The 115343-nt window shown below is 31.6% G+C and carries 111 protein-coding genes, 2 tRNA genes and 1 CRISPR repeat array (2 of these 114 running past the window's edge); of the genes, 53 read left to right on the top strand and 60 right to left on the bottom strand.

All coding sequences use genetic code 11. The features are described 5' to 3' along the window. From METIG_RS03065 to METIG_RS03040, 6 genes are all read right to left on the bottom strand, one after another. A protein-coding gene (locus tag METIG_RS03065) for a V-type ATP synthase subunit I (protein ID WP_172632606.1) crosses the window boundary here: on the bottom strand, positions 1 to 886 show its 5' portion. Its footprint begins 1172 nt before the window's first position; only the first 886 of its 2058 coding nucleotides appear in the window; it begins with the start codon at positions 884 to 886; its stop codon lies off the left edge, out of view. 78 nt (positions 887 to 964) lie between these two features. Further along, positions 965 to 1273 (bottom strand): ATP synthase archaeal subunit H, encoded by a 309-nt coding sequence (ahaH, locus tag METIG_RS03060; protein WP_013798777.1) that lies wholly within the window; start codon positions 1271 to 1273, stop codon positions 965 to 967. A 177-nt stretch (positions 1274 to 1450) separates the two neighbouring features. Continuing rightward, entirely contained in the window at positions 1451 to 1984 is a 534-nt protein-coding gene (locus METIG_RS03055; RefSeq protein WP_048055507.1) for a DUF531 domain-containing protein, read from the bottom strand. 112 nt (positions 1985 to 2096) lie between these two features. Further along, entirely contained in the window at positions 2097 to 2708 is a 612-nt protein-coding gene (locus METIG_RS03050; protein WP_013798775.1) for a hypothetical protein, read from the bottom strand. Beyond that, entirely contained in the window at positions 2705 to 3286 is a 582-nt protein-coding gene (locus METIG_RS03045; protein WP_013798774.1) for a S26 family signal peptidase, read from the bottom strand. The genes METIG_RS03050 and METIG_RS03045 overlap by 4 nt, the downstream gene beginning before the upstream one ends. Before the next feature lie 365 nt (positions 3287 to 3651). After that, complete coding sequence (locus METIG_RS03040; protein ID WP_013798773.1) at positions 3652 to 4743, bottom strand: ATP-binding protein; 1092 nt, start codon at positions 4741 to 4743, stop codon at positions 3652 to 3654. Positions 4744 to 4985: 242 nt separating this feature from the next. Here METIG_RS03040 and METIG_RS03035 point away from each other — a divergent pair, with 242 nt between their 5' ends. Both METIG_RS03035 and METIG_RS09525 read left to right on the top strand, forming a co-directional pair. Then, positions 4986 to 5189 (top strand): hypothetical protein, encoded by a 204-nt coding sequence (locus METIG_RS03035; protein WP_013798321.1) that lies wholly within the window; start codon positions 4986 to 4988, stop codon positions 5187 to 5189. Next, positions 5182 to 5322, top strand: coding sequence for a hypothetical protein (locus tag METIG_RS09525; RefSeq protein ID WP_172632605.1), 141 nt, complete (start codon positions 5182 to 5184; stop codon positions 5320 to 5322). Before METIG_RS03035 ends, METIG_RS09525 begins: the two co-directional genes overlap by 8 nt. 22 nt (positions 5323 to 5344) lie before the next feature. Here METIG_RS09525 and METIG_RS09220 read toward each other — a convergent pair whose 3' ends face one another. Further along, the gene (locus METIG_RS09220; RefSeq protein ID WP_172632604.1) at positions 5345 to 5800 is read right to left on the bottom strand and encodes a transposase; all 456 of its coding nucleotides are present in this window, start codon (positions 5798 to 5800) and stop codon (positions 5345 to 5347) included. A 95-nt stretch (positions 5801 to 5895) separates the two neighbouring features. Between METIG_RS09220 and METIG_RS03030 the strand changes: the two genes are divergently transcribed. Further along, positions 5896 to 6894 carry an IS701 family transposase gene (locus METIG_RS03030; protein WP_013798772.1) on the top strand — a complete coding sequence of 333 codons (999 nt, stop codon included), beginning with the start codon at positions 5896 to 5898 and terminating at the stop codon, positions 6892 to 6894. 95 nt (positions 6895 to 6989) lie between these two features. Here METIG_RS03030 and METIG_RS09630 read toward each other — a convergent pair whose 3' ends face one another. After that, a complete protein-coding gene (locus METIG_RS09630; protein WP_013798771.1) occupies positions 6990 to 7391 on the bottom strand; it encodes a transposase in 402 nt (133 codons plus the stop codon). A 70-nt stretch (positions 7392 to 7461) separates the two neighbouring features. Between METIG_RS09630 and METIG_RS03020 the strand changes: the two genes are divergently transcribed. Continuing rightward, positions 7462 to 8103, top strand: coding sequence for a cation transporter dimerization domain-containing protein (locus tag METIG_RS03020; RefSeq protein ID WP_245527626.1), 642 nt, complete (start codon positions 7462 to 7464; stop codon positions 8101 to 8103). Positions 8104 to 8173: 70 nt separating this feature from the next. Here the strand turns inward: METIG_RS03020 and METIG_RS03015 are convergent, their stop codons facing one another. Both METIG_RS03015 and tgtA read right to left on the bottom strand, forming a co-directional pair. Next, positions 8174 to 8671, bottom strand: coding sequence for an MJ0936 family phosphodiesterase (locus METIG_RS03015; protein ID WP_013798770.1), 498 nt, complete (start codon positions 8669 to 8671; stop codon positions 8174 to 8176). Positions 8672 to 8673: 2 nt separating this feature from the next. Beyond that, a complete protein-coding gene (gene tgtA, locus METIG_RS03010) occupies positions 8674 to 10629 on the bottom strand; it encodes a tRNA guanosine(15) transglycosylase TgtA (RefSeq protein ID WP_013798769.1) in 1956 nt (651 codons plus the stop codon). A 160-nt stretch (positions 10630 to 10789) separates the two neighbouring features. Between tgtA and METIG_RS03005 the strand changes: the two genes are divergently transcribed. After that, positions 10790 to 10868: transfer RNA gene (locus METIG_RS03005), tRNA-Met, on the top strand. 102 nt (positions 10869 to 10970) lie between these two features. Here METIG_RS03005 and METIG_RS03000 read toward each other — a convergent pair. The 7 genes from METIG_RS03000 to METIG_RS02970 form a co-directional block, all read right to left on the bottom strand. Further along, positions 10971 to 11447: an AAA family ATPase gene (locus METIG_RS03000; RefSeq protein ID WP_245527625.1), complete on the bottom strand. Its 477-nt coding sequence runs from the start codon at positions 11445 to 11447 to the stop codon at positions 10971 to 10973. A 132-nt stretch (positions 11448 to 11579) separates the two neighbouring features. Beyond that, complete coding sequence (locus METIG_RS02995) at positions 11580 to 12860, bottom strand: IS200/IS605 family accessory protein TnpB-related protein (RefSeq protein ID WP_013798768.1); 1281 nt, start codon at positions 12858 to 12860, stop codon at positions 11580 to 11582. Then, on the bottom strand, positions 12850 to 13479 hold the full coding sequence (locus tag METIG_RS02990) for an IS607 family transposase (RefSeq protein WP_013798767.1): 630 nt from the start codon (positions 13477 to 13479) through the stop codon (positions 12850 to 12852). Before METIG_RS02990 ends, METIG_RS02995 begins: the two co-directional genes overlap by 11 nt. A gap of 19 nt (positions 13480 to 13498) precedes the next feature. Then, a complete protein-coding gene (locus METIG_RS02985) occupies positions 13499 to 13747 on the bottom strand; it encodes a hypothetical protein (protein ID WP_048055505.1) in 249 nt (82 codons plus the stop codon). A 237-nt stretch (positions 13748 to 13984) separates the two neighbouring features. Next, entirely contained in the window at positions 13985 to 14647 is a 663-nt protein-coding gene (locus tag METIG_RS02980; RefSeq protein WP_013798766.1) for a 2,5-diamino-6-(ribosylamino)-4(3H)-pyrimidinone 5'-phosphate reductase, read from the bottom strand. An 8-nt stretch (positions 14648 to 14655) separates the two neighbouring features. Next, entirely contained in the window at positions 14656 to 16065 is a 1410-nt protein-coding gene (locus METIG_RS02975) for an SLC13 family permease (protein ID WP_052297393.1), read from the bottom strand. 71 nt (positions 16066 to 16136) lie between these two features. Continuing rightward, positions 16137 to 16718, bottom strand: coding sequence for an RraA family protein (locus tag METIG_RS02970; protein ID WP_013798764.1), 582 nt, complete (start codon positions 16716 to 16718; stop codon positions 16137 to 16139). A 352-nt stretch (positions 16719 to 17070) separates the two neighbouring features. On the opposite strand from METIG_RS02970, the gene mptN reads away from it, so the two are divergent. After that, on the top strand, positions 17071 to 17946 hold the full coding sequence (gene mptN, locus METIG_RS02965) for a tetrahydromethanopterin:alpha-L-glutamate ligase (RefSeq protein ID WP_013798763.1): 876 nt from the start codon (positions 17071 to 17073) through the stop codon (positions 17944 to 17946). A gap of 76 nt (positions 17947 to 18022) precedes the next feature. Continuing rightward, positions 18023 to 18577 carry a macro domain-containing protein gene (locus tag METIG_RS02960; protein WP_013798762.1) on the top strand — a complete coding sequence of 185 codons (555 nt, stop codon included), beginning with the start codon at positions 18023 to 18025 and terminating at the stop codon, positions 18575 to 18577. A 19-nt stretch (positions 18578 to 18596) separates the two neighbouring features. Here METIG_RS02960 and cobN (METIG_RS02955) read toward each other — a convergent pair whose 3' ends face one another. After that, positions 18597 to 22211 carry a cobaltochelatase subunit CobN gene (gene cobN / locus METIG_RS02955; RefSeq protein WP_013798761.1) on the bottom strand — a complete coding sequence of 1205 codons (3615 nt, stop codon included), beginning with the start codon at positions 22209 to 22211 and terminating at the stop codon, positions 18597 to 18599. 134 nt (positions 22212 to 22345) lie between these two features. Here cobN (METIG_RS02955) and METIG_RS02950 point away from each other — a divergent pair, with 134 nt between their 5' ends. The 4 genes from METIG_RS02950 to METIG_RS02940 all read left to right on the top strand — a co-directional run bounded on the left by METIG_RS02950 (position 22346) and on the right by METIG_RS02940 (position 25590). Then, positions 22346 to 23281: a transposase gene (locus METIG_RS02950; RefSeq protein ID WP_013798476.1), complete on the top strand. Its 936-nt coding sequence runs from the start codon at positions 22346 to 22348 to the stop codon at positions 23279 to 23281. Positions 23282 to 23512: 231 nt separating this feature from the next. Next, positions 23513 to 24589 carry an ATP-binding protein gene (locus METIG_RS02945; RefSeq protein WP_083809484.1) on the top strand — a complete coding sequence of 359 codons (1077 nt, stop codon included), beginning with the start codon at positions 23513 to 23515 and terminating at the stop codon, positions 24587 to 24589. 33 nt (positions 24590 to 24622) lie between these two features. Beyond that, positions 24623 to 24757 (top strand): hypothetical protein, encoded by a 135-nt coding sequence (locus METIG_RS09700; protein ID WP_281033962.1) that lies wholly within the window; start codon positions 24623 to 24625, stop codon positions 24755 to 24757. Positions 24758 to 24792: 35 nt separating this feature from the next. Next, positions 24793 to 25590, top strand: coding sequence for a vWA domain-containing protein (locus METIG_RS02940; protein ID WP_013798758.1), 798 nt, complete (start codon positions 24793 to 24795; stop codon positions 25588 to 25590). 73 nt (positions 25591 to 25663) lie between these two features. Here the strand turns inward: METIG_RS02940 and METIG_RS02935 are convergent, their stop codons facing one another. The 5 genes from METIG_RS02935 to yhbY all read right to left on the bottom strand — a co-directional run bounded on the left by METIG_RS02935 (position 25664) and on the right by yhbY (position 28248). Then, positions 25664 to 25819, bottom strand: coding sequence for a 50S ribosomal protein L39e (locus METIG_RS02935; RefSeq protein WP_013798757.1), 156 nt, complete (start codon positions 25817 to 25819; stop codon positions 25664 to 25666). 21 nt (positions 25820 to 25840) lie between these two features. Continuing rightward, positions 25841 to 26434, bottom strand: a complete 594-nt coding sequence (locus METIG_RS02930; RefSeq protein ID WP_013798756.1) for a DUF7411 family protein — start codon at positions 26432 to 26434, stop codon at positions 25841 to 25843. Positions 26435 to 26439: 5 nt separating this feature from the next. After that, positions 26440 to 26778: a DNA-binding protein gene (locus METIG_RS02925; RefSeq protein ID WP_013798755.1), complete on the bottom strand. Its 339-nt coding sequence runs from the start codon at positions 26776 to 26778 to the stop codon at positions 26440 to 26442. Between the two features lie 380 nt (positions 26779 to 27158). Continuing rightward, positions 27159 to 27605, bottom strand: a complete 447-nt coding sequence (locus METIG_RS02920; RefSeq protein ID WP_013798754.1) for a 30S ribosomal protein S19e — start codon at positions 27603 to 27605, stop codon at positions 27159 to 27161. A 238-nt stretch (positions 27606 to 27843) separates the two neighbouring features. Beyond that, on the bottom strand, positions 27844 to 28248 hold the full coding sequence (gene yhbY / locus METIG_RS02915; protein ID WP_013798753.1) for a ribosome assembly RNA-binding protein YhbY: 405 nt from the start codon (positions 28246 to 28248) through the stop codon (positions 27844 to 27846). A gap of 189 nt (positions 28249 to 28437) precedes the next feature. On the opposite strand from yhbY, the gene METIG_RS02910 reads away from it, so the two are divergent. The 4 genes from METIG_RS02910 (at position 28438) to hypA (ending at position 30644) form a co-directional block, all read left to right on the top strand. After that, entirely contained in the window at positions 28438 to 29169 is a 732-nt protein-coding gene (locus tag METIG_RS02910; protein WP_048055503.1) for a dihydromethanopterin reductase (acceptor), read from the top strand. 118 nt (positions 29170 to 29287) lie between these two features. Further along, positions 29288 to 29563 (top strand): DNA-binding protein Alba, encoded by a 276-nt coding sequence (gene albA, locus METIG_RS02905; protein ID WP_013798751.1) that lies wholly within the window; start codon positions 29288 to 29290, stop codon positions 29561 to 29563. Positions 29564 to 29735: 172 nt separating this feature from the next. Continuing rightward, positions 29736 to 30185 (top strand): RNA-binding domain-containing protein, encoded by a 450-nt coding sequence (locus METIG_RS02900; protein WP_013798750.1) that lies wholly within the window; start codon positions 29736 to 29738, stop codon positions 30183 to 30185. A gap of 84 nt (positions 30186 to 30269) precedes the next feature. Beyond that, positions 30270 to 30644 (top strand): hydrogenase maturation nickel metallochaperone HypA, encoded by a 375-nt coding sequence (gene hypA, locus METIG_RS02895; RefSeq protein WP_013798749.1) that lies wholly within the window; start codon positions 30270 to 30272, stop codon positions 30642 to 30644. A 171-nt stretch (positions 30645 to 30815) separates the two neighbouring features. On the opposite strand, the gene METIG_RS02890 is transcribed toward hypA, so the two are convergent. The 3 genes from METIG_RS02890 to rgy all read right to left on the bottom strand — a co-directional run bounded on the left by METIG_RS02890 (position 30816) and on the right by rgy (position 35942). Beyond that, positions 30816 to 31901 (bottom strand): ATP-binding protein, encoded by a 1086-nt coding sequence (locus METIG_RS02890; RefSeq protein WP_013798748.1) that lies wholly within the window; start codon positions 31899 to 31901, stop codon positions 30816 to 30818. 29 nt (positions 31902 to 31930) lie between these two features. Next, complete coding sequence (locus METIG_RS02885) at positions 31931 to 32194, bottom strand: hypothetical protein (protein WP_013798747.1); 264 nt, start codon at positions 32192 to 32194, stop codon at positions 31931 to 31933. 388 nt (positions 32195 to 32582) lie between these two features. Beyond that, positions 32583 to 35942, bottom strand: coding sequence for a reverse gyrase (gene rgy / locus METIG_RS02880; RefSeq protein ID WP_013798746.1), 3360 nt, complete (start codon positions 35940 to 35942; stop codon positions 32583 to 32585). Positions 35943 to 36199: 257 nt separating this feature from the next. On the opposite strand from rgy, the gene taw3 reads away from it, so the two are divergent. The 4 genes from taw3 to METIG_RS02860 all read left to right on the top strand — a co-directional run bounded on the left by taw3 (position 36200) and on the right by METIG_RS02860 (position 38044). Next, positions 36200 to 36784 (top strand): tRNA(Phe) 7-((3-amino-3-carboxypropyl)-4-demethylwyosine(37)-N(4))-methyltransferase Taw3, encoded by a 585-nt coding sequence (taw3, locus tag METIG_RS02875; RefSeq protein WP_013798745.1) that lies wholly within the window; start codon positions 36200 to 36202, stop codon positions 36782 to 36784. A 60-nt stretch (positions 36785 to 36844) separates the two neighbouring features. Beyond that, positions 36845 to 37234, top strand: a complete 390-nt coding sequence (locus METIG_RS02870; protein ID WP_013798744.1) for a DUF2111 domain-containing protein — start codon at positions 36845 to 36847, stop codon at positions 37232 to 37234. A gap of 158 nt (positions 37235 to 37392) precedes the next feature. Next, a complete protein-coding gene (locus tag METIG_RS02865) occupies positions 37393 to 37854 on the top strand; it encodes a methanogenesis marker 5 protein (protein ID WP_048055502.1) in 462 nt (153 codons plus the stop codon). Continuing rightward, positions 37838 to 38044, top strand: a complete 207-nt coding sequence (locus tag METIG_RS02860; RefSeq protein ID WP_013798742.1) for a DUF6485 family protein — start codon at positions 37838 to 37840, stop codon at positions 38042 to 38044. Before METIG_RS02865 ends, METIG_RS02860 begins: the two co-directional genes overlap by 17 nt. A gap of 22 nt (positions 38045 to 38066) precedes the next feature. On the opposite strand, the gene METIG_RS09695 is transcribed toward METIG_RS02860, so the two are convergent. The 3 genes from METIG_RS09695 to hypF all read right to left on the bottom strand — a co-directional run bounded on the left by METIG_RS09695 (position 38067) and on the right by hypF (position 43381). Beyond that, positions 38067 to 38201: a hypothetical protein gene (locus METIG_RS09695; protein ID WP_281033961.1), complete on the bottom strand. Its 135-nt coding sequence runs from the start codon at positions 38199 to 38201 to the stop codon at positions 38067 to 38069. Positions 38202 to 38773: 572 nt separating this feature from the next. Next, positions 38774 to 39874: direct repeats of the CRISPR family, unit length 31 nt; unit sequence ATTTCCATCCCCCTAAGGGTCTGATTTTAAC. 566 nt (positions 39875 to 40440) lie between these two features. Then, positions 40441 to 41034, bottom strand: a complete 594-nt coding sequence (locus tag METIG_RS02855) for a hypothetical protein (RefSeq protein WP_013798741.1) — start codon at positions 41032 to 41034, stop codon at positions 40441 to 40443. A 58-nt stretch (positions 41035 to 41092) separates the two neighbouring features. Beyond that, entirely contained in the window at positions 41093 to 43381 is a 2289-nt protein-coding gene (gene hypF / locus METIG_RS02850) for a carbamoyltransferase HypF (protein ID WP_013798740.1), read from the bottom strand. A 241-nt stretch (positions 43382 to 43622) separates the two neighbouring features. On the opposite strand from hypF, the gene METIG_RS02845 reads away from it, so the two are divergent. Then, complete coding sequence (locus METIG_RS02845) at positions 43623 to 44069, top strand: DUF2507 domain-containing protein (RefSeq protein ID WP_013798739.1); 447 nt, start codon at positions 43623 to 43625, stop codon at positions 44067 to 44069. Positions 44070 to 44595: 526 nt separating this feature from the next. Then, positions 44596 to 45474 carry a hypothetical protein gene (locus tag METIG_RS02840; protein ID WP_013798738.1) on the top strand — a complete coding sequence of 293 codons (879 nt, stop codon included), beginning with the start codon at positions 44596 to 44598 and terminating at the stop codon, positions 45472 to 45474. Between the two features lie 554 nt (positions 45475 to 46028). On the opposite strand, the gene leuC is transcribed toward METIG_RS02840, so the two are convergent. Further along, positions 46029 to 47303 carry an isopropylmalate/citramalate isomerase large subunit gene (leuC, locus tag METIG_RS02835; RefSeq protein ID WP_013798737.1) on the bottom strand — a complete coding sequence of 425 codons (1275 nt, stop codon included), beginning with the start codon at positions 47301 to 47303 and terminating at the stop codon, positions 46029 to 46031. A gap of 277 nt (positions 47304 to 47580) precedes the next feature. Continuing rightward, a complete protein-coding gene (gene pheT / locus METIG_RS02830) occupies positions 47581 to 49227 on the bottom strand; it encodes a phenylalanine--tRNA ligase subunit beta (protein ID WP_013798736.1) in 1647 nt (548 codons plus the stop codon). Between the two features lie 471 nt (positions 49228 to 49698). Here pheT and METIG_RS02825 point away from each other — a divergent pair, with 471 nt between their 5' ends. From METIG_RS02825 to METIG_RS02805, 5 genes are all read left to right on the top strand, one after another. Then, complete coding sequence (locus METIG_RS02825; protein WP_013798735.1) at positions 49699 to 50973, top strand: ABC transporter substrate-binding protein; 1275 nt, start codon at positions 49699 to 49701, stop codon at positions 50971 to 50973. A gap of 72 nt (positions 50974 to 51045) precedes the next feature. Next, positions 51046 to 51807 (top strand): ABC transporter ATP-binding protein, encoded by a 762-nt coding sequence (locus METIG_RS02820; RefSeq protein ID WP_013798734.1) that lies wholly within the window; start codon positions 51046 to 51048, stop codon positions 51805 to 51807. Then, a complete protein-coding gene (locus METIG_RS02815; protein WP_048055501.1) occupies positions 51794 to 52513 on the top strand; it encodes a branched-chain amino acid ABC transporter ATP-binding protein in 720 nt (239 codons plus the stop codon). Before METIG_RS02820 ends, METIG_RS02815 begins: the two co-directional genes overlap by 14 nt. A 9-nt stretch (positions 52514 to 52522) precedes the next feature. Further along, positions 52523 to 53437, top strand: coding sequence for a branched-chain amino acid ABC transporter permease (locus METIG_RS02810; RefSeq protein WP_013798732.1), 915 nt, complete (start codon positions 52523 to 52525; stop codon positions 53435 to 53437). 74 nt (positions 53438 to 53511) lie between these two features. Continuing rightward, positions 53512 to 54543 carry a branched-chain amino acid ABC transporter permease gene (locus tag METIG_RS02805; protein WP_013798731.1) on the top strand — a complete coding sequence of 344 codons (1032 nt, stop codon included), beginning with the start codon at positions 53512 to 53514 and terminating at the stop codon, positions 54541 to 54543. A gap of 93 nt (positions 54544 to 54636) precedes the next feature. On the opposite strand, the gene hisD is transcribed toward METIG_RS02805, so the two are convergent. Both hisD and cgi121 read right to left on the bottom strand, forming a co-directional pair. Further along, entirely contained in the window at positions 54637 to 55914 is a 1278-nt protein-coding gene (hisD, locus tag METIG_RS02800; RefSeq protein WP_013798730.1) for a histidinol dehydrogenase, read from the bottom strand. A gap of 191 nt (positions 55915 to 56105) precedes the next feature. Further along, positions 56106 to 56543: a KEOPS complex subunit Cgi121 gene (gene cgi121 / locus METIG_RS02795; RefSeq protein WP_013798729.1), complete on the bottom strand. Its 438-nt coding sequence runs from the start codon at positions 56541 to 56543 to the stop codon at positions 56106 to 56108. Positions 56544 to 56957: 414 nt separating this feature from the next. Here cgi121 and METIG_RS02790 point away from each other — a divergent pair, with 414 nt between their 5' ends. Continuing rightward, positions 56958 to 57986: a hypothetical protein gene (locus tag METIG_RS02790; protein WP_013798728.1), complete on the top strand. Its 1029-nt coding sequence runs from the start codon at positions 56958 to 56960 to the stop codon at positions 57984 to 57986. Between the two features lie 114 nt (positions 57987 to 58100). Then, positions 58101 to 58232, top strand: a complete 132-nt coding sequence (locus tag METIG_RS09690) for a hypothetical protein (protein WP_281033960.1) — start codon at positions 58101 to 58103, stop codon at positions 58230 to 58232. Between the two features lie 380 nt (positions 58233 to 58612). Here the strand turns inward: METIG_RS09690 and METIG_RS02785 are convergent, their stop codons facing one another. Then, the gene (locus METIG_RS02785; protein ID WP_013798727.1) at positions 58613 to 59620 is read right to left on the bottom strand and encodes a TRC40/GET3/ArsA family transport-energizing ATPase; all 1008 of its coding nucleotides are present in this window, start codon (positions 59618 to 59620) and stop codon (positions 58613 to 58615) included. Positions 59621 to 59688: 68 nt separating this feature from the next. Then, positions 59689 to 60345 carry a DUF116 domain-containing protein gene (locus tag METIG_RS02780; protein ID WP_013798726.1) on the bottom strand — a complete coding sequence of 219 codons (657 nt, stop codon included), beginning with the start codon at positions 60343 to 60345 and terminating at the stop codon, positions 59689 to 59691. Between the two features lie 210 nt (positions 60346 to 60555). Here METIG_RS02780 and comB point away from each other — a divergent pair, with 210 nt between their 5' ends. Then, positions 60556 to 61212 carry a 2-phosphosulfolactate phosphatase gene (gene comB / locus METIG_RS02775; RefSeq protein WP_157209536.1) on the top strand — a complete coding sequence of 219 codons (657 nt, stop codon included), beginning with the start codon at positions 60556 to 60558 and terminating at the stop codon, positions 61210 to 61212. Between the two features lie 64 nt (positions 61213 to 61276). Here comB and purM read toward each other — a convergent pair whose 3' ends face one another. The 3 genes from purM to METIG_RS02760 all read right to left on the bottom strand — a co-directional run bounded on the left by purM (position 61277) and on the right by METIG_RS02760 (position 65099). Continuing rightward, a complete protein-coding gene (gene purM, locus METIG_RS02770) occupies positions 61277 to 62302 on the bottom strand; it encodes a phosphoribosylformylglycinamidine cyclo-ligase (protein WP_013798724.1) in 1026 nt (341 codons plus the stop codon). A 298-nt stretch (positions 62303 to 62600) separates the two neighbouring features. After that, the gene (gene tfrB, locus METIG_RS02765; protein ID WP_013798723.1) at positions 62601 to 64082 is read right to left on the bottom strand and encodes a fumarate reductase (CoM/CoB) subunit TfrB; all 1482 of its coding nucleotides are present in this window, start codon (positions 64080 to 64082) and stop codon (positions 62601 to 62603) included. Positions 64083 to 64202: 120 nt separating this feature from the next. Continuing rightward, positions 64203 to 65099: a calcium/sodium antiporter gene (locus METIG_RS02760; protein ID WP_013798722.1), complete on the bottom strand. Its 897-nt coding sequence runs from the start codon at positions 65097 to 65099 to the stop codon at positions 64203 to 64205. Positions 65100 to 65239: 140 nt separating this feature from the next. On the opposite strand from METIG_RS02760, the gene aspS reads away from it, so the two are divergent. The 7 genes from aspS (at position 65240) to METIG_RS02725 (ending at position 72780) form a co-directional block, all read left to right on the top strand. Next, entirely contained in the window at positions 65240 to 66550 is a 1311-nt protein-coding gene (gene aspS / locus METIG_RS02755; RefSeq protein WP_013798721.1) for an aspartate--tRNA(Asn) ligase, read from the top strand. Positions 66551 to 66715: 165 nt separating this feature from the next. Then, a complete protein-coding gene (locus tag METIG_RS02750) occupies positions 66716 to 66946 on the top strand; it encodes a hypothetical protein (RefSeq protein WP_013798720.1) in 231 nt (76 codons plus the stop codon). A gap of 23 nt (positions 66947 to 66969) precedes the next feature. Beyond that, positions 66970 to 67281, top strand: a complete 312-nt coding sequence (locus tag METIG_RS02745) for an ArsR/SmtB family transcription factor (protein WP_013798719.1) — start codon at positions 66970 to 66972, stop codon at positions 67279 to 67281. A 5-nt stretch (positions 67282 to 67286) separates the two neighbouring features. Then, the gene (locus METIG_RS02740) at positions 67287 to 68636 is read left to right on the top strand and encodes a P-loop domain-containing protein (protein ID WP_013798718.1); all 1350 of its coding nucleotides are present in this window, start codon (positions 67287 to 67289) and stop codon (positions 68634 to 68636) included. Between the two features lie 67 nt (positions 68637 to 68703). Next, the gene (locus METIG_RS02735) at positions 68704 to 69312 is read left to right on the top strand and encodes a TIGR00296 family protein (protein WP_013798717.1); all 609 of its coding nucleotides are present in this window, start codon (positions 68704 to 68706) and stop codon (positions 69310 to 69312) included. A gap of 454 nt (positions 69313 to 69766) precedes the next feature. Continuing rightward, complete coding sequence (locus tag METIG_RS02730; RefSeq protein WP_013798716.1) at positions 69767 to 71038, top strand: hypothetical protein; 1272 nt, start codon at positions 69767 to 69769, stop codon at positions 71036 to 71038. Between the two features lie 29 nt (positions 71039 to 71067). Beyond that, on the top strand, positions 71068 to 72780 hold the full coding sequence (locus METIG_RS02725) for a hypothetical protein (RefSeq protein WP_013798715.1): 1713 nt from the start codon (positions 71068 to 71070) through the stop codon (positions 72778 to 72780). Here METIG_RS02725 and METIG_RS02720 read toward each other — a convergent pair. From METIG_RS02720 to METIG_RS02695, 6 genes are all read right to left on the bottom strand, one after another. After that, positions 72775 to 73860, bottom strand: a complete 1086-nt coding sequence (locus tag METIG_RS02720) for a formate--phosphoribosylaminoimidazolecarboxamide ligase (RefSeq protein ID WP_013798714.1) — start codon at positions 73858 to 73860, stop codon at positions 72775 to 72777. The two genes, METIG_RS02725 and METIG_RS02720, sit on opposite strands and share 6 nt — an antisense overlap. A 131-nt stretch (positions 73861 to 73991) precedes the next feature. Then, entirely contained in the window at positions 73992 to 75005 is a 1014-nt protein-coding gene (locus METIG_RS02715; protein WP_013798713.1) for a FecCD family ABC transporter permease, read from the bottom strand. Beyond that, on the bottom strand, positions 75006 to 76049 hold the full coding sequence (locus METIG_RS02710) for a FecCD family ABC transporter permease (protein WP_013798712.1): 1044 nt from the start codon (positions 76047 to 76049) through the stop codon (positions 75006 to 75008). It lies immediately after the preceding gene. Positions 76050 to 76233: 184 nt separating this feature from the next. After that, on the bottom strand, positions 76234 to 77565 hold the full coding sequence (locus METIG_RS02705) for an ABC transporter substrate-binding protein (RefSeq protein ID WP_013798711.1): 1332 nt from the start codon (positions 77563 to 77565) through the stop codon (positions 76234 to 76236). Positions 77566 to 77744: 179 nt separating this feature from the next. Continuing rightward, positions 77745 to 81188 carry a CARDB domain-containing protein gene (locus METIG_RS02700; RefSeq protein WP_013798710.1) on the bottom strand — a complete coding sequence of 1148 codons (3444 nt, stop codon included), beginning with the start codon at positions 81186 to 81188 and terminating at the stop codon, positions 77745 to 77747. A 57-nt stretch (positions 81189 to 81245) separates the two neighbouring features. Beyond that, positions 81246 to 82598: an ABC transporter substrate-binding protein gene (locus tag METIG_RS02695; RefSeq protein WP_013798709.1), complete on the bottom strand. Its 1353-nt coding sequence runs from the start codon at positions 82596 to 82598 to the stop codon at positions 81246 to 81248. Between the two features lie 154 nt (positions 82599 to 82752). Between METIG_RS02695 and METIG_RS02690 the strand changes: the two genes are divergently transcribed. From METIG_RS02690 to METIG_RS02675, 4 genes are read left to right on the top strand one after another with little or no spacing between them, the layout of a single operon-like run. Further along, positions 82753 to 83310, top strand: coding sequence for a hypothetical protein (locus METIG_RS02690; protein ID WP_013798708.1), 558 nt, complete (start codon positions 82753 to 82755; stop codon positions 83308 to 83310). After that, complete coding sequence (locus METIG_RS02685) at positions 83303 to 84121, top strand: hypothetical protein (protein ID WP_013798707.1); 819 nt, start codon at positions 83303 to 83305, stop codon at positions 84119 to 84121. The genes METIG_RS02690 and METIG_RS02685 overlap by 8 nt, the downstream gene beginning before the upstream one ends. A 15-nt stretch (positions 84122 to 84136) precedes the next feature. Next, complete coding sequence (locus METIG_RS02680) at positions 84137 to 86143, top strand: PKD domain-containing protein (protein ID WP_013798706.1); 2007 nt, start codon at positions 84137 to 84139, stop codon at positions 86141 to 86143. Positions 86144 to 86203: 60 nt separating this feature from the next. Beyond that, complete coding sequence (locus METIG_RS02675) at positions 86204 to 87346, top strand: ABC transporter ATP-binding protein (RefSeq protein ID WP_013798705.1); 1143 nt, start codon at positions 86204 to 86206, stop codon at positions 87344 to 87346. 73 nt (positions 87347 to 87419) lie between these two features. On the opposite strand, the gene METIG_RS02670 is transcribed toward METIG_RS02675, so the two are convergent. After that, positions 87420 to 87851 (bottom strand): 4Fe-4S dicluster domain-containing protein, encoded by a 432-nt coding sequence (locus tag METIG_RS02670; protein ID WP_013798704.1) that lies wholly within the window; start codon positions 87849 to 87851, stop codon positions 87420 to 87422. Between the two features lie 117 nt (positions 87852 to 87968). Between METIG_RS02670 and cobN (METIG_RS02665) the strand changes: the two genes are divergently transcribed. Further along, on the top strand, positions 87969 to 91652 hold the full coding sequence (gene cobN, locus METIG_RS02665; protein WP_013798703.1) for a cobaltochelatase subunit CobN: 3684 nt from the start codon (positions 87969 to 87971) through the stop codon (positions 91650 to 91652). Continuing rightward, the gene (locus METIG_RS02660; RefSeq protein ID WP_013798702.1) at positions 91649 to 92482 is read left to right on the top strand and encodes a radical SAM protein; all 834 of its coding nucleotides are present in this window, start codon (positions 91649 to 91651) and stop codon (positions 92480 to 92482) included. Before cobN (METIG_RS02665) ends, METIG_RS02660 begins: the two co-directional genes overlap by 4 nt. Positions 92483 to 92524: 42 nt before the next feature. Here the strand turns inward: METIG_RS02660 and METIG_RS02655 are convergent, their stop codons facing one another. After that, positions 92525 to 92818 carry a hypothetical protein gene (locus METIG_RS02655; protein WP_048055500.1) on the bottom strand — a complete coding sequence of 98 codons (294 nt, stop codon included), beginning with the start codon at positions 92816 to 92818 and terminating at the stop codon, positions 92525 to 92527. A 169-nt stretch (positions 92819 to 92987) separates the two neighbouring features. Between METIG_RS02655 and METIG_RS02650 the strand changes: the two genes are divergently transcribed. Continuing rightward, positions 92988 to 94217, top strand: coding sequence for an RNA-guided endonuclease InsQ/TnpB family protein (locus METIG_RS02650; protein ID WP_013798701.1), 1230 nt, complete (start codon positions 92988 to 92990; stop codon positions 94215 to 94217). Between the two features lie 150 nt (positions 94218 to 94367). On the opposite strand, the gene METIG_RS02645 is transcribed toward METIG_RS02650, so the two are convergent. Both METIG_RS02645 and METIG_RS02640 read right to left on the bottom strand, forming a co-directional pair. Beyond that, positions 94368 to 95594 carry a hypothetical protein gene (locus METIG_RS02645; protein ID WP_013798700.1) on the bottom strand — a complete coding sequence of 409 codons (1227 nt, stop codon included), beginning with the start codon at positions 95592 to 95594 and terminating at the stop codon, positions 94368 to 94370. 114 nt (positions 95595 to 95708) lie between these two features. Then, positions 95709 to 96302: a class I SAM-dependent methyltransferase gene (locus tag METIG_RS02640; protein WP_013798699.1), complete on the bottom strand. Its 594-nt coding sequence runs from the start codon at positions 96300 to 96302 to the stop codon at positions 95709 to 95711. 83 nt (positions 96303 to 96385) lie between these two features. Between METIG_RS02640 and argF the strand changes: the two genes are divergently transcribed. After that, entirely contained in the window at positions 96386 to 97318 is a 933-nt protein-coding gene (gene argF, locus METIG_RS02635) for an ornithine carbamoyltransferase (RefSeq protein ID WP_013798698.1), read from the top strand. 349 nt (positions 97319 to 97667) lie between these two features. Here argF and METIG_RS02630 read toward each other — a convergent pair whose 3' ends face one another. Beyond that, entirely contained in the window at positions 97668 to 98972 is a 1305-nt protein-coding gene (locus METIG_RS02630) for an NCS2 family permease (protein ID WP_013798697.1), read from the bottom strand. 253 nt (positions 98973 to 99225) lie between these two features. Between METIG_RS02630 and METIG_RS02625 the strand changes: the two genes are divergently transcribed. Continuing rightward, on the top strand, positions 99226 to 100155 hold the full coding sequence (locus METIG_RS02625) for an EF-Tu/IF-2/RF-3 family GTPase (protein WP_013798696.1): 930 nt from the start codon (positions 99226 to 99228) through the stop codon (positions 100153 to 100155). Between the two features lie 488 nt (positions 100156 to 100643). Here METIG_RS02625 and METIG_RS09515 read toward each other — a convergent pair whose 3' ends face one another. Continuing rightward, entirely contained in the window at positions 100644 to 100820 is a 177-nt protein-coding gene (locus METIG_RS09515; RefSeq protein WP_172632603.1) for a hypothetical protein, read from the bottom strand. A 103-nt stretch (positions 100821 to 100923) separates the two neighbouring features. Between METIG_RS09515 and METIG_RS02620 the strand changes: the two genes are divergently transcribed. Continuing rightward, positions 100924 to 101619, top strand: coding sequence for a PHP domain-containing protein (locus METIG_RS02620; RefSeq protein WP_013798695.1), 696 nt, complete (start codon positions 100924 to 100926; stop codon positions 101617 to 101619). A 106-nt stretch (positions 101620 to 101725) separates the two neighbouring features. On the opposite strand, the gene METIG_RS02615 is transcribed toward METIG_RS02620, so the two are convergent. Continuing rightward, positions 101726 to 102661, bottom strand: coding sequence for a transposase (locus tag METIG_RS02615; protein WP_013798476.1), 936 nt, complete (start codon positions 102659 to 102661; stop codon positions 101726 to 101728). A gap of 82 nt (positions 102662 to 102743) precedes the next feature. Between METIG_RS02615 and METIG_RS02610 the strand changes: the two genes are divergently transcribed. The 3 genes from METIG_RS02610 to rnz all read left to right on the top strand — a co-directional run bounded on the left by METIG_RS02610 (position 102744) and on the right by rnz (position 105579). Beyond that, complete coding sequence (locus tag METIG_RS02610) at positions 102744 to 103904, top strand: RNA ligase (RefSeq protein ID WP_013798694.1); 1161 nt, start codon at positions 102744 to 102746, stop codon at positions 103902 to 103904. 314 nt (positions 103905 to 104218) lie between these two features. Beyond that, positions 104219 to 104611, top strand: a complete 393-nt coding sequence (locus METIG_RS02605; RefSeq protein WP_013798693.1) for a helix-turn-helix domain-containing protein — start codon at positions 104219 to 104221, stop codon at positions 104609 to 104611. 14 nt (positions 104612 to 104625) lie between these two features. Then, the gene (gene rnz / locus METIG_RS02600) at positions 104626 to 105579 is read left to right on the top strand and encodes a ribonuclease Z (RefSeq protein ID WP_013798692.1); all 954 of its coding nucleotides are present in this window, start codon (positions 104626 to 104628) and stop codon (positions 105577 to 105579) included. Here the strand turns inward: rnz and METIG_RS02595 are convergent. Further along, positions 105576 to 105977: an Rpp14/Pop5 family protein gene (locus tag METIG_RS02595; RefSeq protein ID WP_013798691.1), complete on the bottom strand. Its 402-nt coding sequence runs from the start codon at positions 105975 to 105977 to the stop codon at positions 105576 to 105578. The genes rnz and METIG_RS02595 overlap by 4 nt on opposite strands. A 189-nt stretch (positions 105978 to 106166) precedes the next feature. Between METIG_RS02595 and nadC the strand changes: the two genes are divergently transcribed. Then, positions 106167 to 107012, top strand: a complete 846-nt coding sequence (gene nadC, locus METIG_RS02590; RefSeq protein WP_013798690.1) for a carboxylating nicotinate-nucleotide diphosphorylase — start codon at positions 106167 to 106169, stop codon at positions 107010 to 107012. 36 nt (positions 107013 to 107048) lie between these two features. On the opposite strand, the gene METIG_RS02585 is transcribed toward nadC, so the two are convergent. Then, positions 107049 to 107693, bottom strand: coding sequence for an IS6 family transposase (locus tag METIG_RS02585; RefSeq protein ID WP_013798689.1), 645 nt, complete (start codon positions 107691 to 107693; stop codon positions 107049 to 107051). Positions 107694 to 107797: 104 nt separating this feature from the next. Here METIG_RS02585 and METIG_RS02580 point away from each other — a divergent pair. After that, positions 107798 to 107887 (top strand) — tRNA-Ser (locus METIG_RS02580). A 121-nt stretch (positions 107888 to 108008) separates the two neighbouring features. On the opposite strand, the gene METIG_RS02575 is transcribed toward METIG_RS02580, so the two are convergent. Genes METIG_RS02575 through METIG_RS02555 form a run of 5 tightly spaced genes read right to left on the bottom strand, consistent with a single transcriptional unit; the run spans position 108009 to position 111458 of the window. Continuing rightward, a complete protein-coding gene (locus tag METIG_RS02575; RefSeq protein WP_013798688.1) occupies positions 108009 to 108989 on the bottom strand; it encodes a tyrosine-type recombinase/integrase in 981 nt (326 codons plus the stop codon). Further along, on the bottom strand, positions 108973 to 109230 hold the full coding sequence (locus tag METIG_RS02570; protein ID WP_013798687.1) for a DUF2540 domain-containing protein: 258 nt from the start codon (positions 109228 to 109230) through the stop codon (positions 108973 to 108975). Before METIG_RS02570 ends, METIG_RS02575 begins: the two co-directional genes overlap by 17 nt. Before the next feature lie 41 nt (positions 109231 to 109271). Further along, entirely contained in the window at positions 109272 to 110015 is a 744-nt protein-coding gene (locus tag METIG_RS02565; protein ID WP_013798686.1) for a DNA polymerase sliding clamp, read from the bottom strand. Between the two features lie 29 nt (positions 110016 to 110044). Next, positions 110045 to 111277 (bottom strand): helix-turn-helix transcriptional regulator, encoded by a 1233-nt coding sequence (locus METIG_RS02560; RefSeq protein WP_013798685.1) that lies wholly within the window; start codon positions 111275 to 111277, stop codon positions 110045 to 110047. After that, positions 111270 to 111458 carry a DUF2080 family transposase-associated protein gene (locus METIG_RS02555; protein ID WP_048055499.1) on the bottom strand — a complete coding sequence of 63 codons (189 nt, stop codon included), beginning with the start codon at positions 111456 to 111458 and terminating at the stop codon, positions 111270 to 111272. The genes METIG_RS02560 and METIG_RS02555 overlap by 8 nt, the downstream gene beginning before the upstream one ends. A gap of 178 nt (positions 111459 to 111636) precedes the next feature. Here METIG_RS02555 and METIG_RS02550 point away from each other — a divergent pair, with 178 nt between their 5' ends. Together METIG_RS02550 and METIG_RS02545 are read left to right on the top strand one after the other, a co-directional pair. Continuing rightward, complete coding sequence (locus METIG_RS02550; RefSeq protein ID WP_013798683.1) at positions 111637 to 111972, top strand: MarR family transcriptional regulator; 336 nt, start codon at positions 111637 to 111639, stop codon at positions 111970 to 111972. Positions 111973 to 112385: 413 nt separating this feature from the next. Next, complete coding sequence (locus METIG_RS02545) at positions 112386 to 112625, top strand: helix-turn-helix transcriptional regulator (RefSeq protein ID WP_083809483.1); 240 nt, start codon at positions 112386 to 112388, stop codon at positions 112623 to 112625. A gap of 770 nt (positions 112626 to 113395) precedes the next feature. Here the strand turns inward: METIG_RS02545 and METIG_RS02540 are convergent. Further along, positions 113396 to 114724 carry a hypothetical protein gene (locus METIG_RS02540; protein ID WP_013798682.1) on the bottom strand — a complete coding sequence of 443 codons (1329 nt, stop codon included), beginning with the start codon at positions 114722 to 114724 and terminating at the stop codon, positions 113396 to 113398. Next, positions 114705 to 115343, bottom strand: partial view of a hypothetical protein gene (locus tag METIG_RS02535; protein ID WP_013798681.1) — the 3' portion only. It continues 579 nt past the right edge of the window; only the last 639 of its 1218 coding nucleotides appear in the window; its start codon lies off the right edge, out of view — the gene reads right to left on this strand; it ends in the stop codon at positions 114705 to 114707. Before METIG_RS02535 ends, METIG_RS02540 begins: the two co-directional genes overlap by 20 nt.

The following is a 115343-nucleotide window of genomic DNA, read 5'->3' as shown; positions in this document are numbered from 1 at the left end:
CATCCCCTCTTTCTTTCTCAATTTCCAATACCTCATAAACTGCAAGTAATTCTTCTTCCCATTTTTCAGCAAGTTTTCTTAATTGACTGGTGATGTTTTCTATTTCACTTGTAATGTTGTTGAGTTCTTGATTAATTTTTGAGAGAAGTTCTTTTGGTGTTCCTTCAACATTGCTTATTTCAAACCTTTCAAACCCAAGTTTTCTTAACTCTGCCCCAACATTGTCCATATACTCTTTTAACACTGCAATAATTACTGGAACTTTTTCTTCATTTTCACTTACAACAACATTGCCCTTAACAATTTCACAGTATCCATCTGTAACATCATCTAAGGATTTTTCTAATTCACTTAATTTATCTTTTGAGATTAATCCAGATACAATATATACAAACTCACCAACTCCAAGACATTTCAAATCAACATCAAAGTCCTGTAAGTATTTTACTTGTTCTTTTAACAAGTTCAATTCGTTCTTCCTGTTTTCCAATTTTGTCAATTTTGCTGAAGGTTCACTAACCTCCCTATCAACATCACTCAAAACTTTCTCTGCATAGGAAATTGCTTCCTCTGCTGATGAGAATGACATTTTCTTCTTCTTTGGAGGTTGTGGGTTCAACAATTCTTTAATACTGGTTTTTTCTTCTTCTTTTACACTTTTGAATAAGTCAATGATTCTCCCAATCTTTATCATCAATGTTGCTATTTGTCTTGTGTACTCTGCTGACGTTGCTGGAGCTAAGAATGCCCTCCACTCTGGACTCTCAAGTTTTGCACTCATGTCATAAAGTTCTACTAATCCACTTTCATGAAGATTCCTTATAACACTATCCATCTTTTCATCTAAAATCACCGCTCTTATTTTGTTCATTCTTGCGGGTCTCACTAAAACCACCTTTAAAATTTTAAACGAAACTTTTAGGATAGGGCTTTGTAGATCCACCACTATAACATAATAAACAATTTAAAATTCAATGATTTCTTCTAATTTGAGGGATAATACCTTAACCTTTGCAACTGAAACTATATCTTTAATATCTGCCTTAGCTTTTGAAATGATTTCTTCTGCTTCTTTTTTAGCATCTTCTTCTGCATTTTTGATGAGTTCTTCAACTTTTGCTTGAGCTTCTTCTTCTGCTTTCTTAATTAACTCTTTACCTTTTTCTATCGCTTCTAATTTTATCTCTTCTGCTCTCTTTTTAGCATCCTCTATCTCTTTTATTGCGTCTTCTTCTACCTGCTTTATTTGTTTAATAGCATCTACGGCAATCACAAGGATACCTCCTTTTGAAAATTGATAGATTATTCAAATTCAATTCATATATAAACTTTATTATTTGCAATTATTTGTCATTATTTATCATTAATAATTTAGGAACTTAAAAATACTCGAAATTAATTTAATAGTCAGCAAATTACAAAATAGCTTATAGTTAGGCTAATGTCACTATTATTGTTGTTGATAGCCAAATTTGGCATTTATATAAGTTGAGATTACTGCTGGAATGGTCGCTATTGCAGTGCAAGTTTCAAGGGAAACTCCTTTTCCAGTAATGTCTAAGTGATACTCCCCCATCTTTACAATATCTTTTGGTAATCCATGTCTTCCAAGCCCCACTAAAATGCCACATGGCTTTTTTGTTAGCAAATTAACAACATCCATTGGTGTTATTGCCTTCTTTTTGTCTGGTTTTGATGTTGCTACTATTGGTATGCCCAACTGAGGTAGATATTTATCAATAATCAAAAACCTATTTTTTTCAATTAACTTATGCAAGTATTCCCCAGAATTTCCAATTGTTGTTTCTATTGATAAAATATCTTCTTTTTTACATGGGAACTCCATAATCGCAAGATTACAATCAAATGCATAACAGATGGGGGCAGCCCTTGCAATTGCTCTCTTATGTGCTTCATGCCACCTATTTTTGTCATAGGAATTATACAATATCAGAGTCATTCGTTTTAAACTCTTCTTTTGCATAAAAATCACCTTTAAAATTAATAAAAAACAAAAAATAACGTATATAATTAGTAACATACTAACTTTCATTATTAAGTAATAAAAGTATAAAAAAAGCATTAAAAATAAAAAGTTAGTTGTTGCAAATAGCAATGATAAACCTACTCTCTGCCATGTCCAATGCATATAGGGAATTTCCTTCAATTATAAAAGTGTTTTTTATTTTTGTTATAGTTGCGTTGTTGTTGGTTTTTATTACTTTTATAATCATGGTTTTATTGCTATTTTTTATCATCTCAATTTCAGAAGGTGTGAATGTAGTATAACCCTCCTTATTATTCAAAATGACTTTTGCAGTTATGTTCTCCGATACATTTATTGGAATTACCATTTTGTGTGGATAAAAGTTATTCAACCAAATCAACTTACCTACCAAATCCATTATGGAAACTCCACCATCTTTTTGGGACAGGGACAAGTTATATTCCAAATAGATAATTGGTTTTGTTAAGTAGTATTCTTTTATCTCTTTATCTGATGTATTAACAAGTTTTGTTTTCATTGCATCATTTATTGTGCATCTCAATGGAATCTCAACGGAAACTCCATTAATCTCTGTTTTTAATGTTTTCGAGTATTTTAATAAGTCATCATTGCTAATTTTATAATTATTTCTTTGCTCTATGCATAAGCATGAGGAAACTAATAAACACATTATTCCAAATATAATAAACTTCTTCATCATTCTTTCTCCCCTTCATTTTTTGCACGGAAGTGGTCGTAAAGATACAGTATTATTAGTAATATTATCACCAAATAAACATGGCTCTTTAACCATATTGACAAGTAGCCAATATATGGTATAACAAGAGGTTTTCCATTAATTGTTACAACTTTTTGCCTTATTTGTGATGGAGAAACTAATTCGGGGTCGTAAGTTGGGTTGTTGTCTCCCTTTACAACATAGTAAGTTTTATTATCAATATTCAACTTTTCAATAATTCTATGAATGACGGGTTTTGTTTTATCCCCCTCAAATACAAAAAATGATTTATTATCCACACTTATATATCCTTTAACTTCATTGTATTGGTATAGAGGCCAGTGGGCATTATAAACAACAATATCTCCAACATTTAAATTATTTGGGTCAAATTCAAAATGTGCATTCTCCACAACTACCAAATCCCCTCTTTCCATAATTGGATACATACTATTAGACACAACAACATTTACATGGCTCCAAACTAAAAAAAGAACGAGTAAAAATACTACCCACTCAATGATGTCTTTTTTATTTATAATCTCACCTTTTGATGTTATCTATTATTGCAAAGCAAACAGATACTTTTATATCAATTGTTATATATTTGTTATATATTTTTTGTTATTGAAAAATTTTTGTTGATAATTATGCTTAATATTAAGGAACTTTCCCAAAATGAGATATTAGAACTTATAGATTACATTAAATCACTCAGAAAACAGAATATTAGTTATTCTCAAATAGTTAAAAAGATAGATGTTGAGAAAGGTATTAAAATTTCTAAATCTACGGTTATTAGGTGGTGTAAGGATACACATAATCCATTAAACAAAACAAAATTTTTTAATTTTGAGAATACTCTCACCATAATCAATTTTTGTTCGAAAAATAATATGAAAAACGATATATCGTCATTATTGGTTTATAAAACTCTTTTTATTGATTTCCAAACTAAGTATGATTGTGGTTTTAAAGTTCCTTTTTGTGGATTTAAGAATAAAATATTCTTTTTAATCAAAAACTCTCTAATTTTTTTAGGTATTTCCATATCTTCAACTTCATAATCTTCTTTAAATATCCTTAATGCATCAACTATTTTCTTATAAAACTCTTCATCTTCCTCTTTAACGTCCTCCAAGAAGTATTTTAGTTTTTGTATTTCATCTCTAAGCATTGAATTTAAAATTTCACCTAATTTTTCATATCTTAACCTATCAATAACGACCTCTATTAAAATTGGCTTACCACCAACATAGGAGTAGATTAATTCTTTATCCTTATTAGACAGGTTAATATTATACTCCTTTGCTAAAAAATCAATAAATTTTATTGCTGTTTGTTTATCAAAATCATCTACTAAGATGTAATCGGCTCTATTTTCCAACTCTCCAATATTATAAACATACTCAATAAACAAACTATCCGAACTTAAGCAGAAAACATGGCAGAGATGTTGGACTTTAGTTAAAGATACTAAAAATTGGAATAAACTCCACAATAATAACCTGTTCCCATTTAATGTTACTTTTCTAATCATTTGTAATTCATCAAATATTAGTATAGGAGTTTTTCCTTTTTCATTTAATTTAGCAAACAAATATTCAACATATTGATAAACATCCCCTGATTTATCCTTTTTATTAAAAATTTTTTCAAAAAACGGTTTTGGAATTTTTATTGGCATTCCCAAGTAATAAGAAGATACTTCTTCAGAACTCTTAACTAACAAGTCAGCTAATGATTTAGCATACTCTCTAAAATTATCTATTTTCGATTTTTCGTCCACTTCAAAAAGACATTCGATGAAGTTATCAACGTTTAGAATATTTCTTGTCCTGAAATCAATAAAGAATGGTATATATTTTGATTTATCTAACCTATTGGCAAGAATTTCTCTCATTAAAGTTGATTTTCCAGAATTTAGTGGGCCATAAATAAAGTGTATTAATCTTGGTTCCCCTTTTATAATTGATAAAATTCTGTGAGTTTCCTTTTCCCTATTAAAAAACTTCATACTAACACCAAATTAGATTTTTACCTAATTTATTTTGTAGATTTCTTACTTTTTAATGATTTTGATTATAGTCGTGTGCGGAATTTTTTAATTTATTTATAATTAATGAATTTCCAAATAATTATTCTCTCTTAAAATTTGAAATAATTGTGTTATTGAGGGTGGTGCATAATTAAAAAATTTAAATATGGTGAGTTAAAAATAGAATACAAAAAGTGATAAAAATCGAATGGTGAATACCCATGGACGCCGTTAAGATAGTTATAACTTTGATAGATAAATATCTTACTGATAAAATCGAACAACCAAAACGTAGGGGACCTAAGGGTTATGATTTAGTATTGAAGTTGAGATTATTAGCTTATGGGGTTTTAAAAGGATTATATTATACGAGGGAATTAGTGAGATATTTAAAGAAGTATTATAAAAAACCAGATTATGAATAGATTCTGGACAAATGTAAAAGGTTTTAAGAAAAAATACGTTTTCTGTATGTTATCGGTTATAACCGCACAAATATTAGCAATTTACAACTTAAAAACTCTACGCTCATCTTCGTTTAGGATTACATATATATAATGATAAACTTAATCGCTCATCTTCAAGTATCATTACATAATATAAGCGATAGTAATTTAGAGAACCAGTTCGATTTATAGTTATAGATAAATGTATAGAAGCTTACATATAAGTGGAGATTTCTTCGACTAATGCCTCGATGTTTTCTTAAATGGGGTTTGATTATCGAATGGAAGCATTCGCAGTTATTAACGTGGGAGATGCCGTTAGAGTATTCTTTCGATGCATGATTAACTGTCAAATGTTTAAATACTTTTGGATGAGATTCTAAATTTTCGTAAATGGTATATTCGTCTGTATTAACAATTAAATCGTCTGAATTAACCTCGCTAATCATTTTCCAAATTTTGGTCTTGCTTAAATTCGTTTCAACGGAGGTAAGTACTCTTTTGTCCGTTCGATTATATAGGGTTATTATTGGAGGCCTTTCACTTTTATACGTACCTCTGCCTTTTCTTTTTAGATAGAACTTTCGCAAGTATATTCGAATATTTAATTATAATCACTAAATTAAATATATCTATTGCAATCCTATACTATTATTTTGAATAACAAAAATTGTTTTGGGATAATATGCTAAAAAAGATGGGGTCTATCGTTTACATGCTTTTTATATTACTTTCAGAGGTTAATTCGTGTGTAGAGCTATCAAAAACGTTGCGTATTTTCGGAATAAACATATCCCACGATACTATAAATCGAATTCTTTGGGATGAAGGAATTTCTCCTCAAGAGAGACTATTTAGCTATGTTAGAGATTTTATCATTCCCGACTATAACATTATCGTTATAGACGACTTTGTTATAGACAAAATTTACTCCAAATCAACAGAGTTTACCTATTATTGTTGGAGTAACCTACACAAACGAGTAGTTAAAGGCATACATATCGTTGATTGCATTGTTACAAATGGAAAAAACATCATTCCAATCGATTTTAGAGTCTATGATAAACAAAGAGATGGAAAGACAAAGAACGATTTATGCAGAGAAATAATATCATCTTTGGTGGAGAAAGGCTTAAATATTCGATATATCTGCTTTGATAGTTGGTATTCAAGCAAAGAAAACTTAAAACTCATAGATAAGTTCGGTTTATTTTACCTCTGCAGGATTAAAAGAAATAGGAAGATAAAACTCTCCAAAAACGGAGAGTGGATTTCGATTAAAGAACTTGGAGAAATTCCTAAGAGCGGCTTAATCGTTTATCTAAGGAAAGTGGGCTATGTCAAACTCTTCTGCCTTTCCAAAAACGGAAAGGCAGTATATTATATAACGAATAACCTATTTATGGATTTCGAAGAATTCCAAGAGGTCAGAAACGCCTCTTGGAGAATCGAAGAATTCCACAGAGGGGTTAAACAGTGCTGCAATATCGGAAATTTCTTCGTTAGAAAGAGACTTCCAGTATTAGGACACATCTCGTTAGCCATGAGAGCTTTTTTTATTTTAGAGAGGATTAGAATTGATAAAAAGATTACTTGGTATGAGTTTAGAAGAGAACTAAACCGAATAGCCGTTGGGAATGCTATAATCTCTTTATGTAAAGAAGCTGGTTTATTGTTAATCTAAGTATTTAAATGTATTTGCGAAAGTCCTATTTAGACCTCTTTTTCGACTATTTTCTTTTTTAATGCCTTTATCTCCAGCATTAACGTAGAATTCATCTATCTCCAATTCTTTTCCAGTAATTTTTTTAAAAGATTGTCCTTTTCAGATAACTCCATAATTTCTTTTGCAAACGAATGAACTGTTCTATAATCTCTTCCCAATTCCTTAGACATTTGATTGATTGAGGAGTTTCCTAAATTTTTGGCTATATAAAACATTTCTCCCAAAGTTATTCGTTTTTTAGCAAATATCGTTCCAGTTAAATCGTTGAAGTGTCTTTTACACGAGTTACATCTGTATCTTTGGATGTAGGGTTTGCGTCTTTCTTTACCTTTTAAAACAACATCTTTCGAACCACAGTATGGACAAATATATCCATTACCCCATCGAACCCTTCTTATAACTTCAATACATTCTTCATCCTTTGGTATGAATAATTTATATACCTCGACGCTCATAAGATTACAATATTAAGTTTATCATTTATATATGTAATCCTAAACGAAGATGAGCGTAGGGATAAATTTAATGAAGACGGATATTTTAATGTTGATGGATTTTTGTGATGAGGAGGTCGCAGAGGAGATTAGAAAGACAGTGTTGAACGTTAGAGGTGTTGAAGGTGTGCATCAACTAAAAGCAAGGAAAGCTGGGCCATTTATGTTTTGTGAAATGCATATTGAAGTTGATGAAAACTTATCATTTAAAGAAGCCCACAAAATTTCTGATGACGTTGAAAGTAAAATAAAAGAAAACATTAAAAATGTGGACTCAATAACCATCCATATCGACCCAATTAAAAAGAAAAAACTTAGAATTGCTATTCCAATAGAAAGTATAGATAAGGATAAATTTAAATCAAAAATAAACAAGAAATTTGCGTTTTCTCCTTATTTTATGTTTGTTGATATATCTGATGGAAAAATAGTGGGTTCATTTATAAAAGAAAATCCTGCCAAGGATTTGGAAAGGAAAAAGGGCATTGAAACAGCCAACTTTTTAATAGACAATGATGTTGATGTTGTGATTGTGAAAGATATTGGGATGGGATCTTACAACGCATTGAGAAATAAATATGCGAGGGTAGTGAAAACAGATAAAAACACCGTAGAAGAAGCGATTAACGAATTCTTAGAGTGTTCAAAAAACAGTAATGGAGCAAATTGGTAAAATCAACAAAATAAGATAAAAAATAGGGCAAAAAATAAAATTAAAATATTACAAGCAAATTATTGCAAACTTACAGTTCAATTTCTTCATATTCTTTTGTTTTTGTGTCAAAAATTCCAATGGTTGCTTTTCCAGTTAAATAACCACAACATTCCCCAGGATTTATTATTAAGACCCCATCTTTTTCATTAAATACCCTCTCATGAGTGTGCCCATATATGACAACATCATACTTCTTTGAGGCAATAATTGCATCCAAAACTTCTTTGTTTGTTCCATGCATAACAAAGAACTTTAATCCATCAACTTCAAAGGAAACATAGTCATCAATAATATTTTCTTCATTAACATCTTTTAACCATTCTTTTAATTTACATCTCTCCCCATCGTTGTTTCCATAAGTTGCTATAACCTTTGCCTTCAAGTTTTTAAATTCCTTTATAACAAACAATGAGACAAAATCCCCACAATGAATGACTAAATCCACACCCTCATCATTAAAAATTTCTATTGCCTTTCTTATGTTTGGTAGATAGTCGTGTGTATCTGACATAATACCAATCTTCATATCTATCCCTCCTTTTTTATCCCTTTTCTTACATCAACAGCAATACCATAATTAAATTCCATAAGTTCCTTTCCATTTAATAATGTTGTTCCAAATGCCAACAATTCATCATCCTCATTAACCACCAAAACCTCCTCATAAGGCCTCAACTCTTCATCACAATCAACAACGAACTTTGCATAGACGGACTTTCCTTCCCTTGCAAATTCTTCAACCTCTCTATCTACAACAACCCTATATTTTGGATATGGTATCTTTTTATGTAATAATCTTGCCCCTTCCTCTGTTGGGATCAAAAGATTGTCATAAGACCTAATTGAGAACAATGTTTTGCCATCTAACATCACATATCTAATCCTTCCAGTGGTCTTGCTCCTCTTTATTGTTATTTTTTTCATCAACCCATCATCAATAATGTCATATCCGTATTGGTATTGAAGCATTTTCTTAATCCTAAGTGCATCAGGATTTATCTTATTTTTATTTGCCTCTGAGTTGTAGTAGTTGATGTAGTAGTTGTATGTGGTAATATCCAAAATTTTATCCTTATATTTTTCAATAAATTCTTTTACAAATGGTTTATTATACTCCTTCTCAAATTCAAACAGGTCTGGAACTTCACTTTGTGCTAATGGGTAGAAAGTATCTATATACAATGGCACCAGTCCAAAGACATCATCAATAACCAAAACGTCCACATCAGAGTGGATAAGATTTAAATTTTCACTATATGGCTTTTCAACTCTTTTCGATACCGTTGTTATGTAAATTTTGTCAAACTTTAGACGTGATAACCTCTTTTTATGCCTCAAAACCTCAGGCCTAAATAGACTCTCATACCCACTGTAGAAGAAGGCAGATTTTTTTGTCACAGGGTCGAATCTTTCAATGAAATCCATGTATTTCCTAACAACCCTCAACGCATCTAACAACTTTGGATGACATCTGCACCTCTCCTCAACCAACTCCCACAAACTTCCCTCTTTTATAGCATTTTTTATCCTACTTATTTCCTCAAAGGTTACATATAGGTTATGTTCTGCCAATAATCTTGTTCTCTGCTTTTTATCCATTCTGTAAATCTCTTTTGGTTTGTAGGTGGAACAAACTGGGCATGAACATGGGAATCTATCCAAATCCTTTAAATTTTCTAAATGCAAAGTCCCTCTCTCAGTTAAATACCTCCCCTCCTTTGCATACAATGCATAGGCAGCAGAATCAAACAAATCACACCCTAACGCAACTGCCAAAGCAAATGCCATAGGGTGTCCACAACCAAATAAATGAATTGGCTTATTTGTAGGAAGGCACATTTTTGCATTGATTATAATCTCTGCAACATCCCTATACCTATACTCCTCCATTAGTGGGACAACAGCCCCTATTGGGTAAATATCAAAATCTAATTTTCCCATTTCCTCCGCACTTTTTCTCCTCAAATCTAAATACGTAGAGCCCTGAATAGTTCCATTTAACAACAACTTAAAGTTTTTCTCTTTTTTTAATTCAATTGATGCTTTTGCCCTCCTTAATGTTTCCTCTAACTCTTTCTCTGCCCTCTCCCTTTCGACATCAGGTGGGGTTGGGATATCCAATATAGTTCCAACGTCAACGCCTATTTTCTCTTGGAACTCTACTATCTCCAATGGTTCAACATCAATATCCCCATAAACACTCAACTGAAAAGAACCGCTATCTGTGACTACAACCTTATCAAATCCAACTAACTCATGGATTCCCTTTTCTTCTGCAATTTCTCTTAATTTTGGTGTTGAATAAGTTATGTATGAGTTTGTTATTATAATGTCTGTTAATTTTTTTATTAGTTCAATTGGCACAACTTGCTTTTTTGGATTTGGATGAACTACAGGCATTATTGTAGGTGTTTCTATTTTATGACCATTTATTTTTAATTTTCCAATCCTTCCCATCGCATCTCTATCTTTTATCTCAAACATCATTCCACCATCACATTACGTTGTGGTTTAAATTATTATTAAACTTTCTTTATTATTTTATTGTATTATTGATATTGTGGGTTGTGTCACATATTAAAACAAAACCAAAAAATATATATATTAAAAGAACTATCCTTAATTACGCATGCGTTTTGAGAGAAGCGGGGTAGGGTAGCCAGGCCTATCCCGCCGGGCTCATAACCCGGAGATCGGTGGTTCAAATCCACCCCCCGCTACCATATTTATTTTTTATTTTAGTTTATTGATTAATTTAGTTCTATAAATTTAATGTAAACTATTTTAAAAAACACTGCAATATTATTTGAAAAAGCAGAATATATCTAAATATATTTTTTCATAAACATCCAATTCATCCCCTTCCAATGCAAAGGCAAAGACCCAATTCTTAAATATTTCTTAACCTCATCTTCTGTAATTTGGGAATAAACTCGAGCATATAGTTTTTTAAAATTATCTAACTTACCATTTAAAATTACTTCTTCAAATATGCTTTCAATTTTTATATTATGTGTTAGATAGATATATTCCCTAAATGTCATTGGGTAAATTGGTTTATGCAAAGTTTTCCTTGCTAAATCAGGACTTTCTTTTAATTTTACTGCTGAGGAACCAGTAGCTATTACAAATATGTTAGTAGTGTCATAAAGATTTTTTAAAATCAAATCCCACTGTTTTTCATATTGGATCTCATCAAGTAGTAAGATTATTTTTTCATCGTATAGATTAACTCCAAAAATTTCTGAGTATGATTTTAATGCATCCATTAATGTAATGTTGTTAAGTTTTAACTCATTCATTGAAAAGTATAGGATTTTGTTAGGTTCTATTTTTACTCGGGGGTCTATCCATCGTGAGGATTTAGGAGTAAATGTGAATAAAAGTACTCCCGCTTAAATTAACCCTCACGATGGACTTGGGTGACATCGGTCTCAACTCTCCTCTGGGTTCATTGGAGAGTAAATCATCGACCTCCACCCCAGCCACGGACATAAAAACCTAACGGTTTTTAAGTTCCCGTCGCTTCGCTCCGGGAGAACCCCAACTCCGCCTAAGAGTTTTTTAACTAATTTAACTCCTCTTTTAAAGATATTAAAAGAGCCGACGAACTGCCTATTGAAAACTCCACATTTTTCACATTTTACAACCTGTCCCTCTTGGGACTCCATTTTACTCCCGCATACGGGACAGGTTTTTGAAGTATAGTGAGGATTAACGTAAAAAACAATACTCTTATATTTTAGCCTTTTTGCAATCTCTCTCCAACTCGTTCTATCCAAATCTCTGTTAAACTTCGAATTTTTATACATACTGAGCTTATCCAAATCTTCAAAGATAAAAATTGCATCTGGGAAAAGCTTTGACAATTGGGAGGTTAATTTGTTAATAAAATCTTCAACTCGATTTTTTCTTCTATTATAATACTTTTTTAGCAAGATACCAATTCTTTTTGGGGCTTTTTTATAAATCGACTTTAACTTATCGATAATAACATCATAAACATTCTTTATTCTACGCAGTTCAGATAAATCAATTCTAATCCACCCTTCTTCTGGATGGAATAAATCTAAGGATTTTAGATTGCTATCTACACCGATAACGACTTTTTTATCAAATATATTTAAAGGTTTTTTAAAGGTTATTAATGCTTCACTGTCTTTTAATATTATCTCTCCAATGTCAAAACCTTTAATTTTTTCGAAAAACCATTCATTTTTAATATCTAAGATTAAATACTCTCTCCTCGCTTTTATCGTTATCCTTATCGTTCCATTTTCTTTATCGTATTTTATTAGGGTATTTTTAACTCTAACAAAAGGTCTTTTAAATGTCGGTTTATTTCTTTTTCTTTTACCATCTAAATAATTCGATTTCCAACTCTCTATTGTTGAATAAGCCACTTTAATAGCCCCATCAACATAATGAGAAGCAAAATTCCATCCATTTAGTAAATAATTTCTTAGTTCTCTTTTGAAATCCTTATCTTTTGGAATTTCTGGGATTAATCGGGTGGTTGTGTAGTATTTGTATTTATTTTTAGATTTAAATCGATGTTTAACTTGTTTTTCTTTCCAGTTGATATTTTCCCAGATAATATCAACTGCTTTCTGAGAGGTACTCATAAATCCATCTAACAAGTTTTTTAAATCGTAATTATGTTTAATCTTGTAAGTTAATACGATTTCGGATGGAAGTTTGTTTTTATTTTGCATTATTCTCGCCCACAATTTCTTTAACTGTCTTTATAAGTTTTTTATATTTGTGAGAACGCCTTCCGTATAATTTTCCTGCGAAATGGGAAATAACGGTTATTAAATCTTCTACTAACTCTTCTTGTGGAGCCTTACATTTCTTATTAATAACGATTACCTCCGTTCCGTAAGATTTAAAGAATTCTTTTAATGTTTCAAAGCCAAATCTTGTCAATCTATCTGGATAGGCAATTATTACTTTCTCAACCTCCCGGTTTATAACCATTTTTAAAAGTTTTCTGTAGTTTTTTCTTTTTTCGCTTAATCCACTACCAACATCTTTTAATATCTCTATATTCCAGCCCCTATCTTTTGCGTATGATTTTATCGCGTCTATTTGCCTTTCTAAATCGTCTTTTTGTGTGTTAGATGAAACCCTTGCATAGCCGATAATTTTTCTTTGTTCTTTATCTTTAATTCCTAATATTCGTTTTATTTCACTCTCTGGAACCCTCCTCTTTCCCCCCACAGTTCTAACACACTTTATCTTTCCCTCTCTATCCCATCTTTGCAGTGTTTTTATATGAACTCCCAACAATTCACAAGCTTCCTTCATCGTATATAGTCTTTCTAAACTCATACTTACTCACCAATAATAACTAACACTCATCTAATATATAACAGTTTCGGAAGGCAGTTGCAGCAAATTCTTCTGATATTGAAGCAACATCTTGAACGTCTCTTAAAGCCTTTTGGATATTATCACTTGCTCTTTGAGCATCTTCTTTTATTTTGTTTATTTTTTCTATAGTTCTGTCTATACTTTCTTTAATCTTTAAGAATGCATTGTTAACCTCGTCTATTGCTATAACTCCTCGATCAACTTCATTCTTTCCTGTTAACCTCACCAAATTTCTTGTTGGGATAATAAAATTTTTAATAATTAACAGTGTTTTTGATATTAAGGATATTTTATAAATGTTTTGCGAGACTACGTAAAATATTTTTTATATTTTGTTCTATATAATAATTTTATGTAGGTTTTTGTGTAAATAATAGTAAACAATGTTAATCACAAGTATAAAAAGCTTACAAAAACGGTTAAGGTTATTGCAGGCGAGAATAATGCAAAATAAATTTATTCTTTATTTCTTTACTTTAAATTCCAAAACAATGCCATCATCCATTCTGTAGAAATTTTTCAATTCCAATTTGACACATTCATCAACAGTTTTAAAACCTTCCCCATCTACGTAGGTAGGAGCATCCTTTCCACCGAATATCTTTGGAGCGATAAAAACCCTAACCTCATCAACGAGATTCTCCTTAAACATTCCCCAATTTAAAGTTCCTCCCCCCTCTAAAAGTATTTTCTTTATTCCCCTTTTGTAGAGTTCTTCCATGAGTTTCCTCAAATCAACCTTTCCCTTTCCAACTTTTATTACCTCAACTCCCATTTCAGTTAATTTTTTTATTTTTTCTTCTTTTTCTTCATTGATTTCCTCCGTTGTGGCAATTATTGTTTTTGCATCTTTGTTTAGAACTCTCGCATTTAAAGGAACTCTTAACTTGCTGTCGACAACAATCCTTACTGGATTGTCTTCTTTCTTTGCTGGTATTTTATGGACGGTTAATCTTGGATCATCCTTTAGCACCGTCCCAATGCCAACCATTATGCCATCAACTTCCTTTCTAATTTGATGGACTCTCTTTAAGTCCTCTTCTCCTGAAATTCTTGAATCATTGGCTATTGTTGCCAATTTCCCATCCAGTGTCATTCCTACATTTGAGATTACATATGGCTTCATCCTATCACCTAAATACCGAACATTAGAGTAACTATTACCGCAGAGATTAAACTCAAAATAAACCCTGCCTTTATCATATCCTTTTCCTTTATATACCCACTTCCAAAGACTAGTGCATTTGGAGGAGTTGCCACTGGAAGCATAAATGCACAGGAAACGGCAATTCCTACTGGTAAAGCAAGAATCTCTGGCCTTATGTTTAGTTGTGATGCAGTAGCTATCAAAATTGGGACTAAAACACTTGCCACTCCAGTATTACTCATAATATTAGTTATCATTATGGAGAACAAAACCAAACCAAAAATATAGGCAAATGTTGGAACACCTTTTAATGCATTTATGACAATGTTTGCAATATACTCACTTGCTCCTGTTGTTGATAAGATGTAACTTAAAGATAACGCCCCACCGAAGAGCAATAAAACTCCCCAATCAGTTGAGTTATTTAAGTCCTCCCAATTTATTAATCTCAGAGAAAACAGAAGAATTATTCCGATAACTGCAACTATACTATCAAAATATTTCTCAACCCCAAATAAGGCAGATAATTTTCCACTCAGCATCCACATCAATATTACAAACAAAAACACTCCTCCAACTAACAAAGCTTTACTATTTTTAATTTTAAAATCATATTTCACGCTTATTTTTCTTTCAAACTGCGGTTTGAAATACAAAAACAGAACTGCATAAATTATTGGCAATAATATCAAAACTATTGGGAATCCAACTTTAAACCAATCAAAGAACCCCATACTCAAGAAACTTGCAGTTATTGCATTGGGTGGACTGCCTATAATAGTCCCAATTCCACCAACACTTGCGGAATAGGCAATTCCTAAAAGTAAGAATGCGTAAATATTCTCATTGCAACGGTGCGTCGTTGCATCCCGCGGAGATACCTCCTCGCTTTGCTTGGAGGTATAGAACTCGATATTATTATCAATCTTATTGTTATTTGCATATCCAAGCAATCCAATAGCGAGAGGCAACATTATTGCTGTTGCTGATGTGTTGCTTATCCACATAGAGAGAAATGCAGTAGTTAGCATTATTAAAAAACTCGCTACTCTAAAATCTCCCTTTGAAAGCCCCACGATTTTATAGGCAATGAGTTTGTCAAGTTCATACTTTCTCAGTGCAGATGCAAGGGCAAAACCCCCAAGAAATAGGAATATTATTGGGTGTGCAAATGATTTAAATGCCTCCTTAACATCTAAAATACCAAAAAGAACAGCAAGAACTGGGACAAATAAGGAGGATATTGGTAAAGGTAACGCCTCAGTTAACCAAAGTATCGATATAAACACCAAAATAGACAATCCTTCCTTTATTTGCAAATCGTCAATTGGAAAGAAAAACAGAATTAAAAACATCAAAATTATATCAAAAATCAATATTAATGTATTCTTATTCATAATCCCCCTCTTAAACTTTAATAACTTTGATTTCATCCCCAAGAAACCTTTAAAAAGCTTTTTTGTCTTATTTATCTTAACCTCAAAATATCTCCAAGATCCATGCCCCTTAAAATTTTATTTCTTATGTTTGTTTCCTTTTCTTTTATTGCCTTTGCATTCTCAATAATCTCACTTAACTCTTCCCTTTTTATAACTGCAACTCCATTGCAATCTCCAACAATAATATCTTTTGGGTTTATTAATTCTCCTCCACAGGTTATTGGGACATTTATCTCCCCTTCATCCAATGGCTTTCCTGCATTTGGAACAATATGTTTCGCAAAGGCGGGGAATTTTAAAGCATTTATATCCTCAACATCCCTTATTCCCCCATCAATAACAATCCCCAAAACCCCCTTCAATTTTGCATTTGTTGATGCCAACCCGCCCCAAACAGCAATGTCTCCTCCATTTGCATCAACGACTATTATTTTGTTTCTTGCATATTTTATTGCCTTAACAACGGTTCCCCAATCATGTGGGGAGGTTTTTACAGTTAATGCCTCCCCAACAACAATCTTTTGCATAGGATTTATTGGCTTTATTCCCTTCAAAACCCTCGCACCTGCGTCACATAAATTTGGAACTGAAAAGGTATTTAAAATTTTCATAGTTTCGACCTATCATCAAAAATTTTTACGGCAAAACCTACGGTTTTGCCATTAATTATTTAAGTGTGGCAGGGTTATAGTTAAAATTTCAAAATAATGTTTAATTCTTCCTTTAATTTGGTTGTATATTTGCCATTTATATTTAAGCCCTGTTTTATATATTTTTTCCCAATGCGATAGCCTCTTCTTTCATCTTTCTTATTATCCTTATCAAACTCTTAAATGAACCCAAAATATAATTTTGGCAAAACCTTAAAGGTTTTGCCATATATCTTTATGAAAACTTAAACGAGAAATTATATATAACTAAATAACAATTTTGTTTCATAAAATTAATCATCAAAGGGAAATTATGAAAATGGGGATAATATCAGAGGAAAAGGATTGGGTCGTAAACGAATTAAAAAAATCTATGGAAAAAAATGGTATTAAACCTGAGATAATAAAGCCATCTAACATAATATCTGGTATAGGCATGGGTTTTAAGTTGAAGTGTAATGATAAAAATCTATTGGATTTGGATTGTGCATTTGTTAGGAATATTGGGAACGAAGTGGAAATGTTCCATAGGTTTGATTTTTTAAAGTATTTGGAGCATTATATTCCATTAATAAACCCATTAGACGGAATAGAAAATGCTGGAAATAAATATAGGTGTTCTTTTTTGATGGATTTAAAAAACATCCCCCAGCCAAGAACGGTTGTAACTGAGAATATAGATGAGGCGTTAAAGTGGGTTAATGCTTTTGAGGACTGTGTTGTAAAGCCACTTTTTGGACATCAGGGGAAGGGAATTATGAGAATAAATGGTGGCTCTTTAATATCCAAACTAAATAAACTGACAGAATTCAAGAAAAAATATGGGGCTTTTTATATTCAAGAATTTGTAAAAAATCCGAACAATGTTTATAGAGATATTAGAGCATTTGTTGTTGGGGATGAAGTTGTATCGGCAATGTATAGGGTTTCAGATAATTGGATAACTAATATCCACCAAAATGCAAAACCAGAGGAATGTGAAGTTAATGATGAAATTGAAGAACTTGCCATAAAGGCAAAGGATGCGTTGGGATTGGTTTATGCTGGGGTAGATTTGATTGAGAGTAGGGATGGTTTGAAGGTTTTAGAAGTTAATGCAACTCCATCTTGGGAGGGGTTATCAAAAATCTCAAAAGTCAATATTGCCGATAGAATAATTGAAGAGGTTGTAAATTTATTAAAAAGATAATATAAAAGATGATTAATAAAGATTTAAGTGATAAAGACAAAAATTAAAATAAAATTAAATAAAAAATAGTGATAACATGGAGAACTCACTAAAAATAAACAAAACAACTATTGTTGTAAAGAAGGGGGATATAACAAAGGAAAATGTAGATGCTATTGTAAATGCCGCTAATCCATACTTGCAGCATGGTGGTGGTGTTGCCTGGGCAATTGTAAAGGATAATCCAATCATACAGAAAGAGAGCGATAGGCTAATAATGGAAATTGGCAGGGTTGAGGTTGGGAATGCTGTCTATACAACGGGCGGAAATTTGGCAAAGTATGTTATACATGCTGTTGGACCAAAATGGGGAGAGGGAGATGAGGAGAGAAAGTTAAGAAATGCAATATACAATGCATTAAAACTTGCGACAGAATTAAAGGTTAAATCAATTGCAATTCCTGCCGTTAGTTGTGGAACTTATGGATTTCCAAAAGAAAAAGGGACAGAGATTATTATAAATACAATAGTTGATTTCTTAAAAAATAACAAAACAACCTTAGAACTAATTAAATGCGTGGATATTGATGATGAAGTTGTGGAGGGATTTAATAAGGCATTAAATAAAGTAAAAATGAATTTTAATGGCTAATCAATAAGTTTTTAGTTTATTACTTCATAGCCAAGTTTACCTTTAATTTTTCCTTCCATGTTAAATTAATATCAACACTTCCCCCTTGAAACTCTCCAATATCAACATCCCCATAAGTTTCCTCAATATCCCCTTCAATTTCCAAATAAATTCTTTTTAATTCTTCAATGTTCTCTTCACTTGTTTTCCAAAGGCCTCTTTGATATGCCTCCAATAACCTCCTACCAATCTCTTCCAATGCATATATGTTGTTTTCTTTAAAGAATTTCCTATTTTCTTCATTTTTTACATATGTGTTGAATATCTCATCAAAAATCCAATTTTCAACTTCTTTTGTTGTGGCACTCCATCCAAATACCCTTCCAATTCTCTTTGCTATATCTCCAGCCCCTTTATAGCCATGCCTTTTCATGCCTTCAATCCACTTTGGATTTAAAAGTTTTGATAATGAGACCCTCTCTATCTCCTCCCTCAATGTCCTTATCTCAACTTTATTTGGATTTCTTGTATCTCCATAATAAACCTTAACATCCTTTTTCGAAATAACCCTTGCAGCATTTGTTAATCCACCATGTGTCCCAAAATAACTGCAACATCCAAATAAATCATATTCATCAGTAATAGTTTTGTTAAATGTTAAATCAACACTCTTTAAGATATTTTCAAATGCATCCTTTGCATAAACTCCATAAACATCTTTTCCATAAGCATAGGAATTCCAAAGCATGAAGGCATCTTTTAGGTCTTCTTCATTCTCCCATGCACTTGCATATACTGCATATTTAACCCCATTCCCATAAGTTCCCGGTTTTGAGCTAAATATTCTATATGTTGCTTCTCTAAATGATAATCCCTCTTTTAATCCCTCCAACACATGTTTTTTAACAAAGTTCATCTCTATTGGCTCATCTAACTTTGCAACCTTTGTTATTGCTTCATCAACAATTTCCATACAATTTGGGAAATTGTCTCTCAAAATCCCACTAACCCTTATAGTCACATCAATTCTTGGCCTCCCTAACTCCTCCAATGGAATAACCTCTACACCAACAACCTTTCCATGTTTCCATTTTGGTTTAACACCCAATAAATGCAGTATCTGTGCCATCCCTTCCCCATCAGCCCACATAATATCTGATGCCATCCAGTAAACAGCAATATTTTCGGGATATTTACTATTTTCTTTAAGATATTTTTCAATCAACTTCTCAGCTAACAAAACCCCAACCCTATATGCTGCCTTTGTTGGAATCTTGTATGGATCTAAAGAGTAAAAGTTCCTTCCAGTTGGAAGGATATCATCTCTACCTCTCGTTATTAATCCAGAAGGTCCTGGTTCTATGTATTTTGCATCAATAGCATTTAAAAGTGCATCTATTTCCTTAGATTGTTCTATTCTTTCATTTATGTCAAGTATTTTTTCTTTTAATTCTTTATCTTCAATATCTTCTCCATTCAATACTTTTCTTATTTCATCTTGTAACTTTCTTCTATATTCAAACTCCAAAGTGGCATTTATAAGCTCAATTCTCTTCTCTCCTTTTGGCAGTTCTCCAAATATATGCATGCCATCATTTATCTTTGAATTTTTTATCATCTCTAAGGTATTTCTCAACTCATCAAAGATTTCCTTAAAGTTTAAGTGGATATTACCTTCTTTTTCAATGTGTTTTATTTTCTCCTTAATTTTTAATAAGTTGGTTTTCTTCACTTCTTCAACAATTAAATGCTCTAACTGATGCCTTCTTGATGCATCCATCTCTTTTAGATACTCATTTACATAATTATCTAAGGTCTCAAGTTCTTCATTCATTGCATCGGTCATTACTGTTTGAAGATGGTCAATTAATACAGCATAACTCCTTCTCTTTGCAATAGTTCCCTCTGGTGGATTGTCTGAGTTGTAAATGTATAAGTGAGGAATATCATTTACGCAGATATCTGGATAACATTCATTTGATAAGCCAACATTCTTTCCAGGCAAAAATTCCAAAGTGCCATGTGTTCCAACATGAACCATGACATCGGCAACCTCACTAAAGTATTTATATGTGGCAATGTATTGATGTGTTGGAGGACATTCTGGATCGTGCAAAATTTTGCAAACTCTTCCATCACATCTCGCTCCCGCACAACCTCTTTTTGGCTGAACGCAGACATATACATTTCCAAATTTCAAACCAGTTATGACAATCTTGTTTTTTCCATTGCTATCCTTATAAACCATAGATGCTGGAATATCCTTTCCATTTAAGTCCCCCCATGTATCTAAGACCTTTTTTTGAACATTTTCTGGGAGTGTCTTGAAGTATTCCATATATTCTTCTTCGTCCATTAAATAGAGATAGCCCCCCTTTGCAATAATCTCATTTACAGTTGTCCATCTAAATTCGGAGATTGCTTTTTTGTCTAATATCAATTTTGCCAATTCCTTCCCATCTTTTGGGATGTTTTCAATATGATAACCTTCCTCTTTCATCTTTCTCATTATCCTTATCAAACTCTCGAATGAATCCAAATGTGCAGCACTTCCAACTGTTGCCTCAACAGATGCACATGCGGCATTATGCAAAATAAACACAACTTTTCTATCCTTTTTTGGTTTATTTTTTAAGTCAATCCATCTTTTTATTCTTTTAACCACTTTATCAATTCTATCATCTATTGCCATCTTCTTTTCCAAATTCCCCTCCTTATGCACAGTTCCAATTATAATTGGCTCTATAACACCTTCAAATTCAGGCAATGCAACTGTCCACCCTATATCAGCAGATAATCCCTGCATATCACTTTTCCATTCTTCGTAGGTTCTGTAATAACTTACTATTGGATGGAAAACTGGAATATTGAGTTTTTTTAGGATATCAACCCCTTGTAATTTCTTTAAACTGCCTTTTTCAACAACCGTTCCCAACGGGAATGACAATAGGTTTATCAATGCATCTATTATTGGTTCTCCATTTTTAAGGAAGTATTTTAAGACACATTCCCCACTACCTATGGCATTTAGATCTTCATTTTTTGCTCCATAGGAAAAAACAGGAATTACATTAAAGTGCTCTTCTAATTTATTTATTAAAGCATCTATAACTCCCATGTCCTCATTTACGAGATAATGCCTTGAAAATAAAACCCCCACAGTGTTCTTTTTGTTAAAGTTTACATTATTTAAGAATTCGTCTAAACTCTCAAAGATTTCCCCCTTATAAAATATACCTTGAAATGGTAGTTCTTTTGGTGGAGATACAGGAATATTTATGTTTAGAGTTTCCCTTATGAGGTATAAGATTAGGTTTTTGAAATTCTCAACACCCCCGTAAACCGTGTATAGATATGCCTTATGGGAGAGTTTTGAGTTCCAATATACAGGATCTTGGCTTGTTATTATTAAATTTTTGAATTTATTGGTATTAATCTCTTCATAAAAATCATCGGTGGAAGTTCTATACATAAATACAATATCCGATTTTTTTGCATCATTTAGAAAATCATCTAATTTATCTGGCATATCTCTTGTTGAATATAATCTTAAATCAATGTTTAAATTGGATAATTCTTTTTTCAATTCGTTCCACGCCTTGTTTAATATAGTGCAGTAGGATGCCCACATTAAGGCGGTTATGGTTATGTTCATACAATCACCATAAAAATTTCATACTTTTATTATCTTAGTCATACTATATCATGAATATTATTACTATTTATATTTTGCGATATTTATGAGGTTGTCGAAAAATACGAATACTATAAATAATAGTAATAATAATTATGAGCGGCAGAAAAACCAAAAGAAAAGGATACTGGAAAGCCTACGATAAGAGGTTTAAGATATTCAATATTAAGTACACTTATGATTTTGTTTCATTTATTATAAATATTTTACTTCCATATAAAGAAAAACGCAAAGTAGGAAGGCCTTTAGCTATAAGTTACAATGAATATATAGCTACTCTAATAATAAAACACATTTTTAGAATTAGTTTAAGAGATTTAGAAACTCTTTCCGATTATTTACATAAAAAGCATATAGATAGCTCCACATACGGAAAAGCTTTTCAGAGGATTAAAATAAGCGATTTAACTAAAATAATCGTTGGATTACACTTAATTATTGCTAATTCGTTAAAATCATCGGTTATAATTTACATAGCTGATTCCACTGGAGTCCATTTATTAAGAGTGTATTGTGAAAGAATCAGAGTTGTGAATAATGAAATAAAAAAGGTAAAGTATCGGGTTTTTGACAAAATGCACGTATTAGCTTGCTATTATAAAGATTATGGATTAATTTCGATTGTTATGGTAAAATGGGATAATGGATATAGTTCAGACAGTAAAAACTTACTAAAAATGATAAAATCTTTAGATTTTGTGAAAGGTGCGATAATATTGTTGGATGGTGGTTACGATGATGAAGATTTACTTAGAGAGTTGTTATCTATAGACCTCATTCCAATAGTTAAAACAAAAGAGTTTAAATGGGATTACGGTATTTCTAAAATCAGAAAGAAAGTTAAAAAATTGTTTGATAAGAAACTGTATAAAATTAGAGGGGTAATAGAAGCGATATTTGGAGGGCTAAAAACTAAATTTAGATTAACTCTAAATGAAAAACTACCTGAAAGTAGATGTAGAGCTACTTTAGCAGTAGCAATCGTTCATAATATTTTAACACTAATGAGAGTTATTAGTATTAGAGAGTAATATTTAAATTCATTGATGAAATAATTTTTCGACAACCTCGATATTTATCATGATTAATAATTACAAATTAGGTTTTTAATACCAATTAGTAAAAAATGCCATAAAATTCACAAAAATCTTTATTTAGTATTATAATATTCATAATAATTTTGTATTTGTATGAAAAATATTTTTATATGTGGTTAAAATAATTTGTGTAAAAATAAAATATTTTTAAATTAGGTGAAAATGATGAACTATCCATTTACCGCAATTGTTGGACAAGAGAAGATGAAGAAAGCATTAATTCTAAACGCTATAAACCCAAAAATTGGTGGGGTTTTAATAAGAGGGGAGAAGGGAACAGCAAAATCTACAACAGTAAGGGCTTTGGCTGATTTGTTGCCGGAGATTGAAGTTGTTGAAGGATGTCCGTTCAACTGTGATCCTAATGGGGATTTGTGTGATATATGTAGAGAAAAGAAGGAAAGGGGAGAACTAAAAACAATTAAGAAAAAGATGAAAGTTATTAACCTCCCAATTGGTGCAACGGAGGATAGGGTTATTGGAACCCTTGATATTGAAAAGGCAATTAAGGAGGGAATTAAAGCCCTTGACCCTGGAATTTTGGCTGAGGCAAATAGGAATATTTTGTATATTGATGAGGTTAACCTTTTAGATGACCATATTGTTGATATCCTTTTAGATGCTGCTGCAATGGGATGGAATATTATTGAGAGAGAAGGGATAAAAATAAAACATCCCTCACGATTTATCTTAGTTGGAACGATGAACCCTGAAGAAGGGGAGTTGAGACCTCAAATCCTTGATAGGTTCGGGTTGATGGTGGATGTTGAGGGGTTGAATGACATAAAGCAGAGGGTTGAGGTAATAAAAAGGGTTGAAGAGTTCAATGAGAATCCAGAGGAGTTTTATAAAAAATATGAAGAAGAGCAATTAAAGTTGAGGGAAAAGATAGAGAAAGCAAGAGAATTATTAAAGAATGTAAAAATAAGTGATGATTTATTGGAATTAATTTCAAAAATCTGCATTGAGTTGGGTATTCCAACAAATAGGGCAGATATAACGGTTGCGAGAACGGCAAAAACCATTGCTGCATTTAATGGAAGGGATTATGTAACTGTTGATGATGTAAAAGAGGCATGTGAACTTGCCCTCCCACATAGAATGAGGAGGAAGCCATTTGAACCACCACAATTAAACAAGGAGAAGATTGAACAAATATTTAATGAGTTTGAGGAGAAGAATAACGAAAAAAATGAAGATGAAAAAGGTAATAAAGAAAATGATAAAGTAAAAAAAAACTAAATGAAAACAACAGTAAAGAAAAACAAGAAGAAAATGGAGGAGATTTTGAAAACAATGAAAATAAAGATGATAAAGAAGATAACAAAGAACATGAAAATAATAGTAGCAATAATAAAAGCAGCAATAACAAAGATAGCAACATTGAAGAGGAAAAAATATTTGACATAAATGGAGGAGCAAATCCAAAAATACTCAACATAAAGTTGAGAGATAGCATATACAGATATAGTAGTGGGAGGCACATAAAGAGTATTAGCAAAAAAGGAAGATATATAAAATATAGAATTCCGCATGGAAAAACAACTGATATTGCCTTTGATGCAACATTTAGGGTTAGTGCATTATATCAAAAAGAAAGAAGAGAGAAATTTAAGGACAAAAATTTGGCATTGTATCTTACAAAAGATGATTTAAGGGAAAAGGTTAGAGAAAGAAAAATATCATCTCATTTACTGTTTGTTGTTGATGCGAGTGGGTCTATGGGTGCGATGAGGAGAATGGAAGCTGCAAAGGGAGCAGTTTTGTCTCTCTTAATGGATGCATATCAAAAAAGAAATAAAGTAGGAATGATTGCGTTTAGAAAAGATATGGCAGAACTTGTTTTGCCTTTCACTTCATCTGTTGAACTTGGAGAGAAATTACTCAAAGAACTCCCAACTGGTGGAAAAACACCCCTTTCAAAAGCATTTTTAAAGGCATATGAGGTTTTTAAAAATGAAATGAGGAAAAATCCGAACATAATACCAATTATGATATTCATTAGTGATTTTAAGCCAAATGTAGCTATTAAAAAAGATTATATAAAAGAGGTCTTTGATATCTGTGATAAAATTGCAGAAGAAGGAATAAACGTCATATTAATAGATACAGAACCAAAATCATTCATAAAAATAGGTATTGGTGATAAAATCGCTAAGAGATATGGGTTTAAGTATTATAAAATAGATGATATTAGCGTAGATGGAATTTTGAACATCGTTAACCCTTTAATAAATTATTAATTTGGGATTTAGTCATACATTTATTTAAATTTACGAATCTAAAATGTATAAAAAATAATAAGAAGTTAGACATTTATGCTTTTAATTTGCTTCTTCTCCAGAATCTCATTTTTGGATGTGATCTTACTCTACCTTTTGTTTTGAGAATTACGAATAATGGAACTCTTCTGTTTTGTTTTAATGCTTTTGCTAATCTCAACTTTTTCCCTAATGGTTTGTTGCTTGCCATTCCTCTCACCTCTTTAAACTTTTATATTTCTTTTTTTAATCCAATAACCCTTGATTGTTTATGTCTTGGGAAGTATTTGAGTGGATCATACCCTTTCAATCTCATAAGTGCTCTAATTTCAGTTTCATAATCAGATTTTGGTAATTCCTCGCTCTCTTTTTCGGAGATTATGAAATATTCGTTAACTAATTTTCTTATGGTTCTATGCCCAAGCCCCATTAATGGGGTTAGATATTCGATGTTCTTTCTCATTTCAAGGCTCTGGACTTCAGAGTAACTTAACTTAGGAACTTTGTCATCTCTTCTTGTTCCATCTGCAAGAATCTTGTACTTATCAGCAAGAATTTCTAAAACCTTTTTATGAATAAATTGGATACCATTTGATGGGTAGCCGTCTTTTAATATAATGTCAACTGATTTTTCAAGTATTTCTCTTTCAAGGGTTATAACTTCATGCGGCAAACCCAAGATCTCAGCAGTTTCTTGAGCATATTTGTAGGAATCGAGGATACCAAAGTTTACAGTTAATAACTTAACATCATAACCCAATTTTTTCAATATAATTGCAGATAATGAGCTATCCTTCCCACCGCTGAATAATACATATGCCTCCATAGCATTCACTTTCTAATTATCTTGAATTCCCTTTTCTTTTTTGTTGCTTCATGTATTCTATCAAGCAAAAGTTTTAACTGCTCATCAGTGACTGGGATAGGTAACCTACCCATTTGGGCAAGTTGTATTAGTTGTAGTTCTACTTGCTCAGCAAATTCTGGTTTTGCCATTCTTATTCTTGCAAGTCTTGATCTTGCTTCTTCGGTTAAAATTTGTCTTAAAATTTTTTGTTTTTGGAGTTGGTATTGCATTTGTTGTTCTTGCAACTGTTGGAGTTTTTCTTGCTCTTCAAGTTTTTTCTGCATCTCCAACAGTTTGCGTCTTTTTATTTCTTCTAAATCCATATAAAATCCCCTTTTGTTGCTAAATATGTGGTAAAATCATGTCATTTGCAGAATTTTTATAGTTATTTGAATATAATAAATTTTTGAAAGAACGATAAATTAATTATAAAATTCCAAATGAAGCATAATTTATGCTTTTAATTTCATTGGAGATTGCGGTCATTTATAATGAAACAACCAAAATTATAGTTGTTTGCCAAAAATCAATTGTAAAATTCCAAATAAAGATTAATTACTTCATATAATTTAATGAAGTTTTCGTTCATTTGTAAGGCAAACAACTATACACCAAATACATCATCTACATGAAGTAGTTTATGTGAAGTAGTAGTTTATAATATTTTTGACTTAACAATCAAAAAAGTTATTAGTAAAAATTTTTAGTATTTGGCTAACTCTGGAATTTCATTGATAATTTCATCTCTAACTTCTTTTGCAGTGTTGTCTAATAATGATTGCCCTTTTGGTGTTATAACTCTCCCTTCTTTTGTTTTTGCAACTAATCCTAATCTTTCTAATTCTTGGAGTGCTTTTCTTATGATGTTTCCGCTACCTTTTACGAAGTGCTCTGGAGCGTGACCTCTGTTCTTTCTTCCACCGTAAGCAGTTCTCAATCTCTCAACACCAACAGGACCATTAATGTAAATTTTTCTTAAAATTGATGCACATCTTATATACCACCAATCTGGATTTTCAGGTCTTCTTTCTTTGTGAGCACCTGTCTTAACAAATGGAGTCCATGAAGGTTCTTTTAAACCCATTTCTTTTAATTTTTTTGCAGTTTTTTCTATCAACAATGCTGGTGGGACATCATACACTGTTACCATGTCAACACCTCACTTGGTTTTTTAGTTTTGCAGGAGGGCAAGTTGTTATTAAAACATTTTGCAATGCCTATCGCTTGTTATGTATTGATAATGAATACTTCATGTTTATCTTAAAATTACATTAGTAATTTATAAACTTAATCCAAAAAAAGAACATTGAATCCTCGCCGGGCAATCTCAATATTAATTCTACAATCATGTATATATATATTACGCTTAACCACTTAAGTTAAAATTTCTACAATTTTCCCTTTCTAAGTTTTTCAAATTCTGCAATAAACTGTTCTGCTTTTTCTTTTTCTTTCTCTTTTTTAGTCTTCTTTGATGTATATCTCTTCCAACCTTCTCTTGGTCTAAATAGAGTTATCACATGCCCAACGATACTTACTATTTCTGAATCAGTTTCTTTTGCTAATTTTTCGGCGATCTCTTTTTTGTCCATATATATTAATGCCGTTCTTCTTATTTTGACTTTTATAAGACCTCTATCTTTTAATTGCCTTTTCACTTCTTCAATGACCTTATCTACACCTTCTTTTCCAATCCAAACTACGGGTTTTATTTCATGAGATTTTGCTCTTAGTATTCTTTTTGCTTTTGAGGTTAATCTCTTTTGAGATACTTGATTCTCATTATTTTCCATGATTATCACCTTAGATTTGTAAAATTAGAATTATTGATTATAATGATAATGCAAAAATGACCTAATGAAAATAATATATTAATGTTTATTTATGTAGAAAAAATATTACCTAAAAACATATATATATTGGTTGGGGTCGGACATTTGTTCATATTTATATCAAAATATCAAACACACTTTGGTGGAGTTATGAAAGTAGTGTGGTGTATAACTGGAGCAGGACATTTATTGAGGGAGAGTTTTGAAGTTATGAAAAAATTGAAGAAACATGGGATAAAAATAACTACATTGGTTTCAAGGGCTGGGGAAGAAGTTGTTAAGATGTATGGGTTGATGGAGGATTTATATAAAATATCAAATAACAACTACTATGAGGAGTTGATTTTTGAGAGAGAACACCCTTATTCAGCACCAATAACTGGGAGATTATCGCTTGGAAAATATGATTACCTAATATCAACACCAACAACTGGAAACACAGTGGCAAAGGTTGTAAATGGAATAGCAGATACCTTAGTGACAAATGCCATTGCTCAGGCAGGAAAGGGATTTGTTAAATGTATAATAGTTCCAGTTGATTATGAGGAGGGAATTGTAACAACAAGGTTACCATTTTCAATAGATAGGGAAAAATGCACACTGTGCAAGGCATGTGTGGAAGTTTGTAAGAATAATGCAATTGTTGTGAATTTTGATGAAACTTCTTCTAAAAGTTTCATGGAGATAATCTTATCTAAATGTGTTGGATGTGGAAAATGTAAAGAGATTTGCCAATACGATGCAGTAATAGCTGGAAAAGAAATAAAAATGAGGGTTAGAAAGATTGACGCCGAGAATACAAGAAAATTAAAAGACCTTGAAGATACTATAGTGCTAAAACACCCCTATGAAATTATAGACATTTTATTAAAAAAACCTTAAAAAAACAGTAAAATTATCCATAAAATAATAAACAAATTTCAAACTTATACAATTTAAAAAATCCAAAAGTATATATATCTCATCTTCATATTGAATTATAGTAAAGGGAGGGATGTAGATGAGTGACAACAATGCAGTATACATAGGAAACAAGAGTATAATGAACTATGTTCTTGCAGTAATCACACAATTTAATACACAAGGGGCTAAGGAAGTTAAAATAAAAGCAAGAGGAAAGGCAATTAGCAGAGCAGTTGATGTTGCAGAAATGGTTAGAAATAGGTTTTTAACAGACGTTAAAGTTAAAGAAATCAACATTGGCACTGACAAAATTGAAAATGAGGATGGTAAGGTTGTTAATGTCTCAACAATAGAAATTGTCTTAACAAGATAAATTCGAATACTTTAACACTTAATCTTAATGCTAATTTTTGTTTGTTGGGTTATTTATTTTAATTTCCCATTGTTTTAGGATTTTGTTTAGGAATTCGTCTTTTTTGTGATTTTTTGTTGATGCAAATTTAATGTTAATTTTAATTTAATGATAAAAATGTTGAGGGGTTTGGATGGTAAACTATATCATAATAACAGCAACTGCACATGCGACAGAGGATGAGGATAAGGTTTTAGATGCAATGGCTTATTTTTTGCCAGATGTTGTTGGAGAGGATGACGTAGAATTGGAGGTTGTAGAGACGGATGGATATTTTGGTAACCCAATAAATGTCTATAAGATGACCATAAACAAAAAAGCAAATAAAGTTTTTAAGCACATTATGGATTTGCTAAAGAGTGATGAAAGAAACATAAACAAATTAAAGAAAGACATTGATTTAAGGATAGAAAAAAACAAGTTGTATTTAAGGTTTGATAAGCAGAAGGCATACTTGGGAGAATGCAAATTGATGGACGGAGATGATGTTGTAAGGATAGTCATAAACTTTAAGGTTTATGTTTCAAAAAATAAAGAAGAGAAGGTTAAAGAAAGGGTGCTTAAAGAATTGGGAATAGAATAATAATGAAAATGAAAAATAATTATAAATAATAGTTGATTTTTGCTTAACTTTAAAGTTTTTGGGATAAAAAATAAAGGGATAGTTATGCATGAACTCTCTTATGCAACATCTATGCTTGATACTATTATAAATGCTGTAAAAGAGCAGGAGAAGGACGGGAAAAAGATAAAAAAGGTTTCTGAAATAAATTTGGAGGTTGGAGAATTAACATTCATAAACATTGAGCAGTTAAAATTTGCGTTTGAAGTTATTGCAGAGGGGACTATCTGTGAGAATGCAAAGATAAATGTGCAGTTTATAAAACCTTTGGCAGTGTGTAAAGATTGTGGATATGAGGGGAATGTTAAAGCAGAGGATGAATTTGAAATTTATTGCCCAAACTGTAATAGCATGAACTTGAAGTTTAAAGGAGGGAAAGAATTCAACATAAAAAATATTGTTGTAGAGTTTGATGAGTAATATTGACTTTTGAAATTATTAAAACTTAAAATCAAAATAGAAAAATTGGTAAATGCAAAAATATAGTCGTGTGCGGAAATGATATACGGCAAAACCTTCGGTTTTGCCAAAAACCCTTCTAACGCACACGAATAAAGGCATTATCCCCCATATGTTTAAAATAATATTATTTTATAAAATCCTCTTTATAGCGTTCCAAACTAAATAAGATTGAGGTTTTAAAGTTCCTTCAATAGGGTCTAAAAATAGAATATTTTCTTTAACTAAATAAATATAAACTGGCGTAGGCATCTCTTTTTTTAGGATTTCATATTTATTTTTAAATAATTTTAATGCGTTGATAATATCTTCTTTTTTAAGTTCAATAACTTCATTTTTTATCTTTACTTTTGGTTTTGAATACTCTAAAAATTCCAAAAACATATCTAACTTCGAAACCTCTTCTTTAAGCATTAAATCTAAAATCTCTTTTAACTCTTTATATCTCATCTCATCAATCACATTATAAAGATATAATGGCTTTCCCCCAATATAGGAGAAAATTAACTCTTTATCCTCATCAGAAAGTTTTTTATTTAGGAGATTTTCTGATAAAAAATCAATAAACTTTAAGGCAGTTTCTTTATCAAAATCATCCACTAAGATATATTTAGCCCTCCCTTCCAACTCTCCAGTGTTATAAACATACTCAATAAACAAACTATCGGAAGAAAGACAAAAAACATGGCATAAATGCTGTTCTTTTGTTAAAGATACTAAGAACTGAAACAACTCTTTTAATAAATACTTTTGCCTATTTTCTTTAATCATCTGAAGTTCATCCAATATTAAAATTGGTTTTTTCCCACTCTTTTTAACCGCCAATAATAAACTGTTTAAATACTGAAAAGCATCATTTATTTTCTCCTCAAATAACTTATCAAACTCTACTTCTGGAATTGGAATACCAGTTAAAATCTTAGCCCCCTTAGTTATTAACTTTAAAACTTCATTTTTATCCTTTATCTTTTCAAATAAGTCATCCTTTTTAGTGGTAAAAATTGCTTCTATAAATTCTCTCTTTTCTGAAATTAGATAAGTCCTAAAATTGATATAAAAAACCTTATAATCATCAGATAGTTCATTTTCAATAATGTGTTTTATTAGAGTAGTTTTTCCAGAATTTAAAGGACCATAGGTAAAATAAATACTATTTGGCTCCCCTTCTAAGATTGATAAAATTTCTTTTATTTCTTTTTCTCTGTTGAAAAATTTCATTTAATCACCAAAAAATTGTTAGGTTAATATTAAGATTGTATCCATAAATCTAATGTTGTTTGATATGGTGTCTTCTTTTCTACAATGTAAATCTCTTCTTGTAGTAAATCAGTAAGCACTTCTTTATTACAAACTCTTATAAACCATATCAATGCTTCTTTTGATGGAATTTTAATTATAGCCTTTCCATTATTTGTTATGATTTCATAGGAAATATCATTTTTTAGTTTATCATGACTTTTTGCAGTTTTAATTAATTTAATAAATTTATCATGCTTACTTTTGATTAGCATTCCATTTTTATCATGGAAATTAAGAACACCACTTTCATACAGTTGAGTTAATTTTCTTGTATATTTTGTATCCTATAAATTTGAGTGTTGGATTTACATAAATCAAGTTAGAGTTTATGTATATCCACCAAACAAATACAAACAATACAATTAACGATAAACAACTATATAAATTTAAATCAACTTGTGTAAAAGGTATGATGTATGTGATTAGATATTCTAAATATGAAGATACTATTAACCAAACTTAATTTTTATTCCATAAAAATATTTATTATTTTGATTTAAACCACTCCCCCTGTGGTATCTCTCTTTTGTATTTTTAAATTAAGAAATTATCTTAAAATTAGAATTCAAAATAGAAAAATTGGTAAATGCAAAAATAATTTTATGTAATTGATTTTATCTCATTTAGCAACTCATCTAAAACCTTTATGTATTCGACTTCTCCCTTCTCTATTTTGTCCATAACATTCTCCAACTCTCTTGTTCTCTCTTCACAAATTAGGTTGTAGTAGTTATTTTTTAGGTAATTGTAGACCTCAATGCCCAATTTTGTTGGAATTATTTTGCCTTTATCCTTGCTTTTTAAAACATACTTCCTATCAAATAGTTTTTTGACGATTTGAGCATAGGTTGAAGGTCTTCCGATGCCCCTCTCCTTCATCAATTTAATAATCTCTCCTTCATCATACAAAGATACTTTTGGAACCTTTCTGATGGATTTTTCAATGATTTTTAAGGTATTCTTTTCTATTTTTGGTAGTTTTCTAAGTTTTAGGTTGTAGATTTTTGTCCATCCATCATATATTATGTTTGTATAACCCTCAACTTTTGTATCTAAATCCTTTATAGTTATCTCCTCATACTCAACTTTGCATTCCTTCATTTGAGATGCAATAAATCTCCTAAATATCAAATCATAAATTTTTATGTGGTCTTTTGTTAGGTAGATGTTGTTGTTTTTTATGAATTCAATTAATTCAGACGTGTCCATTGGTTTTGTTGGTCTTATACACTCGTGTGCCCCTTCCATGTAGTATTCTCTATTTTTTAGGTAATCGAGCATGTCATTGAATTCCAAATACTCTCTCGCTACCCTCATACCATCCAAGGATACCCTTGTTGATGATGTTCTATGGTAAGTTGTTAGCCCAAGCTCAAAAAGTTCTTGGGCAATTTTCATGACTTCATCACTACTAAGTCCAAACCTTTTTGTTGCTTCCTCTAATAGTGTATCTGTTGTAAATGGTGGGTTTGGATAAATGTCTTTCTCATAAACATTTACTTCAACATCAACGTAATCTTTATCTTTAATCTTTTTAGCAGTTTCATCGTCAACAATTGTTCCAAATGAAATGTCATCCTCCAATTTTAGGTAGAGATATGGAACTTTTATTTGGTATTCATTATATCTATCAATAATCCATCCCAAAACTGGCGTTTGAACCCTTCCAGCAGATAAGTAGGTGTTATTAAATGCATCCCATAACTTTTTACTCAACTCAAACCCAATCCACCTATCTTCAATCCTCCTAACAACTTGCGCCCTTACCTTATTTTCATCTAATGATAACTCTTCACTTTTACCTTCTTTAACTATTTTTATTGCATTCATTATGGCTCTTTTTGTTATCTCATTAAACCCAATTCTAAAGATATTTTTGTTGAATGGTTTTAGGTTTAGATATATATCATACCCAATCTTCTCCCCCTCAACATCAATATCCGTTGCTATAAACACGGCGTCAACTTCACTTGCCAAATCCCTCAATATTTCAATGTTCTCCTTTGCATCATGAATAACTATATTTTCATTGGTTTTTTCCTTAATTCTTTTAATTAGCTCCTCAATATTCTTCTCATCAACAAATTGCTCTCCGTTTACCCTCTTAATTGTCCCATAAATTGGGATGTATGAATTATTGCCTATCAACACCCCATGATAGCCCTCTTTTGTTACCAAATCAAATATATGCCCACCGCTTGCAGTTATAATCAAATTCCAATCCCCAATACAAACCTCATAAACCTTCTTATTATTTATTCTCCTAACAGACGGCTTTCCGAAGAAATTTGCAATCGTCCTTGCTTTGTTAGGGCTTTCCACAACCATCAACGCAGATTTTAATAAATCTGGCACTTTATTTTTTTCTTTGGTCTCTTTCAACTTTCTCCTATCTTCATCAATTTTCTCTATCAATTTTTCAACGTCAATCTCATCAATCCTCTTAAACTCACCCTCATACATGAAGAGCATATACTTCTTCAACCCCTCAAACACCTCTGCATCATCAACTAAAACAATTGAAGCCCCCTTAATTAACCCATTTTCAGTCATCCTTGATGTTCTTCCAGATGTTTGAATGTATGTTTTTACATCAGGGATTAGTAGATAGTATTTATTATCCTCTTTCCTCAATGAGAAGTTTTTTATTTTTAGTGTGTTTTTTACCAATTCCATTAATTCTTCTTCATTTAATCCCTCAATGCTTATATTTTCATTTTCCTTTTTAAGTGTCTCTTCTAAATCAATCTTAAACTTTGGAACTCCGTAGAAGATGCAGTATCTTATCCTCTCTGGTATATCTAACCCCCTAACCAAAACACCATAATATGATGCCACTCCAATTAAAACATCAATCTCCCCATTTTTAAATTCCTCAAATCCTTTCTTATCTTTTGAGTGGATTAGTTTTGCCTTTATGCCATTTTTAATTAAAAATTCCTCAATTTCTTCCGCCTTTTTTAGCCCATAATCAATAGGAACAAATATAATACCTCCATCGCCAAATATCTTTATATATTCCAAAATTTTCTCCATGCTGAGGTTTTCGTCATAAATATCCTCAACATCCCTCAATTTGCTCATTCCATACCCAATTTCAAAATCCAAAAGTTCCCTATATAGCTTTACCTTATCCCCATAGGATTTTCCAGTGGCAGATGCAACAATCATACATCCGTGATTTATTTTGCTAATCATTTCCTTTAATTTTTCCCTTTCTTTTAATGCATCTTCTATCTTCTTTTTTCTTATTAAATAAAGGATGTTGTATGCCTTCTTAATAATCTCATCACTAAACCCTAAAAGTTTTAAACTTTTATCTATATTCTTAGATGCCTTTAAAAACGCATCAACGTCATCAATAAAAACAAAATCAAACTTATCATCTATTGGATTTTTTGATAGGTAGTTTGATGTTGTGATTAATATGTTGTAGTCCTTCTTTTCAATTTTCTCCTTTGCCACCCTCTTCTCTTCAGATGAAAGTTCAGAATGGTAGGCAACAACATTAACCTCTACCCCCGCTTTATTTGCCATGTTTATGATTTTTTCGTATGTTTGCTTAACTAACAAAGTTGTTGGCAAAATGATGTATGACTTTTTGTTTTTTGTTGCAAAGTAAATTGCCGTAATCATCCCAAATACACTTTTCCCTACACCCGTTGGCGCAACTATTGAGAAACTTTTGTTCTTTAATACTCTCTTTGCCCACATCCTTTGTATGCTCAATAATTTAAATCCACAACGCTCTGCGACATCCTCCAATTCCTTTAATTCATTTTTTAATTTGCAATAATCTTCCAATGCTTTTAATGTATTCTTCTCTGCTAAATATTTGCATATATTGCTAACTGAATCATCTTCCATACAATTTTTGCATGTTAATCCTTTATCTAACCTTAAACTTTCTATATCACTGTGGCAATTTGGACACATGTTTTTGAATATTATTGGTACCATATTCCCCCACCAAAATCGACAAATATATTAGTTATTTGCGAAATTTATGTTACATATTAGGCATAATAAAATTTCTGAAAGAACGATAAGTTAAGCGTAGAATTTCAAATAAGTCTTAGTTCATCTCTCTATTTTATTAATGATTATGGTCACATATAACGCAAGCAACTATATTTTTAATATTAAATTTTTAATTAAATTTTTAAAATCCCTCTATATGGCCTTTTATTTATAACCTTTTCTGTTTAGGTGGAAGTATGTTTGAGGATGATAAAAGAAAAACTTTGATGGAACTTGAACTTGCTATAAGAAGCAATCTTGTAGATGAAGAGATAATCCCAATAATAAATAAGATTAATGAATTAGATGATTATTACACAACAAGTAGTTGTATTGGAAGATGCGGGATAATGGAATTTCCTAAGGGAAAAAATCCAAAAATCCACTCGCGATGGCTGGGAAAGTGGCATCATTATGCAACTTATGATGAACTATTCGAGGCATTAAGAAAAAAATCCGATGATTTTGAATTGATGGTTTTTGTTATGAACTCTCCAATATTGCACATAGCAGCGAGGGATATAAATTCAGCAAAGAAAATGGTCGAACTTGCTATACATAATGGATTAAAGGCATCGTCTATAAAATCAGTTAGCGATAAGAGGGTTATTGTGGAAATACTTGGTACATATAAGATAGATGCCCCAATTGGGAAAGATGGAAAAATCCTTGTTAATGAAGATTATTTGAAGTTTTTATTGGATGTTGGAAATTTCAAATTGAAAAAATCTCGAGAGATTTTGATGAGGTGGTATAATAAACTTAATGAGCTAAAAAAATAACAAAAACTATATATTTTTCATTATCCAAATATTAATGTAGGTTGTTGTGAGGTGTAGAAGATGCTTAAAGAAGTATTTAAAAATGCTGATTCAAAAGATTTGTTACCATTAGCTATGGCTATCCATATTTTAGTAAATAAACTTCCTGTAACAGCAAGAAGTAAGGAAAAACCCGGAGTCAGGTTAGAGAAGGGTAAAGTTGTTGATGACAACTATGAGGGGTATGTGTTAAAGCTGGCAATAGAGAAGGGGGAAGTTCTAAGAGTAACTCCAATTGTAGGGCCATATAAAGGACTTCCAGTAATTGTTGTGCCTATAAAAGATGGGGATGAGGTTTTAGGAGCAATTGGTGCTGTTGATATCACTGCTGGAATATTTGAGGAAGTTTTATTGCTTGCAAGAAGACCAGAGTTATCTGAGTTTTTACCTGAAGATGCATTCCCAAAATAAAATTGTATTAGAGTTTAAATAGACTCCTAAAATTTTTGAAAGAGGATTTGACCTATTTGAACATTATAGTTCTAAAAAATATAGCAATGAAATACGAAAAATTTAAAAATACAAACGTCTATTTTGCTTTGAGCATAATTAATTTTTTAGGTGATAAAGTGAAGAAAGTATTCATATTTCCTCCAAACAGTTTAATACTGGGAGATTTGGTTGAGAGGTTTGGGCATAAGCCTTTGATGTTAAACAATGTAATTGGGCAAAAAGTTAGAACTGCTGAGATAGATAGCCCCCCATTAAACATAACTGACGAAGATCCAAAGAAAGGATTAAAATATGCTGCAATTGAAGTCCCTTCTGGAGTTAGGGGAAGAATGTCATTAATAGGGCCATTGATAGAAGAGGCAGAGGCAGCTATTATAATGAAAAATGCTCCAATTGGCTTTGGATGTGTTGGATGTGAGAGAACAAATGAATTAACAAAATATTTGATTAGAAGAAAGGGCATTCCTGTTTTAAATGTGGAATATCCTAAAACAGAAGAAGAAGCAAAAATCGTAGTTAAAAAAATTGCAGCATTTTTAAAAGAATTAGAGGAGGGGGATAATGGAGTGTCCGAATAAAGAGAAAAATCTAAACAGATGTAATTGTTCTTACCCATCATGCTCAAGAAAAGGTTTATGCTGTGAGTGTTTGCATTACCATTTAAGAAATAGACAGTTGCCTGCGTGCTGTTTCCCAGATGATGTTGAGAAAACCTACGACAGAAGTTTTGAGAAGTTTGCAGAGTTAGTTATGAAAGGAAAGATTTAATATAGTCAGTGGGAAATATTGGCTATGTGGTCATGACCATCAATTTTACCATATTTTCCTTGGAGATTAAATATTTATGGATGTTGATTAATTTTTTCTTTTTTAAATTGATATTGCATGTTGTTAAATTTACATAAATCCTATAAACTCCATTCATAAATTTAAATATTTTGTAAATGTTGATTTATAGTTGTGTGCGTTAGAAGGGTTTTTGGCAAAACCGAAGGTTTTGCCGTATATCTTTTGGCAAAATCCCTTGGGATTTTGCCGCATATTAATTTTTTGTTTGTGGGAAAACAACCATTGCAAAAAATTTGTTCCAATTTAAAAGTTATATTTATATATGCAAATATTTGCATGTTTAGTTATACGATGAAGTTAATAACAAACTATAGTTGTTCGCCTTACAAATGCATGAAATCCCTATTAGATTATATAAGTATAAGTGATAATTAACCTTTATTTGGAATTTTGCAATATGGTTTATTACCTTTAAAAAATAAATGGCAAAACAAAGTTTTGCCGTATAATTTTGTTGCATCTAAATCCGTGCAAAAAATTGGCGAACAACTATACTCAAGAACCCAATCCTAACATAAAACAGTGAAAAAAAAAGAAATTTAAGATTTTTACTCCCCTAAGGCTCTAATTGAAACTTTAGAAAAGTTTCATCAAAAGGGATGCACTACTTCGCTTCGCTCGGCAGTGCCTCTTTTAGGTAAAAATAAAATTTCCATCCCCCTAAGGGTCTGATTTTAACTGTTAATATCTATGTAAATTACTTAACAGCTCCACCAGCATTTCCATCCCCCTAAGGGTCTGATTTTAACCCTTTCCAAATGGCTTTTAATGGTTTTGGGGCTTCATCATTTCCATCCCCCTAAGGGTCTGATTTTAACAAATTGTTGAAAAGAGTGATATTAAGATAGAAATTGTTGATTTCCATCCCCCTAAGGGTCTGATTTTAACAAATTGTTGAAAAGAGTGATATTAAGATAGAAATTGTTGATTTCCATCCCCCTAAGGGTCTGATTTTAACTTAACTTAATGATTTGAAGCACACTTGGAGGTTTAGAAAAGATTTCCATCCCCCTAAGGGTCTGATTTTAACACGAATCAGATTATTTAGAATTCAATTACAATCATACCAATTTCCATCCCCCTAAGGGTCTGATTTTAACAAAACTACATGTGTATATATTGTATATTGATTATATATTTCCATCCCCCTAAGGGTCTGATTTTAACTAAATCAATAATTTTTAATATTGCCCATTTTTGTGCCTTTTTCCATTATTTCCATCCCCCTAAGGGTCTGATTTTAACATATATATATGTTTCGGTTTTAAAGTTCTTAAAAATATTTCCATCCCCCTAAGGGTCTGATTTTAACTCTTTGCTTTAACCTTAAACTTTTTGCGTTTTAGTAGCAATTTCCATCCCCCTAAGGGTCTGATTTTAACAGTCCCGAGCCATCTGTTTATTGGATGGTAGGGACATTTCCATCCCCCTAAGGGTCTGATTTTAACTGTCAATCAAAAGCCAAAGCAATTGACTTCTACAATCCAATGAACTAATGTCGTCCCTCTCATTTCCATCCCCCTAAGGGTCTGATTTTAACTTATGGTTTGCAATACTTGTAACTCAAAGTTTCTCATTTCCATCCCCCTAAGGGTCTGATTTTAACTCCAAGATTTAGATTCATAATATTGAATGGTGTTCCATTTCCATCCCCCTAAGGGTCTGATTTTAACTAGATGATGGAAAAATTATTGAAAAAAATGTATAGGTGGGAAGTAATTTCCATCCCCCTAAGGGTCTGATTTTAACAGGACAATATTTTGCTCTTTTTCCTATATAAAGGTTTCTATTTGCTTCTTTTTAAAGCATTGATTTTCGAAGGGGTATTAACAGTGTTCATTTATATACCTCTGCACTTCTCTAAAAATCGTTTAAATTCGAAATAATTTTTTAAAATCGTTTTAAATCGTTAAATAAACTTCATCAATCGGGGAAAACTTGAAATAATTCCTATTATTCCTTAAAATCCAAAAATCTCAATAAATCCATAAAATTAAATATTTAAATTCTTAAAAATAAAGCACCCTCCGAAATTTGATAAAAATCCTTAAAATTAAAAAATATTGCCTGAAAATTTAGTAAACTAAAAAATAATAATTTTTAGCGAGAGAGGGGTAGTAATACTTTTCATGAATTTTATAATACTAAAATCCAAATCTTGGAATATAGAGTTATGAAAAATTGTCTTGGACAAAAATTTTTGCCGAAAAATTTTGTTTTGAATATAAAACCAATAATAATTTTCCAATGGTAATTTTCCACTTATTAACGTCTGAGACTATAATACCAAAGCGTTATTTTGATTAGCCGTCAAATTATTTTATTTGCTTTATTTTAAACTCATATTTTTTTAATTCATCAATGCTCATTCTCTCTTTTGCTTCATCAATTGGAATTAAATATAAAAACTTTGGTTCCCATGGAAATCCTTTCAATCCCAAAATTATGGCATCAAAATCTTTTGGGATATCCAACTTTATTATTTCATTGACAGGATAACTTTTCCTATATGTTGGATAAAGTTTTTTGCCTTCATAATATAATACCCCATCTTTAAACTCCATCCCAACATTTTTAAGGTATTCAATAAACTCTCTAATTTCCTCATTAATTTCTCCTTTCGATTCTTCTTTTGTTTTGGAAATTTCTGATGAATCTTCAATAGGAATTTTTCTTCCAAAGTTTATTTTTACTTCACCACTCTGTGAGGTATCTTTTATTTTTATTTTTTTCCTCCTTAATTTCTTAATAAATTCATGAATAGACACTTTAAACTTCCTATATAATAGATAAGTCCCTAATAAAACGGCGAGTGGAATCAATAGGAACACTCCAGCAATTATGAGCAATAATATTAACCCCAAAATTAATATTGCCCAAATTCCATCAATTCTGTAAACCTTAATCATAATATCACTATCGCATTTTTTAATTAAAATTAAGTTGAGACACCCTACATATAAACTTTTATTGCGAATTCATCAGTATGTATCCAACCCCCTGCCCAAAACTTAGACCCCCGTCACCATTTGGTACGTTCTTGTGGTATAAAAATTTAAATCCACAATTTTCAACATTCTTTCTGATTCTCTCTGAAATAATCTTATTGTAAGATACTCCTCCACTCAACCCAATACACTCAACATCTAACTTCTCCGCATTTTTTATTGCTATCCTTGAGAGCCCATCTGCAATGTAAATGTGGGCATAGTAAGCAATAGATCCTCTATCAATACCATTTTTAAGCATCTCATAGCAGTCATAAACCAAATCTGTTGTATTTAATATGTTATTTTTTATTTTTGGGGAAACTTCAATGTCTATTCTTTTTCTTTTTATATATTCACTTGCCAATGCCTCTAACCTTATTGCGGGCTCTCCATCGTAGGTTTTTTCAAAGGTAACTGATAAAAGTGAGGATATGGCATCTAAAACCCTTCCACATGAAGTGGTTATTGGACAGTTGATTTTCTTTTTTAATTGGAGAGCGAAAATCTTCAATTCTTTCTCTGAGAAGAAGTTATATTCCTTTATAATATCTATTGCTTCTTCACAAATTTTCTTATATAAAATCCCCAACAACATTCTAAGAGGATATTTTGTTGCCAAATCCCCACCAAGTTGATACTGCTCTTCTAAGTGCCCTATTCTTTCCATTTTATTGTTTTTCCATGCAAATATTTCTCCACCCCAGATATTTCCATCCAATCCATAACCGACTCCATCCAAAGCCATGATTACGCAATCATCAAAGTAATTATTATCCCCCATCAATGAGAACGCGTGTGCGTGGTGATGTTGAATTCTAAATAACTCTACCCCCTTATCTGCTAACTCCTCAGCAAATTTTGTTGAATTAAAGAGGGGATGCATATCACAAACAACAGCATCAATTTTATTTGTGTTGGTTATTTTTATTATGTTGTTTATTGCATCCTTTAAATAACAAAAGGTCTCATATTTTGATGTATTTCCAATGTATTGGGTTAGATAGAATTTATTTTTCTTTACAAGGCATGCTATTGAGTTCAATTCCCCTCCAACGCAGAGGATGTTTTTGTTGTTCTCTATGTCCACTTCAATTGGCTCTGGTGCAAAGCCCCTTGATCTCCTTAAGAATATCATTCTGTTGTTTATCTTTTTCATAACGCTGTCATCACATCTATTTATAATCCTCCTATTATGCAATAAGAAATAATCCGCAATGCCTTTTAATTTCTTCAATATTTCCCCATTATCTTTAACCATAGGAAGCCCTGGTAAATTTGCAGAGGTCATTACGTAGGCAATCTCTTTGTCAAAAAGCAAATAATGCAACCCACTATATGGAAGCATAACGCCAATAGTATCTAAATTTGAGACGTATTTTGAGAAATATCTATCATAATCATCATTCTTTTTTAAAACAACAATAGGTCTTTTTGGGGAAATTAATGTCTCTAACTCCTCATCATCATACTCTGCAAATAAACCTAAATATTCTAATTTACTCGTCACAGCAAAGGGTTGAGATGGCCTCCCTAACCTCTCCCTCAATGTTAAAACAACTTCATCATCATTTACCTTACAAACTAAATGCGTCCCCCCAATACCTTTAACCGCCAAAATTTTACCTTCCTCTAAGAGTTTGACGGCCTCATTTATTGCTTCATCTTTCTCATATAAAACTTCTCCATTTTCATCAGTTAAGAATACCTTTGGTCCACAATTTGGGCAGCATGTTGCTTGGGCATGAAATCTTCTATCTAATGGATTTTTATATTCTTTTAAACATTCCTCACAAAGTGGAAAGTCCCTCATTGATGTATTTTCCCTATCATAGGGAACTTTTTCAACAATGGTGAATCTTGGCCCACAATTTGTGCATGCAATGAATGGATATCTGTATCTCCTATCGTTTTTATCCATCATCTCTTTTAGGCATTCATCACAAATAGCAACGTCTGCTGGGATTGTTCCTTCTTCTTCTTTGTTTGTTTCTTCACTATCTAATATAACAAAATCATCAAAATTTACTTCATCCCTTAATTTAAATATTTTCAAATCATCAATTTTTGATAGTGGGGGCTTTTTTGACTTTAAATCGTCTATAAATTTTTCTATATCTTCTTTTTTACCTCCAACTACAATTTCAACGTAATTTCCCATATTTTTGACATATCCTTTTAAATTATTCTCTTTTGCTATTCTATAAACGAAAGGTCTAAACCCTACACCTTGAACTATACCTTTTACATGTATTTTTATGAAATCCATAAACCCACCACACAAAAATAATTTTAATAGATATTAGGTTTAAGATTACAGTAATTTATTATTAAAATGGGTATTATTAATTTTTGGAATGCCCCCATTAAGAAAAACGATAACTTTATATTATAGTAAATAAATAATTCAATTTGAGTAAGCTTTTGGCAAATATACCACAACTGTTTATGTTGAGAAATTTTCCATGTGTAGATAAAGTTATTCCAAAAATTTTTATGGGGATGAGGCAATGGCACAGATTCCGTTGGATATCTTAAAAAATACAAATAGACCCACACTTGGTGACAGTATAAATACAGTATTGTTTAGAATCATTAGATTTGCAGATTTAGAAAAATATTTGGGTGATGGGGCAAATGCAGTACTTTACGCTTCTGGAAAAAAATTTGGAGAATCATTAGATTTAAAATCTGTAGATGATGTAATTGAATTCTGCAAGGATAACAAAATTGGGATTGTTGAGATTGTAAATGAAAACCCACTGCAAGTAAGGGTATATGAATGCATAACATGTTCTGGATTACCTAAAATGGGTAAGACATTGTGCCATTTTGAAGGAGGGTTCATAGCAGGTTGTTTGGAGAATATTTTTGGTAAAAAAGTCCAAGTAAAAGAAACCCACTGTGCTGGACTGGGGCATGAATATTGCCAATTTGATGTTAAGATTCTTGGCTAACCAAAATATTTTTATATGGATTTTTGATAGTATATTTTAACTTTTTTGATTTTCTTAAAGTTTCCTTATAAGTTTTTCAACAACAAAATATCAAAACTCTTTTATAGATAATATATGCACTTTATAACCCCCTCTGTAGTGGATGTCCTGAATAAAGGTATAATACACTAAATTTAAATTTAGAGTGGATAATTTCCATATAATTGCAGAATGATTTATAGTCGTTTGCGGAATTATACGGCAAAACCTCTGGTTTTGCCATTAATTTTTTAAATAGCAACAAATAGTATTCTTAAAAAGTAGTTTGCAATAGAGGATGTCTAAGAGAGGACGTCGAACAAAGCGAAGCATCTTATCCTATTTGGATGAAACCAAACCGTAAAGGTTTGGGTCACAAAATCGATAAGTTTTGTTCAACCTTTTTAAAAGGTTTCATTTTGAATAAAGCATATTTATACCTCATTTCATTGAAGATTTTAATTGTTTATAACGTAAACGGCTGTAAATAAAGTCAAAAAATGATAACATGATGGTGTTAGAGATATTTTCAAAAGTTCTTCCATTGATATTTTTGGGGGTTTTATTGGCAAATATTATGTGTCACTTAAATATACTCTACAAACTCCAAAAATACATAAAAAACAAATATTTTCCAATTCTTGCCGTTTACTTTGTTAGTTCCACGTCTGGGCATTTTTTGCTTAATAACCTCTGCGATAAAGGAGAACTTTCAAAGGAAAATCTAATGCCGTTATACTTCTTAGGTATGTTTTCATTTGGTATTCATATAATATTGTTCTTTGCCATTCCCATGGCGACGAGTTTAGGTCTTTATGTTGGGGGATTGTATGTTTTGATTAAGTTTTTAGTTACATGCATGTATTTGCTCTTTGGTATTTTGATGTTAAGAAAAAATAACACCCAAATCAATGTGGATTTTAATTTTAAGTCTGGAGGAATAAAAGCAATAATAAGAGACACGCTAAAACAATATGCGAGAGTTTTGATGTCCTTTGTTCCATCCGTATTGATAATAACTTACCTAATAGAGCATGGATTATTGGAAATTGTTGAAAATTTAGCAGATTCAGTATTGGATGCCTTAGGTTTGCCTTCTACAGTATTGATTATAATGCTGACTGGACTTGCCACGATTTCTGGCGCTATTGGTATTGCATCTGGGCTTTTGAGTGGGAATGTTCTAACTCCAAATGAGATTTTGTTTTCACTTTTGGTAGCAGAATTTCTCAATAAAATCACAATTTATTTAAGAAAAAACCTTCCTTTGCAACTCTCCATATTTGGAAAAATAGGGATTAAGTTGGCTACTTTGCATTTGCTTATTTATGAAATTCCTCTCCTTATTGTAATCGTTGTTTGGTATTTGGTTTTCATTAGAGGGTGATTTTATTTGTTTTTTGTTTTTTAAATACAGTAACTTCAATATTTTTCATCAATTAAATAATCAAATCAATCTCATTAATCCATCTAAATTTTTGGAAAATACCCATAAAACAGAAACCTAAAACGAGCTTTGGATTTATTTATCCATAAATTTTTAACGTTCTCAACATCCACTCCTATTTTTAGCATTGCCAATTACCAAATAAAACCACGGCATCAACATTCTCTAATGCTAAGGATATTTCTTCACACTGCATATAACATCTCTCAAAATTAATTCTTTTGTATTTTCCAAATCAGCATCTGGGATAAAATAGAGCTCTCCAATTCCCTATATAGTATAAGCACACAATTCAACAAAGGTAAACAAACACCCTTGAACCAACAAAAACAGCCCTTTTTCAGTTGTTATTTTTTTATTATATTCTTAAATTCCCTTAACATCGGGGTTAATCCTTTACTTTCAATTATTTTCTCCATAATATCACAAAAAAATAAAATTAAAAAAATAGAAAATAGGAAGTAAAAAATAAACTTCAAAATTTAAATAAGAATTTATAAATCCCTTGGGTCGGTGATTTCTCCTTTAACTGCACATGCAGCAGCAGTTGCAGGGCTTACTAAGTAAACTTCTGAGTCGAGGGAACCCTCTCTTCCTCTGAAGTTTCTGTTTGATGTTGCAACCCCAACCTCTCCAGGACCTAAGATACCATACAATGCCCCCATACAGGCAGAACATGATGGGTTTGTGACGACACATCCATACTTGTAGAACTTTTGGATTATTCCTTCTTCCATTGCTTTTAACATAACTTCTCTTGATGCTGGGGTTACAATAACTCTTACATCATCAGCAATTCCACCATGTTCTTCAATAATTTTAATTGCAATTCTTAAGTCCTCTAATCTTCCATTTGTACATGAACCAATGAACACTTGGTCAATTGGTGTTCCTGCAACTTCTCTAACTGCTTTAACATTATCTACGTTGTGTGGGCATGCAATCATTGGCTCTAAGTCATTAACCTCAACCTCAAACACTTCTTCATATTCCGCATCTTCATCTGCTTTAATGACTTCAAATGGCTTCTCTGTTCCGTGTTTTTTCATTGCATTTTTGACATATTGGATGGTTTTTTCATCAGGTTCTATAAGCCCTGTTTTACCCCCCATTTCAATAGCCATGTTTGTCATTGTCATTCTTGAAGCAATTGACATGTTTTTGACTGTTTCTCCACCAAACTGACATGCTTTATATGTTGCTCCATCAGCTCCAACTTCCCCAATTATGTGCAATATAACGTCTTTTGACATTACGTATGGTTTCAATTCCCCAGTTATGTTGAAGTAGAGTGTTTCTGGAACTTTGAACCACAATTCCCCAGTTGCAAACACTGCCGCCATGTCAGTTGAACCGATACCTGTTGCAAACGCTCCAAATGCTCCATGTGTGCATGTGTGGCTATCTGCACCAACTAAAACAGTTCCTGGAACTACGTGCCCTTTTTCTGGTAAAACTTGGTGGCAAACCCCTTCCCTTATATCATAGAAGTATTTTATACCTTGCTCTTTTACAAATTTCCTCATTAATATGTGGTTCTCTGCTGCGTTTATACTATCTGCTGGAACTTGGTGGTCAAATAAAACAACAATCTTCTCTGGATCCCAAACCTTTTTTATTCCCTCTTTTTTTAAGGTGTTTACTGTTAAAGGTCCGGTAATGTCATGAACCATTGCTGTCTCTATTTTTGCCATTACGATATCTCCTGGAGAAACTTCCTTTTTTCCTGATGCTTTTGCCAATATCTTCTCTGCTAATGTCATTCCCATGGTATCACCTTAATAATGCTAATTATTTTAATAAAAAGGTTGTAAATGTTATAAAATAAAATTTTAAGAATAACACGGTAAAAACCAAAGTAAAAACCATGGTAAAAACATGATAGATAAAAGTTCAATTAAAATATTGAATAAGGGATATATAAAGTTTCCTTCTTTATAATTATTCAATTTCAATCTCAAACCCTACAACAGGATGCTCCAAATGCAACCTTTAAAAAGGTTGCATCCAAACAGGATAGGATGCCTCACTTCATTCGGCATCCTCTCATAGAATCTCAATTTCAAAACCTACAACAGGATGTTCTAAATCAAAATTCAATATAACCTCTGGATGAATTTCTCCAAAGTATCCAATCTCTTTTTCATTGTTAATAATTTTTGCGCATCTTCCTTCTATGAATGAAGGGTGTGAATGGTTTTCAAGTTCATAGTCAATTTTCAGTTCCCTTAAAAGTGCCTCAACATAACTTTTTATTTCATTGAAGTTTGCCGTTGGATGAATCACTGCCCCAGCAATCTTCTTTATATTTCTTCCCTTTGTTTCGAAATTCTCATCTATAACTACACAATCCCCAATCTCAAATATTCTTTGTGGAAGTTCTTTGTGTTTATTTATTCTTAGTGTCTCCAAAAGTAGTGGTAATATTGAAGTTCTGACAACTCTATGCTCAACTGACGCTGGCTTTAAAACCTCGATATAATCCTTTTCATCAACATCTAACCTCATATTTTCAAATAATATTTTTTGATTTGAAAGCGTTAAGTTTACAACTTCATAAAAGCCTAATCCAATCATAACTTCTCTTATAAAATCACATTTTTTCTCTAATTTATCAACCTCTCCAATTGTCCCAATAATTGGGTATTCTCCAGCAAATTTATCATATCCATAGTTTATTGCCACTTCTTCAGCAAAATCAACCTCGTGCAAGATATCAACTCTATATGCTGGGATGAATACTTTTAACTTCCCATTTTCATAAACTGCATCCATTCTTCCTTTTCTGAGGCATGAGATAATTTCTCCAACATTTAAATTTAATCCTAAGGTTTTGTTTATAAAGTCAGGAGTTGTTTCTTTGACCTTTGGTTCTAAGTTAGGATAAGTTATTTTCTCATCAGCGTATATTACCTCAGCTTTGAATATTGTTCCTCCTCTATCTGCAAGTGCGGTTACTATAATGTTTAAGGTATTTTCAACGGCATTTTTATCAGTTCCAGTAACATCAATCAATAAGTTCCTTGTTTCTGTTGTAACTTTTGTTAAAATCCCATTAATTATTGGAGGCATTGATAATACATTCCCATTTTTATCTAAAATTATTGGAAACTTGTCTTTTATTAAGTGAGCGTATTTTATTCCTTTTTCATGCTTTTCTAAAATCTCCCTTGGTGTCATCTCTTCCTCAGAGTTTAATGGGATGAATTTTATCTCATCTCCATCTACTTCCTTGTAGTAAAATGGCGCCTCAACCTTATTGGCGTCATGAATACCAATTGCTACCTTTTTTCTGTCCCTTCCAATTGTCCAGTGTAATTTTTCCTGCAAGTTTATTATGCTCTCCAAAACAACATCGTCAATTTGCACATTTTTAACCAATGCAAAGGCAATATATGGCCTTGTTTTAACATCTTCAACATAAACTTTTATATCGCTTTCATAAACATCATATCTCTTTAATCCTGTTTCTATTCCAATAAAACCTCTAAATCCTCTTGCTAACCCTTCAGCACTTAAGTAATCTGGTCTGTTTGGGTTTATTGAGAATTGAATAAATTTCTCTCCATTTTCCTCAAAAACCTCTTCCACCTCAACACCCATCATAGGAAACTTTTCCTCTATAAACGCATCAGATAAGTCCATATTAACTAATCTCTCCAAATCTGATTTCCTCACATTTATTGTTGGCATTATTTTCACCTTTTGATGATAATTTTTGTTGTTGTATATTTAGCAACATAATATAAAAAGGTTTAAACTAATAGTCGCTGCGTATAAATGACCATTATGTATAAACAAATTAAGTGATCTTTGTGTATTTTATTCTGAAAATTTAACCGTAACTCCATTTTTCAAAATTAACGGCAAATATTGGTTTTGTTAATATATTTTTAATTTATGTCAAAAACAACCAATAAAAATTCTGCAAACGACAATATTATCTTAACTTCACGAAATGTGAAATAGAATTTAATAAAATACAAAAAATTAACAAGATCATTAGGGGTTATTAGGATTTCTAATTTTAGGTTGAATAACACCGAAAAATATATATAGTAAGGGGTTTTTGTAAATAATTAATGGGCGGAAATATACTTCCTCCCTAAAACTTATGGTGTATACAATCTAACGACCTTTAGTTTTGGGGAGAGGTGGTGTCTTATGTGGAAAAAGTTGCTTACTTTAATATTTGCAGTAACTATAATAACGGCATTTTCAGGATGTACTAACAAAACTCAGGAGACAGGAACTGAAGCATCAAATATAATAAAAATTGGTGTTCTTACAGATCTCTCTGGAGATTTATCCTCAGATGGAAAAATTGTAAGAAATTGTATTGAGCTTGCCAAAGAAGATGTAAATAACTACTTCAAGGAAAAGGGGCTTCCATATCAATTGGAAATTTATGTTGAAGATACAAAATGTGACCCAAAACTTGCACTTGAGAAACTTCAAGTATTGAAAGGTAAAGGGGTTAATGTTGTTATTGGACCACTTTCAAGTAGTGAAGTTAGAAACCTTGCAAGTTATGCAACATCAAACAAAATTGTCATTATCTCTCCATCATCAACAGCATATCCAACATTTATCGGATTTGCTAAACCAGAAGATAAGAAGTATATATTTAGATTTGTTGCAAATGACTTCTTCCAAAGTAAAGCAATTAAGGATGAGATAAAAGCACTAGGATTTAAAAGTGTTGCAATGATATACAGAGGAGATGCATGGGGTAAAGGATTGCACGATGCTACAAAAGAAAACCTTGAAAAAGAAGGTATTAAGGTTGTTGAGGACATTGAATACCCAACAAACCCAACACCAGCGGACTGGTCACCATATATTGACAAACTTGAAGGTGCAATTAGATCTGCTGTTGATAAACATGGAAAAGACAAAGTTGCAGTTGTTGCAATTGGATTTGATGAGTTAGGATCGTTACTCTCCCAAATCGAAGACGATTCAATCCTCCTCCAAGTTACATGGGTAGGTTCAGATGGATCTGCTGGAAGCGATAAAATCATTGAACAAGCAAAAGACAAAGCAGCGAAAGTAGGATTATACAGCACATTATACCATGCTGAAAGTGAAGAAGCAGAGAAAATCAAAGAAAAATACAAAGCTAAATTTGGTGGTGAAGTAGAACAATACGGCTTAATTGCCTACGATGCTACATGGGTTGCAGGCTTAGCTTATGCTGAAGTGTTAAAAGAAAAAGGAAGTTATGACCCAGACCTAATGGTTGAGAAAATCAAAGAAGTCCTTGAAAAATACAACAATGGGGAGTTTGGAGTTAAACCAGTAACTGGGGACCTAAAACTCAACGAATGGAATGATAGAGCTAGTGGAGATTACGCAATCTACAAAGTTACAGAAGATGGGTGGAAAGTTGTTGGTATTTGGAAATCAAGCACTGGACAAGTTGAATGGATAGAATGACATTGAAAACCTCTTATACTTTTTTATTATTTTTTATTTTTTGGAATTTTTATTTTTTGGGGGTGTTTTATAATGCCTATTCTTGAGACAAAAAATTTATCAAAGTCTTTTGGAGGTTTGAAGGCATTAAATAACGTCAGCATAGAAATTGATGAGAGCACTTTAACTCTCATTATAGGGCCTAATGGTAGTGGGAAATCCACATTTATAAATGTAGTTTCGGGGTTTATTCCAGCAGACAGCGGAAGAGTTATTTTTGATGGGAAAGACATCACCAATAAACCTCCAAACGAAATTTACAACTATGGAATAGTTAGGACATTCCAAACTCCTCAACCTTTAAAGGAAATGACTGTTTTAGAGAATTTGCTAATAGCAGAGAGGCATATAGGAGAGAGTGTTTTAAATGCCCTAAATTACAAAAAATGGCTTAAAATGGAAGAAGAATTAGTAGAGAAAGCATTTAAAATATTAAAATTCCTTAAAATTGACCACTTGTGGGATAGAAAAGCAGGGCAGTTGAGTGGGGGACAGATGAAATTGTTGGAGATTGGGAGGGCGTTGATGACGAATCCAAAATTAATAATTATGGATGAGCCTATCGCGGGAGTTGCTCCAGGTTTAGCTCATGAGATATTTAACCACTTAATAAAATTAAAAGAAAGAGGCATAACGTTGCTGATAGTTGAGCACAGATTAGATATTGTTCTGAAATATATAGACCACCTTTACGTCATGTTTGAGGGGGAAGTTATTGCGGAGGGTAGAGGTGAGAAAGAGATTGAAAAAGTTTTAAATGATCCAAAGGTCTTGGAGGTGTATGTTGGTGATTAAAGTTGAAAATTTAAGTGCTGGCTATGGAAAGTTGCAAATCTTATTTGAAGTCAATGCCTCTGCTGAAAAAGGAAAGATTACAACCATTGTAGGACCTAATGGAAGTGGGAAATCAACCTTTCTAAAAACCCTATTTGGATTAACGACCATATATTCAGGAAAGATTTATTTTAAAGATGAAGATATAACAAACCTCCCACCACATAAAAAAACACAGCGTGGTTTGGCTTATTTACCCCAAACAAATAATGTCTTTGCCAATTTAACTGTTGAAGAAAATTTGAAAATAGCTGGTTACTTATTGCCAAAGGATGAAATTAAAGATAGAATAGATTTGGCTCTGAGTGTATTTCCAGAGTTAAAGAATATTCTAAAAAGAAAAGCAGGGCAATTAAGTGGGGGGCAGAGACAATTTTTGGCAATGGCTACAGCATTGGTTAGAAAAAGTGAGGTCTTGATGTTAGATGAGCCAACTGCTCAATTATCCCCAAAACTTGCTGAGACAATATTCAACAAAATCCTTGAATTGAGAGATGATTATGGATTAACTATTTTACTTGTAGAGCAGAATGCTAAGAGGGCTTTGGAAATTAGTGATAGGGGGTATATGCTCGTGAGTGGAAGGGTTGCTTATGAAGGTTCTGCTAAGGGGTTACTTGAAAGTGAGAAATTCAAAAGTTACTTCCTCGGATTGATTGAGGAGTAGGGTGAAAAGATGGCTGTTGTTGAAGGGGCAATTACATATGCAAATTTGATGGTGTTGTTGAGTTTAGGTTTAACACTAACTTATATAACCACAGGAGTGCCGAACTTTGCTCAGGGTTCTTTTGCAGTTGTTGGAGCATATTTTGCATTGATGCTTTTTAGGTTGGCGGGAATTCATCCCTATTATGCAATACCGTTGGCGTTTATTATTGGAGGTATTGTTGGAATTGTAACATACGCTTGCATTCTCAAACCATTAATAAAAAAGAATGCATCCGTAGAGATGTTGATGATTGCAACCCTTGCGTGGGATTTGATATTATTTGGAGTTGTTGGAGCGTTTGCAGAGACCCTTGGAAGCATAACCAAAAAGACAGAAACACAATTCATATTCACGAATCTTGATTTTGATGTTTTTGGATTGTCGGGGAGGCTTGTAATATCGTCTCTTCTCATAGTGCTTACATTATTGGGGCTTTATATGCTATTATACAAGACGAAGTTTGGAATTGCTTTAAGAGCGTCTATGGAAAATCCGTCCTTAGCAGAAGCGATGGGAGTTAATGTAGAAAATACAAGGTTATTTTCGTGGTTTTTATCCGGAGCTTTGGCTGGGATGGCTGGGGCTGTTTTGCCGTTTATGCAAGTAATTGTGCCAGCGACAGGAGGGTTTATAATAGTATCTATCTTCGCTGCAAGTATTGTAGGGGGATTACAACACATTGCAGGGGCATTAATTGGAGGGTATATTGTAGGGATCTCCGAATCTCTCGTTACTTATGGATTGTCCTCAATATTTGGAACTGGAGTGTTAGTTTACAGTAAAGTTGTTTCGTTGGTTATGATGATATTCACGCTATTATTTGCTCCTGGTGGGATAACGGGAACTAAATTGTGGGAAAAATTGACAAAATTATGGGATTAAGTGCAAATGTGCTTATTATTCAATAGACACTACAATTTCTAAATTTCAAGTTAAAATTGCAAGGGGTCGGTAAAATGATAGTGGATTTAATCCAACTTATCCTTATATGGTTTGGGCTTTATTTGATAGTAAATCTAAGCCTAAATATTGAGTTTGGTTATGGAGGAATTCCAAATTTTGGTAAACATCTTGCAGTATTGCTTGGGGCAGTGGTCGTTGGGGGAATTGTGAACAGAATCTTAATGCTAATATTTGGGATTAATGGGGATATTGTCACTGCAAGCACAATGGTAAGTAGCGTTGTAAATGATCTTATCTCACAAAATCCACTGTATGGTATTGGTATTCTCCTCTTGTCAATATTTTTGGCTATTGTTTTGGGTTTGATTATAGGGGCACTCTTTATATTGCCAAGTGCAAAACTTAAAGAGGATTATTTAGGAGTTACTTTGCTTGCCATTGCAGAGGTGTTCTTCCTCTCAACCTACTACACTCCAAGTATAATTGGAGGTTATTATGGAGCATCGGTGCCAGATATTTTGGCATTTGTTTCGGGAGAAATGAGGGGATTCGTATTTGCTGGGTTAATATTACTTATTGCATTTGTAATATATTTGTTCACCAACAAACTTCTAAACACGCCTTATGGAAGAATACTTAGGGCTATGAGGGAAAATGAAAATGTTGTAATTGCATTTGGAAGAGACATAATGAAGATTAGGATAAAAACTGTCTCAATTGGAACTGCAATTGCAGCAATTGCTGGGGTTTTATTTGGATTTTATTCAGCTAATGTCATTGGAACTGCATTTACGAGGGTTGAATGGACATTCTTCCCATTCTTGATGGTATTGCTTGGAGGAAAAGGAAATAATAAGGGAATTATATTGGGGACTTTGATTTTTGTCATAACAAAAGTATTGTTGGAGACCTATAAATTTGAAATAAAAGAATTCCTTCATCTACCATTTGAGGCTGTATGGCTTGAATACATAATCTTTGGGATATTGGTTGTTCTAATCTTATACTACAGACCAGAGGGAATTTTAAGTGAAAAACCAATATTAACAAAACCAATAAAAAAGATTATGCATAATCAGGAATAAAATAGAAACAACAATATGGAAAATTAAGATAAAATTAGATAATAAGATAAGATTCTTAAGATAATTTTTATTTTTTATTCTTTCTTTAATTTTTTAATTTATTCTTCTCCTAACAGCCTCAGCGTGCCCGAATAATCCTTCTGCCTCTGCCAATGTAATTACAATGTCTGCAATGTTTTTTAACCCTTCTTTTGTTAATTCCTGAATTGTTGGCTTTTTTAGGAATGTCTCAACACTCAACCCAGAATACATTCTTGCACATGCAGAGGTTGGTAAAACGTGGTTTGTTCCACTCGCGTAATCTCCAACTGGAACTGGGGCATACTCTCCTAAGAATATACTCCCAGCATGCTTAATTTTCTTTAAAACTTCTCTTGGATTTTTGGTTATGATTTCCAAATGTTCTGGAGCATATTCGTTTGAGAACTCTATGCATTCATCCAAATCTCCAACAAGGATTGCAGAGTTTTCTAATGCTTTCTCAATAATCTCTCTTCTCTCTGCTTTTTCCATCTCCTCAATGATTTTATTTTTTATGCTGTTTGCCTTTTCCATAGATGTTGTTGTTATTACACAGGATGCGTTTGGGTCATGTTCTGCCTGAGCTAAGAAATCCAATGCTACATATTCTTCATTAGCATTTTCATCTGCAATTATCAAAACTTCAGAAGGTCCTGCAGGGAAGTCAATAGCAACATCACCATAAACCAACTTCTTTGCTGCAGTTACAAAAACATTCCCAGGCCCCACAATAATATCAACCTTTGGAATTGTTTCAGTTCCGTAAGCCATTGCTCCTATCGCCTGAGCTCCTCCAACCTTATATATCTCATCAGCCTTCGCTATATCTCCAGCCACCAATGTTGCAGGATTTCCTTCTCCCTCTTTTGTTGGGGGGGAGGTTATAATTACCCTCTCACATCCAGCAACCTTTGCAGGAATAACAGTCATTAAGACCGTTGAAGGATAAAATGCCCTACCTCCTGGGACATAACATCCAACATTTTCTATAGGTCTTAAAATCTGTCCTGCTTTAATACCATTCTTTTCTATTTCCCATTCTTTTAGATTTTTCAATTGCATCTCATGAAATTCTTTAATGTTCTCTGCAGCTTTTTCTATTGCCTCTATGACCTTATAGTCAATTTTATTGTATGCGTTCTCTATCTCCTCTTTGCTAACCTTAAAATCTTCAATATCCACACCATCAAATTTTTTTGTGTAGTATCTTAATGCTTCGTCTCCTTTTTCTCTAACATTCTTTAAAATTTCTTGAACTGTTGGGATGATATTTTCAAGGTTCATCTTATTTCTGTTGATGATTTTGCTCTTTTCTTCTTCTGTTAAATCTTTAATTTTTTTGATTATCATGATTTCACCTAATTCTCTCTTTACCTAAAAATATCGGCATTCAAATAAATCAAATTAGAAATACAAAAGTTTTATTCTTTCTTTAATTCCATGATAGCAATCTTTTCACAGACTCTCCCAACGCAACCTTTAAAAAAGGTTGCATCCAAATGGAAATACCTCCTCGCTACGCTTGGAGGTATAGAAAATTGTTACTCCTTCCTTAATTCCATAATTGCAATCTTTTCACAAACCCTTTCAACAACATTACCAAACCCTTTAATATCAAATGCCTCTCTTATCTTTTTTTCCTTTTCCTCGTTTAATTCTAAAACGCTATCATCTACTTCTCCACCAATGATTTCTAAAACCTTGCTCAAAACTTCTTCATTCTCACAAACCACGCAAACATTACCATCTTTTGCTCCGAGGAGTTTTATGGCATTTGATATTTGCCTCTGTGCCGATGCCCTAACCAAAATTTCCATCCAAAATGAGTTAGTAATATTTTTTTTAGTTTTTGCTTGATTTATTGCATGAAGGACATGTTTTTTTGTTGCAATTAACTCTGCATTCAGTATTTGAAATGGCAATTTCAACTTAAAAATGTCTTGATTTATTTTGGCATTTTTTATTCCTCTTATTATCATAGTTTCACCTAATCAACAAAAAGGTTTGGTAAAATTATTTTTATAAATTTCATTTTGAGAATATCTGTTTGTTTTAAAATTTTTATGCTATAATACTAAATTTCGAAAGGTATTTATAATTATTTTCCAATAATAACATTTGATACTTATATTTGTCCATTGTTGTGGATTTTATGCGTTCTTAATGTTTTTAATATTTTCTTCATATTGTTTTGAATTATAGTCGTGTGCGTTAGAAATTGTAATATGCCATTGGTAAATTTTTAATAATTGTAGAGTTATTTCAAAATTCTAATGAAGAATAAAGATTATTCAGAAATTCATTAACGTATAAATATAATGGCAAAACCCAAAGGGTTTTGCCGTATATATTCCGCACACGACTATACTTTGTTAGTTATTTAGTATAAGTTGGTGATTTATTTGCCTAATAGAGGTTCTCAAAGGCAGAGGGTTGTAAAGATAAAAAACTCTCCGGACTCATTTACAAACAAGTTAAGTGGAAAAATTGTTCAAATCCTTGTTGGTAGGTTAAAGAAGGGTATTGACTCAGGACAAATAATATCCTTAAGAACTAAAAAAATACTCAGTTATGAAGAGTTTCTCCCAACATATAACTTATTAGAAAGGATAACTGAGGAAAATAAGGAAGTCCTTGTAAAAGTTTATGAAATGAATATTATTGTAGAAATTACAAAAGAGTTTAGAAATAAGGAGTTATTGGACATTTTCGAGTTAAAGGAAGAACTTTGCTCTGAGGCAGAAGAGCATATAAAAAAATACAACATTGAAAAGTTTTTAGAAAGTTATACAGTATTTTGTTTTAGTGATTATGATAATCCCGATGAGTTCGTGAAGAATAACAAAAAAATTCTTGGTAGGTTGTTGAGAGGGCAATATGAGGACGTTCCAGAGGAGTATATTGAAGAGCTCATTGAAAATAAATTAAAATATTCTGATAAGGACTTGATTATTCTGGATTGGGATAATGGTATTATTTTAGATAAAAATGAGGATTTTTGGGAGGAAGTGGATATTATTGAGTTAGCATGTGTAAGAGTTTTAAATTTAAGGGTTTTTGATTACATATTAAGTGAGAGGATAAAATACCTCCTCCAATTGAAGTTGGACAAGTTGGGATATTTTAGGTTAAGAAAGGTTTCAAAGGAGGTCTATGCCCAAAGGATCTCGTATATTTCATATCTGGACTCTGTTGAGAGTGTTTTAATACTATATGGTGATAGGTATTATGCTGAGTTATATGAAACATTGTGTGAGATATTCTATGTTCCAGATTGGATAAAAAGGGTGGAAAAAAAATTGGAGATGATAAATGACATTTATTCAATACTTAAAGAACACATGGTTGAATACTACAATTTAATATTGGAGGGTACAATAGTTGCTTTGATATTCATTGAGATTATATTTGCTCTGTTGTAGATAAAACACAAATCAAAAATAAGATAAACAATGAAATCAATAATTAAAAAATACTTCCCACGCCGTTCAAAACTGTTTAGTTTTTTGTGAGTATTTGTGAGGATATGTGTGTTTATGAGTTTTCGATATATTTATATAGAACTTTATAAAGATAAAAAAGATAGATGGGTGGAGCTTGGGGCCATCTCGGAGCGAAGCGACGAGAACTATAGTTGTGTGCGTTGTAGTTTGGAAATATGCTGCTGATGAATTTTTAACGGCTGTAAGCCGTTTCAAATTTTAAGGTGGCTTATTACTATTTGAAATTTATTAAGGTATGAATAAGTTTAAAAATCCACTGCAACCTTCGGTTGCAGGGAAGTTGAATAACTACGTTATTCAACTATTCCGCACACAACTATAAAAACCGTTAAGGTTTTTATGTCCACGACAGGGGCAGAGACACCCTTGTGTGGCTGATGACGTCCAAGTCCAATATGGGTATTTACTCACCAATACTCATATTGGACAGACCCCAAATTACAAGTATTCAATGACTTAATTTTTATTTACTCAAAATTATATTAATTGAGTTATTAAAAATTTGAAAAAGAGATAATATAACTTCCAAATTACTTAAATAAACATTATTCTTTCTCTTCTTCACCATATAAAATTTTTGCAATTTCTCTTAATGTATCTACTCCTTTTGCCTCTGTTTTTAATAATGGAACGTGTGCAATAACCTTATCTCCAAATTTCTCTTTTATCATTTCTAATCTTTTCTGTTGCAGTGCTCTTCTTGCTTTACAGAATTCACATTCAACATCTTCTGGAATAACTTGGTTTACAATAACTGCATCAATTGGAATGCCATATTTTTCCAATGCCTTCATTGCTCTTTCACTTTCCAAAATACTCATTTCTTCTGGAATAACAACCAATCTAAATGCAGTTTTTTCTGGATTTGAGAGAATTTCTCTTGCTTTTTCTATTTTCTTCTTCATTTTTTCAAGTTCTTCTAATGCCTTGTCGTAGTCAATGTCATCATCTTTACTTCCAAATGGCATTAATTTTTTCATCATTTTCATTAATCCGCTCATTTGCTTCTTGAATTTAATCATCTTAGCCATATATTTGTCCATTATTTCAGGGAGTCCTAAAAACCTTAATGTGTGCCCTGTTGGAGCGGTGTCAAATATAACTACATCAAACTCACTACTGTCCATGTATCTCAAAAATACATCAAATGCAGCACTTTCATCAGTTCCAGGAGATAAGGCAGCCATTTCTAACTGTTCCTCTAACATACCAGCCAACATTGGGTTTTCATCCATCTGTGCCTTTAATTTTTCCTTATATTCTTCCATAGCCTTTTGAGGGTCTATTTCTACAACATATAAATTATCAAAGCCCTTAACTTTTGTTGGTTCGTGCCCAAACTCTTGCTCAAATGCATCTCTTAATGAGTGTGCAGGGTCTGTTGAGACAATAACTGTTTTTAATCCTTGCTCTGCACAATAGATACCAGTAGCAGCACTCATTGTAGTTTTTCCAACTCCTCCCTTTCCACCAAACATGATATATTTTGTCCCATCACTCTCTAATTTTTTTGTTGTAATGCTTTTCAATGAGTCCTTTATTTTTGATAACATTCCATCACCTTTTAATTTTTTATTTAGCCTTTTAATTTTTTATTTAGTATTGGAAAATTTTGTATTTATTATTTATTATTATTTGCATTGGATTCTTTCAACCTCTGCAATAACTCATTGACGTTAACCATGGTATTTATGCAGCCATCTTTTATTAACGCTTGTCCTTGTGAAGGGATGCCTTTCCTTGATAAGTAGTTCATACCATAGAATAAATCCCTACTACATGCAACACCAAATACACCGTCAGGTTTAACCTCTCTTAGAATTCTTTTTAAAAATGTAGAACCCGGAACGATAAAGACCTTATAACCATTTTCTTTGGCAGTTTTTATGATGTCCCCAATACAGCATCTCCCACAAAATACACATTCTACTCCATTTGGAGTTAACTTTGCGGGGCATTTTGTGTCCCTCAAACAATGAGGAAGAATCAAAACTTTGTTTTTTGATTTTTTAAATTGTTCTTCATAATATTTATTGTAAAACTCAATCCCTACATTGTAGAAGGTTTCTTCTGTGCCAATAAGAAGGAATAACCTCAATAGAATAGAGTAAAAGTTATCTGCTATGTATATAAAAATTTTTGGGAAGATTAATTTGTTTCTTTTAATTAGATATGCTCCCACTACAATGCTTATAAGAAGCATTAAAATCAATAGTATTATAAGCAATATAAAGAATAAACCTACAATCTCTAATACATTTATGCCTAAAATCTCCATATTATCACATGATGACAATATTATGCACACATGGTTATTTGCATAACTACAATAATAATTTTGAAATATTATGAAATTTTACGTTATTTTAATATTGAATCATTATCATCTAAGATTCATAAGTTTATGGGGGTGTAAAAAATTCCGCAAACAGCTATAAATTTAACCTATGAATTTTTTAGTGTAGGGTGTGAAAATTCTAAGTCGGATGTGGCTATCGTTATTGATGTTCTTAGAGCATCAACAACCATAAACACACTCTTACAATTGTGTAATGAGGTATATATAACTGATAGTATAGAGAAGGCAAACTCATATAAAGACGCCATAAAAATTGGAGAAAGAAACGGCAAAAAAATAGAGAAATTTGATTTCGGTAACTCTCCAACAGAGATTTTGAGAAATAAAGGAAAAATATTAGAACATGTAAAAAACAATGGTAAAGTTGTATTGACAACAACAAACGGAACGAGGGTAATGAAGAGAGTTTTCAAAAACGCAAATTATGTTCTGATTGGCTCAATAACAAATGCAAAATACGTTGCTGAAAAGGCAGTAGAATTAGCTAAGTCAGGAATAACTCTTGTCCCATGTCATAGAAAAGGAACGTTCGCAATTGAGGATGTAATAGGGGCTGGGTTGATAGCAAGGTATATTGAAGAGATTAGTAAAGAAAAAACCAAAAATGAAGAAGTTCTTGCAGCAAAGTTATTGACAAAAGGAGATTGGAAAAGTTTAATTTTAAATTCAAATTCAGCAGATAACTTAAGGAATCTTGGTTATCATGAGGATTTGCTATTTTGCATTTGTGAGAATGCCCAAGATGTTGTGGGTATGTTTGATGGGGAAAAAGTTATTAGGATGTGATTGTTTTTATGTTTTAATTATTATTTTACTTGTTTATTCTTTTAGTATCATTTTATTTTTGTTTTTAATCTAAATGTATTTCTTTTCCTTTATATTTAACGATTACCTTGTTTTTTGGTTCTTCTTTTATTCTTCCAATTACAAATGCTGGTATGTTGTAGGAGTTTGCTATTTCAATAACCTTCTCCGCATCTTCTTTATCAACTATAACACAAAATCCTATGCCCATATTAAAAGTCCTAAACATCTCTTCATCAGGAACATTACCCAACCTTTGAATTTCTTTGAATATTGGTAAAACTTCTGGGAGATTATCGATGATATAGGCAACGTTCTTGTTTAGCCTCCTCAACTTTCTAAATCCTCCTCCTGTTATGTGGGCTAATCCTTTAACCTTAACTTTTTTGATCATCTCTAAAACTGGCCTTACATAAATTCTTGTTGGAGTTAAAAGCTCCTCTGCTATAGTTTTTCCATGTGGAAGTTCATCGTGTATATCCATTCCAGCAATTTCAAAGAATACCTTTCTTGCTAATGATAATCCATTGCTGTGTATTCCACTGCTCCTCAACCCAACGATAACATCTCCTGGTTTTATATCTTTTCCTGTGATTATCTGGTCTTTTCGGACAATAGCTAAAACAGTCCCGGCCAAATCAATTCCCTTAATCATGTGTGGGAGTGTTGCTGTTTCTCCACCGATGATGTTTATGTTTGCTTCTTTTGCACCTTCATTTAACCCCTTCCCTATTTGTCTTGCTATTTCTTCATCAATATCCTCAACTGCCAAATAATCAACCAACGCAACTGGCTCAGCTCCAATACAGATGGCGTCATTTACGTTCATCGCTATCATATCAATTGGAACAGTATCAAATTTTTTTGCCATCTCTGCAACAATCATCTTGCTCCCAACTCCATCGGTGCAGAGGACTAAATAATAATCTCCAAATTCAATAGCTCCTGCATAATGCCCTTCCAATTCTGCGGGTTTTATGTCATCTCTTTTAAATGTTATTTGAGAAATTAACGCCTTTATAACCCTATCTTCTTTGTAGATATCTACTCCTGCATCTTTGTATGTGACCATTCGCTCACCTTATTTTTGTTATTTTTATGGTTGTTTGTGGAATTCTTTTTCATATATTTGAGCATAAAAAATTTTTGAAAGAAATGATAAATTGACCTAAATTAATCATAAAATTCCAATATCCATTTATAAATCAAACAACTAATATAGTTGTTCGCCTTACAAATGCACGAAGTCCCTATTAAATTATATAAGGGATAATTAACTATTATTTGGAATTTTACAATATGATTTATTAAATGGCAAAACAAAGTTTTGCCGTAAAATTTGGCGAACAACTATACTTTTACTGCGAGTGCTATACAACCTTACTAAGCAGAGATACGATATTCATAACTTTAATATCCTTTTTGATGTTATTTTCCTCTTTATATTTTTTCAAACTATCTCTTATGTGGTATTCACAAAATGGGCACACAGTAACCAAGTAATCTACATTTGTATCAAAAATCATCTTTGCCTTTCTCTTTCCTAAGGCATAGGCAACTTCTGGCTTTCCACTTCTAACTCCTCCACCAGCACCACAACATTGGTCTGGAACCTCCATCTCAATGAATTTTAGGTTTGGAATGCTTTTTAGTATCTTCCTTGGTTCATCATAAACTCCTTGCCCCCTTTTCAAATGACATGGGTCATGGTATGTTACAGTTGCATCTAATGGCTTGTATTTAATCAATCCAACCTTATTCAGAACCTCTGTGATATCCATAACCTCAAATTCTTTCTCTTTATAATCGTTTTTTAGTGTTGAGCCACATCCAGCACACACTGTAACAACACAATCCACATCGAGGTTGTTAAAAATCTCCAAGTTTTTCTTTTTTAATTTCTCGGCAATATCTGTTTGTCCAGTCCTTATAAATGGAGAACCACAACAAACTTGATTTTTTGGAATTATTACAGAAATTCCATGGGCATTTAATACTTTTATTGCATCTCTACCAACATTCTGCAACCTATAGTCAATCAAACATCCAGTAAAGAAAGCCACCCTCATTTTTTCATTTTCTACTAAATATTCCTCATTAACTTCCTCCAACAACGGGGTTTTATCTTTCTCAACTGACCTATTATATTTTAAAACATTTTCCCTCACTGCAAGATGGTTCTTTAAATAATAACCCTTTTTAAAGCAGAGTTCTCTCAACTTTTCAATGGCATGATGGACAATTTCTATCTCCTTTGGACAAACCTCCACACATTTTGCACATGTTGTGCAGTTGTAGAGGTTTTCAAAATACGCTATTTTTTCCCTATCTCCTTCATCCCTAACATCAAATGCAAACCTTGCCAATTGCCTCATGAATGTAGGTCCTGCGTAGTCGGTAAATTTTCTCACTGGACAAACTGATAGGCAAGATAAACAATCAATGCATCCCCTAACCTTTTTTACTTTATTTATATCATCTGGTTTAATATTTTCCAAGTCCTCTGGATATTCTTTTCTTTCAATGTAATTTCTCAAATTTGCCAATTTTTTATAGTAGGGAGTTCTATCAACAACCAAGTCCCTAATCACATCAAAATTTTTTAATGGCTCTATAACCATACCATCTTCTACCTTTGTTTTGCATGCTAACTTTGGCTCTCCATTTATGCACATTGCACAACTTCCACATTGCCCTGCTCTACAAGAACTCCTAAAATAGATATTCGCATGGTAATTTTTGTTGATGTATTCAAGTGCATTTAACACATTAATACCTTTTGGAACTTCATACTCCTCAAATCCATCTTTATCTTTATTAAATCTCTTAACCTTAATTTTCACCATTTCCATGTTATGCCTCCTTATAATTAAGGGTTATAATATTTAATGTTTAATGGTTTAATGCTTCACAAAATTTATTGAAGTTATGTTCAATTTCTAACGCACACAACTATAACTTATCTAAAAGTTTCAATTGAATAGTGTATATAAAAATACGCAATACATTATCAAGAACACAATTCCTTCAAATATTCCAAGTTTTCTTCTCTTAGCAAACATTGCCAATAGAACTGCCATAAATAAAGTTATCCCCATCTCCAAATTTTGAGGGGGTAGGGGGGTTACAATTGCAGATAACCCCAATGCCATACCTATATTTGCAACATTACTCCCTACAATATTTCCCAACACCATCTTCCCAAGTTTCTTTTTTGCCGCTGCGATAGAAACTGCAAGTTCTGGAAGAGATGTCCCCAAAGCAACCAATGTAAAACCAACGATTTTTTCAGAAACCCCCAAAGCTAAGGCAATATTTCTTGCCCCATTTACAAACATTTCACTCCCTAAAATAACCCCAATCAATCCAATAATCAGTAAAAGTGCTGCTCTTATGTATGATGTTTCTTCTACTTCATCAATTTTTTCTTTTCCATTTTTTATTGTGTATTTTAAGTATATTGCAAATAAAAATATCAAAATAATCCCGTCTATCCATGAGAACCCATTAAATCCTAAAATAAATGCTGTAATTAAAAATAAAATGTATGCATAGGTATTTTTTACTACAGAACTCTCTTTTATAATTATTGGAGAGAATATAATACTCAATGCAAGAACTAATCCAACATTTGCTATACAACTTCCAATGGCATTTCCTGTTGAAATTCCTGGAGAGTTAATCCATGCAGCATATACTGACGTTACTATTTCTGGTAGGGATGTCCCAATTGCTACAATAGTGGCTCCAATAACAAAATCGGAAATTCTAAAAAGTTTTGCTATCCTTGAACTTCCAACAATGAACCAATCACTACCATAAGAAAGAAGGAGCAGACCAATAATAAATAACAACACATTAATTATCATTATATCACACAATAAAATTTTTTATCTTTAATTTTGGGACTTTGAAATAAATATTTAACTAATAAAATGTGCGAATAATTTAAATAATATTTTTTATTATATATGTGGTGCATTAAAAATAGGTGTTATTGGTGATAGTGATGTTAGGAGATTGGAGAAGAACACACTACTCATCCCAAATTTCACCAGAAATGGATGGAGAAGAAGTTATAGTCATGGGTTGGGCTCATGCAATAAGGAAATTGGGGAAGTTAATATTCATTATATTGAGAGATAGAGAAGGAACAGTTCAAATTGTAGTTCCTAAACAAAAAGTAGAAGAAGAAATATTTAAGACAGCAAAAGAAATTGGAAAAGAAGACGTAATCGCAATAAAAGGAAAAGTTATAGCAAATGAAAAAGCACCAAATGGATTTGAAATCCTTCCAATTGAAATAAGAATATTAAACAAAGCAGCAACTCCACTCCCATTGGATCCAGCGGAGAAAGTTTCAGCGGATATTGATACAAGGTTGGATAACAGGTTTTTAGATTTAAGAAGACCAAAAATACAGGCAATATTTAAAATTAGGAGTGAGATGTTAAAATCAGTTAGAAAGACATTTTATGAGAATGGTTTTGTTGAGGTAAACACACCAAAACTTGTGGCAAGTTGTACAGAAGGGGGAACAGAGTTATTCCCAATCTCTTACTTTGAAAAGGAGGCGTTTTTAGGGCAAAGCCCACAGTTATACAAGCAGATGTTGATGGCTACTGGACTTGACAGGGTATTTGAGATAGGGCCAATATTTAGGGCAGAAGAACATAACACAAGAAGACACTTAAACGAGGCAATATCCATTGACGTTGAGATGGCATTTTGTGATGACAAGGATGCTATGGAAATGCTTGAAAAGGTTGTCTATAATGCATTTGTTGATGTTTATGAGAATAGGAAGAAAGAATTGGAGTTGTTGGGTGTTAATTTAGAACTTCCAAATGAGAAATTTGACAGAATAACTTACGATGAGGCAATAGATATTGCAAATGCAAAAGGTGTTGAATTGGAGTGGGGAGACGATTTATCAAGGGCAGCAGAAAAGGCAATTGGAGAAGAAATGGGTGGTCTCTACTTTATAGTTGATTGGCCAACTGAAACAAGGCCATTCTACACAATGCCAAATGAAAAAGACCCAAAAATATGTAAGGCATTTGATTTGATGTATAAGGACTTGGAGATTTCATCAGGGGCTCAGAGGATACACATCTATGATTTATTGGTTGAGAGGATAAAAGCTCAAGGCTTAAACCCAGAGGGCTTTGGCTCCTACTTAGAGGCATTTAAATATGGAATGCCACCACATGCAGGTTGGGGACTTGGAGCAGATAGATTTACAATGGTTCTAACAGGACAAGAGAATATAAGAGAATGTGTGATGTTCCCAAGAGACAGGCAGAGGTTAACACCATAAGTTAATATTCAATTTAATATTAAATGTATTGTAATATAATGATAATATATGTAATAAACATAGCAACAAAAAGAAAGTTACAGCAAACAAATTACATTAACAGCGCTAAATCTATATTTGCATTTTTTAATATTTAAATTTTTTATTATTGATTGGGGGATGATTATGCCTTTTAGTTATGGACCAAGTATGGCTGTATATCCGAAGGCGGGTTATTCTGGAGGGGATTCTATGTTTACAATGATTTTGTTGATTTTGGTCATTGTTTTATTGGTGTATTTGATAGTTAGAAAGCCAAATACTGACAATGAAAGATTAGTAAAAATGGAAAAAGATATTGAGGAAATAAAAGAAACTGTTAAGGAATTAAAGAGAAAATGGGAAGAAATCGAATAATTTAATATAAAAATGTGATTTCTATGGATTTTAAAATTAATGGGGGAGAAAAACTCTCATTGGGTAAAATAGTAAAGATAGGTGATGCTCTATCAAACCCAATAAGGATTAAAATACTCTATCTACTAAACCAAAGGCCATGGAATATATACGAATTAGCAAAGGAACTTAATTTATCGAGACCTGTTGTTTATGCCCATCTTAAAAAATTGGAGGATGCTGACTTAGTTGAGAGTGATTTGGTCTTAGAGGATGTTAGGGCAAAAAGGATATACAAAGCAAGGAAATTTAGATTTGAGATAGATAACGATACAATAGATAAATTGTTTAAGTGAAATATATGAGGGAGAATAAATTTTCCCTAATCGATGAAATTATAAGTAGGATAAAAACAGAACATTTGGATAGAAAAAAATTAACAAAATCCAATAAAAATAAACTATTTTATGTTGCTAAGCAGGCAGATGGAAAGTTAAAGGTCACTTTGCCATTTGTTTTTAAGAGAGAGGATTTTTTGGATTTAAATAAATATGGTATAGAGGGAGCTACTGGACATATAATAGAACGCATAAAAGATTGCATAAGGAGAGGAGACTTTTCTATTTTATCTGGCAACTTAGCAAAGAGATATGAGGCATTATATGAACCAGTAACAGTAGTAAATTGTGATTTGAATATTGGTAGTGATTTGTGGAGGGCAGATAGATACAACTACATAAAGAACGAAAATTTACATTTGCTTTTGAGGATGATTTTTGATGATGAAAATGCAAAAACAATAGCAACTGAAATCGATGAATTAGTTGGAAAATTAAATGAATTTATCCAAAAAATTCCATATAAAGACCTTAAAAAAGAAACCCTCAACATAGTTAATCAAAAAGATTTAAGAAATAGATTGGATAAATTGGGGTTAGTTTGTTTTATTGGAGATGGCTCAAAACCAGCAAGGGAGTATACAAGAATAAGAAGGCACTATAGAATAGCAGGGCCTAAAAAAGGGGTTAATGTTGAATTTAAAACCCCAATAGAGTTAAATCCAATAGAAATAGAGTTATTTGATGGAAATGTTATAACTGGCCTTGGAATTAAAAAGAGAGAGATATTCATTATAACTGGGAGAAATGCACAAGGAAAATCAACGCTTTTGGAGGCGATAGAGAGCGGGCAGGATGACCATCTTATAGGTGATGGGAGAGAGTATATAATAACAACAAATAAGGTTTCAAAGGCAACAACGGGAACTATGCAAATGAATGGGCAGGATATAAGTTTATTCTTCCAAAAACTACCAAAGGGAATAAAAGGTAACCCAAAAAAGGTTTATGGAACTGCTTCTGGTTCAATGACAATGGCATACCAAATACAGAGAGCTTTAAATACAAAGATGGATTTAATATTAATAGATGAGGACAATTCGGCGGTTAATCTGCTTGTTAGTGGGTTGTTATCAAAGTGGTTTGAAGGGGTTAAGTCCTTAGCGGAGATAATAATGAATGAAAGGGAAAAATTGACATCAGCGTTTATTATTGTCACAAGTAGTTTGGATTTATTAACTGCATGTGGAGATAGAGCAATCTATCTTGAAGACCATGAGGCAAAATATTTAGATTTGAAAAAATTTAGGAGAGAATTGGGAAAATATTACCTAAATTTAGGAACTGAACTATACAACAAGAAAGAAAATTAAATAAACAATTAAAAACAAAAAATAATTCAATATATGTTAAATCCAAATTTTTTAGTGGGGTGGAAATTTGAAATTGACACTTGAAGAGGGCATATTTGCCGTAAAATTTGCAAGAAATGTAATTGAAAGCCATCTTTCTGGGCGTGATTTAGTTGTAAATAATTATCCGCCAAAATTCAATGAAAAGAGGGGGGCATTTGTAACTCTCCACACATATCCAGGGCATGATTTAAGGGGATGTATTGGAATTCCAGAACCTATTATGCCGTTAATAGAGGCTTTAAAGGAGGCGGCAATAAGTTCAGCTATTAGTGACCCAAGATTCCCACCAGTAACTTTGGAAGAGATGGATAATATAGTTGTGGAGGTTAGTATTTTAACTGCTCCCCAATTAATTAGGGTATCTCATCCAAGAGAATACTTGGAAAAAATTAAAATTGGAAGGGATGGTTTAATTATTGAATATGGGGTTTATAGGGGGTTATTATTACCACAAGTTCCTGTTGAATATAACTGGGATGTTGAAGAATATTTAGCAAACCTCTGTCTAAAAGCAGGGCTGCCACCTGATATGTGGTTGGAAGAGGGAGTTAAAATATATAGATTTGAAGCTCAAATCTTTGAAGAAGTTGAACCAAGGGGAAATATTGTTGAGAAAATTACCTATGTAGAATAGACATATTCAAAAAATTTGATTGGTATCTTTTAGATTTTTCAACCTATGTTTTAAATCCTTTTAAATTGTTTTTAATTGCTTTTATTTTTTGAATTTTAATTGGTATATTAAAATATTTAAATTTAAATAAGAACTATAGTCGTGTGCGTTAGAAGGGTTTTTTTGGCAAAACTGAAAGTTTTGCCGTATGTCTTTTGGCAAAACCTTCGGTTTTGCCGTATTAATGAAGAATAAAGATTATTTAAAAATTCATTAATTCATTAACATATAAATAGGTTTAAATAAATTTGAAAAATTCACACAGCCACCAAAAATTTTGTATCCTTACGAAATATTGCAATTATCATTACTAAGTGGGATTATCAACATAATTTGAATTTCATTAAGTATATATAACAAATATCAGTATAATTCCCAATATCGTAACAAAATTTATACGCATATCGGTGATTTTATGGAATATGGGTTATTAAATAATATCAATCAATTGATACAATCCAACAATTACGGGGAGCGTATTAGCTCTATAAACTTAATCGTCTCTAAAATTGGGGATAAGGAGGTGTTTAAGAAAGTAACTCCTTACTTGGTTAAATTACTCTATGATGAGAATATGTTGGTTAGAGTTAATGCACTAAACTCAATTAAAAAAATTATAAGTGAATATCCCAGCATAATTAATTCACCAGAATTCGAAAAGTTAATTTCTCATGTTTACATACTTGGTTTTACTCAGTGTGGTATTATATCAAAAACGTTAAGTTCATTAATTAATTCAATACCCAAAGATACTATAAAAAATATAGTTACCCAGTTATCATATAACTTGTATTCAAGTGATGGACTTAAAAGATCTTTGGCATTATTTAAAATATCGGCAATATCTCGATATCACCCAGAGTATGTAAAAGATATACTTCCTGAAATTATGTATCTCTTAACAAATGATAAACTTAGGCTAATTCAAATACTTGTGGCTTTAATGCTTGAAGATTTTGAAGGAAAAGAAACAAAAATGATTTTTTCCAAGATTCCAAGATTAAAATATATTCCATTGGATGTTGATGGATTTGGCCTTGAAGTAGATGTACATCCTTTAATAAAAATTTACTTTGGTTCCAAACATATAGGAAAAGAAGAGATTAAAAAAGCCTTAGAATATTTAGATGATAATGATATTATAATAGAGATATTGTCATTAAGTATCATAGAACACAACGTTTGTGCACTTTTTGAACTCTACAACACAAAAGAAATTAGGGATTTTGTGGATAAGATTTTAAATAGGTTACAATGTAGATATGGAATTGTAAGGATATTATCTTACTTAATACTCTCAAAAATTATAGCCTATAAAGACATAAGGAATTATTTGGATGAAGAATTGATAAATCACTGCCTATCAATGCTTTTAGAAAATTGTGAGAAATTTTTAATGGATCGTATCTTTATAAAATGCTATACTTTAGAGGCAATATCTACCATATATACAAATTGTGAGAATCCAAAAATTAAGGAGCGTATAAAAGAATTTTGCAAAAAAATAAACATTAGAGATCTGGCATGTGATCACCAAAATTGTTATGTTTATTCAATTTTGTTGTTGTCATCCATAGGGGAAAATGTGGAAGATTTCATAACTCCAGATGTTTACCCTGACTTTGTGGGGGGGGGGAAGAAGTTGGAAAAAAATCACCTTCTGAGATATTTAGGGATATTGAACTAAAATTAAATAGTGACGATTGGATTGAGAGGTTGACATCAAGCAAAATTTTGGGAGATATTCTTTACAAATTCCCATACTATATAAATGAATACTACCCACTAACAAAGAATATCCTTTCAGATAACATTTGGGTAATTAGGGCCAGAGGTGCTTGGATTTTAAGGATAATTAATTATAGGCAATACTACATACCCAGAGAAGATTTGATTAAAATTTTTGAATATAGTCATGATTGGTACCCTGATGTTGTTATTGAGTATCTGTTGTTATATGCAAATATATTAAAGCGTAGTTATGGGGAATTAATTAAAGATGAGGTTTTTAAGAATTTCATGTTATCCTCAATAATTGCAGCATATTTATTAAATGACAATAAGGTTGTTAAATCCCTTGCTAAATACCTAATTAAAAAATTTCCTGAAATGGAATATGTAACTAATTACTTTGAAAATGATGTTTTAGGAAAATTAGAAATCTTAGAAAGATTAATGAAAAACCCTGCGTTTAGAGAACCAGCATTTATAAAAATAAAATTATGGTTAAGTGAGGAAATAAAGGCAAATAATGAAGAAACCGTCGAACATATTCTTAAATTTATTAGAGATAAATATTTTGCACCCATATCGTTTGTTGTATATGAATTAATAAAACTTTATGATGGATATGAAATTGCAAAAGAGGTTGTAGATGAGATATTATCCAATCACCCCGAATTTATTGAATATTATTTTGAATATCTATGCATATGGATTGATAAATACCCAATCCCAATAAAAAGGAAGATTTTAAAAGAAATACTTTCCTATGTCAATTTTGGAATAGAACTAAGTAACAAGATGCTAAACAAATTAAAAAACATGGTAATTTATGAAAGGGATAAGGTATCATTAAATACAATTATGGAAATACTTAATATTGCAGGTGATGAGGAAGGGAAGTTGTTGGTAAAAGAAAGAAAATCATCTTACAAAAACAAATATGAGATGGTTATAAAAAATATTATTAAAAATAAGAACATAGATGAAATCAAGGAAATTTTAAGTGATAATACCATTATACCAAAGGTTATCCTTTTTGATCATTTTATAAAGTTGATAGAAAGTAAGAATCAAGAATTTATAGAATTTTTTGGTGAATATTCAAATATTATCTTTGAGCAGATATGTTCATTAATTGATAAGAACCACCATATTGTTTTAGAAAAGATAAAGAAATTTATGACCATTTTAATAATCTCAAATCCCAATTTATTTAAGTTGTGGATAATTAATCACCACCACAAAATCCAAGAAAAATGCATAAACTTCCTAAAAAACCTATTAAAAGAACTTTATACTGGGGCTAAAATTGGGTTGTTAGATATTCTTGAGGATGCCTTAGATAGGGGTTATTTCGAATTGGTATATAACTTTTTACCAGAAATCCTTAAACTCCTAAGCCATAATATGTGGGAGATAAAGTATCGTGCCTTAAAATTGATAATGGCCTTAAACATTAAAAAAGGAGATGTTGATGATGTTGTTTTGGATATATTAAAGAGTTTTGAAAATACAGATGAGGACTTTAAATTGTATCTACTTAGGGCACTGAGGGATTTACCAACCTCAAAGAAACATAAAGAAAAGGTTATTGATTTGTTAAAAGGTTTAGAAATTCCTAATGAATACATAAAAACCATTATAAAAGAAATATATGAAGAATATTCTAAAAACAATAAACATAATTTTAAAAATGAATTATGAGATAATCTTATCTATCATATCTAACTCTAAGGCCATCCTTATCTCTCTTGCTATTCTCTGTCCCATGCTTAATGGTTCTCCATGGTATAAGAAGGAGTAAGCACTTCCATTCATGAAACTGTTTGTTCCTCCATCAATTCTTGCACTCATTTCAAACACTACTAACTCCAAATTCTCATTACACAAACTCTGCAAACAGAATGGGCCAATCATTCCTGGTGGAACGATTTCTTTTGCCTTTGCAACTAATTTGTCACCCATTTCAAACACTTGTGGCAACAAACTCTCTCTAATAACGACTGGAATGTTCCCAGTTATAACATAGGATGCATTGAGATCCATTTCTAATTGGTCTTTTGCAGGAATCCTGACGAGTCCATCTATATTGCTCTCATACCTCCTATCCATTCCCATAAGTTCGACTTCATCTTTTAGTGGTGAGTAAAAGTAGTGGATACAGAAGTTTGTCCCTACAACATACTCCTCAATATGTGCTTTCTCAATGTCTTCATCGGTTAAGATTCCTTTTTCCTTTAATTGCTTTACTTTGGCATCGAATTCCTCTTTTGATGAACAGACGAAGTAACCTTTTCCTCCTCTTGCCCCTGGGAATTTAACCATAACTGGCCCATCTATCTCATCTGGGCTGTTGTATTTTTTTGGTAATCTTAGACCACTTTCCCTCAAAAGTTTTCCTTCCAAATCCCTCTCCGCTTCCCATCTTAATATTTTTCTATTACCGAACATTGGAACTCTGAAGTTGTTTTCAACATTATCTAATCCACAGTATGCAATGAAGGAACCGTGTGGGACTATTATAGCATTCATTTCTCTCAACTTTTCTTGGACTTCTTCTTTTGATATGTCAGCAAAGTTGTCAATGTATATGTATTTGTCAGCAACTTTAAACCTCTTGTAAGGGACGTCTCTCCCCTTAACTGTAATAACAGCTGTTGAGAATCCTTCCAATTTTGCCCCTTTTAAGATATGTAATGCTGTGTGGCTACCGAGTGTTGCAATGGTTATTTCATCTTTGTTGTATCCCTCAAAAATTTCCAACATTTCTTCCCTTGAAATCATATTTTCACCATCTTAAAAACCTATTTATAACAATTAATCATGATAAATTATTTATGCATCATAATTTTTATAAGTTTTTATCCACTTATGCGAAAAATTAATATACGGCAAAACTCAGAGTTTTGCCAAAATTATAGAGCCATATTTTTTTCTGACTTATATATTAAATAAACTACCAACAACCCACCTAACAAATCTAAGATAGATTTTACAGGAACTACTCTTGGAGCAAATAGTTTTATTGACACTAAATAACACATTAGTGAAATAACCATTCCAATTAACATTGATGCAGGAATTGTCCATCTGTGGTCTGATGTTTTCATCAAAATCCTTGCAATATATGGAGAGGCAATTCCAATAAATGGAATTAAACCTACAAATGGTATTACCACACCAACAATAAAACCTGAAAGGAATAAAATTATTATTCTAACTTGTTTTATATTCAAACCAAAACTTTTTGCATAATTTTCACCAAACAATAAGGCATTTAAGTGTTTTGAGAGTAAATAGGATGAAATCAGAAAGATTAATGAACAAACTACCATTAATTTTATGTCTTCCCATCCTGTACCTGAAAAACTGCCTTGTAGATACATCCAAAATTCTTGAATTTGCACGTTATCTGCAAAATTTATGAGATAACTTTCAATCCCGTAATAGAAATATCCAAACAACAACGTACAAACCAACACTCCACTAACATCCTTTATTTTTGAAGCAAGAAACAATATAATAACCAATGCTATAGCAGCTCCTATCCAGCCACCCACAACATAATCAGATACCCCCAAAAAACTTGAAAATGAAAATCCAAGGAATATAGTAATTGCCACCCCAAGAACAACCCCACTTGAAATGCCTGTTGTGTAAGGAGAAGCTAAAAGATTCCTAAATAATGTTTGAAGCTTTAATCCAGAAACAGACAAAACTGCACCAACTATTATGGCAGTTATTAATGGTGGAATTCTAATTTTCCATATTAATATATCTTTAAATTTATCTCCAGTACTTCCATACAACAAAAAATTCTTGACATCTTCCATACTTATCGATTTTGCATTTCCTCCTTTAAAAATTCCATAGACAAAGAGTGAAGAAGTTAATATCACTAACAACAAAATAATAAGAGTTTTTCTCATTTAAATCCCCATAATTTTTCTTTTTATGTATATGATTATAGCAATTGGAGATCCTATTATTGCCAAAGGACACATTAAAGGCAATTCTGAACTTGTTGTTGGAATTACAATACCTGGCCTCACAAGAATATCTGCCACTATTAAGAAAATTGCCCCAATTAACATGGCGTTTGGGATTACATAAATGTGTTTTGACGTTCCACACAACAATCTTGCAGTTATTGGACATACCAACCCAATAAACCCTATAGGTCCAGCAAATGCTACAATAGTTGCCGTAATCATGCAAGATATTAAAATAATCAAAATTCTTAATTTTTTAATATCAATTCCTACACTTTTTGCGTAATTTTCTCCAAGTAAATAGGCATCAAGGAATTTTGATAAAGAGTATGTTATAAAGCAGCATATAACTACTAAAACTCCCATTATTAATGACTGTTTCATTGTTAATGAACTCAAAGAACCGTATCCCCACATCATAAAACTTGCTAAAACATCATTGTTAACCCCAACAAAATCACTAAATGCAATAACAATTGTAATTAATCCAGATGAAATATAACCTATCATAAGACCAACAATTAAAAGTGTAGTAATCTGTTTAACCTTCTTTGCGAGAGATAATACAACAAACATGGATAATAATGAACCTAAATAAGCAGATATAATAAATCCCCATATGGAGTGGGGTATGCCAAATTTGAAGAGTAAAGATGTAAAAACATAAAGTGCTACTCCTAAAGAGGCCCCACCCGATACTCCTATTAGGTAGGGGTCTGCAAGAGGATTTCTAAACAAACTTTGCATTAACAAGCCTGCAACAGCCAACCCCATTCCTGCAAATACCGCTCCAACAGTCCTTGGTATTCTGCACTTTTCAATTATTTTATCATATATGGGATTTCCAGTAGTGCCTTCTAAGACATAGTTGTAAAAATTTTTTGGTTCTATTTTAATAGTTCCGTTTGTTATACTCAATATTAACAAAGAAAATAATATAAATAAAAGAAATATCGAGAGTAAGCCCACTCTAATTTTCAAAATGTATCACCTTATTCAACTTCAATGATTATATATAATATTGTTATTATATTTATTTTGAAAAAATATAAAAATATGTTAAATTTATAAATTTAAATTTTAAGTAAAAAAGTTAAAAAATATTAAAACATTTTTTATGGACTTGGTTCCTAAAAAATTAATATGCTATATATCAAAAATTGGATTATTTCAACTTCTTGAAGTAATGTAAGTTGCTATCTCCACCATCAAAGCATTCTGGATGTATCATCCTTGCAAAATCTTCCATTAATAAGTCCATATTTACATTTCCATCATATGAGTAACTGAATTTTGTTGTATATACCCTCTTTGCACTGTCTAATACTGGTGCTAAGTCAGGTCTTCTTTCTTTTAATTCATCAAGTGTGTCCATTGGCTCATTCAGTGAGTTCCAGTTCATGTAAATGAACACATCACATCCATTAATATGTTCCAAGGTTGTTTCTTTGTCAAGATTTACATAAGAAGTTCCTGGAATATCAAGGAAGCAGTAATCTCCTTTAACATCCAATATCCATTTTGCATAGTAGTTTTGGGCACAATATACCCAAGGTCCAGAATATGGTGACCAGTAGAGCATAGCAACTTTTGGTCTGTAAGCGGCGTTTCTTGTTTTTCTTATTAATTCATTTCTCTTTTCCCAAACTTTTTGTAAGAAATCATTTCCTTTCTTGTCTAAGTTATAAAATGCAGCATAAACTTTTGCCCATTCTGCCTTTGCAAGGAAGTCAGGTTCATTTGATTCAACAGTTACTAAATAATTCATACCTAAATCTGAAACTGTATTCATATCCGTAGCTAAATAACCATGGGTCCACGCAAGGAATACTATATCTGGACTTATGTTCAATAAAGCCTCTTTATCTATAGCACCCCATTTTCCAATTGGAACAATATTTCCATTATCGACATAAGATTTTAATTTGGGGAATACTCCATAATCCTTTATTTTGGTGTATGTATATTCAGATACCCCTCTTATAGATTCCCTTACACTGTCGTTATCTAATGCTTCAAGCATTGCTACTTGGAATGCACTTAATGTAGCAACTTTTTTTACAGGAGCGTAGATGACTTTTACATCAGAAGGTAAATTGCTTGGTGGTTCTTCTCCTTCTCTTACAATGCAGTATTTATTATATATCTCATTTCCGTATTTTGTTGTTATAATTTTATATGCCCAATTATCATCATAACTTACTGGATTTCCATTTGCGTCATAATATTCTATTTCAAAGTTTTTAGCGAATACTACAGGTTCTCTCCACTTTTGGTAGTTGTTAAATAGATACACAACATCTGCAATATCAACTGAATTATCACAGTTTAAATCTCCTTTTTCTAATCCAACGTCCCTATGCTTAAAAAGATATACTACATCTGCAATATTTATTGAACCATCCCCATTTACATCTCCAATATTTTCTCCAAATACTATTGGTGTTAATAAAATCATCAACATAGCTGAAAGTATTTTAAGTATTTTTTTAACCATCGCTATCCACCCCATAATTATTAAAACCTTATGTCAATAATTTTATTAAATAACATTGTAGTAATAATTTGATAAAATAGATATATATAATTTATGATTTATTTTTTTAAATACTGTTAAAAGTAGGAATAAAATTTAGATTTTTATGATTACAAAACAAAAATAATATTGTAGAAAATTTATGGCTTTTCAATCTTCACAGCCTTCCCATCTTTCCATTCTACGAATATTGGCTCATCTGGAATATCATCTAATGTTTTGAAGTATTCAACCGCTGCCTTTGTTCCCCATCTGTCTGAACCTGCTAATAAGATAACTGTATGACCGTTTATTATTTGTTTCTCAATAACCCCTCTATTCTTACCTGGATAGTCATTAGTTACTTTAACTGGGAACGTCCAAAGGTATTTTTTAACTACTGGGTTAGCTACTGGCCCTCCAATTAAAATACAATCTTCTTTTATTTCTAATGACTGATTCACTAATTCAGTGGTATTCTTAAGGTATTTTGCAGATAAGTTGTTATCTACTTCTGAGCCGAGGATTATCTTAGCCTTATAAACCATTTCTTTTATCTTCTCTGATTTTATATCTTCTGCTACTCCTGGGTATTGCTCAATAGCTCTGTGATGGCCTCCTCCACCGCTGTAGTAAGTTGTAGTTGTTGATGTAGATACTGGTAATGTTGCTGCAAGCTCAATGCTTACTTCTGGGTCTTTAATTAAGGTTATCTCTAACACTCCACTAACCGGAATTCTATACCATCCAATTGTACTTGTTATATCGTTTTCTTTTAAGGTTATGTTTTCTGTTCCGTTGTTTATGGTTATTTCTTTAACTTTTAAAGTTCCTATTGGAATTCTTATTATGGTAAATCCTTTATTGGATATATTTTCTACTTTAAGTTTTACTTTTGCTTTTATAACTTTCTCATTTCCAATAATTTCTACTTTTGGTTCTTCTTTTGTTATATTTGTTATGTTAAATCCAACACATAATACTGGCTTAATATCTTCTGTTATTTTATTTAGTGTTTCATTTAACTCTTTTTCATTGTCAATAACTTTTGTGATTTCACTTAGAGATTCTGCTTCGTTAGAAATTAAACTCATCGTTGATATAACATCATCCGTAATGTTTATTGATAAGTTTTCACTAACTTTTGGAATAGTAATCTCATCCGCCACATTTCCAATTTTAATAGGCAATGCTGTTATGTTAATATTTCCAACAGATTCTAACTTCACATTGTCAATATCCACTTTATCAAGTACATCTGCTTCAATATGCAGACCTTTAAAGACTTTTTGTAAGTTTTCATCTAATATTGTGTTGTTGATAAATACTCTCTCAAACTTATATCCATCTTTGTCTGATAAAACCATGTACTTCAATATTGCTGAGTAACTTTTATTTTCATCAATTATCTTAAATGTTATGTTTGCTATTTTGAAGTTTCCAGATTTTGTGAAATTGTATCCTGTAAATATTAATTCATTGTTGTTTATTGTGTAGTTGTTTGTTCCAATAAGCTTTATGCTTTCAATCTTTAAGTTTTTGAATATCAACTTTCCATCATATCCACTACATAATCTTTCATTTATTCCATTAACTTCTATTGTAGCATTAAATGTTCCATTGACAATTGGTGTTGTGTTATATATATTAACCCAAACTGGGATTTCAACAACATTTATTTTCTTAACAAGCTTGTTATCGCTTTCATTTTCTTCTTTAATTGCATTATTTGGATCAGCTAATGCCACTATTGTGAATGTTTTTATATCATCTGGAGTCCAATTGAGTGTTATCGTTTTACTTTGGCTAATATTTAATCCATTAACAGTTACTTTTCCAATTTCTTCAGTGTCTGCATACAACACAATATCGAATGGTTTTGCGTCTTGATGTCCATTGTTTGTTACTGTAATGTTTATTGTTGTTGGAATTCTGTATATTGATGGATTTGGTACATTAATGTTAGCTATTTTAATGTTTGGTCCTTGTACAACAATGTTTACTTTGTTTGTTGATATTTTATTGAATTTATAACCATTTATGTCAGATACAACTAAATCTGACAATTCAATATCTGAGTTTCCAACATCTAATGCCTCGAACTTAGCAGTTGCAACAACGATGGAATGGTTAATAATTCCATCCATTAATTTGAATATTACTTTATCATTTTCATATGTTACATTTTGTAACAATGTTCCATTTATTTCAGATGAATTTATAAGGAATGTGAAGTTTATGCATTTTAATATCTTAGGATTATATGTTAAAACTCCCTCTATTGCCTTTGCAGGTCTGTCAGATGTTATGTTGTTTAATGTTATATTTACTTCAAAAGTTTTTTCAGTTTTTGTTAAGTTTGTTGATGATATTAAATTTACACTTATTGGCTCCTCTGTAGCATATAATTTAATAACATATTTGTTATTATTTTCATTAATCTCTTTTACATCATTGGCACAATCGACTAAGGCACAAAGTGTATAATTCCTTTCCTCCATAGGCATGAATGTAAAGTTTATTTCCTTAACTTCCCCAACATTTAATCCATTAACTGTGGAGGTTCCTATTTCATATGTATCTGCCAACAACTTAACTGAGAAGTTGCCTGTTACATTTCTCTCTCCAATATTCTTTATTAATACAGGTATTGTGTTATTTGTATATGCTTTTAGTGATACTGGAATTATTTCCTCCACTACTAAATCAGGCCCCGGAATTATTATTGTGGTTGCATTTGATGAAATGCCCTTTACGTAACTTCCATTAATATCTTCCATATAGATATTATCCAATTTTACTGTGGTATTTCCAACATTTATCACATTGTAGGTGATGTTAATTGTGAAGTTTGTTGATTGGTTTAAATTGCTTATTTTGAAAAAGTTGTTTGAACTGTTGAAGAAAACATTTCCTACACTTGATGATATATTGAAAGGCTCTAACATATTTTTATCGAATGACAATGTTCCTTCAATTGTCTTTAAAGTTTTATTTTCTTTTGGAGCAACAACCACTGAAATGGTTACATTATCTCCAAGTTCTGCATTTACAGTTTTAGGTACTAATAAGTCGGCAATAGGTTCTACAACTATTTTTACATGTGAATTTTTCAAAATTAAGTTGTTATTACTAACTTTCCATGTATAATCTCCATCTGAATTTGAAACTACTGTTCCCCCTAAGGTAACTTCTGTATCTGATTGTTCTAATGCTTTAAATCTTAAAGTAGCTATTGTAAAGTTTCCATGTAGAGGATTGCTAAACCATATAGATATCCATATTCTTCCGTTACTCACAGAAATACTTTTATCTTTTATATTATTGGTTATATCACCACTTAAGACGATGTCATTCTCAGATATATTCAATGCACTTGAGTTAAAATAAATATAGGTTTCAATTCCACTACAATATCCTGAATAGTTATTGTATCCATCAGAAATAGTTCCATTTGGAACATTTTTTACTTCTAAGGTTAAATTAAAACTCTGCCCTAAATTTACATTTAAATTAGATGGGACTAATTCTACTGTTACATTTTCACCATACACTCCCATAAGAGATATAACCAAAATCGATAATAACGCTGTTTTCCATTTCATCCCACTGTCACCTTTAAAATTTTTAAAGTAAAAAGAAACTGGGAAATTTATAATCCATTATTCTGCTGTATATGGTTCAGCAGTATTTGTATTTGGATCATATTTGAGGAAGTAATGGGTGGTTCTTCCTTTAAACACTTCAGGGTGTATTATTGTTGCTAAATCGTACAGTACTTCATCCGTATTCATCAATCCAAGTTGCCAATAATCACCACTTATGCAGAACAATCTACCATTCTGCACAGCTTTGAAGTTCTCGTATCCTGGATGGTCTTCTTTGAAGTTTGACAACCATGCTGTGCTTGATGGAATCACCCAAATATCTGCATCTTTTGCTCTTTCTGCAAAGGTCTCATAACTTATGCACTCGCTGCCAGTTCCTGGAATGTCTTTGAATATATAATCTCCTTTGCAGTCTTCCATTATTCCCTTAGCCACATAAGATTGTGCTTTAGGTACGTAGGTTCCTCCATAACTTGGGTAATTCTTACCCCATGCCACTAATGGCCTATCACAGTTTCTTGTTAATCTTTTAACGTTCAATGCTCTCTTTTCTATTCTTGTGAAGTATTTGCTTGCAACGTCTTCCTTGTTGTAAAATGCTGCAAACATCTTTACCCATTCACATCTTGCAAGATAGGAATTTTCTAAGTATTCTGCATCAGCAACGTAAGTTAAATTAAGTTCTTTACATTTTTCAATTATTTTATCTCCACTGTATCCTGGATAGACAAATACAACCTGTGGTGAGATATTGATGATCAAGTCATAATTTGGATTCCATGATGAACCAACGTCAATTATTGAGCCATTATTAAGCCCTTCTTCAATGTCTTTAAAGTACCACTTGTATGTTCCTCCCCACATTATTCCCTTCACTGAACTGATTACTGAACCGTCATTGTTTAGTGGTTCCATTAAAGCTATGTGGGTAGAACTCATTACAACGACCTTTTTTAATGGAACATTAATTACCTTGTCGTATTTTCCTTCAGCCCAGGAAGGAATTGGCTGAGTTTCATTTTTTAATAAAAATCTCTGCCCAGTGGCATCTTCAACTATTTTATAAGCATAGCTTTCTCCATTGTATGGATTTACTATATTTCCATTTTCATCATAGTACGTTATTTTTATATTTTGGGCGTAGTGAATTGGCTCCCTCATTTTTTGATAATTAACAAAGAGATAAACGACGTCGGCAATATCTATACTATTATCTGCGTTTAAATCACCATCTTCTATGTTGAGGTCTCTATGTTTGAAGAGATAAACCACATCTGCAATATTAATGGAACCATCCTTATTTACATCACCCAATCTATAGTTGTAATCACCTTCTGCATATACAGGCACTAATAGTAAGAAAACGGTAAGTAATATATACCCAGTGGTATTAATATTTTTCGGCATCATACCACCATTTAACATTTATATTAGATTATTATTATTTTAAACAAATGGTTAATAGTATTAAAAAAATCTTTAGTTAAGATTATAGCAATAAGTATATATATTTTACGGTAATTTTTATTATTAATAAAGTAATCTTTAATTTGGTGATAACATGAAAAAGTTTGCTGCATTACTGATTCTTCTTATACTTCCAACATGCATGGCAATAGATATTTCAGTAAACGCCCCTCCTAAAGTTAAAAAAGGAGATTTATTTACTGTAGAAGTTTACGCAAATAATGTTTCAAGTTGTGGAGGTTTAGAATGTAATATTTACCTTTCTGATAACCTTGTAGTAGATGATGTGATTACATATGATGTTGGAGCAGATTATAACTTAACAATGACAATGAATAAAAACAGGAGTGCAGCAATACAGTATGCTTTTTTAACAAATCCAAAAAATGAAGACTTTAAAGTTGGCGAATTCAAAATAAAAGCCATAAAAAGTGGAAATGCAACAATAACAATAAAGGCAGTAGCCTCAGATAGTGAAGGAAATGCTATTAAAATTCCTCAAAAAACAGTAAATCTAAAAATAACATCCAATTCTACTCAAAAAACAGAAAAAAATGATTCATTTTTATTTAATCCAATAACGATTATATTTGCAGTTCTTTTAGTAGGATTGGTGGCCTACATTATAAAAAAGGTGGTAGGTAATGAATAAGCGTTTTTTAGTTCTTTTAACCCTTATTTCTATTTTTTTAGATATTTCTTATGCAGAGGATATCTACGTTAAATTAGTCCCTGAAAAGGTTGTTTCAAATGGAGAGATTATTAAATTTAACATAACGGTAGAAAATATCCCAAAAATTGGTGAAATTAAAGACGAGTACAATGGAATGGAAGATGGTGGATGCCGTGGAGTTAGTATTTGTATAAATTACTCTGATTATTTAAAGCCATATGGGTTTAATTGGAGTGATATTTGTAAAAAAGAGAAATTAAAATCCTATGAATTTAAAGATGGTGTATTTAATGCTAAAGTTGTTTTTGATAAGCCTATTGAAGAAGATTTTTGTATTGGAGAAGTGATGTTTATTCCAATTAAAGAAGGAGAAGTTCAATTAAATTTATCAGGGTCTGTCAGTTCAACATTGGGTTATAAGTATGATGGAGTTAATGAATATTATGATTATTACACTAAAACATTCAAAAAATATCCAAATACAAAATTCCTCGGAGCAAATATAACAATAAAAAGCGCTGGGAATGTAACAAATACAACGATGAAACTGAAAGAAGATGTGGAAGAATATGAATCATCTTCATCATCAACAATAATAAACAGAATCTACATAACTCCCAATATAAAGGAACCGGAAGTTATTGTTAAGGAAATTAATCTAACAGAATATCAACCAATAGTTAATGTAGTTGTGGAAAAAAAGGGTAGTTTTAAATTTTTGGGTTTTAATTTGTTATCTGGAATATTGGCTGGGATTCTTTTTGGCTTTATCCTATCAAAATTTAGATAATATTGGGGGATAATGATGAAGTCGAAATTTCCAATGTTATTTATAATTTTATTTTTACCTCTTCTATTCCGTGTGAGTGGAGATGAAGTTATATTAACTCCTGAAAATGTTAGTGTAAGTGAGTATGACTACTTTAATTTAACATTATATGCAAATGTATCAGAAAATTTAGGCGGATTTGAAGATATTATCTATTTTCCAAGTGCATTAAACATAACTAAGGATGACATTGTTTTAAGTGATATAGCCAATAATGCAAACTTGAAAGATATTTCTGTAAGTAATGGAAAAATATCCATATCACTTGTATGGTTTGATAACCCTCCACATGGAAACTTTACAATAGCAACTTTAAGATTTAAGGCATTAGATAACGGAACATACACAATAACTCAAAAACCTAAGTTATCAGATGTAAATGGAAATACCTTAGATGCAACCTACAACTCTGTTGAAGTAAATATTGTTGGGTTAAATTCAACGGTTGTTGAGATAACCCCCATAAATCCAAAGTTAAATGAGAATTTTGATGTTCTCATTTCAATAAAAAACGCAAAAGAAAATACATACAATATAACTGGAACAATATATTACCCAAATTTAAGCATTGTAGGTTTAAACTTCTATTATTTAGAAAATAACATTTCAAATGTAGATTTGAATTTAAACAATAATAGTTTAAATTTCTTTGCTAAGTTAAATACCTCAAAAGAAAATTTTGATTTGATGAAATTGACATTCTTCACAAGTAAAGAAGGAACTTACATAATTAACGCATCTATAAAAATAAATGGGAACAATACAATTATAAAACCAGCAAACTTCACAATTGGTGGAGCTAATGTAGAAAGTTATGTAGGTTTTTCAACAACTGAAAAGAACATCTCTTATGGAGACAAAGGATTCATTTACATTGAAGCAAAAAACTTAAATGCAAATATATCTGAAATTAAGGGAAAAATAATCTATAACTCAACATTATTGAAAATTAGTGATATATCAACAAGTTTATCCACTATAGATAAAAATTGGACAGTTGAAAACGACACAATAGATTTTGACATTAAAATAAATGGAACTACAAGTGGAAATTTTAGCATTTTATCTTTTTGGATAGAACCAATAAAAAATGAAAATGTAACAACAGAGATAAAAATCTCTCAGATTTATTTGTTTGATGAAAATGGGATTGTTGAAGTTCCATTAAAAGATAAAAAAATCATCCACATAATTCCAAGGGAAAACAACACCCCACCAAAGGCATATTTTGTATTTGAGATAGTTGATAACTATGATGTTAACTTCTATTCCTTGTGTTATGATAATGAAGGGGATAAACTTAACTACTATTGGGAGTTTGGTGATAACTCAACTTCAACAAATGCAAATCCTTCCCATAGATATAAAAAAGAAGGAATTTATCTTGTAAGATTAAAGGTTAATGATACATTTGGAGCTACTTCATATGATGAATGTCTAATTGAGATAAAAAAGTTAAGTCCAATAAATGTTACACTTAGCAATAAAACAATACACTCCAATGAATCCAATGTAACAATATTTTGCAATATTACCTTAACAAATCCATTCTCTGAAAAAATTTATGGATATATTTACTTTTCAGATTATTCTAACTACAATCCTGCTAAAACACATATTTCATTTGAATTACTACCAAATGAAACAAAATCATTTTCAATTCCAATAAATATCTCAAAAAGTACTCAAATAAAAGGATATGTTGAATATCATTTACCTTATAAAAGATTAGTTAAATACATATGGAATTTTAAAGAAAATATTGAAGTTATTAGTCCAAAAATGATAAAGTTTAACGATTATCATTATAATTTAACAATCAACCAGTCAAAAGTTATCATAAAAGTAAATAAAATTGTAAAAAATTACACGATCACAAAAAAAGTTGAAATTGAGGATGATATTGCAAATACTGTAGTTTCTTTAATTGGATTTTTGATAGGATTGCTATTAATTTATAAAAGAGAATTGTTATTCCCATAAAAATTACATAATTTTTTCTTTTTTAGTTTTTAGCAAAATTATAATATTAGTGGTGATTAAATGTTAAAAACAGAAAATCTTGCCGTTGGATATCATAAGAGGGTTGTTGTTAATAATGTAAACTTAGAAGTTAAAGAAGGGGAAATTTTGGCAATAATAGGCCCAAATGGAGTTGGAAAATCAACACTGTTAAAGTGTATAGCAACATATTTAGAACCCATAAAAGGAGTTGTTTATTTGAATTCAAATATAATACATAGACTAAAACCTTCTCAACTTGCTAAAAAAATGGCCGTGGTTTTAACAGAGAGGGTAAATCCTGGAAATTTAACAGGATTTGACATAATTGCAATAGGGAGGCATCCATATACAGATTTATTTGGAAGATTATCAGAGAAAGATAAGGAAATTATCATAAATTCTGCAAAGGCGGTTAATGCACTACATCTACTTGAAAAAAACTTCCTTGAAATGAGTGATGGGGAAAGGCAGAAGATAATGATAGCAAGAGCTCTTGCTCAGGAACCAAAGGTTTTAATTTTAGATGAACCTACATCCTTCTTAGATGCAAGACATAAGATAGAACTTACTTTGTTGCTGAGAAAATTAGCAATAGAAAATAATCTTGCCATAGTTGTGACAATTCATGACATAGAGCTTGCTTTAAGAATTGCTGACAAAATAGCACTAATCAAAGATGGCAAAATAATAGCTTATGGACATCCAGAAGATGTTATGGATAAAGAAACAGTAAATAACCTTTACAATATAAAAAATGCAAATTTCTGCAAAGAAATTGGTTACTTTGAATTAAAAAATGAAAATACTGCCGACAAAAAAGTTTTTGTTGTTTGTGGTGGGGGTAGCGGGGCGAATGTTTTAAGATATTTAGTTAAGAGCGGGTATAAAATTTATTGTGGGGTTTTACATGAGAATGACATTGACTATATTGTAGCAAAAACAATGGAAGTTGAGATTATTAAAGAAAAGGCATACCAACCAATTTCGGAGGAAAACTACATAAAAGCATTAAACTACTTAAAAATGTGTGATGTTGTAATAGATACCAACTTTCCAATTGGAGAAATGAATAAATTAAATTTAAAACTTATAGAAGAAGCTAAGAAGAGCAATAAAAAAGTTATTAAATTTAATGGAAGTATTAAAGATTTAAAAAATCAACTATTATCAAAACTCATCTAAAAATCAATAAAAGAAAAAAAGAAAAATAAATAAAAGATAAGAGATAAAAACAAAATAGGATATTAATGAGAAATTATAATCTTTCTATTTTATTCTCCGGGAAAATTATAGCATTGTTTTCACAACACATATAAGAACAGGCATTGCAGTTAATTATGCAGTTGTAGGGATATTTAACAACAACTCTGCCATTTTCTAAATCATAGACGCCTTTAGGGCAAAACTCAACGCATTTCTTACAATTTTTGCATTTTTTATAATCTATTTTTGGGAACCATGGGATTTCTTTCCTTTTCTTTCCACCAAATTCTTCATATTCTATTTCCATTGCTGCATCATAAAGCATCTTATATAATTTTTTATTTGGTTCTCTAACAAGTTTTGTAACTTTTTCGTAAGTATCATGTATCTCATTAATTCCTAATTCCTTTGAAAGTTTTTTAATTTCCAAATTTAAAATCATAAATTCCCTAATTTTCTTTAAAAGTTCTTTTTTCTTTTCCATGTTTTCACCTTATTTAAAATTACTTTATCACATTCCAAAAAATTTTTAATTAATATGTAATATATAATTTATCAAAATTATTTGAAAGTTTTTTAATTTAATTTAAATGGTGAAAATATGATAAAAATCGGGTTTGTTTCAACTGTGGATAGTGATGATTTGGTTTTTGAAGAGGCATATAAGGAAGTAAAAAAGTATGGAATTGAACTTAAAATATTGGATTACAAATGTAGCGAGGAAGAGTTTAAGGAATTTATAGAATTTATTAAAGATGCCAACATTGTATTTACAAAACTCATGGGAGGAAAAAGTGCATTTAAATACTTTGATGAATTAAAAGAATTCACCTTAAAAAATAGCATTCCTTTCCTTCCACTCCCTACATTAAATGAAGTTCATCCAGATTTGGATGAGGCTACAACAGTAAGTGAGGAAATTAAAAAAGAAGTTATAAAATATTTGGGTTATGAAGGGATTGAAAATTACAAAAATCTCTTATTATATTTAGCCAATAAGTTTGGAGACAAAAGCATTCCTTATGAAAAACCAAAACCTATGCCCTGGCAAGGTATCTATTATGGAGGAAGACACTTTGAAACTTTAGATGATTATTTAAATCATCTAAAAAATATTGGGAAAGAAATAAATGGAAAACCAGTAATTGGAATCTTATTTTATAGAAATTGGTTTATTGCAAACAATATTGATTATCTCAACGATTTAATTAAAATTATTGAAAAAAAGGATGCCATACCTGTAGCAGTTTTCACATCTCATTTAAAAAATGAATTGGGAAGTTTGGGAATATTGGAAACGTTTAAAAGATTCTTTTATAAAGATGGGAAACCATTTATCCATGTTTTAATAAATACCACCATGTTCACTCTTTCTATGGGAGTTAAGGTAGATATTTTAAAGGATGAACCAGAATTTTTAAAAGATTTAGATGTTCCAATTTTGCAGGGGATTGTTAGCACTGGATTTATTAAAGATTGGGAAAAATCAATGTCAATAAATCCAATTGATTTGGTTATTGGAATGGCTATGCCAGAGTTTGATGGAGCTATAATCCACTTCCCAATTGGTGGAAAAGAGAAGGTTAAAGATGGTGATGTTGGAGTTCCAATTATAAAGTATAGGGCAATAAAAGATAGGGCTGAGAAGATTGTTGATTTAGCATTAAAATATACAAATTTAAAATTAAAGAAAAATAGTGAAAAAAGAATAGCGATAATTTTTCACAACTATCCACCAAGAAATGATAAAATAGCAAGTGCCTTTGGATTAGATAGCCCAGAAAGTGTATTAAATATTCTAAAAGAATTAAAAAAGAGGGGCTTTGTTGTTGATAAAATATATAAAAATGGAACTGAGTTAATTAAAGAGCTTTTAAGATATCCTACAAATGATAAGAGATTTTTGACAGAGGAGATAATAAAAAAGGCTGTTGGAAAAATAAAGAAGGAAGATTATGAGAAGTGGTTTAATTCATTATCTGAAAAAGTTAAAAAAGAGTTAATAAAAAATTGGGGTGCAATTCCTGGAGATGTCATGAATTTTAATGGAGAGTTAATTATTCCAGGAATAATAAATGGGAATATCTTTATCTCTGTTCAGCCACCAAGGGGCTTCGGAGAAAATCCCTCTGCCATATATCACTCTCCAGACATGCCACCAACACACTACTATATTGCCTTTTATAAATGGATTAAGGATGTTTTTAAAGCAGATGCAGTAATGCATATAGGAAAGCATGGAAGTTTAGAATGGCTTCCAGGGAAAGGGGCTGGATTGTCTAAAGATTGTTATCCAGATATTTGTATGGAGCTGCCAAATATTTATCCCTACATAGTTAACAATCCTGGAGAGGGAACACAGGCAAAGAGGAGGGGCTATGCAACAATAATAAGCCATCTAATCCCCCCAATGACAGTATCTGACTTATATGGAGATTTGGAAGAGTTGGAAAAAAACATTGATGAGTATTATGAGGCAGAAAATAAAGAGAAAAAAGAGTTTCTAAAAAAAGAGATTTTAAATAAAATTAGAGAATTGAAGTTAGATGAGGATTTATTAGATGGGAAAATTATTGGGGAAAATATTAATGAAGAAAACTTTGAAAGTTCATTAAATAAAATCCATGATTATTTAGAGGAGTTAAAGAACAGGCAGATAAATGAGGGCTTGCATATAATGGGAGTTCCTCTAAAAGGAGATAAACTAATTAACATGCTATTTATGATTGTTAGATACCAATTTAATTATTTGGAGAGATTAGCTAAGACCTTAGGCTATGATTGGGAAGAGCTAAATAAAAATAAGGGGAAGAATCATAAAATTATAGATAAAATAAATGAGATTGGATTAAATTTATTAAAGGAATTTATGGAGAAAGGTTTTAATGAGAAAGAGATAGATAATTTAAAAACTATAAAAGTGAATGAGGAAATTGGAGAGATTTTAAAGATAGTTTCAAAGATTCACAGGGATTTAATGAGGGTTAATGAGGAGATAGAGAATGCCGTTAATGCCTTAGAAGGCAAATACATTCCACCAAAAATAGCTGGAGCTCCTACAAAAGATATAAACTGCCTACCTACTGGAAGAAACTTCTATTCCTGCAATCCTCAGGAGATTCCCAGCAAGGGAGCCTATGAGACGGGAAAGAAGTTAGCTGAAGATTTATTAAATAAATACTTAGAAGAAGAAGGAAGGTATCCAGAATATGTTGGAATAATTGTTTGGGGCTCACCAACAATGAGAACAAAAGGAGATGATATTGGAGAAATTCTCTATCTCTTAGGGGTTAGGCCTGTTTGGAAACATGGAAAAGTTGTAGGTTTAGAGGTTATCCCATTGGAGGAGTTAGGAAGACCAAGGATTGATGTTACTCTAAGAATTAGTGGTTTATTTAGAGATACTTTTCCACAGGTTATTGATTTGATAGATGAAGCTATAAAGATGGTTGCTAATTTGGATGAACCAGATGAAATGAACTTTATAAGAAAGCATTATAAGAGAGATGTTGAGGAGAAGATAAAGAAAGGTGTGGATGAGAGGACAGCAAGAGAAACCTCTTTGTATAGGATATTTGGATGCAAGCCAGGATGTTATGGGGCTGGAGTTGCTGATTTGTTGGAGAGCAAGAACTGGCAATCGTTGGAAGATTTGGCTAAAGTTTATGTTGAGTGGGGAGGTTATGCCTATGGAAAGGGGATTTATGGAAAGGAGGCTAAGGAGGAGTTTATTAATAGATTATCAAAAATAGAGCTAACTGTTAAGAATGAAGATAGCCAAGAGTGGGATATATTTGAAGGAGATGATTTTAATAGTTATCATGGGGGGATGATAGTTGCTGTAACATATTATTCAAAAAAGCAACCAAAGAGCTATATTGGAGACACTTCAAATCCAAATAAGATAAAGACTAAGCATTTAAAAGAGGAAGGAAAACAGATATTTAGGACTAAGATTTTAAATCCTAAGTGGATTGAAGGGCTTAAAAGGCATGGTTATAAAGGGGCAAGTGACTTTTCAAAGTATATTGACCATATCTTTCAATGGGATGCCACATCAAATATAATAGACGATTGGATGTATGAGGAGATAGCTGAGAAGTATGTTTTTGATAAAGATATGGAACAATTTTTTAGAGAAAATAATCCTTATGCTCTCTTAAACATAACTGAAAGGCTATTAGAGGCTATAGAAAGAGGCATGTGGAAAGCTGATGATAAGATGAAAGAAAAGTTAAGGAAGAAATACTTAGAAATAGAAGGATTGATAGAGGAGAAATTATGAAATTTCTAATTTTAAAGATAACAGATAGGTGTAATTTGAATTGCACATACTGCTACTCTTTAAATAAAAATAATAAAGATATGGAATTTAGAATAGCTAAGAAAGCCATTAACTACCTCTTAAATTTTGATGATAATATAAAGATTCAATTTACTGGAGGAGAACCATTATTAAATTTCAAATTGATTGAGAAAGTTGTTAATTATACAGAAGATAAAGGAAATTTTAGATATGCTATTCAAACAAATGGAACTTTGCTAAGTGATTATATAGAAGAAATTAAGGAGTTAAATATAAATGTAGGAGTTAGCATTGATGGTTTAGAGGTTAATGATGTATTAAGGCCTTATAAAGAGGGGGGATCTTCTACATTAGACACCCTAAAAGGAATATACTTATTGAAAGAATACAACATTCCTTTTGGAGTTACTATTGTAATAACAAATAAAAACCTTCCTCATTTGGAGGAGTTTGTTAATTATCTAATTGCATTAGGAGTTAAGAGCTTTAGTTTTGATTTATTAAAACCTAAGAAGAGAGAGGATTTAAAATTAATGCCAAATATTAGGGAGTTTGAAAAAGTTCTTAATAACTTATCTAAATATCCAGTTTATATAAAAAATCTTTATCAAAGAAAATGGGATTATTGTTTTTTAAATAGGGGAGATTTATTATTTGTTAATGAAGTTGGAGATATCTATCCATGCCCTACTTTGGAAGGCCATTTTTATATGGGAAATATTGAGAATTTTAATGGAGAACTTTTTAAGGTTAAGTCTAAGGGATGCTTTGCTAGGGAGTATTTGTATAGATTGAATGGATTGGAGTGAATTACCTAATACTATTTTTTAGTTATTGGTTATTAACAGCCCTTATATTGAACTTAAGTTTAATTTCCTTAGATAATCTTTTAGATCAATTAGTTTTTTATTTTTAATGTCAAGTGTATAAAAATTGATTTCTAAACTTTTATACCTTTGTTTCTTTTCAATAAGGTTTATTAAACTGGAAAATTCCTTTGCATGTAAAAAAGCCGTTATGTTTTCAACAATAATGCTAATTTTTTCATTTGGATTATATTTTTCTATTGTTTTGTGGATTTTTCCAAAACCTTCTTCAAATAGTGTTTCAATTTCGTAGTTCTCATTCCTATCAACAAAATACACATCAACAATTATTGTCTATATTTGACTACGTTGGGAGAACCCCTTCCGAAACTGTTAAATATTAAATGAGTATTGGTTATTATTAATGATTAGATATAAACTTGGAAAAATTGTATGTGGGTTGTTGGGGGCTATGTAAAAACGATTAAAGATACTGCAGGCGAGAATAATGCAAAATAAAAACAAACTTCCATCCGAAATCGTATTAACTTACAAGATTAAACATAATTACGATTTAAAAAACTTGTTAGATGGATTTATGAGTACCTCTCAGAAAGCAGTTGATATTATCTGGGAAAATATCAACTGGAAAGAAAAACAAGTTAAACATCGATTTAAATCTAAAAATAAATACAAATACTACACAACCACCCGATTAATCCCAGAAATTCCAAAAGATAAGGATTTCAAAAGAGAACTAAGAAATTATTTACTAAATGGATGGAATTTTGCTTCTCATTATGTTGATGGGGCTATTAAAGTGGCTTATTCAACAATAGAGAGTTGGAAATCGAATTATTTAGATGGTAAAAGAAAAAGAAATAAACCGACATTTAAAAGACCTTTTGTTAGAGTTAAAAATACCCTAATAAAATACGATAAAGAAAATGGAACGATAAGGATAACGATAAAAGCGAGGAAGGAGTATTTAGTTTTAGACATTAAAAATGAATGGTTTTTCGAAAAAATTAAAGGTTTTGACATTGGAGAGATTATTTTAAAGGACAACGAGGCATTAATAACCTTTAAAAAACCTTTAAATTTATCGGATAAAAAAGTCGTTATCGGTGTAGATAGCAACTTAAAGTCGTTAGATTTATTCCATCCAGAGGAAGGGTGGATTAGAATTGATTTATCTGAACTGCGTAGAATAAAGAATGTTTATGATGTTATTATCGATAAGTTAAAGTCGATTTATAAAAAAGCCCCAAAAAGAATCAGTATATTGCTAAAAAAGTATTATAATAGGAGAAAAAATCGAGTTGAAGATTTTATTAACAAATTAACTTCCCAGCTATCTAAACTCTTTCCAAATGCAATTTTTATCTTTGAGGATTTGGATAAGCTCAATATGTATAAAAATTCGAACTTTAACAGAGATTTAGATAGGACAAGCTGGAGAGAGATAGCGAAAAAGTTAGAGTATAAGAGTATTGTTTTTTACGTTAATCCTCACTATACTTCAAAAACCTGTCCCGTATGCGGGAGTAAAATGGAGTCCCAAGAGGGACAGGTTGTAACATGCGAAAAATGTGGAGTTTTCAATAGGCAGTTCGTCGGCTCTTTTAATATCTTTAAAAGAGGAGTTAAATTAGTTAAAAAACTCTTAGGCGGAGTTGGAGTTCTCCCGGAGCGAAGCGACGGGAACTTAAAAACCGTTAGGTTTTTATGTCCGTGACTGGGGTGGAGGTCGATGATTTACTCTCCAATGAACCCAGAGGAGAGTTGAGACCGATGTCACCCAAGTCCATCGTGAGGGTTAATTTAAGCGGAAGCACTTTTATTCACATTTACTACTAAATCCTCACGATGGACAGACCCCATACTTTTACCCACAAATATGGGAATATATTAATTTATTATGGGGACTTTTTAGAGGATTATCCGCACAGGTTGGGTCGGGTAGGAAAAACATACTTAGGCTAAAATAGGCAAGTTTTAGGAATAAGAAAGGAGCAACCTCATCTAAAAAATCTGAAAGTAAAATTTTAGGTTTTGACCTTTCCTCTTCAAAAGGTATCTCATATTCCCTTCTGAAATAATGGGATAATTTCCATCTTCTTTCAAAGGCATCATAGAACCTATCAACAACTTCTTTTTTTGGCCATTTAATGATATACTCCTTTTCTATCGCCACCAAATACACATCTTTTGGATTTATTTTTATATTTTTAATGGTTATTTCTCCCTCACACCCAAGAGTAGTTTTAACAAGTTTCCTAAATTCCTCCCTTAGATTCTTTGGATCCTCAATAACATATCCAAAGATTTCTTTGTAATCATCATAATTGATAAAGTCAAAAAGATACCATAAATATAATTGCATGGCAAATAAATTACTTGCAATTCCTTCATTTTTGTATCTCCATATTGTATAGTCCTTTTTAAATTCATCCTCAGCATCTGGAACAAACATTGGATGGAATCCCAAGAATTCCTTTATCCCATCATATTCATTCAATTTTGGGTATGTTGAAATTAGGTATTTCCAATGAACTCCCATAGCACTTACAATAAAGAATGTGTAATAGTTATAACTTGCATTGAAGGAAACACAACCTTTATAAAGCTCATTTAATATTTCCAAAATCTTACTTGGATTTTGAATTGTGTCATCAATTTTGATAGATGAAAGTTTGATTTCTGATTTTTTAATAATATTTAAACTGCATTCATTCATTTCTTTCAAAAACCTAAGAAATGTCCATTCATCCTCATTTTTGGATGTTATTATGGCCTCTTTTAATCTCCCCTCCCCAATAAATACCTTTGGCTCAATATAAATTCCAAACATTAAATAGATTAATCTTGCAATGCTACTTTCTTCATAATTTCCTTCTTCATCAATTCCCCCAACAAAGAATGGCATAAGGTCTTTGTTATTTTCTCTCAAAGTTTCCAGAGTTTTCCCCACATATAAAGAAAGTTCATCTTTAAGTTCTAAAAGATATTTTGTATTTTCATATATTGGGACGATATACTTTTGAATATATTCTTTCCATGCTTCTACATCCCAATATTTAAAATTGGGAATTGTATCATAATAAGATTTCATTTTTTCACCTACTATTAATATACAAAAATATAAAAATATATAGATTATATTATGAATTATTTTGCAATAAATACCTGTTCCTTTACCGATAGTAGTTTTGCAATTTGAGAATACTTATTCTTTTACTGACTTTAATATCCTATATCCCCCTTTTATTGTAACGGTTTCGACATTCCCAAAAACCTCTTCCATAAATTTTGCAAGAGATTTTGCTCCATGTTTAGTTTGAATAACAACCCACAAACTCCCATTATCTTTTAATAATTCCTTTCCCTCTTCAATAATTCTATGTATAACCTTTTTCCCCGCCTTTATTGGTGGGTTTGATATAATTACATCGTACTTTTTATGCTTAACCTTTTCATATAAATCTCCTTGATAAATTTCAATATTCAAATCTTCCAACTTATTCAACTTTACATTTTCCCTTGCCAATTTTACAGCTCTTCTGTTAATGTCAGTCATAACAACTGAATTAACTTCATCAGCAAGAGCTATGCCTATAACTCCATACCCACAACCTACGTCTAAAACATCATCATCCTTATCAACTTCAACTTCCTCAGCAAGTAATTTAGTACCCTTATCAACCTTATTTGGGGAAAAAATCCCAGAATCTGTCTTGAAAATTAAATGTTTTCCCCTTATAATATCCTCAATAATCTTTACATTGTGTTTTGATGTTGGCTTCTCTGAAAAATAGTGCATACTATCACCAAAAGATTTATAATAATTCTTTTATAATCTTATAAATTATTAACTCTAACAAGTATTAAAATTTAGGTGGAATTATGCATTTATTGGATTTGGATGTGTTAAGAAGGGAGGATGTAGAGAAAATATTAGAATATGCAGAATACTTCAAAAAGAACAGATACAATCATGAAAAAATTTTAAAAGATAAAAGTATTGCCATAATATTTGAAAAACCATCCACAAGAACAAGAATGAGTTTTGATATAGCAGTTCATGAACTTGGTGGGCATTCTTTAATAATGAACCAGAATGAAATACATTTGGGAAAAAAAGAAAGTATTAAGGATACTGCAAGAGTTATGAGTAGATATGTTGATGCAATAGTTGCAAGGGTTTATGAGCACAAAACATTAGAAGATTTAGCAAAATATGGAACAGTCCCAGTTATAAATGCATTAAGCAATCTTGCCCACCCGTGCCAAATACTGGCAGACCTCTTAACAATAAAAGAGTATAAAAAATCCTTTAAAGGGAAGAAAATTGCATATTTGGGGGATGGGAATAACGTCTGCAACTCCTTAATACTTGGCTCTGCATTGGTTGGAATGGATATGGTTGTTGCAACACCAAGGGGTTATGAGCCGAATGCGTTAAATGTCTTGAAGGCATTGGAAATTATTGATGAGTATGGAGAAGGTTCATTAAAATTAACAAACGACCCAATTGAGGCTGCTGAGGACGCAGATATTTTATATACTGATGTTTGGATCAGTATGGGGGATGAGAAAAACTTAGAGCATGTCATGAAAATTTTCCCACCGTTCCAAATAAATGAGAAGCTTTTAGAATATGCAAAAGATGATGTAATCGTCATGCATTGCCTCCCAGCAAATAGGGGAATGGAGATAACTGATGAGGTTATTGATGGAGAACATTCTGTTGTTTATGATGAGGCAGAGAATAGATTGCATGCTCAGAAGGCAATATTCAAGTTCATATTCGAGAAATCATCAAGCGACATTAGATAAACATCATTTTTAATGAAACTTTTTAAAAAGTTTCGTGGAGAATAGGTGTATGTTCAAAAGGCAATATTCAAATTCATCTTCGAGGAATCATCAGACGAGCAAGTGAATAATAGCAATGAAAAATATTGTAGTTTCAGAATTTATATCAATTATTTAACCACAATAAATTTTAAAGTGGGCTAAAAGATTTTAGCAAAAATTTGGGTTTTTCTACTTTTAAAATCACAAAAACCTCATATAAAATCTCATTTTAATGATTTTTACTATCAAATTTAACACTGTTTTTATTTTTTTAAATTTCAAGAGAATAATGTTGTAAAATTAAGTTTTCAAAGAAAAAGAGTTTTATTTATCCAGAGAGATAGACAAATCTCAAAGCAAAGACTACTGCCAATATATAAACAAGCCAGTGAACTTCTTTTGCTTTTCCACTAAACACCTTCAATATTGGATAAGTTATAAAGCCCAGTGCCAAACCAGTTGCTATACTGAAAGTCAATGGAATGGATATAAGGGTTATAAACGCAGGGATTGCCTCTGAAACGTCATCCCAATCTATGTATTTTACACATGTCATCATCAATGCCCCAACAATAACTAATGCTGGAGCGGTTGCATAGGCAGGGATTGCTTTTACTATTGGATAGAAGAATAATGCCAACAAAAACAATAAAGCCACAATTATTGAAACAAAACCAGTCCTTCCACCAACTGCAATCCCTGCTGCAGATTCAATGTATGTGGTTACTGTTGAAGTTCCTAAAATTGAGCCAAGAACAGTTCCAATAGAGTCTGACATTAATGCCCTCTCAGACCTTGGTAATTTTCCATCCTTCAAATATCCTGCCTGAGAGCTTAAAGCACTTAATGTTCCCAATGTATCGAATAAATCAACAAAGAAGAATGACAATACTATTGTTAATAATCCCAAATTCAAAGCTCCCATTATGTCTAATTGCATGAATGTTGGGGCTATTGAAGGAGGCATTGATACGATACCCTCTGGGAATGGAGAAATGCCTAAAATCATTCCAATCAATGCAGTAATTATAATACCCCACAAAATAGCCCCAACAACTTTTCTACAAAGTAAAATCCCTGTCAAAAATATTCCAAACATTGCAAGCAATGTTGATGGCTCCAATAAATTACCCAATGTAACCAATGTTGCCTCACTATCAACAATAATTCCAGCACTTTTCAACCCAATAAACGCAATGAACAAACCAATACCAACAGCAGTTCCATATTTTATAGCATTTGGAATTGCATTAAATATCATTGTTCTTATTTTTGTAAGTGTTAAAATTACAAACAATATCCCGGATATGAACACAGCTCCTAAGGCAACTCTCCAATCAACACCCATACCTAAGCAAACACCATAGGTAAAGTATGCATTTAGCCCCATTCCAGGAGCGAGTGCAAATGGATATCTTGCAAAAACACCCATTAACAATGTGGCTATCGCAGATGATATACAGGTTGCAACCATAACTGCCCCAAAGTCCATTCCAGCATTACTCAATATCATCGGATTCACAAAGATAATATATGCCATTGTCATAAATGTTGTAATCCCTGCTAATACCTCAACTCTAAAATCTGTCTTATACTTCTCAAATTCAAAATACTCGGCAATCTTACTCAGCATAGAATCCCTCCTAATTTGGTTGAAGAATCTACAACAAACTAATATTATCGTTGTAGTTATATATTCTATATAATTTATGATTTTCATAACTCATATTAAATTTTATTAAAAGTTCCAATATTAAATAATTAGTTGTTTCATTAATGAAATTTATGCATGGCTTATCGTTCTTTCAAAAATTTTTTGTCAAATACATGGAAAGAATTCACAATATTTAACCAAACCGAAAAATAAAAACAAAAAAGGTGAAATTGTGAAAAATATTAGTGTAGGGCTTTTTGGGGATATTGAAAATGTTGGGAGAGAGTTAGGAAAAAAAGGAACGTCAACAGACATAACCCTATATAACTACAAGGTTGGAGACGATGCTGTATTGTATGTTGAGCCAACAAGATATCCAGACAGAATACAACCTCTAATATACACAATAAACATGACAGATTATGCCTTAGTTTTTGTTGATGAGATAAAACCAGAGTTAGGAGAGACATTATTGGCATTGGATATGTTTGGAGTTGAAAATGGAACCTTTGTTGTTGGAGAGTATGTTGATGTTGAGCAATTGAAGGCAATAATATCCACAACTTCAATGAAAAATTTTGACATAATGGAAAAAGATTTCATAAAGATAAGAGAAAAAATGGCAAATTTGGAAATAAAAAAAGAAAATAGTAGTGAGTTTACAAAAATCCCAATAGACCACTTCTTTACAGTTAAGAGTGTGGGGACTGTTATATTGGGGAAAGTTGAAAAAGGAGAAGTTAAGGTCCATGATAAACTAAGGCTTTATCCAACCGATAAGGAAGTTATGGTTAGGAGCATTCAAGTGCATGATAAGGATGTTAAGGAGGCAGGTTTGGGTAGTAGGGTTGGGCTTGCATTAAAAGGAGTAACAACTGACGAATTGGAGAGAGGGATGATACTATCAAATGGAAATTTGGAAGTTTCTGATGAAATTTCTTTGAATATAAAATGGAATCCATTCATGCAAAAGGAAGTAAAAGCTGGAGAGGAATATCAAATAATTTGTGGATTGCAGGCAGTAAGTTGTAAAGTTGTTGAAAGAGAAAACGATAACATAACATTAAAACTAAAAAAACCTATTGTGTATGAGAAAGGAGAAAAAATTGTATTATTGGATGGAAGTGCAAAAATAAGGATTTTGGGGGTTGGTGAATTATAAAAAATAAGAGGCATTGCTGAGCGAAGCGAAGCAATGCATCCGTTTTGATGAAACTTTTTAAAAGTTTCGTGTAGAAATAAGAATTTTAGGTGTTGGTGAATTATAAAAAAATTAAATTCTAATTTTATATTTTTGGATGCAACCTTTTTTAAAGGTTGCGTGTAGAAATAAGGATTTTGGAGGTTGGAAAACTGTAACAACGGAATAATATAATTGATACTAATTAAAGCCAAAAAATAAAAATGGAGATATAGTCGTTTACGTTATAAATGAGAATTATGCACAATCAAATTAAATTTATGTTTTAGACTTTATTTGAAAATTTGACCATGATTGCAATTCCTCTTAAAATTTTATTATCACCAAGCAAAGCGAGATGGGTAATGAAACCGAAGGATTTCATCTGATATCCAAATACATGCAAAAAATTCCACAACCGGATAATTGAAGGAATTTTATTTTTATTTCTTTAGGTATTGATTTATCAATTATTTTTTCCATTTTTGCAGATTTATCTTCAGCTCTACTAACAGCAGTTCCATTAACGCCCTCTGGTTTGGGGTTGTTGAGTATGCATTAATATATATATTGAAATTAAAACATATTTTAGAGGCTAAAGGGCTTGCAGTGGTTATATTATATAGGACAATAACATATCTAAGCATAATCCTATTTGGTGGCTTACTTCATGCAATGTGGGAAAGTAATAAATAAAATTTTTACTTTAAAGTTAAACACACAAAAAACATTAAAAATGGTGAACTTTTAATGAAAGTAGACATGCATGTTCACACTATACGCTCAAAATGCTCATTGAACAATATAAATTTATTAAAAAAGATTTGTTTAAAGAATAATATTACCCCAGTAATCGCAGACCATAACACACTAACCAAAACGGACTTTGGCATAACTGGGGAAGAGATAGCAACAGATAGGGGAGAATTTATTGGATTATTTTTAAATGAAGAGATTAACGAGAAGGATATATTTGAAGCAATAGATAAGGTCAAAGAGCAGGGAGGATTAGTTTATTTGCCGCATCCTTTTGATGAAAGGAGGAGAAGGTCTCTATGCAAATTTAACATTCTGGATAACAAAGAGTTTATAAAAAAAGTAGATATTGTGGAGGTTTTTAATAGTAGATGCATAACTAATGAGCCAAATATAAGGGCATTTGAGTATGCAAAAAAATATGATTTGTTAATTGGTGTTGGAAGTGATGCTCACTTTATTTGGGAAATTGGAAATGCATATATCAACGCTGAGCCGTTTGATAGGGACAACCCAAGGGAATTTTTAAAGTTATTATCTAAATACAAAAAGGACATGGAAATTTTAAGTAAAAATTTAGAGAAAAACCCATGGATTTCACCTAAATACTATGCAAAAAAAGGTAGTAATTTGAACATATTGTTGTTTAGCAAAATAACCAAAAAAATTAGGAAGAAGTTTAACATATAATCCAAATAGACCTTTTAAAGCCTCATCGATATCTTGTCATTAGTAGAACAACCAAAAAACTGAAAAAGAGGTTGTCGAAAAATTATTTCATCAATGAATTTAAATATTACTCTCTAATACTAATAACTCTCATTAGTGTTAAAATATTATGAACGATTGCTACTGCTAAAGTAGCTCTACATCTACTTTCAGGTAGTTTTTCATTTAGAGTTAATCTAAATTTAGTTTTTAGCCCTCCAAATATCGCTTCTATTACCCCTCTAATTTTATACAGTTTCTTATCAAACAATTTTTTAACTTTCTTTCTGATTTTAGAAATACCGTAATCCCATTTAAACTCTTTTGTTTTAACTATTGGAATGAGGTCTATAGATAACAACTCTCTAAGTAAATCTTCATCATCGTAACCACCATCCAACAATATTATCGCACCTTTCACAAAATCTAAAGATTTTATCATTTTTAGTAAGTTTTTACTGTCTGAACTATATCCATTATCCCATTTTACCATAACAATCGAAATTAATCCATAATCTTTATAATAGCAAGCTAATACGTGCATTTTGTCAAAAACCCGATACTTTACCTTTTTTATTTCATTATTCACAACTCTGATTCTTTCACAATACACTCTTAATAAATGGACTCCAGTGGAATCAGCTATGTAAATTATAACCGATGATTTTAACGAATTAGCAATAATTAAGTGTAATCCAACGATTATTTTAGTTAAATCGCTTATTTTAATCCTCTGAAAAGCTTTTCCGTATGTGGAGCTATCTATATGCTTTTTATGTAAATAATCGGAAAGAGTTTCTAAATCTCTTAAACTAATTCTAAAAATGTGTTTTATTATTAGAGTAGCTATATATTCATTGTAACTTATAGCTAAAGGCCTTCCTACTTTGCGTTTTTCTTTATATGGAAGTAAAATATTTATAATAAATGAAACAAAATCATAAGTGTACTTAATATTGAATATCTTAAACCTCTTATCGTAGGCTTTCCAGTATCCTTTTCTTTTGGTTTTTCTGCCGCTCATAATTATTATTACTATTATTTATAGTATTCGTATTTTTCGACAACCTCACTGAAAAAGTAAACATTTAGTTCTTGGTGATTTTATGGAAATAGATTACGCTTTAATTGCGGAAAGATTGAAGTTGAGAGAAGAGGATATAAGAAGGGGATTCAAAAGAGGGATAATCATTAGAGAAGAATATAAAGGAGTTCCAATGATTGCATTTAGAAAAAAGATAAAACATATTGAGAGAGGAACGGCTTTATTTTTAAATGAAAATTTGGATTATATTATGGGATACCCAAAAATTAGAAGGGCGTTAGTGTTAAATCCAACGATAAAGAATTACTTCATTGATAAGGTCGTTGTTGAGGAAAAGTTGGATGGTTATAATGTTAGAATAGCAAAAATAAATAATAATATTGTTGCAATTACAAGAGGAGGACATGTTTGCCCATTCACAACAAAAAAAGCAATACAAATATTAAACACTAAATTCTTTGATAACAATCCAAACCTAATGCTGTGCGGGGAGATGATTGGATTAAACAATCCCTATGTGCCACACTATTATGAAGAAGTCGATAGGGGCTGGGAAAACTTAGGATTTTACATTTTTGATATAAGAGATAGAGAAACAAATGAACCTTTATCCATAAAAGAGAAAATAGAAATCTGCAAAAAATACAACCTTCCTTATGTTGAGCCGATTGGGGAATTTGACAAGGAAGATGCTCATGAATACATAAAGGAGATTATTGATAGATTAAACGCTGAGAATAGGGAAGGAGTTGTTTTAAAAGACCCAGATATGGCAATAAATCCAATAAAATACACAACACATAAAACACAGTGCGGGGATTTAAAGGCGGCATTTACGTTCTTCTATGATTTGGGAGTTGACTTTATGTTTAGTAGAGTTGTCAGGGAGGGATATCAAGCATTTGAATTCAATGAAAATGATGATGCATTAAAAAAGAGGGCATTGGATATTGGAGAATCTATCCTATACCCAATGGTAGACACAATAAAAAAGGTTCATAGTGGTGAGAGAGTTACAGAGGACTTTGAAATTGTCGTAGATAGCGAGGAGGATTTGAAAGAGTTTTTAGAATACTTAAAGAGATTACATATGCAATTTATCATCAAAAACATGGAAAAAATAAAGGCAGATGATGAATATAAAATAAAGGTGAAAATTGGGAAGATATATTCTGCAACTAACGACAAAGTTCTGAGTCATTTAAATGGTGGTCTATGGTGATTTTATTTTAAAAATTGACCCTCACTCGAAATATTCAAGCTTAAAATAGGTTATAAAATTGAGTTTGAGAAAATCGACTAAAAATATCACTAAAAATTATAAACAAAAACAATAATTACGAAAACAAATGCAAAATTTGTCAAGAAAATTTTATGTTGTAACAATACTTAAAAATGGCCAGAAAGTTTCGCAGCTAATAATTTCCAAGCAAAAGTTCTGACAATATTACGCACTTTCTATTTCTACAATAAACTTAATATACTTTATAATGTATAGTTATTAGTTGTGGCACACACAACACAAGCGGTGATACTATGGGCAATAAATTAATATTAAAAACTCCATGCACGACCTTCACACTCGAAAACTTAATGTGTTGCACATTTGGATTGAAGGTTTTTGATGTGGTAGTTTATTTTGAAATATTAAAAAATGGCCCATCAAGAATAAACAAAATTGCAGAAAAACTTAACAGAGATAGAAGTACTGTCCAAAGAGCAGTTCAAAATTTAATGAATGTGGGCTTAGTAAAAAGAAAGCAAGTAAATATTAAAGAGGGCGGATATTTTTACATATATGAGGCATTACCTTTTGAGGAGGTTAAAAGAATAATAAAAGAAACTGTAACACAATGGTGTGAGAGTGTCAAACAGTGGATAGACGAAATTGAAGTAGAGGATGTAATAAATGAGGAGTTAAAAAATTAATTTGATGGGAGATTATGAAGTTAATTTTCTTAGGGACTGGTGCAGCAGTTCCAACGAAAAAACGGGCACATGCATCAATAGCCCTAAAAATTAATGGAGAAGTCCTTCTATTTGATTGTGGGGAAAATGCTCAAAGACAGATGATGTATACAGAAGTCTCTCCAATGAAAATAAAAAATATATTCATCTCCCATTTGCATGGGGATCATATATTAGGCATCCCAGGATTGTTGCAGTCCATGGCATTTGCTGGGAGAAAGGAGGAAATAAATATCTATGGCCCCGTAGGGACAAAAGAGATGATGATACATGCACTAAGTGTTGGCTATCATGGAATTAACTTTAAAGTAAATGTATATGAAATAAATTCTAAAGAGGCGGTAAAAATAATAGATAATGAGAAATTTGAGGTCTATGCTTTCCCAGTAAAACACTCAGTTCCATCTTATGCCTATGTTTTTAAAGAAAAGAAAAAACCAAGGTTAGACATAAATAAAGCAAAGGCCTTAGGCGTTAAAGTAGGTCCAGATTTAAAAAAATTGAAGGATGGTATTCCAGTTAAATTAGAGGATGGAAGGGTTATAAAGCCAGAAGAAGTTCTGTTACCCCCAAAAAAAGGTATATGTGTTGGGTATAGTGGAGATACAGTTCCAATAGAAGAATTTGGGAAATTTTTGAAGGAGTTGGGGTGTGGGGTTTTGATTCATGAGGCAACCTATGACAACACTTTAAAAGAAAATGCCATAGAAACTATGCATTCAACCGTTGAAGATGCTATAAAGATTGCGGAGATTGCAAAAGTGGAGACACTAATATTAACCCACATCTCAGCAAGGTATGATGATGACATCTCAATTTATGAGAAGCAGATTAAAGAATACAATGGAGATATGGATATTATTATAGCGGAGGACTTCATGGTCTATGATTTAAAGAAAAAAACATGTTCTATTTCTATTTTGGATTAATTATTTTTGGAATTATTTTTGGATTTAGATTCCTTCAACCTCTTCATGTATAATCTTTTTGGAGTTATCCCCAAAAATTTTATTTTTGCCTTCCTTACAGTTCCAGAGACTCCAAGGACAACAATATTTATTGGCTTATTTTTATACTCTTTTACAAATATCAAAGCACTCCTAACATAATCAACCTCTGTATGTCTACACCTTAAAATCCCATACGGAAAATCATAATAAACAAGCCAAGGATTTGATTTTGACGTTCCCCAAACACCATAATAATTTATAGTAGCATTTCTAATAATGTTGATAATTTCACTTTCACTTAACTCATCCTCATAGATAATCTCAAACACAAGGTATCTTTTTTTGTCTCTTAATGTTGGTGGTAATGTTTTTAACATAATGTCCCTCAAAAATTAGTTGTCTGTGGAATTTTTTGGAATTTATTTATATACTTCAAATTCCAAAAATATCTAACCATTCTTAAAAATTCTTAAAATTTGAAAATAATACTCTATAGCATTCAAATTCATTATAATTATGCCCAATATCTAACACAAACAACTATAAAAGAACGTGATACTATGATTATGATTAAGGATTATGCATTAAGGATATTAAAAGAATCTCTAAGCCATGACGTTGGATTTGGAGATATCACAACAGAATTAATTATCCCAAAAGATTTGGCCTGCAAAGGAGTTATAAAATCCAAAGAAGAATGTGTCGTCTGTGGTTTAGATTTTGTTGTTGAGTTATTTAAATCTTATGGTATAAAATGCAAACCATTGGTAAAGGAAGGGGATTTGGTGCATGGAGATATATTGGAGGTTTATGGAGACGCGAGAACTATCCTAATATTAGAGAGGACGGTTTTGAATTTTTTAATGCACCTCTCAGGAATTGCAACAAAAACCTACAACGTAATTAAAAAAGTTAGGCAAATTAATAAAAATGTAAGGATTGCCTGCACAAGAAAGACCCTACCGATGCTCTCAATCCTTGAAAAATATGCTGTGTCTGTTGGGGGTGGAGATACACATAGGTTTAGGTTAGATGATTGTGTAATGATTAAAGATAATCACATAGCGGCAGTTGGTATTGAGAAGGCATTTGAGAGAGTAAAAAAGGTAAGTTTCACAAAGAAGATAGAGGTTGAGGTTGATAACTTAGAGCAGTTAAGGGAAGTTTTAAAATACAAACCAGATATTGTTTTGCTTGATAATTTTAAACCAGAAGAAGTTGGGGAAGCATTAAAGATTATAGACAATTATGAAAAAGAGCATAACTATAGACCAATAGTTGAAGTTAGTGGAGGAATTAAAGAGGATAATATCTTAGATTACGCAAAATATAATGTTGATGTTATCTCAATGGGATGCTTGATACATTCTGCAAGAGCCATAGATATAAGTTTAGATGTGGACATTTTGTAAGTTTTTTAATATAATACAGTATTTCCGAAGAGAGTGTCAACTTAACGACTTCCACCAATTGTAAAACATTATAAAGCTCTTAACCCAACTAACAACCGTTTTAAAACTACTATTCATGGGAAATCTATTAAAGAACCTTTTAGTTCTTCCTTTAAGCACTGAAAAGAAGCTTTCTACACAGTTTCTCAGCCCAAATCGAATTCTTTCGAATTCTAAGCCTAACTTCTGTAACGCCCAAGGATACCACGTTCTACCATCGACTAGAATTTTGGGCTTGTTGGAACAAAATTTTAAAATACTTCTTACAAAAGATATTGTATCGAGGGAACTCCTACTTTCTGATACATAAACTCCTAAGCATTCTTTCGTTTCTACATCGATAGCAGACCATACGTAAATAGTCTTATCTCCAACCTTCAGTTTGGTTTCATCGATTGCTATTAGGTTTCTTGTCTTTCTCTCAGGCTCGTTTAGAACTTCTTTAATCGTGTGATAGTAAGTTCTAACTGATTCATGACTTATCTTTCCGAATTGGGATAAGAACGAGCTCGTCTTTCTTAGCGATAAACCTAAATAGTATAAAAGACCTGCCAAAATCTTAATCTCCACCGGTATCTTATTTCGCTTAAAGAGCTTTTTCTCTTTAATTCGTTCCTTTATCACTTCTATCGTGAGCTCCATATTTACTATTTTTGTGGATTAAATATTAAAACTTATCTTGACACTCTCCGACTATGTAAGCGTAAAGTTTATATACTACTTTTACCTTTTAATAATGTGAGCGTGCAGGGGTGGCCGAGCCTGGACAAAGGCGTGGGACTTGAAATCCCATGGGGCTCTGCCCCGCAAGGGTTCAAATCCCTTCCCCTGCGCCATACTTTTTTTACAAAATTTTATCCAAATTTAGACAAATTATAGATATTTACACCCACTTTTTACACAGGACTAAATCCCGTGGAATTTTAAAATCCTTTTATACTATTATACCATCGGACTTTAAAGAATCTTTTTTATAGTCTTCAAAAGCTTTTCAGTCCTCTCTTTTGAATGAGAATAAAACAATGTAGTATCTAAAGTTTTATGGCCAAGGTATTCTTTAACAATATCGACAGGAATCCCCTTTTCCAACAAATCCACACACCTACCATGCCTAAGAGAATGAATCACAATCCTCCTATTTTGTGGGATCTTCCCCTCTTTTTTAAGCTCCTTAACAACCCTATTAAACACCTTAGTAATCGTATCCCTACTCAACTTATCCCCATTCTGCTTTTGGAATATATAATCATCAGGACCCTGCCTAACATTAAACTGCACATACCATTTTAACGCCTCCAAAGTAGCCTCCGAACAAACAACCTTCCTCTCCTCATGTGTCTTAGTATCAGTAATTCTAAACACCCCACTATCAAAATCACAATCCCTATACTTCAAATTCAAAATCTCAGAAATCCTACAACCCGTATCCCAAAGCATTCTAACAATAAGAGCATTCCTAATACTCACCCTACTATTAGACCCAATAATCCTCTCCAAAATCAAATTCAACATCCTATCATCAACAGGATCATAATGCTTAACCTCAATCCTCGAAAACCTCTTCCTATCCTTCGACTCTTCAACAAAACCCTTTATAACAGGATACATCCTCAAAACCCTATAAAACACTTTTAAAAGGTCATAATATCTCTTTTGAGTATTCTTAGACAATTTTCGTTCAACCTCTAAGTAATTAAAGAACTTAACAAAATCATGCGTTTGAAGCTTATCAGGCGATTTCCCCAAACGATTATAACAAAAATCCAAAAAGACCCTCAACCGAGCCAAATCATTATGAATCGTTGATGGCTTTATACCATCAAACTCCCTCTCCTCCTTAAACCTCTCCAACCACTGCCTCATCTCATCAGTCTCTTCAATCTCATCCCTCTTCCTCTTAACCAAAAGAAGATTTTTAATATTAAACTCGCTCCCCATCCTCACTCACCATTATAACATAATTTAAATACAGATTAGTTGCCCTTCCATATTTTTCACAAATTTTAATCTCCTCCTCAGTTAAAGTAATTGTTCTTCTACACTCCTTCTTAGATTCAATAACTTTTTTAAACATCTCAGGGTCTAACTCTTTTAAATTTTCAAGTTTATGTAAATAATACCTTAACCTCCTACTATCAACATTTTTACAGAGGTAAAAAGTCATTCTCTTTGATTCCATTGGAACCACCAAAACATTTGTAACTCTGCAAAATGGTAAGGTTATGATTCAATTCTCGGAGCGAGTAAAAATGTCAAATTAGCCCCAGCAACATCATACTCAACCTTAACAGGCATGTCACTCCCCAAGTAGATTTTTAAAATATCACCTGATGATGCTGCCTTTGTCATATCCCTTAAATACTCAAGGTAGAAAGTACTCTTTGCATCTTCTCCAATGTTCATGCTGATAATACTCTCACTATCTTCCTCAAAGACCGTCTCACTCTCGTTTAAATCCCCTTTTGCATAAACAATAAACTTACCATCCTCAACTTTTAAAGTTGCCCAGTCGCTTACCAAATTCGCACCCTTTAACGCATCAACAAATGGACCTGCTTTAATTAAGATTTCATTTGGATACTCAATATCTGGAACTTGAAGATCTAAAGATGAAACATCATACAAAGCGAGGGCAAATTTTCTCGTCATAGCCCCTTTAAATACCACATTTAATTTATCTTTCTCCTCATCCAACTCTAAAATTAACTTGTCTTTTGCTTTTGCCATGTTCATTATCTTTTTAAATGCCTCTAAGTCAACACCGATACTATGAACGTCTGCCTCATATTCATCAAATGCCTCTTTTGGTATATCTATACTTACTAAGGCAACATGATCTGGATCCATTGCTATTGCTTTTACCCTCTCTTCATTAACTTCAAAGCAAATCTCAATTAAAAGATTGCTTGCGGCATCAATAACCTTTTTGAAGTTCTTGGCTCCACTAATTACTGCTTTGAACATGACAGCCCCCTCATTATGTTAAAAAAAATTTAGACAACATTATGGACAACACCCTGGCTATCAACATAGTAAGATTGTGCCTCACTTCTAACCTTTACTTTTGATCTATCTCTTCTTTTTGGCCTTTCATCCCTAACTTTTGTCCATGTTGCCAAAATTTCTTTAATAAAATCGTAAGTTTCTCCAATCGCATCTTCAGACCTTGATATGGAAAATGCAAACCTTAAAACCTCATAAGAATTCCTCATAAGTTGCATATCCAAAGATGCCCTAAACCACATTTCTTCATCTTCTTGTAAAACCCTTAAATTAACAGAACGGAATGGATTTTCCAAATATCTTTCATATTTCCTCTCAATCTTCCATTGTTCAGCATTTAAATTAAACTCCCCCTCCTTAGCCGTTAAAGAATATAAAGAAAGAATTTCCCTGTACTTGAAATCCCTAATCTTTGATTTTGCAGATTCATCACAATTGTTGAAATATAACAAATGTTTCATAATGTTGTGAAGCTTGTCATAGACATCTAAAGGTGGCTCAATTAATTTGAAATTAGAAATATCGAAAACCACTGGCCTATAATTTGGAACATATTTATATTGTAAGACCCTAATAGGAATGAATCTGAAAACTAAGTCAGATGGTGCAATCCTACTTAATGGAACTATAGTATATTGGTCAAAAGTTGCTGGATTTTCAGCCCCCCAAGTGTGCCTATACTGCTGTTCGATGATTCTTATATGCTCTCTGAGATTAACGACCTCTTTTAGTTGTTTCCTATGCAAATCATACTCAATAAATCCATCATTATCTGGAAACACTGCCTTTATACAGCAAGTTTTACCAATACCCTGAGAACCAAAAATTAACAACCTTAAATTTTGTGTGAATTTGGCAATGATTAAAGCAGTTATAACTAAATCATAATTCCCAATACTCCAATTATTAGCCCTTAGGTGAGAGTTTATAATATCTCTCAAATGAGTTAGAGATTTGATTTTGGAGAAGTCTAAGTGGATTATATTGGTGTTGTCATTGTGTATAGATGGCTGGGTTGGAGTTATTGGAATGATGACAGTTTGATTGCCTTGCTTTTCAGTTTTAATGTAACCAAGTTTTTCAAGCTTATTTATTGAGTTCGTTAAAGAACCGCTTTTAACTCCTAACGCATCTATGATTTCCTGTCTGGTTGATTCTCCATTTTCTAAAATGAAATCAAGAACTTTCTTATCAGTTTCATTTAATTTTATTTTGTTATTCATCCCCACCACCGTCCAATTCTTTATCTTCTTCTAAAATTACCAAAACTGCTTTTTTACCAACATATTCAGCAGGTATTGAAGGAAAAAATCTTGCAGAATTACCTTGTTCCTTTATTTTACCATATATTGCTGGAAATATTATCCTCGCCTTAGCCCATCTCTTTTTCTTTATTTCTGGCATGCTATCACTGTTCGAACATATTTTTACGAACAGTATTATAATTACAACCATATAAATACTTTTCGGTCGAACATAAAAATATTTCCGAATATTTAAAAGTGTTTATACTCTTTTATAAAATAAACCACAAAAATATGAATAATAACAACAAACGGGAAGACTTTAGGGGTGAAAATGTATGGAAAATTTATTGAAATTACTTGCAAAAAAACACGTAAAGGAGATACTTCAATATTTAGATACTCACGGAGAGGTTCATTTTGGGCAACTTCATAAAGATTTAAACATTCATAAGGGAACATTAGGAAACATCTTAGATGAACTTGTAGAATCAGAAATACTTAACAAAAGAAGAGAGGAGACTGACGCTTTACTGCCAAAAACGTACTATTCATTAACAAATTTTGGAAAAAGAGTTTTAATGGTATATAAACTTTGTAATGCTTTAAAGAAAGAAGATGATACTCCAATTAAAATTATCTATGGGGATAAAGTTATCGCAAGTAGTTACTAATAAACTCTTTGCAAATTGTTGTAAATCCAAAAATAAGCCCAAATTGACGAGATTTAAAAAATGTCAAAAATTGCGTTTTTGACAATTTACAGAAGAAAAAGAGAGAAAATTTAAAAATACAAGTGTATATATCTATGCAAAAGATTTGCAACAAAATCTGGCTGTTTGCAACAAAATTATTGGATTTGCAACGTTTGCAACATTATATAATATATATAGATATACAATAAAAATATACTTTCTATAATTTTTTGTTATTTCTTTTATGTATATATTTTATTTTATATCTCATTAGAGTTGCAAACGTTGCAAATTGCTTTTTTTCTTTGCATCTCTTTTTATTCTGTTGCAAATCCTATATAAACTATAAATTTTTAATATTTCAATAAAAACAAACCTATTTAAAAAGAGAAATAAATATTAACCAAAGTAATTTGAGTAAATTATTAAATGAACTTGTTGAGGCAGGATTAGTTGAAAAATGGGAAGAACAAGAAGGATATAAATTACCAAAATCATATTATAAAATTACTGATGAAGGAAAAAAAGCATTAATTTTCTATGAAATTGAGGATAATTTCAAAAATCTAAAGAAAAAGCAACTGTCTATGATACACAATATTATCTATGATGAATCTACTATTATTCCATAAATTTAAATATACAATTCCAAATGAACAAACCAATGAACTTTTAAAAATAAGGACGAACAAACAATATTAAGGCAAAATAAGGATTTTTATCAAATATCAAAACACCAAAATTAAACGGAATAAAAATCCCCATTTGGTTGTGTTTTTGTGCAAATTTTTAGTTCTAATAAATTGGAAAACATAAAATTCTTGTTCATGGAAGTTCATTAGGTTGTTCATTAAATCTGGCTTAGAAAAGACCAAGTTCATTAGTTCATGGATTTTCTATATATATACTATACAATGAGAAAAAATATTCTTTATTTTAATATGTTTTAAAAATTTATTTAGATTTTATTTTTTTATAAATATAAATAGCGAACAACGTGAACTTGAGCTTCTTTTTAAAAAACAAAATGAACTACGAACGAACTTTCATGAACATTACTAAACTTTTGAGATTACAACAAATTAAAACCAAATATTCTAAATCTCATAAAAATAAAGCTAATTCATTGAGTTTTTTATTTTTTTCTTTTCTGGTCCGTAGAACACTGCCACACCAAAACTAATAAAACCAACAACTGACATAAGATATAACAACAAAAGAGAGTGTTGGTAGTTATGGATAATCAAACTTTGTTTGTGATTATGGGGCTGACTTCTTGGGGTTAATTAGTTTTACTATCATTGGCTTTGTATGTGTGGTATTTTAAATTAGGTGGTAAAAAAGCGTTAGAGGCAAATTAAAGTTTTGAATATTCACAAAAACAAACCTTATTGTCTTTTTTCTATTTTGCTGACTCATCTAATGTAGTTTGCCTACCTTTTATAGTCTCAAGCTCTCTTTTACATGATTCTCCAAATTTTCTTGCCATTCTTTTATCTTTGATTACTTTAATTCTCCATTTTCCTGATACTTTTCTAAGATACTTTTTCAAATTTCTATTACTAAATAACCTTAATGTTTTCTCAATTCGGTTACTGACTATATTTTTATAATCCTTATAAAAATAATCAATTATGGAGATACTTGTGCTCCTGTATAATGCATCCATTAGAGTTCCTACAGTAAATTCTTTCTCAACAAGTGAGTTCATATTTATAGAAATATCGAGAGCGTCAATTAATTTAAAAACATTTGCATTTAGAGGTTTATCTTCTGGCAATATTACAATATCTTTATCTACTCTTAATAGTTTGTTTTCCTTATCTATTACGCATTTCCTTTTACAAAGTTTTTGTAGAATATTTTCAATTTCTTTAAAATTATTTTCTTCTAAACTTTCTAATGAATATTCACCTTTTGGGAGGGTAATCTTTTCACTAAATACCATTCCCACTTCTGGTTCATCATGTCCAAATAATGCCATAGATATAAGTTCTCTGAGTATAAGCATTTTGAATAGACTTCCCTCTTCGTTATTCTCAGCATCACAAATCAGTAAATCATAAGAAGGTTTCTCTTTCTCTCCCCAAGTTATTGGAAAAATATTATTTAATTTTGAATTTTCATAACTACCATGTTTAAGTGAAATTTCTCCAGGTGAAACTTTTAAAATTTGGATATCTTCTGTATCTTTTAAAACAGGATGCGTAGTTAAGTCATCAAATGATATGTAACTTACATCAGATTTATATAAGCCAGGATTTTTTATGACAGAAATGTATCCTTTATTTATAATAGCATGCAAATTTTCTTTTAGTTTCAGATATTTTTTTAATTGCTCTTCTTTGATACTTTTAGATTTACATTCAAAAATGAGAACATGTGTATCATTGTCATTAACAAGTATAACATCTGGAGTTATTTCTGCAGGATTTCCATTTTCAGTGTAATATATTCCATCAAGAACAATTTTTACTCCAAGAGTACTACCTTTTTTAGGTCGATATCCTAAGTCATATAGAGGATGGGGAAAATGTTTTATAGGGTAAACAAGATTTAATATTATGTTGATTAGTTTAGTATGTTGAGATTGATAGTCTTCAATATTTTCTGAAATTAGAGCAGTTATGTATTCAATAATATCTTTATATGTAGGTTCTGTTGAGGTTCCCTTTCTTCCATATTTCTTAAAATGAAAATCTAAAGTTCTGTTATCTGATTCTTTCCCCATGCTTTTCCACCTCTAAAATTGTCTCAGAATCGTATGTCTGTTGGATATTAGATAGTAATCTTAGAGCAGTGTTTCCACATGAGCCTTTAGGTAAGTATAACCTCATCCACCATGGAGTAACCTCTAATGAAAACCTGTCTCCATTGTGCAAATCCACTCCTGAAATGTAATACATATCTTCTTCAACTTGTTTGGCTAATCCCCAAATTCTAAAAGGTTCTTTTACTGATATTAACCCTTCTACAAAACTTTTTAAATCCTCAATTTCTTTTTCAAATTCGTAAATTAATGGTATTCTATCGTCCCAATCACTTGAAGTATAGTCAATTAAGGAATCTTCAATAATTTCAATTTTTTGTTCGTAATTTTCTATAGTTTCATCTACAATTTCGTTGTGTTTTTCTATTGATGTTCCTTTAACTGTAAATTTCCCCCAATAATAAATATCTTCTAAGACAAATTTATCTTTATCATCTTCTGAAACAATCTTTATTTTTGATTTTGTAATTCTCATTAAGTGTTTAAACTCATGCAATTTTTTGATAGTGTTAAATATCTTTTTTATTTTTGTATCATTTGACAATTGGAAATCCTCAATTAGTTTTTCAAATTCTTGAAT

The organism is Methanotorris igneus Kol 5 (assembly GCF_000214415.1).
Lineage (GTDB): Archaea > AGJL01 > Methanococci > Methanococcales > Methanococcaceae > Methanotorris > Methanotorris igneus.
This window is presented reverse-complemented; position numbering and strand designations above follow the sequence as displayed.

What these genes read in the sequence shown, in the direction of transcription:
- METIG_RS03055 (WP_048055507.1), bottom strand. Translation starts at nt 1,984, where the DNA reads ATGCAAAAGAAGAGTTTAAAACGAATGACTCTGATATTGTATAATTCC.
- METIG_RS03050 (WP_013798775.1), bottom strand. Translation starts at nt 2,708, where the DNA reads ATGATGAAGAAGTTTATTATATTTGGAATAATGTGTTTATTAGTTTCC.
- METIG_RS03040 (WP_013798773.1), bottom strand. Translation starts at nt 4,743, where the DNA reads ATGAAGTTTTTTAATAGGGAAAAGGAAACTCACAGAATTTTATCAATT.
- METIG_RS03035 (WP_013798321.1), top strand. Translation starts at nt 4,986, where the DNA reads ATGGACGCCGTTAAGATAGTTATAACTTTGATAGATAAATATCTTACT.
- METIG_RS09525 (WP_172632605.1), top strand. Translation starts at nt 5,182, where the DNA reads ATGAATAGATTCTGGACAAATGTAAAAGGTTTTAAGAAAAAATACGTT.
- METIG_RS03030 (WP_013798772.1), top strand. Translation starts at nt 5,896, where the DNA reads ATGCTAAAAAAGATGGGGTCTATCGTTTACATGCTTTTTATATTACTT.
- METIG_RS09630 (WP_013798771.1), bottom strand. Translation starts at nt 7,391, where the DNA reads ATGAGCGTCGAGGTATATAAATTATTCATACCAAAGGATGAAGAATGT.
- METIG_RS03020 (WP_245527626.1), top strand. Translation starts at nt 7,462, where the DNA reads ATGAAGACGGATATTTTAATGTTGATGGATTTTTGTGATGAGGAGGTC.
- METIG_RS03015 (WP_013798770.1), bottom strand. Translation starts at nt 8,671, where the DNA reads ATGAAGATTGGTATTATGTCAGATACACACGACTATCTACCAAACATA.
- tgtA (WP_013798769.1), bottom strand. Translation starts at nt 10,629, where the DNA reads ATGTTTGAGATAAAAGATAGAGATGCGATGGGAAGGATTGGAAAATTA.
- METIG_RS03000 (WP_245527625.1), bottom strand. Translation starts at nt 11,447, where the DNA reads ATGAATGAGTTAAAACTTAACAACATTACATTAATGGATGCATTAAAA.
- METIG_RS02995 (WP_013798768.1), bottom strand. Translation starts at nt 12,860, where the DNA reads ATGCAAAATAAAAACAAACTTCCATCCGAAATCGTATTAACTTACAAG.
- METIG_RS02990 (WP_013798767.1), bottom strand. Translation starts at nt 13,479, where the DNA reads ATGAGTTTAGAAAGACTATATACGATGAAGGAAGCTTGTGAATTGTTG.
- METIG_RS02980 (WP_013798766.1), bottom strand. Translation starts at nt 14,647, where the DNA reads ATGAAGCCATATGTAATCTCAAATGTAGGAATGACACTGGATGGGAAA.
- METIG_RS02975 (WP_052297393.1), bottom strand. Translation starts at nt 16,065, where the DNA reads ATGAATAAGAATACATTAATATTGATTTTTGATATAATTTTGATGTTT.
- METIG_RS02970 (WP_013798764.1), bottom strand. Translation starts at nt 16,718, where the DNA reads ATGAAAATTTTAAATACCTTTTCAGTTCCAAATTTATGTGACGCAGGT.
- mptN (WP_013798763.1), top strand. Translation starts at nt 17,071, where the DNA reads ATGAAAATGGGGATAATATCAGAGGAAAAGGATTGGGTCGTAAACGAA.
- METIG_RS02960 (WP_013798762.1), top strand. Translation starts at nt 18,023, where the DNA reads ATGGAGAACTCACTAAAAATAAACAAAACAACTATTGTTGTAAAGAAG.
- cobN (WP_013798761.1), bottom strand. Translation starts at nt 22,211, where the DNA reads ATGAACATAACCATAACCGCCTTAATGTGGGCATCCTACTGCACTATA.
- METIG_RS02950 (WP_013798476.1), top strand. Translation starts at nt 22,346, where the DNA reads ATGAGCGGCAGAAAAACCAAAAGAAAAGGATACTGGAAAGCCTACGAT.
- METIG_RS02945 (WP_083809484.1), top strand. Translation starts at nt 23,513, where the DNA reads ATGAACTATCCATTTACCGCAATTGTTGGACAAGAGAAGATGAAGAAA.
- METIG_RS09700 (WP_281033962.1), top strand. Translation starts at nt 24,623, where the DNA reads ATGGAGGAGATTTTGAAAACAATGAAAATAAAGATGATAAAGAAGATA.
- METIG_RS02935 (WP_013798757.1), bottom strand. Translation starts at nt 25,819, where the DNA reads ATGGCAAGCAACAAACCATTAGGGAAAAAGTTGAGATTAGCAAAAGCA.
- METIG_RS02930 (WP_013798756.1), bottom strand. Translation starts at nt 26,434, where the DNA reads ATGGAGGCATATGTATTATTCAGCGGTGGGAAGGATAGCTCATTATCT.
- METIG_RS02925 (WP_013798755.1), bottom strand. Translation starts at nt 26,778, where the DNA reads ATGGATTTAGAAGAAATAAAAAGACGCAAACTGTTGGAGATGCAGAAA.
- METIG_RS02920 (WP_013798754.1), bottom strand. Translation starts at nt 27,605, where the DNA reads ATGGTAACAGTGTATGATGTCCCACCAGCATTGTTGATAGAAAAAACT.
- yhbY (WP_013798753.1), bottom strand. Translation starts at nt 28,248, where the DNA reads ATGGAAAATAATGAGAATCAAGTATCTCAAAAGAGATTAACCTCAAAA.
- METIG_RS02910 (WP_048055503.1), top strand. Translation starts at nt 28,438, where the DNA reads ATGAAAGTAGTGTGGTGTATAACTGGAGCAGGACATTTATTGAGGGAG.
- albA (WP_013798751.1), top strand. Translation starts at nt 29,288, where the DNA reads ATGAGTGACAACAATGCAGTATACATAGGAAACAAGAGTATAATGAAC.
- METIG_RS02900 (WP_013798750.1), top strand. Translation starts at nt 29,736, where the DNA reads ATGGTAAACTATATCATAATAACAGCAACTGCACATGCGACAGAGGAT.
- hypA (WP_013798749.1), top strand. Translation starts at nt 30,270, where the DNA reads ATGCATGAACTCTCTTATGCAACATCTATGCTTGATACTATTATAAAT.
- METIG_RS02890 (WP_013798748.1), bottom strand. Translation starts at nt 31,901, where the DNA reads ATGAAATTTTTCAACAGAGAAAAAGAAATAAAAGAAATTTTATCAATC.
- METIG_RS02885 (WP_013798747.1), bottom strand. Translation starts at nt 32,194, where the DNA reads ATGCTAATCAAAAGTAAGCATGATAAATTTATTAAATTAATTAAAACT.
- rgy (WP_013798746.1), bottom strand. Translation starts at nt 35,942, where the DNA reads ATGGTACCAATAATATTCAAAAACATGTGTCCAAATTGCCACAGTGAT.
- taw3 (WP_013798745.1), top strand. Translation starts at nt 36,200, where the DNA reads ATGTTTGAGGATGATAAAAGAAAAACTTTGATGGAACTTGAACTTGCT.
- METIG_RS02870 (WP_013798744.1), top strand. Translation starts at nt 36,845, where the DNA reads ATGCTTAAAGAAGTATTTAAAAATGCTGATTCAAAAGATTTGTTACCA.
- METIG_RS02860 (WP_013798742.1), top strand. Translation starts at nt 37,838, where the DNA reads ATGGAGTGTCCGAATAAAGAGAAAAATCTAAACAGATGTAATTGTTCT.
- METIG_RS09695 (WP_281033961.1), bottom strand. Translation starts at nt 38,201, where the DNA reads ATGAATGGAGTTTATAGGATTTATGTAAATTTAACAACATGCAATATC.
- METIG_RS02855 (WP_013798741.1), bottom strand. Translation starts at nt 41,034, where the DNA reads ATGATTAAGGTTTACAGAATTGATGGAATTTGGGCAATATTAATTTTG.
- hypF (WP_013798740.1), bottom strand. Translation starts at nt 43,381, where the DNA reads ATGGATTTCATAAAAATACATGTAAAAGGTATAGTTCAAGGTGTAGGG.
- METIG_RS02845 (WP_013798739.1), top strand. Translation starts at nt 43,623, where the DNA reads ATGGCACAGATTCCGTTGGATATCTTAAAAAATACAAATAGACCCACA.
- METIG_RS02840 (WP_013798738.1), top strand. Translation starts at nt 44,596, where the DNA reads ATGATGGTGTTAGAGATATTTTCAAAAGTTCTTCCATTGATATTTTTG.
- leuC (WP_013798737.1), bottom strand. Translation starts at nt 47,303, where the DNA reads ATGGGAATGACATTAGCAGAGAAGATATTGGCAAAAGCATCAGGAAAA.
- pheT (WP_013798736.1), bottom strand. Translation starts at nt 49,227, where the DNA reads ATGCCAACAATAAATGTGAGGAAATCAGATTTGGAGAGATTAGTTAAT.
- METIG_RS02825 (WP_013798735.1), top strand. Translation starts at nt 49,699, where the DNA reads ATGTGGAAAAAGTTGCTTACTTTAATATTTGCAGTAACTATAATAACG.
- METIG_RS02820 (WP_013798734.1), top strand. Translation starts at nt 51,046, where the DNA reads ATGCCTATTCTTGAGACAAAAAATTTATCAAAGTCTTTTGGAGGTTTG.
- METIG_RS02815 (WP_048055501.1), top strand. Translation starts at nt 51,794, where the DNA reads ATGTTGGTGATTAAAGTTGAAAATTTAAGTGCTGGCTATGGAAAGTTG.
- METIG_RS02810 (WP_013798732.1), top strand. Translation starts at nt 52,523, where the DNA reads ATGGCTGTTGTTGAAGGGGCAATTACATATGCAAATTTGATGGTGTTG.
- METIG_RS02805 (WP_013798731.1), top strand. Translation starts at nt 53,512, where the DNA reads ATGATAGTGGATTTAATCCAACTTATCCTTATATGGTTTGGGCTTTAT.
- hisD (WP_013798730.1), bottom strand. Translation starts at nt 55,914, where the DNA reads ATGATAATCAAAAAAATTAAAGATTTAACAGAAGAAGAAAAGAGCAAA.
- cgi121 (WP_013798729.1), bottom strand. Translation starts at nt 56,543, where the DNA reads ATGATAATAAGAGGAATAAAAAATGCCAAAATAAATCAAGACATTTTT.
- METIG_RS09690 (WP_281033960.1), top strand. Translation starts at nt 58,101, where the DNA reads ATGAGTTTTCGATATATTTATATAGAACTTTATAAAGATAAAAAAGAT.
- METIG_RS02785 (WP_013798727.1), bottom strand. Translation starts at nt 59,620, where the DNA reads ATGTTATCAAAAATAAAGGACTCATTGAAAAGCATTACAACAAAAAAA.
- METIG_RS02780 (WP_013798726.1), bottom strand. Translation starts at nt 60,345, where the DNA reads ATGGAGATTTTAGGCATAAATGTATTAGAGATTGTAGGTTTATTCTTT.
- purM (WP_013798724.1), bottom strand. Translation starts at nt 62,302, where the DNA reads ATGGTCACATACAAAGATGCAGGAGTAGATATCTACAAAGAAGATAGG.
- tfrB (WP_013798723.1), bottom strand. Translation starts at nt 64,082, where the DNA reads ATGGAAATGGTGAAAATTAAGGTTAAGAGATTTAATAAAGATAAAGAT.
- METIG_RS02760 (WP_013798722.1), bottom strand. Translation starts at nt 65,099, where the DNA reads ATGATAATTAATGTGTTGTTATTTATTATTGGTCTGCTCCTTCTTTCT.
- aspS (WP_013798721.1), top strand. Translation starts at nt 65,240, where the DNA reads ATGTTAGGAGATTGGAGAAGAACACACTACTCATCCCAAATTTCACCA.
- METIG_RS02750 (WP_013798720.1), top strand. Translation starts at nt 66,716, where the DNA reads ATGCCTTTTAGTTATGGACCAAGTATGGCTGTATATCCGAAGGCGGGT.
- METIG_RS02745 (WP_013798719.1), top strand. Translation starts at nt 66,970, where the DNA reads ATGGATTTTAAAATTAATGGGGGAGAAAAACTCTCATTGGGTAAAATA.
- METIG_RS02740 (WP_013798718.1), top strand. Translation starts at nt 67,287, where the DNA reads ATGAGGGAGAATAAATTTTCCCTAATCGATGAAATTATAAGTAGGATA.
- METIG_RS02730 (WP_013798716.1), top strand. Translation starts at nt 69,767, where the DNA reads ATGGAATATGGGTTATTAAATAATATCAATCAATTGATACAATCCAAC.
- METIG_RS02720 (WP_013798714.1), bottom strand. Translation starts at nt 73,860, where the DNA reads ATGATTTCAAGGGAAGAAATGTTGGAAATTTTTGAGGGATACAACAAA.
- METIG_RS02715 (WP_013798713.1), bottom strand. Translation starts at nt 75,005, where the DNA reads ATGAGAAAAACTCTTATTATTTTGTTGTTAGTGATATTAACTTCTTCA.
- METIG_RS02705 (WP_013798711.1), bottom strand. Translation starts at nt 77,565, where the DNA reads ATGGTTAAAAAAATACTTAAAATACTTTCAGCTATGTTGATGATTTTA.
- METIG_RS02700 (WP_013798710.1), bottom strand. Translation starts at nt 81,188, where the DNA reads ATGAAATGGAAAACAGCGTTATTATCGATTTTGGTTATATCTCTTATG.
- METIG_RS02695 (WP_013798709.1), bottom strand. Translation starts at nt 82,598, where the DNA reads ATGCCGAAAAATATTAATACCACTGGGTATATATTACTTACCGTTTTC.
- METIG_RS02690 (WP_013798708.1), top strand. Translation starts at nt 82,753, where the DNA reads ATGAAAAAGTTTGCTGCATTACTGATTCTTCTTATACTTCCAACATGC.
- METIG_RS02685 (WP_013798707.1), top strand. Translation starts at nt 83,303, where the DNA reads ATGAATAAGCGTTTTTTAGTTCTTTTAACCCTTATTTCTATTTTTTTA.
- METIG_RS02680 (WP_013798706.1), top strand. Translation starts at nt 84,137, where the DNA reads ATGAAGTCGAAATTTCCAATGTTATTTATAATTTTATTTTTACCTCTT.
- METIG_RS02675 (WP_013798705.1), top strand. Translation starts at nt 86,204, where the DNA reads ATGTTAAAAACAGAAAATCTTGCCGTTGGATATCATAAGAGGGTTGTT.
- METIG_RS02670 (WP_013798704.1), bottom strand. Translation starts at nt 87,851, where the DNA reads ATGGAAAAGAAAAAAGAACTTTTAAAGAAAATTAGGGAATTTATGATT.
- cobN (WP_013798703.1), top strand. Translation starts at nt 87,969, where the DNA reads ATGATAAAAATCGGGTTTGTTTCAACTGTGGATAGTGATGATTTGGTT.
- METIG_RS02660 (WP_013798702.1), top strand. Translation starts at nt 91,649, where the DNA reads ATGAAATTTCTAATTTTAAAGATAACAGATAGGTGTAATTTGAATTGC.
- METIG_RS02650 (WP_013798701.1), top strand. Translation starts at nt 92,988, where the DNA reads ATGCAAAATAAAAACAAACTTCCATCCGAAATCGTATTAACTTACAAG.
- METIG_RS02645 (WP_013798700.1), bottom strand. Translation starts at nt 95,594, where the DNA reads ATGAAATCTTATTATGATACAATTCCCAATTTTAAATATTGGGATGTA.
- METIG_RS02640 (WP_013798699.1), bottom strand. Translation starts at nt 96,302, where the DNA reads ATGCACTATTTTTCAGAGAAGCCAACATCAAAACACAATGTAAAGATT.
- argF (WP_013798698.1), top strand. Translation starts at nt 96,386, where the DNA reads ATGCATTTATTGGATTTGGATGTGTTAAGAAGGGAGGATGTAGAGAAA.
- METIG_RS02630 (WP_013798697.1), bottom strand. Translation starts at nt 98,972, where the DNA reads ATGCTGAGTAAGATTGCCGAGTATTTTGAATTTGAGAAGTATAAGACA.
- METIG_RS09515 (WP_172632603.1), bottom strand. Translation starts at nt 100,820, where the DNA reads ATGCTTAGATATGTTATTGTCCTATATAATATAACCACTGCAAGCCCT.
- METIG_RS02620 (WP_013798695.1), top strand. Translation starts at nt 100,924, where the DNA reads ATGAAAGTAGACATGCATGTTCACACTATACGCTCAAAATGCTCATTG.
- METIG_RS02615 (WP_013798476.1), bottom strand. Translation starts at nt 102,661, where the DNA reads ATGAGCGGCAGAAAAACCAAAAGAAAAGGATACTGGAAAGCCTACGAT.
- METIG_RS02610 (WP_013798694.1), top strand. Translation starts at nt 102,744, where the DNA reads ATGGAAATAGATTACGCTTTAATTGCGGAAAGATTGAAGTTGAGAGAA.
- METIG_RS02605 (WP_013798693.1), top strand. Translation starts at nt 104,219, where the DNA reads ATGGGCAATAAATTAATATTAAAAACTCCATGCACGACCTTCACACTC.
- rnz (WP_013798692.1), top strand. Translation starts at nt 104,626, where the DNA reads ATGAAGTTAATTTTCTTAGGGACTGGTGCAGCAGTTCCAACGAAAAAA.
- METIG_RS02595 (WP_013798691.1), bottom strand. Translation starts at nt 105,977, where the DNA reads ATGTTAAAAACATTACCACCAACATTAAGAGACAAAAAAAGATACCTT.
- nadC (WP_013798690.1), top strand. Translation starts at nt 106,167, where the DNA reads ATGATTAAGGATTATGCATTAAGGATATTAAAAGAATCTCTAAGCCAT.
- METIG_RS02585 (WP_013798689.1), bottom strand. Translation starts at nt 107,693, where the DNA reads ATGGAGCTCACGATAGAAGTGATAAAGGAACGAATTAAAGAGAAAAAG.
- METIG_RS02575 (WP_013798688.1), bottom strand. Translation starts at nt 108,989, where the DNA reads ATGGGGAGCGAGTTTAATATTAAAAATCTTCTTTTGGTTAAGAGGAAG.
- METIG_RS02570 (WP_013798687.1), bottom strand. Translation starts at nt 109,230, where the DNA reads ATGGAATCAAAGAGAATGACTTTTTACCTCTGTAAAAATGTTGATAGT.
- METIG_RS02565 (WP_013798686.1), bottom strand. Translation starts at nt 110,015, where the DNA reads ATGTTCAAAGCAGTAATTAGTGGAGCCAAGAACTTCAAAAAGGTTATT.
- METIG_RS02560 (WP_013798685.1), bottom strand. Translation starts at nt 111,277, where the DNA reads ATGAATAACAAAATAAAATTAAATGAAACTGATAAGAAAGTTCTTGAT.
- METIG_RS02555 (WP_048055499.1), bottom strand. Translation starts at nt 111,458, where the DNA reads ATGCCAGAAATAAAGAAAAAGAGATGGGCTAAGGCGAGGATAATATTT.
- METIG_RS02550 (WP_013798683.1), top strand. Translation starts at nt 111,637, where the DNA reads ATGGAAAATTTATTGAAATTACTTGCAAAAAAACACGTAAAGGAGATA.
- METIG_RS02540 (WP_013798682.1), bottom strand. Translation starts at nt 114,724, where the DNA reads ATGGGGAAAGAATCAGATAACAGAACTTTAGATTTTCATTTTAAGAAA.